The organism is Aquimonas sp. (assembly GCF_044377145.1).
Classification (GTDB): Bacteria; Pseudomonadota; Gammaproteobacteria; order Xanthomonadales; family Xanthomonadaceae; genus Aquimonas.
Genome location: NZ_JBILJQ010000001.1, coordinates 1 through 115,343 on the forward strand (window position 1 = coordinate 1; position 115,343 = coordinate 115,343).

At 66.5% G+C, this 115,343-nt stretch carries 94 protein-coding genes and 1 pseudogene (1 of these 95 running past the window's edge); 37 read left to right on the forward strand and 58 right to left on the reverse strand.

The features are described from left to right. Positions 1 to 39: 39 nt before the first annotated feature. From ACIQ7H_RS00005 to queA, 14 genes are all read right to left on the reverse strand, one after another. Positions 40 to 3,525 (reverse strand): RHS repeat-associated core domain-containing protein, encoded by a 3,486-nt coding sequence (locus tag ACIQ7H_RS00005; protein ID WP_395787057.1) that lies wholly within the window; start codon positions 3,523 to 3,525, stop codon positions 40 to 42. Next, on the reverse strand, positions 3,464 to 3,853 hold the full coding sequence (locus tag ACIQ7H_RS00010; protein ID WP_395787059.1) for a hypothetical protein: 390 nt from the start codon (positions 3,851 to 3,853) through the stop codon (positions 3,464 to 3,466). Before ACIQ7H_RS00010 ends, ACIQ7H_RS00005 begins: the two co-directional genes overlap by 62 nt. A gap of 99 nt (positions 3,854 to 3,952) precedes the next feature. Then, positions 3,953 to 9,466: an Ig-like domain-containing protein gene (locus ACIQ7H_RS00015; RefSeq protein ID WP_395787061.1), complete on the reverse strand. Its 5,514-nt coding sequence runs from the start codon at positions 9,464 to 9,466 to the stop codon at positions 3,953 to 3,955. 26 nt (positions 9,467 to 9,492) lie between these two features. Continuing rightward, positions 9,493 to 10,284: a hypothetical protein gene (locus tag ACIQ7H_RS00020; protein WP_395787063.1), complete on the reverse strand. Its 792-nt coding sequence runs from the start codon at positions 10,282 to 10,284 to the stop codon at positions 9,493 to 9,495. Between the two features lie 343 nt (positions 10,285 to 10,627). Further along, the gene (locus ACIQ7H_RS00025) at positions 10,628 to 10,954 is read right to left on the reverse strand and encodes a hypothetical protein (RefSeq protein WP_395787065.1); all 327 of its coding nucleotides are present in this window, start codon (positions 10,952 to 10,954) and stop codon (positions 10,628 to 10,630) included. Between the two features lie 213 nt (positions 10,955 to 11,167). Continuing rightward, the gene (locus tag ACIQ7H_RS00030) at positions 11,168 to 11,734 is read right to left on the reverse strand and encodes a hypothetical protein (protein WP_395787067.1); all 567 of its coding nucleotides are present in this window, start codon (positions 11,732 to 11,734) and stop codon (positions 11,168 to 11,170) included. Positions 11,735 to 12,075: 341 nt separating this feature from the next. Next, positions 12,076 to 15,399, reverse strand: coding sequence for an SdrD B-like domain-containing protein (locus ACIQ7H_RS00035; protein ID WP_395787069.1), 3,324 nt, complete (start codon positions 15,397 to 15,399; stop codon positions 12,076 to 12,078). 316 nt (positions 15,400 to 15,715) lie between these two features. Beyond that, positions 15,716 to 16,027 carry a hypothetical protein gene (locus ACIQ7H_RS00040; RefSeq protein ID WP_395787071.1) on the reverse strand — a complete coding sequence of 104 codons (312 nt, stop codon included), beginning with the start codon at positions 16,025 to 16,027 and terminating at the stop codon, positions 15,716 to 15,718. Next, positions 15,991 to 16,221 (reverse strand): hypothetical protein, encoded by a 231-nt coding sequence (locus ACIQ7H_RS00045; protein ID WP_395787073.1) that lies wholly within the window; start codon positions 16,219 to 16,221, stop codon positions 15,991 to 15,993. Before ACIQ7H_RS00045 ends, ACIQ7H_RS00040 begins: the two co-directional genes overlap by 37 nt. Positions 16,222 to 16,256: 35 nt before the next feature. Then, a complete protein-coding gene (gene secF, locus ACIQ7H_RS00050; protein WP_395787075.1) occupies positions 16,257 to 17,192 on the reverse strand; it encodes a protein translocase subunit SecF in 936 nt (311 codons plus the stop codon). A 12-nt stretch (positions 17,193 to 17,204) separates the two neighbouring features. Continuing rightward, positions 17,205 to 19,073: a protein translocase subunit SecD gene (gene secD / locus ACIQ7H_RS00055; protein WP_395787078.1), complete on the reverse strand. Its 1,869-nt coding sequence runs from the start codon at positions 19,071 to 19,073 to the stop codon at positions 17,205 to 17,207. A 78-nt stretch (positions 19,074 to 19,151) separates the two neighbouring features. Then, positions 19,152 to 19,475 carry a preprotein translocase subunit YajC gene (gene yajC, locus ACIQ7H_RS00060; RefSeq protein WP_395787081.1) on the reverse strand — a complete coding sequence of 108 codons (324 nt, stop codon included), beginning with the start codon at positions 19,473 to 19,475 and terminating at the stop codon, positions 19,152 to 19,154. 104 nt (positions 19,476 to 19,579) lie between these two features. Further along, on the reverse strand, positions 19,580 to 20,701 hold the full coding sequence (gene tgt, locus ACIQ7H_RS00065) for a tRNA guanosine(34) transglycosylase Tgt (protein WP_395787084.1): 1,122 nt from the start codon (positions 20,699 to 20,701) through the stop codon (positions 19,580 to 19,582). A gap of 106 nt (positions 20,702 to 20,807) precedes the next feature. Continuing rightward, positions 20,808 to 21,884: a tRNA preQ1(34) S-adenosylmethionine ribosyltransferase-isomerase QueA gene (gene queA, locus ACIQ7H_RS00070; protein WP_395787086.1), complete on the reverse strand. Its 1,077-nt coding sequence runs from the start codon at positions 21,882 to 21,884 to the stop codon at positions 20,808 to 20,810. A gap of 319 nt (positions 21,885 to 22,203) precedes the next feature. On the opposite strand from queA, the gene ACIQ7H_RS00075 reads away from it, so the two are divergent. From ACIQ7H_RS00075 to ACIQ7H_RS00085, 3 genes are all read left to right on the forward strand, one after another. Then, entirely contained in the window at positions 22,204 to 24,633 is a 2,430-nt protein-coding gene (locus ACIQ7H_RS00075; RefSeq protein ID WP_395787087.1) for an Ig-like domain repeat protein, read from the forward strand. A 375-nt stretch (positions 24,634 to 25,008) separates the two neighbouring features. Continuing rightward, positions 25,009 to 26,523 (forward strand): aminotransferase class III-fold pyridoxal phosphate-dependent enzyme, encoded by a 1,515-nt coding sequence (locus tag ACIQ7H_RS00080; protein ID WP_395787089.1) that lies wholly within the window; start codon positions 25,009 to 25,011, stop codon positions 26,521 to 26,523. A 78-nt stretch (positions 26,524 to 26,601) separates the two neighbouring features. After that, positions 26,602 to 27,441, forward strand: a complete 840-nt coding sequence (locus tag ACIQ7H_RS00085; protein WP_395787091.1) for a hypothetical protein — start codon at positions 26,602 to 26,604, stop codon at positions 27,439 to 27,441. A 160-nt stretch (positions 27,442 to 27,601) separates the two neighbouring features. Here the strand turns inward: ACIQ7H_RS00085 and ACIQ7H_RS00090 are convergent, their stop codons facing one another. From ACIQ7H_RS00090 to ACIQ7H_RS00105, 4 genes are read right to left on the reverse strand one after another with little or no spacing between them, the layout of a single operon-like run. Next, on the reverse strand, positions 27,602 to 28,069 hold the full coding sequence (locus tag ACIQ7H_RS00090) for an SET domain-containing protein (RefSeq protein WP_395787093.1): 468 nt from the start codon (positions 28,067 to 28,069) through the stop codon (positions 27,602 to 27,604). Beyond that, positions 28,066 to 28,608, reverse strand: coding sequence for an META domain-containing protein (locus ACIQ7H_RS00095; protein WP_395787095.1), 543 nt, complete (start codon positions 28,606 to 28,608; stop codon positions 28,066 to 28,068). The genes ACIQ7H_RS00090 and ACIQ7H_RS00095 overlap by 4 nt, the downstream gene beginning before the upstream one ends. A 10-nt stretch (positions 28,609 to 28,618) precedes the next feature. Next, positions 28,619 to 28,867 carry a GlsB/YeaQ/YmgE family stress response membrane protein gene (locus ACIQ7H_RS00100; protein ID WP_395787097.1) on the reverse strand — a complete coding sequence of 83 codons (249 nt, stop codon included), beginning with the start codon at positions 28,865 to 28,867 and terminating at the stop codon, positions 28,619 to 28,621. A 32-nt stretch (positions 28,868 to 28,899) separates the two neighbouring features. Continuing rightward, complete coding sequence (locus tag ACIQ7H_RS00105) at positions 28,900 to 30,387, reverse strand: M20 family metallopeptidase (RefSeq protein ID WP_395787099.1); 1,488 nt, start codon at positions 30,385 to 30,387, stop codon at positions 28,900 to 28,902. Between the two features lie 273 nt (positions 30,388 to 30,660). Here ACIQ7H_RS00105 and ACIQ7H_RS00110 point away from each other — a divergent pair, with 273 nt between their 5' ends. Beyond that, positions 30,661 to 30,966 (forward strand): ComEA family DNA-binding protein, encoded by a 306-nt coding sequence (locus ACIQ7H_RS00110; protein WP_395787101.1) that lies wholly within the window; start codon positions 30,661 to 30,663, stop codon positions 30,964 to 30,966. Between the two features lie 260 nt (positions 30,967 to 31,226). After that, positions 31,227 to 31,808: a HutD family protein gene (locus ACIQ7H_RS00115; RefSeq protein ID WP_395787103.1), complete on the forward strand. Its 582-nt coding sequence runs from the start codon at positions 31,227 to 31,229 to the stop codon at positions 31,806 to 31,808. Positions 31,809 to 31,901: 93 nt separating this feature from the next. Here ACIQ7H_RS00115 and ACIQ7H_RS00120 read toward each other — a convergent pair whose 3' ends face one another. Beyond that, positions 31,902 to 34,310 carry a M14 family zinc carboxypeptidase gene (locus ACIQ7H_RS00120; protein WP_395787105.1) on the reverse strand — a complete coding sequence of 803 codons (2,409 nt, stop codon included), beginning with the start codon at positions 34,308 to 34,310 and terminating at the stop codon, positions 31,902 to 31,904. 189 nt (positions 34,311 to 34,499) lie between these two features. On the opposite strand from ACIQ7H_RS00120, the gene ACIQ7H_RS00125 reads away from it, so the two are divergent. The 3 genes from ACIQ7H_RS00125 (at position 34,500) to ACIQ7H_RS00135 (ending at position 37,248) form a co-directional block, all read left to right on the forward strand. Continuing rightward, the gene (locus tag ACIQ7H_RS00125; RefSeq protein WP_395787107.1) at positions 34,500 to 35,351 is read left to right on the forward strand and encodes an HlyC/CorC family transporter; all 852 of its coding nucleotides are present in this window, start codon (positions 34,500 to 34,502) and stop codon (positions 35,349 to 35,351) included. Then, entirely contained in the window at positions 35,341 to 36,561 is a 1,221-nt protein-coding gene (locus tag ACIQ7H_RS00130) for a DUF4105 domain-containing protein (protein WP_395787109.1), read from the forward strand. Before ACIQ7H_RS00125 ends, ACIQ7H_RS00130 begins: the two co-directional genes overlap by 11 nt. 105 nt (positions 36,562 to 36,666) lie before the next feature. Beyond that, positions 36,667 to 37,248: an NnrU family protein gene (locus tag ACIQ7H_RS00135; protein ID WP_395787111.1), complete on the forward strand. Its 582-nt coding sequence runs from the start codon at positions 36,667 to 36,669 to the stop codon at positions 37,246 to 37,248. Between the two features lie 284 nt (positions 37,249 to 37,532). On the opposite strand, the gene ACIQ7H_RS00140 is transcribed toward ACIQ7H_RS00135, so the two are convergent. The 13 genes and pseudogenes from ACIQ7H_RS00140 to ACIQ7H_RS00200 form a co-directional block, all read right to left on the reverse strand. Continuing rightward, the gene (locus tag ACIQ7H_RS00140) at positions 37,533 to 37,889 is read right to left on the reverse strand and encodes a PilZ domain-containing protein (protein WP_395787113.1); all 357 of its coding nucleotides are present in this window, start codon (positions 37,887 to 37,889) and stop codon (positions 37,533 to 37,535) included. A gap of 89 nt (positions 37,890 to 37,978) precedes the next feature. Next, entirely contained in the window at positions 37,979 to 38,941 is a 963-nt protein-coding gene (locus ACIQ7H_RS00145) for a DNA polymerase III subunit delta' (protein ID WP_395787115.1), read from the reverse strand. Further along, a complete protein-coding gene (gene tmk / locus ACIQ7H_RS00150; RefSeq protein WP_395787117.1) occupies positions 38,938 to 39,579 on the reverse strand; it encodes a dTMP kinase in 642 nt (213 codons plus the stop codon). Before tmk ends, ACIQ7H_RS00145 begins: the two co-directional genes overlap by 4 nt. After that, positions 39,576 to 40,628, reverse strand: a complete 1,053-nt coding sequence (mltG, locus tag ACIQ7H_RS00155) for an endolytic transglycosylase MltG (RefSeq protein WP_395787119.1) — start codon at positions 40,626 to 40,628, stop codon at positions 39,576 to 39,578. The genes tmk and mltG overlap by 4 nt, the downstream gene beginning before the upstream one ends. A gap of 10 nt (positions 40,629 to 40,638) precedes the next feature. Further along, entirely contained in the window at positions 40,639 to 41,463 is an 825-nt protein-coding gene (gene pabC / locus ACIQ7H_RS00160; protein ID WP_395787123.1) for an aminodeoxychorismate lyase, read from the reverse strand. 71 nt (positions 41,464 to 41,534) lie between these two features. Continuing rightward, positions 41,535 to 42,914 (reverse strand): annotated as a pseudogene (locus ACIQ7H_RS00165) (aminodeoxychorismate synthase component I); the annotation flags it as partial. A gap of 35 nt (positions 42,915 to 42,949) precedes the next feature. Further along, positions 42,950 to 44,188 (reverse strand): beta-ketoacyl-ACP synthase II, encoded by a 1,239-nt coding sequence (gene fabF / locus ACIQ7H_RS00170; RefSeq protein ID WP_395787126.1) that lies wholly within the window; start codon positions 44,186 to 44,188, stop codon positions 42,950 to 42,952. Positions 44,189 to 44,360: 172 nt separating this feature from the next. Then, positions 44,361 to 44,600 carry an acyl carrier protein gene (acpP, locus tag ACIQ7H_RS00175; protein WP_395787129.1) on the reverse strand — a complete coding sequence of 80 codons (240 nt, stop codon included), beginning with the start codon at positions 44,598 to 44,600 and terminating at the stop codon, positions 44,361 to 44,363. 159 nt (positions 44,601 to 44,759) lie between these two features. Further along, positions 44,760 to 45,503 (reverse strand): 3-oxoacyl-ACP reductase FabG, encoded by a 744-nt coding sequence (gene fabG, locus ACIQ7H_RS00180; protein ID WP_395787510.1) that lies wholly within the window; start codon positions 45,501 to 45,503, stop codon positions 44,760 to 44,762. Between the two features lie 32 nt (positions 45,504 to 45,535). Further along, the gene (gene fabD, locus ACIQ7H_RS00185; RefSeq protein ID WP_395787133.1) at positions 45,536 to 46,480 is read right to left on the reverse strand and encodes an ACP S-malonyltransferase; all 945 of its coding nucleotides are present in this window, start codon (positions 46,478 to 46,480) and stop codon (positions 45,536 to 45,538) included. A 100-nt stretch (positions 46,481 to 46,580) separates the two neighbouring features. Then, positions 46,581 to 47,576 carry a beta-ketoacyl-ACP synthase III gene (locus tag ACIQ7H_RS00190; RefSeq protein WP_395787136.1) on the reverse strand — a complete coding sequence of 332 codons (996 nt, stop codon included), beginning with the start codon at positions 47,574 to 47,576 and terminating at the stop codon, positions 46,581 to 46,583. A gap of 225 nt (positions 47,577 to 47,801) precedes the next feature. Next, positions 47,802 to 47,993, reverse strand: a complete 192-nt coding sequence (gene rpmF / locus ACIQ7H_RS00195; RefSeq protein WP_395787138.1) for a 50S ribosomal protein L32 — start codon at positions 47,991 to 47,993, stop codon at positions 47,802 to 47,804. A gap of 134 nt (positions 47,994 to 48,127) precedes the next feature. Further along, entirely contained in the window at positions 48,128 to 48,646 is a 519-nt protein-coding gene (locus tag ACIQ7H_RS00200) for a YceD family protein (protein ID WP_395787140.1), read from the reverse strand. Positions 48,647 to 48,820: 174 nt separating this feature from the next. Between ACIQ7H_RS00200 and ACIQ7H_RS00205 the strand changes: the two genes are divergently transcribed. Continuing rightward, positions 48,821 to 49,297: a hypothetical protein gene (locus tag ACIQ7H_RS00205; RefSeq protein WP_395787142.1), complete on the forward strand. Its 477-nt coding sequence runs from the start codon at positions 48,821 to 48,823 to the stop codon at positions 49,295 to 49,297. 9 nt (positions 49,298 to 49,306) lie between these two features. Here ACIQ7H_RS00205 and ACIQ7H_RS00210 read toward each other — a convergent pair whose 3' ends face one another. Further along, a complete protein-coding gene (locus tag ACIQ7H_RS00210) occupies positions 49,307 to 51,154 on the reverse strand; it encodes a glycosyltransferase family 39 protein (protein ID WP_395787144.1) in 1,848 nt (615 codons plus the stop codon). Between the two features lie 128 nt (positions 51,155 to 51,282). On the opposite strand from ACIQ7H_RS00210, the gene ACIQ7H_RS00215 reads away from it, so the two are divergent. The 4 genes from ACIQ7H_RS00215 to ACIQ7H_RS00230 are packed head-to-tail and all read left to right on the forward strand — an operon-like array spanning position 51,283 to position 55,821. Beyond that, the gene (locus tag ACIQ7H_RS00215) at positions 51,283 to 52,239 is read left to right on the forward strand and encodes an AAA family ATPase (RefSeq protein ID WP_395787146.1); all 957 of its coding nucleotides are present in this window, start codon (positions 51,283 to 51,285) and stop codon (positions 52,237 to 52,239) included. A 13-nt stretch (positions 52,240 to 52,252) separates the two neighbouring features. Then, entirely contained in the window at positions 52,253 to 53,224 is a 972-nt protein-coding gene (locus ACIQ7H_RS00220; RefSeq protein WP_395787148.1) for a DUF58 domain-containing protein, read from the forward strand. Continuing rightward, positions 53,221 to 55,284, forward strand: a complete 2,064-nt coding sequence (locus ACIQ7H_RS00225; RefSeq protein ID WP_395787151.1) for a DUF3488 and DUF4129 domain-containing transglutaminase family protein — start codon at positions 53,221 to 53,223, stop codon at positions 55,282 to 55,284. The genes ACIQ7H_RS00220 and ACIQ7H_RS00225 overlap by 4 nt, the downstream gene beginning before the upstream one ends. Positions 55,285 to 55,308: 24 nt before the next feature. Then, positions 55,309 to 55,821 (forward strand): Slp family lipoprotein, encoded by a 513-nt coding sequence (locus ACIQ7H_RS00230; protein ID WP_395787153.1) that lies wholly within the window; start codon positions 55,309 to 55,311, stop codon positions 55,819 to 55,821. Between the two features lie 75 nt (positions 55,822 to 55,896). Here the strand turns inward: ACIQ7H_RS00230 and folE2 are convergent, their stop codons facing one another. The 6 genes from folE2 to efp all read right to left on the reverse strand — a co-directional run bounded on the left by folE2 (position 55,897) and on the right by efp (position 61,236). After that, complete coding sequence (gene folE2 / locus ACIQ7H_RS00235; protein ID WP_395787155.1) at positions 55,897 to 56,907, reverse strand: GTP cyclohydrolase FolE2; 1,011 nt, start codon at positions 56,905 to 56,907, stop codon at positions 55,897 to 55,899. Between the two features lie 140 nt (positions 56,908 to 57,047). Further along, positions 57,048 to 57,860 carry a hypothetical protein gene (locus ACIQ7H_RS00240; protein WP_395787157.1) on the reverse strand — a complete coding sequence of 271 codons (813 nt, stop codon included), beginning with the start codon at positions 57,858 to 57,860 and terminating at the stop codon, positions 57,048 to 57,050. Continuing rightward, positions 57,857 to 58,528 carry a phosphoglycolate phosphatase gene (gene gph / locus ACIQ7H_RS00245; RefSeq protein WP_395787159.1) on the reverse strand — a complete coding sequence of 224 codons (672 nt, stop codon included), beginning with the start codon at positions 58,526 to 58,528 and terminating at the stop codon, positions 57,857 to 57,859. Before gph ends, ACIQ7H_RS00240 begins: the two co-directional genes overlap by 4 nt. Next, entirely contained in the window at positions 58,521 to 59,267 is a 747-nt protein-coding gene (ubiG, locus tag ACIQ7H_RS00250) for a bifunctional 2-polyprenyl-6-hydroxyphenol methylase/3-demethylubiquinol 3-O-methyltransferase UbiG (protein WP_395787161.1), read from the reverse strand. The genes gph and ubiG overlap by 8 nt, the downstream gene beginning before the upstream one ends. A 13-nt stretch (positions 59,268 to 59,280) precedes the next feature. Further along, the gene (locus ACIQ7H_RS00255; protein WP_395787164.1) at positions 59,281 to 60,609 is read right to left on the reverse strand and encodes a TRZ/ATZ family hydrolase; all 1,329 of its coding nucleotides are present in this window, start codon (positions 60,607 to 60,609) and stop codon (positions 59,281 to 59,283) included. Positions 60,610 to 60,669: 60 nt separating this feature from the next. After that, on the reverse strand, positions 60,670 to 61,236 hold the full coding sequence (gene efp / locus ACIQ7H_RS00260) for an elongation factor P (RefSeq protein ID WP_395787167.1): 567 nt from the start codon (positions 61,234 to 61,236) through the stop codon (positions 60,670 to 60,672). Between the two features lie 89 nt (positions 61,237 to 61,325). Here efp and epmB point away from each other — a divergent pair, with 89 nt between their 5' ends. Then, positions 61,326 to 62,366, forward strand: coding sequence for an EF-P beta-lysylation protein EpmB (gene epmB / locus ACIQ7H_RS00265; protein ID WP_395787171.1), 1,041 nt, complete (start codon positions 61,326 to 61,328; stop codon positions 62,364 to 62,366). Positions 62,367 to 62,631: 265 nt separating this feature from the next. Beyond that, positions 62,632 to 64,698, forward strand: a complete 2,067-nt coding sequence (locus ACIQ7H_RS00270) for an EAL domain-containing protein (RefSeq protein WP_395787174.1) — start codon at positions 62,632 to 62,634, stop codon at positions 64,696 to 64,698. 105 nt (positions 64,699 to 64,803) lie between these two features. Here the strand turns inward: ACIQ7H_RS00270 and htpX are convergent, their stop codons facing one another. Further along, positions 64,804 to 65,682, reverse strand: a complete 879-nt coding sequence (gene htpX / locus ACIQ7H_RS00275) for a protease HtpX (RefSeq protein ID WP_395787178.1) — start codon at positions 65,680 to 65,682, stop codon at positions 64,804 to 64,806. A gap of 54 nt (positions 65,683 to 65,736) precedes the next feature. Here htpX and gluQRS point away from each other — a divergent pair, with 54 nt between their 5' ends. The 5 genes from gluQRS to ACIQ7H_RS00300 all read left to right on the forward strand — a co-directional run bounded on the left by gluQRS (position 65,737) and on the right by ACIQ7H_RS00300 (position 69,848). Continuing rightward, positions 65,737 to 66,678 carry a tRNA glutamyl-Q(34) synthetase GluQRS gene (gluQRS, locus tag ACIQ7H_RS00280; protein WP_395787180.1) on the forward strand — a complete coding sequence of 314 codons (942 nt, stop codon included), beginning with the start codon at positions 65,737 to 65,739 and terminating at the stop codon, positions 66,676 to 66,678. An 82-nt stretch (positions 66,679 to 66,760) separates the two neighbouring features. After that, positions 66,761 to 67,501, forward strand: coding sequence for an acetoacetyl-CoA reductase (gene phbB / locus ACIQ7H_RS00285; protein ID WP_395787182.1), 741 nt, complete (start codon positions 66,761 to 66,763; stop codon positions 67,499 to 67,501). A 236-nt stretch (positions 67,502 to 67,737) separates the two neighbouring features. Further along, positions 67,738 to 68,289, forward strand: coding sequence for a polyhydroxyalkanoate synthesis repressor PhaR (phaR, locus tag ACIQ7H_RS00290; RefSeq protein WP_395787184.1), 552 nt, complete (start codon positions 67,738 to 67,740; stop codon positions 68,287 to 68,289). A gap of 121 nt (positions 68,290 to 68,410) precedes the next feature. Next, a complete protein-coding gene (locus ACIQ7H_RS00295) occupies positions 68,411 to 69,151 on the forward strand; it encodes a beta-ketoacyl-ACP reductase (protein ID WP_395787186.1) in 741 nt (246 codons plus the stop codon). A gap of 43 nt (positions 69,152 to 69,194) precedes the next feature. Next, positions 69,195 to 69,848 carry an ACP phosphodiesterase gene (locus ACIQ7H_RS00300; RefSeq protein WP_395787188.1) on the forward strand — a complete coding sequence of 218 codons (654 nt, stop codon included), beginning with the start codon at positions 69,195 to 69,197 and terminating at the stop codon, positions 69,846 to 69,848. Positions 69,849 to 69,883: 35 nt separating this feature from the next. Here ACIQ7H_RS00300 and ACIQ7H_RS00305 read toward each other — a convergent pair whose 3' ends face one another. Next, positions 69,884 to 70,642, reverse strand: a complete 759-nt coding sequence (locus ACIQ7H_RS00305; RefSeq protein ID WP_395787190.1) for an SDR family NAD(P)-dependent oxidoreductase — start codon at positions 70,640 to 70,642, stop codon at positions 69,884 to 69,886. A 127-nt stretch (positions 70,643 to 70,769) separates the two neighbouring features. On the opposite strand from ACIQ7H_RS00305, the gene ACIQ7H_RS00310 reads away from it, so the two are divergent. Continuing rightward, a complete protein-coding gene (locus ACIQ7H_RS00310; RefSeq protein WP_395787192.1) occupies positions 70,770 to 71,684 on the forward strand; it encodes a LysR family transcriptional regulator in 915 nt (304 codons plus the stop codon). A 119-nt stretch (positions 71,685 to 71,803) separates the two neighbouring features. On the opposite strand, the gene ACIQ7H_RS00315 is transcribed toward ACIQ7H_RS00310, so the two are convergent. From ACIQ7H_RS00315 to ACIQ7H_RS00350, 8 genes are all read right to left on the reverse strand, one after another. Further along, on the reverse strand, positions 71,804 to 72,919 hold the full coding sequence (locus ACIQ7H_RS00315) for a DUF1615 domain-containing protein (RefSeq protein WP_395787194.1): 1,116 nt from the start codon (positions 72,917 to 72,919) through the stop codon (positions 71,804 to 71,806). A 308-nt stretch (positions 72,920 to 73,227) separates the two neighbouring features. Further along, positions 73,228 to 73,800, reverse strand: coding sequence for a hypothetical protein (locus tag ACIQ7H_RS00320; protein ID WP_395787196.1), 573 nt, complete (start codon positions 73,798 to 73,800; stop codon positions 73,228 to 73,230). Continuing rightward, entirely contained in the window at positions 73,794 to 74,339 is a 546-nt protein-coding gene (locus tag ACIQ7H_RS00325; RefSeq protein WP_395787198.1) for a hypothetical protein, read from the reverse strand. Before ACIQ7H_RS00325 ends, ACIQ7H_RS00320 begins: the two co-directional genes overlap by 7 nt. Positions 74,340 to 74,541: 202 nt before the next feature. Further along, positions 74,542 to 75,606 (reverse strand): class III poly(R)-hydroxyalkanoic acid synthase subunit PhaC, encoded by a 1,065-nt coding sequence (phaC, locus tag ACIQ7H_RS00330; RefSeq protein ID WP_395787512.1) that lies wholly within the window; start codon positions 75,604 to 75,606, stop codon positions 74,542 to 74,544. A gap of 42 nt (positions 75,607 to 75,648) precedes the next feature. After that, positions 75,649 to 76,938: a class III poly(R)-hydroxyalkanoic acid synthase subunit PhaE gene (gene phaE / locus ACIQ7H_RS00335; RefSeq protein WP_395787200.1), complete on the reverse strand. Its 1,290-nt coding sequence runs from the start codon at positions 76,936 to 76,938 to the stop codon at positions 75,649 to 75,651. A 326-nt stretch (positions 76,939 to 77,264) separates the two neighbouring features. Continuing rightward, entirely contained in the window at positions 77,265 to 79,106 is a 1,842-nt protein-coding gene (locus ACIQ7H_RS00340) for a 3-hydroxybutyrate oligomer hydrolase family protein (RefSeq protein WP_395787202.1), read from the reverse strand. Between the two features lie 345 nt (positions 79,107 to 79,451). Next, positions 79,452 to 80,942: an ammonium transporter gene (locus tag ACIQ7H_RS00345; protein WP_395787204.1), complete on the reverse strand. Its 1,491-nt coding sequence runs from the start codon at positions 80,940 to 80,942 to the stop codon at positions 79,452 to 79,454. A gap of 17 nt (positions 80,943 to 80,959) precedes the next feature. After that, the gene (locus tag ACIQ7H_RS00350; RefSeq protein WP_395787207.1) at positions 80,960 to 81,298 is read right to left on the reverse strand and encodes a P-II family nitrogen regulator; all 339 of its coding nucleotides are present in this window, start codon (positions 81,296 to 81,298) and stop codon (positions 80,960 to 80,962) included. Positions 81,299 to 81,567: 269 nt separating this feature from the next. On the opposite strand from ACIQ7H_RS00350, the gene ACIQ7H_RS00355 reads away from it, so the two are divergent. Continuing rightward, on the forward strand, positions 81,568 to 82,245 hold the full coding sequence (locus ACIQ7H_RS00355) for a response regulator (RefSeq protein WP_395787209.1): 678 nt from the start codon (positions 81,568 to 81,570) through the stop codon (positions 82,243 to 82,245). Positions 82,246 to 82,378: 133 nt separating this feature from the next. On the opposite strand, the gene ACIQ7H_RS00360 is transcribed toward ACIQ7H_RS00355, so the two are convergent. Then, positions 82,379 to 82,960: an NfuA family Fe-S biogenesis protein gene (locus ACIQ7H_RS00360; protein ID WP_395787212.1), complete on the reverse strand. Its 582-nt coding sequence runs from the start codon at positions 82,958 to 82,960 to the stop codon at positions 82,379 to 82,381. A gap of 179 nt (positions 82,961 to 83,139) precedes the next feature. Between ACIQ7H_RS00360 and ACIQ7H_RS00365 the strand changes: the two genes are divergently transcribed. From ACIQ7H_RS00365 to ACIQ7H_RS00405, 9 genes are all read left to right on the forward strand, one after another. Then, a complete protein-coding gene (locus ACIQ7H_RS00365; protein WP_395787215.1) occupies positions 83,140 to 83,493 on the forward strand; it encodes a 4a-hydroxytetrahydrobiopterin dehydratase in 354 nt (117 codons plus the stop codon). A gap of 16 nt (positions 83,494 to 83,509) precedes the next feature. After that, positions 83,510 to 84,913, forward strand: coding sequence for a CPBP family intramembrane glutamic endopeptidase (locus ACIQ7H_RS00370; RefSeq protein WP_395787219.1), 1,404 nt, complete (start codon positions 83,510 to 83,512; stop codon positions 84,911 to 84,913). A 192-nt stretch (positions 84,914 to 85,105) separates the two neighbouring features. After that, on the forward strand, positions 85,106 to 87,592 hold the full coding sequence (locus ACIQ7H_RS00375) for an N-6 DNA methylase (protein WP_395787222.1): 2,487 nt from the start codon (positions 85,106 to 85,108) through the stop codon (positions 87,590 to 87,592). Continuing rightward, positions 87,585 to 88,820, forward strand: a complete 1,236-nt coding sequence (locus tag ACIQ7H_RS00380) for a restriction endonuclease subunit S (protein WP_395787225.1) — start codon at positions 87,585 to 87,587, stop codon at positions 88,818 to 88,820. The genes ACIQ7H_RS00375 and ACIQ7H_RS00380 overlap by 8 nt, the downstream gene beginning before the upstream one ends. Next, entirely contained in the window at positions 88,817 to 89,365 is a 549-nt protein-coding gene (locus tag ACIQ7H_RS00385; RefSeq protein ID WP_395787227.1) for a DUF1016 N-terminal domain-containing protein, read from the forward strand. Before ACIQ7H_RS00380 ends, ACIQ7H_RS00385 begins: the two co-directional genes overlap by 4 nt. Beyond that, positions 89,366 to 92,707 (forward strand): type I restriction endonuclease subunit R, encoded by a 3,342-nt coding sequence (locus ACIQ7H_RS00390; RefSeq protein ID WP_395787229.1) that lies wholly within the window; start codon positions 89,366 to 89,368, stop codon positions 92,705 to 92,707. Beyond that, a complete protein-coding gene (locus ACIQ7H_RS00395) occupies positions 92,704 to 93,399 on the forward strand; it encodes a M48 family metallopeptidase (protein ID WP_395787231.1) in 696 nt (231 codons plus the stop codon). Before ACIQ7H_RS00390 ends, ACIQ7H_RS00395 begins: the two co-directional genes overlap by 4 nt. Before the next feature lie 4 nt (positions 93,400 to 93,403). Then, positions 93,404 to 95,398: an McrB family protein gene (locus tag ACIQ7H_RS00400; protein WP_395787233.1), complete on the forward strand. Its 1,995-nt coding sequence runs from the start codon at positions 93,404 to 93,406 to the stop codon at positions 95,396 to 95,398. Continuing rightward, the gene (locus ACIQ7H_RS00405; RefSeq protein ID WP_395787235.1) at positions 95,395 to 96,675 is read left to right on the forward strand and encodes an McrC family protein; all 1,281 of its coding nucleotides are present in this window, start codon (positions 95,395 to 95,397) and stop codon (positions 96,673 to 96,675) included. Before ACIQ7H_RS00400 ends, ACIQ7H_RS00405 begins: the two co-directional genes overlap by 4 nt. Here ACIQ7H_RS00405 and ACIQ7H_RS00410 read toward each other — a convergent pair. Next, positions 96,662 to 97,597 carry an RluA family pseudouridine synthase gene (locus tag ACIQ7H_RS00410; RefSeq protein WP_395787514.1) on the reverse strand — a complete coding sequence of 312 codons (936 nt, stop codon included), beginning with the start codon at positions 97,595 to 97,597 and terminating at the stop codon, positions 96,662 to 96,664. The genes ACIQ7H_RS00405 and ACIQ7H_RS00410 overlap by 14 nt on opposite strands. 736 nt (positions 97,598 to 98,333) lie before the next feature. Here ACIQ7H_RS00410 and rne point away from each other — a divergent pair. After that, entirely contained in the window at positions 98,334 to 102,113 is a 3,780-nt protein-coding gene (gene rne, locus ACIQ7H_RS00415; RefSeq protein WP_395787237.1) for a ribonuclease E, read from the forward strand. 496 nt (positions 102,114 to 102,609) lie between these two features. On the opposite strand, the gene ACIQ7H_RS00420 is transcribed toward rne, so the two are convergent. The 6 genes from ACIQ7H_RS00420 to ACIQ7H_RS00445 form a co-directional block, all read right to left on the reverse strand. Continuing rightward, positions 102,610 to 103,251 carry a response regulator gene (locus ACIQ7H_RS00420; protein WP_395787239.1) on the reverse strand — a complete coding sequence of 214 codons (642 nt, stop codon included), beginning with the start codon at positions 103,249 to 103,251 and terminating at the stop codon, positions 102,610 to 102,612. A 131-nt stretch (positions 103,252 to 103,382) separates the two neighbouring features. Then, positions 103,383 to 104,036 carry a DUF2058 family protein gene (locus ACIQ7H_RS00425; RefSeq protein ID WP_395787241.1) on the reverse strand — a complete coding sequence of 218 codons (654 nt, stop codon included), beginning with the start codon at positions 104,034 to 104,036 and terminating at the stop codon, positions 103,383 to 103,385. 51 nt (positions 104,037 to 104,087) lie between these two features. Continuing rightward, the gene (locus ACIQ7H_RS00430) at positions 104,088 to 104,315 is read right to left on the reverse strand and encodes a SlyX family protein (protein WP_395787243.1); all 228 of its coding nucleotides are present in this window, start codon (positions 104,313 to 104,315) and stop codon (positions 104,088 to 104,090) included. Then, a complete protein-coding gene (locus ACIQ7H_RS00435) occupies positions 104,308 to 105,654 on the reverse strand; it encodes a UDP-glucose dehydrogenase family protein (RefSeq protein WP_395787245.1) in 1,347 nt (448 codons plus the stop codon). Before ACIQ7H_RS00435 ends, ACIQ7H_RS00430 begins: the two co-directional genes overlap by 8 nt. 154 nt (positions 105,655 to 105,808) lie before the next feature. After that, positions 105,809 to 106,546, reverse strand: a complete 738-nt coding sequence (locus ACIQ7H_RS00440) for an FKBP-type peptidyl-prolyl cis-trans isomerase (RefSeq protein WP_395787247.1) — start codon at positions 106,544 to 106,546, stop codon at positions 105,809 to 105,811. 135 nt (positions 106,547 to 106,681) lie between these two features. Beyond that, positions 106,682 to 107,110, reverse strand: a complete 429-nt coding sequence (locus tag ACIQ7H_RS00445; protein WP_395787249.1) for a DUF3429 domain-containing protein — start codon at positions 107,108 to 107,110, stop codon at positions 106,682 to 106,684. Positions 107,111 to 107,166: 56 nt separating this feature from the next. Between ACIQ7H_RS00445 and ACIQ7H_RS00450 the strand changes: the two genes are divergently transcribed. Further along, positions 107,167 to 107,667, forward strand: coding sequence for a nuclear transport factor 2 family protein (locus ACIQ7H_RS00450; RefSeq protein WP_395787251.1), 501 nt, complete (start codon positions 107,167 to 107,169; stop codon positions 107,665 to 107,667). Positions 107,668 to 107,709: 42 nt separating this feature from the next. On the opposite strand, the gene ACIQ7H_RS00455 is transcribed toward ACIQ7H_RS00450, so the two are convergent. Then, positions 107,710 to 108,270: a glutathione peroxidase gene (locus ACIQ7H_RS00455; protein WP_395787253.1), complete on the reverse strand. Its 561-nt coding sequence runs from the start codon at positions 108,268 to 108,270 to the stop codon at positions 107,710 to 107,712. 145 nt (positions 108,271 to 108,415) lie between these two features. Here ACIQ7H_RS00455 and ACIQ7H_RS00460 point away from each other — a divergent pair, with 145 nt between their 5' ends. The 4 genes from ACIQ7H_RS00460 to ACIQ7H_RS00475 all read left to right on the forward strand — a co-directional run. Continuing rightward, complete coding sequence (locus ACIQ7H_RS00460; RefSeq protein ID WP_395787255.1) at positions 108,416 to 109,441, forward strand: hypothetical protein; 1,026 nt, start codon at positions 108,416 to 108,418, stop codon at positions 109,439 to 109,441. Between the two features lie 274 nt (positions 109,442 to 109,715). Further along, positions 109,716 to 112,373 carry a DUF349 domain-containing protein gene (locus tag ACIQ7H_RS00465; RefSeq protein ID WP_395787257.1) on the forward strand — a complete coding sequence of 886 codons (2,658 nt, stop codon included), beginning with the start codon at positions 109,716 to 109,718 and terminating at the stop codon, positions 112,371 to 112,373. Next, positions 112,370 to 113,659, forward strand: a complete 1,290-nt coding sequence (locus ACIQ7H_RS00470; RefSeq protein ID WP_395787259.1) for an amidohydrolase family protein — start codon at positions 112,370 to 112,372, stop codon at positions 113,657 to 113,659. Before ACIQ7H_RS00465 ends, ACIQ7H_RS00470 begins: the two co-directional genes overlap by 4 nt. 118 nt (positions 113,660 to 113,777) lie before the next feature. Beyond that, positions 113,778 to 115,343, forward strand: the 5' portion of a protein-coding gene (locus ACIQ7H_RS00475; RefSeq protein WP_395787261.1) for an amidohydrolase family protein. The gene runs 21 nt beyond the window's last position; only the first 1,566 of its 1,587 coding nucleotides appear in the window; it begins with the start codon at positions 113,778 to 113,780; the stop codon falls past the right edge of the window.

Consider the following 115,343-nt stretch of genomic DNA (forward strand, 5'->3'; position numbering starts at 1 on the left):
GCCAGAGAGTCGAAGGTGGTCTGCTTCATGGGGTGACTGTCATGTGGGTGATGCACAAATTCTACCAGCCGGGCTGGGATAAAACAGAGGTTCCCTAAGGCGAACTACCGTGGTGACAACCCTCGCGCAAATCGCCGCCACAACAACCACGACGGGCACCCATGCCCACTCTCCTGTTTCATCAATCATTCGAGTTGGTTGAGCGAAACCATATGCCATCATATTCTCTCCGCCGACCAGACCGACAGGATCCATCTGGGCATATCTGCCAGTTGCCGCAGAATAACTCCTCATCAGATTTTCACTCAATCCAGTCTCGCCGTCATGAAACTGCCCCGGAAACCGCATCGGATTGTCCACGCTGTCGACCACCGCCGTGGTCAGCCCAAACGCTTCGCTCCTGCCGCTCCATGTGACTTGCCCTGCCGAGTCCGTCAACCGCTGCGGGGTCCACAGATGGTCGTTGTGGTAGACGTGCGTGGTCCAGTCGCTTTGCCCTGCGCCGGTCTTGTCGGCTAACCACAGCGGATCGATACCGGAGGGAGCCTCTACGTTCCAGCCGTAGCCGCGCTTGACGCTACCATCGGCACGCAGTTCAGCTACCAGCCCTTCGTCGGCGTAGATAAACCACGTAGTCTCGGTCGCCGTCTCCTTGTACACCCGCCGCCCCATCGGGTCATAGCGGTAGCGGCCTAGCGCTTGGCCGTTCTCGTCAATCGCAGTCAAACGCTCGGCCGCGTTGTAGCGGTAGTCGCGCAGCTTGAGCGGCGCGACCGGGTCGCCAGTGGTTTCGCGTTCGGTGTGGCCGTTGGCGTTGTAGGCAAAGCTGACCTGCTCGCTGCCGAGGCCATAGCCGAGCAGCTGATTGTCTGCGTTGTAGCGCCATTCCCCAGGCTGGTGCTGGCTGCTCAGGCGATTGTGCACGGGGTCGTAGCTGTAGGCCTCGACCGGCAGCTTGTCGGCTTCCGGTGCAGCCGGGTCGACCTGCAGGGACGGTGGCGGGGTGGCGGCGGTCAGCCGGTTCAGCGGGTCATAGCCGTAGTTGAACGCACCGTCCTCAGTCTCGCGCTGGGTGATGTTGCCGGTGGCGTCAAAGCGGTAGCGGTAATCCATGATTACCGCGCCGGCCGGATTGGCCGCGCTGCCGCCGCCGATAGCCTGGCTGCGAATGCGGGTGGGGCGCTGGAAGCCGTCGAATTCCAGCGTGCGCACGGCGCCCGGCATCTGCACGCGGGTCGGCTGCTGCCACTGCCACTGGCTCCACTGGATCTGGCCGCCGCCCGGCAGACCGGCTGAGGTCAGGCGATTCTGCGGGTCATAGCCGTAGGCCACTTCGGTGCCGTCGGGATAGGTCATGGCCTCCAGTTGGCCATTGGCGCGGTAGCGACGCCCGAGGCTGTGGCTGAACTCGATCGCGGCCGCGCCGCTGCCGCGGCGGTAGGTGATCGTCTCGCCGGTCTTCTCGCCCTTGTCGCTGTAGGTGTAGGTGGCGGCGGTGCCGGCCTGCTGAGGGGTGCCGGGGTCGGTGACCTGGGTGTAGGCCTCGAGCAGACCGCGCGGGTCGTAGTCGTAGTCGATGGTTTCGCTGGGCTGGTCTTCGCCTGCGGCATAGTGGCGCTCGTCGGTCTTGCGGCCCGCGTCGTCGTACCCGAACACGCGGCGCTCGCCGCCGGGGCTGAGCCGCTGGGTCAGCTGACCGGCATCGTCGTAGCTGTAGGTGATGGTGGCACCGCTGGGCCGGGCTTCGGTGCGCACTTGGTTGTTGCGGTCGTAGGTGAAGGTGTGGGTATTGCGGTTGGCGTCGCTCAGGCTCAGCAGGTTGTCGCGGGGGTCGTAGGTGTAGGCGGTGGCGCCACCCGCCGGATCGGTGGTGCTGATGAGGCGGGCCAGCGCGTCGTAGGCGTAGAGCGTGCTGCGGCCGGCGGGGTCGGTTTCAGCGATGCGGTTGCCCGCCGCGTCGTAGCCGGTGGCCTGCACTTCGCGGCGCTCCGGCTGGCCGTTGGCCGCCGGCAGAATCCGGATGGTCTGGGTGCGGCGGCCGCGCGTGTCGTAGCGGTACTCCTCGCGGTAGGTCGGATACTCCATCGCCACCAGCAGGCCGGCCAGGCCGCTGGCGGCATCGCCGTAGACCATGCGGGTGACGTTGCCAGCCGGGTCGGTCGTGGTGTCGAGGCGGCCATCAGCGTCGTAAGCGTAGGTCGTGATCGCGCCGGTCTCGTCGCGCTGGGTTCTGACTTGGCCGTCATCGAAGTAGGTGGTGATCTGCTCGCCGCGCAGCGGGTCGATGGTCTTTTCCAGCCGATCCAGACCGTCGTACTCGAACTCGCTGCGCTTGCGCGCGGCATCGATCGTGGCCGTGCGGTTGCCGACGTCGTCGTACTCGTGATCCACGCGGTGCTCCATCGGATCGAGCTGGACGGTGACCCAGCCGGCGGCGTTCACTTCCTGCGTCCAGGTGCGGTTGAGCGGGTCGCGGCGGGTCAGCCAGATGCCGCTGACGTGGTGGGTGAATCGGGTGGTGTGGCGCTCGCCGTCGGTGACCGTTTCGACGTTGCCGTAGGCGTCATACGTCCAGTCGGTGACGACGTCCCCGGCCGGCGTGGCGCCCTTGACGGTGCGCTGGGTGCGCTCGCCGTGGGTGTTGTAGACGAACTCGGTGACGCGCTGTTCGGGCGTGTCGACCGCTTCGGTCTGGCGGATCAGGCGGCCGGAGGGGTCGTACTGGTAGGTGCTGCGCACGCCGCGCTCGTCGGTATGCTCCAGCAGGTTGCCGTAGGTGCCGTCATAGCGGCTCAGGGTCTGCGTACCGTCCGGGTAGACCACACGCACGGGGTTGCGGTTCGCATCCAGCTCGGTGCGGGTGCGCAGGCCGCGCTCGTCGACGCTGATCTCGACGAACTCGCCGTCTTTCAGCAGTTGGCTGCTCACCCGGCTGCCGATTTCTTCGCGCAGCAGGCGGCCATCGACATCGTAGCGGCGCTCGGTGCGGCGCTGCTCAGGCGTGCGCATCACCACCGTGTACTCGCGGCTGACGCGGTCGTAGTCGTAGCTGTAGGTGGTTTCCTGCAGCAGCGGGTCGATCACCCGCACCACGCGGTTGCCGCCGTAGTGCACGGTGGTGGTGCGGCCTTCGGGGTCTTCCAGCGTGCGCAACAGGCCGCCCTGGTAGGTGTAGTTCCAGGGTTTGCCGAGCACGTCCACCACTTGGCTCAGGCGCCCGGCGGTATAGCGGTACTGCACGCTGCGATTGGCGCGATCGGTAATGCCCCGCAGTTCGTCGCCGACCCAGGTGTAGCGCGCGATCAAGGCGTCGGCGCGGTCGCGCAGCTCGTCGATGCGGCCGTCGGCGTTGCGCGTGAAGCGCACCGTCAGGCCGTTGCGATTGCCGTAGCTGGCGATGCGGCCCTGGGCGTCGTAGGTGATCCATTCGCCGCTGCGGTCGTACCAGCGCCAGCCGGTGATCTCAGCGTCGGCATCGCGCTCGGCGCGGATGAAAAACTCGCGCTGGAAATACGTACACATCATTGCCGCTGCGCTCGAACCGCGAGCCCGAGCGCAGGATCGACTTCGGCACGCCGTCGATCACATCCAGCTCGAAACGCAGGTCGTCCCAGGCCGGGTTCGGGTGCCAGCGGAACTCACCCTTGTTGAGATCGTCCGCCCGCCAGCTGCGCAAAAACACCACGTAGCCGTTGCGCACCTTGATCCGCATGTCCTCCGCGTTCACGCGGTACTCGCCAGTCGGCAGAAACACCTCGCCGCGGGCGTGCACCTGTGCTGAAAGTGCAAGCAGGGCCAACAGCGCGAGGGCCGCGGCGCGGCGGGAAAGACTGAGGCAGAACGAAGACAGCATGATCAAGGGTTCCAACTAGGGGGCGCCAGCGGCGCTTGGGTGCTTCGGATCGGATGGGAGCGCGTTTTTGAAGGACGGTTTGCGGCGGCTTGGGTCTGGCTAGTCACCGGGGCCATCACCGCCTCCGCCTCCTCCGCCTCCGCCTCCTCCGCCTCCTCCGCCAGTACCACCTCCGCCGCAGCACTTCTTGCAGTTCGGGGTGCAGCCGGGGCCTGGGTCCATCGGAATGCCGCCGCCACCGCCGCCCCAGCCGCCGCCGTTCCCGCAGCTGGTGCCGTTGCAGACGGAAATCGTTGTCCCACCCGGACCGCCGCACTGCGCGCCCCAGGTGCGGCCCCAGGCGGTGCTGCAGGATCCGGCGCGCACTGCACCGTTCGCACACTGATAGTCGTACTGCAGTGCGGCGGCGCGGCGGTAGCTGCTGCAACTGGGCCCGGAGCGCTGCCCGGTGAACTGGAAGGGTTGGTCTTCCGGCTCAGTCATCCTCAGCGGGTCGCGGCCGAGCATATCCAGCGCCACTGCCGGCAACGCCTGCAGTGCGGTGATCTTGTAGGCGATGCGCACACGCTCGCGCGCCGCAAGTTCGGTAGGCACTTCGCCGAGGAACTCGAAGCGGAAATTGGCATCGCTGGCGGCCGGCGAGAACACCACGTTGTCGGCGCGCACAAGGCCGTAGTTGCTGATGGTCAGTTCGCCACTGAACTCTTCGCCCACCTGCATGGCGGGCAGGTTCACGAACACGGGTTCCATCAGCACCACGGGCGCCGGCACTTCGGTGCGGAAGGTGGCACCGATGACGATGTCGTACTCGTCCTCGATAACGGTTTCATTGACGTCCCAATCGATAGTGACCAGCTCGAAATCGAGGAAGACGTCCACCGGCACCTCCAGCCCCGGCTCCACCAGCACGCGGCCGCTGGCTTCGGCGTGGTCGGGCGCCGAGGCGCGCCAACGGTAGCGTCCAGCCGGCAGTGCCTGCAGTACGCCAATGCCGTTGGCATCGGTCGTTACCTCGCGCCGAAGATCAGGCAGGGTTTCGTGCTGAAGCCGGATGCGGGCACCGGAAACCCCGGGTATCGGCTGGCCGTTCACGCCCGGTGTCTCGGTGTAGATGTCGGCCACATGGAAGCGCAGGTCGCCCTCACCATCCTGGGTCACGCTGATGCTGATCGGCACATCGCCCGCATTGGCGTTCGCAGCAGTGACCCGCGCACGCACGACGTAGACCCCGTCGCTGATCGCGCTGCCCGGTGAGGCGGTGACCTGGACGGCGCGGCGTTCACCCACCCCGATGCTGCCGATCGCCGCCGGAGAGCTGAGCTGAACCCACGACGGCGGCGGGCCATTGCCCGCGGCATTCAGCAGCTCTACCCGCACCCCTTCGGCGGCCAGCAGGCCTTGATTGATGACCTCGGTCGACAAGGTGATCTGCCCGCCCTGCACGACTCCGCCCTGCAGCGCAGTGGGCCGTGGCGCCAGCGATGGCAAAGGCGCGCTGAGCCGATACGCGATGCTGACGCGAGCGCGCGGAGCGGCGCCGGATTCATCGGCCACCAGGCTCAGCACCACGGTGCCCGCCTCGGGCGTACTGCTTCCACCGGTGAAGCTGACCTGCACGGTGCGTGAGGCACCGGCCGCCAGGCTCACGGGATTCGGTAGCAACAACTGCAAACCGGGCGGCAATGCGCCGGAGGGCTGATCGGCCGGCAGAGCCAGCAGACGTAGATTGCTTGCGCCGGTTCCAGCACTCGCGGTCAGGGTCAATGGCACGTTCGCGGCGACTGTGCGCGCTGCATTCAAGTTGAAGACGCTTGGGTTCACGCGGACTCGATTCAGCAGGAACTGCCCTTGCCAGGCAGGATCGGCCTGATCGGGATGCCGCACGGATACCCGGTAGCTGCCCGCATCGGTGGCCGCTGGCTGGAAGTTGAAATCAAAGGCGCCGGCTGCGTCGGTAGCGAGGTTGATTCGACGCTCGAAGCCGCCAACCTCCAACAGCAGAACCAGCAGCGCGTTCGGTACCGGCGCTGAGCCCTGCCGCTCGATCGCCCGACCGCGAATCCGCACCGGCTGCTCGCCAAACGAAACTTCCGGACTCAAGCCAATCAGCTCGCCGACGTAGGGCGTGGGCACCGGGGGTGCAGGCGGCGGCAGCTTCTGCACCACCACATCCACTTCGGCATCAGCGCTGAGCCCGACCTGATTGGTAACGCGCGCAGACAACTTGCGCGAACCGTCGGCGAACGCTCCGATCGCCCAGCGCCAGGACCACGGCGCGGCCACAACCCGGGCCTGCTGCTGCCCGTCGACGAAATACTCGACGTGCTGGATCCCGCTGGGGTCCACCACCGCCACGGTCACGTCGACATCCTGCTCAATCAGGGCGCCGTCGCTTGGGCTGGTCAGGCTGATCTGCGGTGCCGCAGCGACGTAGGTGACCCAACGATCCGGGCTGCGCGGGCCCACACCGCGCGCGTTGCGCGCATCGGCGGAGATGCGGTGCGTGCCCTCGCCTGGGAGCACCACGCTTGCGGCAAAGCCGCCGCCTTGGCTGACACTCACCTGCGCGCCGACCGGTGTGTCATCCAAGTAGAGCTGAACGCGGCTGCCCGGCTGAGCCGAACCGCTGATCGCCAGCTGCGGCCGGTAGACGGTTGCGCCATCTGCCGGGGACGCCAACACCGGCGCAGGCGGCAGGTCCAGTTCGGACACAGTGATGGATACGCTGGCGGTGTCGGCGAGACCGCGCGGATCGCGCACTTCATACTCGAAACTGGTGACGCCGAAGAAACCAGTCGGCGCGGCGAAGCTGAAACCGCCGTTGGGCTGCAGGGTCAGAGCACCCACGCCAGGTGCGGTGCGCACCGCCGCCGTCAACGCATCGCCGTTGGGGTCACTGTCGTTCGCAAGCACGCCTTGCGCCGCAGCCACATCGAGCCGCGCGCCCTGGCGCAGGGTATAGGCATCGTTTGCGGCAACCGGTGCCTCGTTCACTGCTGAAACGACAATCCGCACTCGCGCAGGCAGACTCAGGCTCGTTGCGGTACGCAAGCGATAGCGGAACTCGATCGTTCCTGCCGTGCTGGCACTGAAGGTGAAACTGCCATCGGCCGCGAACTGCAGGCCGCTCACACTCGCCGGCGGGTCGAGCACGATCTCCGGCGCGGGACCAGCGCCGATGCGGTCATTTGCCAACAGACCTTCTGCAGCGGGGACCACCAGGGCACGATCGTCGCGGGCGACGTAGGCGTCATCCACGGCATCGTGCAGCTCATCGACGCGCAGGGTGACGCGTGCGGCATTGCCAAGCGATGTGCCATTGCTGGCCGAGTAGTCGAAGGCATCGGTGCCGGCGAAGTCAGCGTTCGGGGTGTACTGGAAACCGCCGTCGCTGCGCAGCTGCAGAACACCATTGGCCGGGGCCGCGCGCAGCACTGCGCTCAGGTTGCCGCCAAGGGGGTCGATGTCGTTCATCAGCACGCCTTGTTGGGCTGCAACGTCGAAGACTCGATTTGCCTGCAGGGTGTAGCTGTCCGCCAGCGCCAGCGGTGACGAAGCTGCATTGCTGAGAATCGTCAGCAGGGCGGCGTCGGCCGGCGTGAACTCGACCGCGGCACCAGCACGGGCCAGGCGCACGCGTCTTGGTCCGGGGCTGGCGTCAGCGGCCACCGTGACCTGCAGTCGCGCCGTGCTTCCGTCTTCGGCGATCGGCCCCAACGCGACCTCGACGCCAGCGGGGGGCTCAACCTGCACGCTGTCCGTTCCGACCAGACCTTGGCCGCGAACGATCACCTCGAAGCTGGCACCGCGCGGCAGGCGCGATGGATTGAGCGAGGATGCAAACGCGCCGCGCTGGACACCCAGCGTGGACGACCACAGCGCGCGCTCAAGCGGGGGCTGGGGCCCCAGTTCGCGCGTGACGCCGAGCACAGGCGCAACCAGCGGCGTGAGCAGTTCGCTGCGGTCGATGATGCGTAGGGTGTTGGTCGCGGCCACTTGATCAGTACTGTCGCCGCCTGCCGTGCGCAACTGGAGCACACGCGGGCCGCGGGGAGCGGCTGCGGATGCCCGCAAAACCAAGGTGGCGCGGGCTGGGCCGTGCACCTGCAGGGACTCGATGATGATGCCGGTGTCCGGCAACAGGCGCGCGGCATTGACCTGCCCAAGGTTGCGGCCCTGGATCTCGATGGTCTGGCTTTCGCCGTTTCGAATCAGTACGTTTGGACTGAGCGCCAGCAGTTCGGGCAGCGCTCCACGCAACTGCAGCAGAACAGGTGCATTCAGCAGCACGGACCCGATCTGCAGCTGCACCCGACGCGGCAGAAGGGCGGCAGCGGGATCAACCCGGAGTTCGAAACTGACTTCCTGGTCGCTGGCCTGCAGACTGCCGGCGCTTACCAGCATGCCGTCGGCCGGCACCAACTGGGCGAGCGAGGCCCCAGCCAATCCTTCGCCTAGCAGCCGCACCACCACGGTTTCTCCAGGATTCACCGCTGGGGGCTGAAGGCTGCGGATGGCCGGTCCCCGCACGACACCCAATGCGGCGCCCGTGAGCAAGCGCTCAACAGTCATGGGATCGCTGCGCTGGACGCCCAGCACCGGCGCCAGCACCGGCGCGTACTCACGGAGTACGGGGCTCGCGGCAATCTGCACGGTGTTGGCAGGCTCAGACGTAGCGGCCGAGAGTCCGCTGGCGGTTTCCACTTCAACGCGGCGTGGGCCGGGTGCAGCGGATGCACCCACCTGCACATGGATGCGCGCTTCATCGCCGGCGGCATTGACGCGCGCCGAGCTATCGAGCACTACATCGGCTGCGGGACTTAGGCGCACGAGGGTTTCAGTCAGCACGCCGCGGCCCTGTTCTGGCAATGCGCGAAGATCGCGCCCCCGAATCAGTAGCTCGGTGCGGCTACCAGGCAGTAACAGCTGTGGACTGACGCTGAGGATGTGAGGCGCCGCATCCGCGACCAACAGCGCGCGCGCTGCCAAATCGGCGCTTGGCAGCGGCTGCCCCTGCGAATCAACGAGCTGAAGCAGGCGCAGCCCGGCGGCCGCTTCGCCAGCGACCGACACTTCCAGATTGACGCGACTGCCGTCACCCGCGCGATCGACGACCGTGACTTGAATGCCATCCGCCGGCAGCACGCGCACGTTGACGCCAGCCGCAAGGCCAATGCCAAGCAGGGCGATCGGCTGTGCGTTCTGGCCGCGAGCGACGCGGCCCGGAACGATCGACTGCACCAGGCTGCCACGTACCACCCCGATGGCGGCCCCGGTATGCAGCCATTCGCGCGACTGCGTCGGGCCAGTGCGCTCGACGCCCAGGACCGGCGCAAGCAGCTGCAGGCTTCGCGTGCTGTTGCCCTGACGCTGCACGCCCAGGGGCGCACTCGTCAGAACATCGCCGGGACGCAAGGTCCACTTCGCGTTCTTGGCTTCCGACCGCGACGAGCATGTCGGCGTGTTGGTCTGGTCACACGCGGCAGACGGCACCGCCGCAGTTGCATTCGCAACCGCGAGCAAAGCCAACAGGCCGCCCAACAGAACGCCGAGGTGCAGGCCGCGCGCCGACGCGTTGCCGCGCGGCCGGAAGCCAAGAGATGCCAGAGCCATTGCGCCGTCCTTGCAATCCGTTCGGTTTAAAGCGCTGACGCGGCGACTTCGAAACGGCGGCCGGCTTCAGTGATCAGGGTCACCATCCCAGGGCCCGCGCCCAGCTGTGCGGCCAGCTCCACCTGCACCACCGGCTCACCGCCGGTATAGAGCGAGAGCTGCTGGGCCTGGGCTCCGCTGACCGAGTAGGTGAGCGTGGCCAGCAGAACACTCGGACCGATCGGGATATCGACATTGGCCACCGCGGTGCCGTTCTCCAGGCTGCCGGCGATCGCACCGGACACGACGGTCTGCGGAACGCCGCTCGGGGGCGTCACGATGATCGACAGCGTGTTGCCCAAGGGCACATTGCGGGTTGCCAATACCAGCTCGACCGGGTTCGGCGCATTGGTCGGCAGCACCACATCGGCATAGCCGGTGGGCGCGGCTGGCGCGTTGATGCCGCCCACTCGGGAGATGCGCAAGCTGGGCAGGCCGATCAGGAACAGCGGGCCGGGCAGGCCACTGGTGTAGTTCGGGGTGGATGGCGTGCCGCGTTGCATGAACTCGGCTTCCAGCCGAATCCGACCAGCACCTGCAAAGGCTGCCAGAGAGCTGCCCTCGTTGGAATAACCGCCGCGGGCTCCACCCATCGCACTGATGACACCGGCGCCGGTGATTGTCGTCGCCACAAGGCGAATGCCACCGCCACTGCCGCCACCGCCGACCGCGCCGAGGTTGTCGCTACTTATGGCGCCAATGCGGCCGCCGCGGCCGCCATTCGCAAGCACTTGTCCGCTGCCGCTCACATTTAGGGTGCCGCTGACCGCAATCAGCAAGGCTCCGCCTCCGCCACCACCACCAGCACCGCCCACGCCGGTGGATCCACTGCCGCCTGCGCCGCCGGACCCGCCGACAAGAGGCATCAAGTCCGCATTGCCATATGTCGGCGGGACTGGATTATTGCAGCCGCTGTTGCCTGCGGGCACTGCACCCAAGGTCGAAAAACTGGCGCCGCCGCCATGACAGCTTGAACTAAACACCGCGATGCTTGGACGCCCGCCGCCCGGTCCAATACCCGAAGCGCCGGTACGCCGACTGCCCACCGCTGTGGACGCATCCGGCTGCCCCCCGCGCCCACCTCCAAACCCTCCGGGACCACCACGCCCCGGCAGGCCATCGTCAGCCACATTGCCATCGCCGGCGCCATTGGTGTCCGGTCCGGCTTGACCGCTGACATCCAGGATGCCCGCGATCACTGCATTCCCGCTGACCAAAAAGCGTCACCGGGGTGTTGCTGGCATTCGGCCGAAACGTCACCCGCACGCCGTCGGGAATGTTGATCGACGTATAGTTCAGCGTGCCGCTTTCCGGCAGCGGCACCTCGGTGTTCACAGTGGGCGTCAACGCACCGTCCGCGCCCGTGCTTCCACTGTCGAAAGCCAGCGCGTTCAGCGCCAGCGTCAGCAGCCCCAACCCCGCCACACCTGCAATACCCGAACTGCGCATGAGACTTCCTCTGAAAAAACCACGTATCAATTCCGTCTGGCCCGATCGCTGCTGCGACCGCGCAGCCGGACGGACCGGCCCCCGCTGCGGGCGGGTCGCAGCGCATCTATGCGCAGGCGACCGACCCAATCCCAAATGCTGCAGTGACAGCACCATCTCCTTCACTCTCGGCCAGCCACGCGCATCTGCAGTCGATGCTTGTGATCGCCTGACTCAGTTCCAGCGGCAACCCTGACTCGATACGGCTGCACGCGTGGCCACCTGCGCCGACTGGTTCGCGCGCCAGCGCGCGTACTGGTCGTGACCGTCTTCAAAGATCCACAGCAGGGGCATCCCGGGCTGCGCGAGACGGGCCTGCCATGCGGGCTCAGGCTCAGTCGTCCACAGCACCAAGGCATCGCTGGCTTGGGCACGAAGGCGATCAACCAGGCGCGCATCGGGGCCGCCAGCGGGCAGCCTGACCACGCGGGCCAGATTGATGTCGATTTGCCCGGCGACCCCCGGCCCAACCAGCAGAACCACCGTGGAGTCCTGCAACAGGCTGAACAATTGTGGCGGTGAGAGCTTCTCGTTCACGGCAGGCTGGATCTCCGATGTGTCTCCGGCACGCCACGCGCGCGCGCCGCCGCGCACGACCTGCAGCGAAAACTGCGGGCTGGCCTCGGCGCGCAAGCGCAGACACAGCGCATCCAGCACCGAATCGTCCAAACCGCTGCCTATCAACAGCAGGGGCGCAGACAGCTCCCGCACACGGGCCGGCGACAGCTCGCTACGGCGCATCTGCAAAGCGCCCTCCAGCGGGTGAACATCGGAGTACTGAGGCCCGCGCATATCGACAAGAATGCTTCCCACCTGAGCGCGCGCGACCGTGGCATCGACCCGACAACTGTCGCCCTCCTCCGGGCGCGCGTCGACAACTTCGCCCGATTGCGCCCCTGCAGATCGCGGGCTGGCCGCAGGGGCCGCACGTACCGGCCGCAGAGCGCCGTCTGACTCACCGGCATCTTTCAAGGGACAGTCAACCGCATGGGCAGCAGCGGCCTGCAGCATTCCGCCAAGCAAGGCTACGGACACGTACTGAAGCAGCCGACCGGGCCTGCGATGTGCAGGCGAACGCCGCATCAGCGCACCGCCTCAAAACCGTTGGCAAAAATGTCAGTGCCCGGCTCGCCCGCCTCGCGGGCCATCGCCGCCAACAGCCAGGAAACACCCAACTCAGCGGACCGAGCCTCCGGCTGAGGGAGCACACGCAGTGCTTCGATGGCCGACAGCAGATGCGACAGCGCCGAACCACCATTGCCGGGCGAGAACTCCGCCAGAGCCTGTTGCACCAGAGATCGGCTGCGCGCCAGCGCCTCCGCCTGCGCGCCCGGCGCGGCGGTCAGACCTTCAAGTGCAGCGACAGCGGCTGTTGCTTGGACTGCACGGTCACGCAACGCGAGCGTCAACGAGCGCTCAGCGACTTCGTTCTCCAAGTCCGCAAGCGCTCGCAGGGCGACCTGCCCAGCCGCCGGCGGCGTGCGCAGTTGAAGTTGGACGACAAACGGCAGCTCGGTCGGAGGCACGCTACGCAGCCAGTCAAGGCGCAGCGGCAGGGCCGAATCAGGCGCTGGGTTCGCGGCAAGCAGTTCGAACCCAGGAGCAAGCTCTACGCCCAACTCCATCACTCCCGCAGCGGATCGGGCCTCGCGGCGAACTTCCGCAGCCAGCGCGATGGGACTTGCAGTGAGCAGCACAGCGGGCGGGTTCGCAGCTGCCCCTGCCAGGATCGAACCGGTCAAGGATGCCCCTGCTCCACCCTCCAGCAGCGCAAGCAGGTCGAAGCCGAAGGCCAGTACGCGAGCATCGACCGCCGCGGCAGGCGCCGCAGCGACCAGAATCTCGCCGCCTGTCGCAGCGCCAAGCGCGCGCCCATTCGTCGGGTTGAACGCGTTCAGAGGCCCAAGGACGGGGACGCTCCCCGCGGCAAAGAACTCGCTGTCAACCAGTTGCAGATCAGCACTTGTACCGGCTAGCGGCGTGCTGCCGCCCAAGCCCGCCAAGGTCTCGAAGCGCGCCCACGAGCTGTCGCGCGTTCCCGACAAGATCAACCCGCCACCGCGCCGCAGCAGCTCGCGCGACTCGTTGATGAGCCCCCCTGATTCGAGTGGCAGCAAGGATCCATCCACCAGCACCAGGTTCCAATCGCCGCTACGCAATGCGCGACGAAACTCGGCCGGCTCGCTGGTGAGCGTGGCCGGCACCCGCCCCTGAAGCAGCGCACGCCAGCGCTGCAAGCGGCCTTCAACGCAGGCCGGCCCGCTGCCAGATGCACATGTCGCCCAAACCAAAACACGCGTACTCCGGCTGAGCTGCAAACCCGCCGTCAGAATCGCATCGGGGCTGACTTCCACTTGAACACTGCTGAGGTTGTTCGATGGATCGGGGTCTTTGGAGCCGCCCGCAACTGCGCTGATCGCAGCGGCAAACGAGAAACTGCCGGCCGAGGTGAAGCGCCCCTGCAGCAGGATCGACTGCTCGGCACCTGCCGCAAGGCTGCCGTGAACCCAAAGCCCGGTGCTGGCATTGAAAGTGCCCTGAGACGCCGACGCACCGGTGATCTCGAACTCCTCGGGCAGAGTCAACTGGGTACTGCCGCTACCGCCTTGAGGGCCGAGGTTACGAGCGCGAAGCGAGTACGCCACCGCTTGCTGAGCGGTGGCCTGCTCGGGGCCTTCAATCGGGGCGAGCTGAAGATCCGCCTGTGCCGAGACGCCAGGCTCCAGTTTGGCGAAGCGGTAGCCATCAGCAGACTGAGCAACACCCAAGCCGATCTGGCGAATAGCTGCTGCGTCTGTCAGGCCGCCGGCGCTGCCGGCGACAGGCACACCGTCCACAAGGCCGGTGACAGCCCCAACCGCAATGCTAAATGTGCCCGCCGGCAAACCGGTGAAGCTGAATTCGCCCTGCGCGTTGCTCAAGGTAGAACGCTGTACGACCGCCCCCGCAGCGCTTCCGTCAAGCGTCAGACTCACGCCTTCAAGACCGGGCTCAGCCGGGTCCTCTGCGCCGTTGGCGTTCGCGTCCAAGAAAACCCGCCCGGACAGGCTGGCGGTTGCCGGAGGCAGATCGGTCCGCAGACTGAAGCTTCCGCCACCGCGGGCGTCAAACACATTGAGGTAGTAGACCCAGGCCAAGCTGGCGTTTCGGCGTTTAGTGAACCACACGTTCTCTGCCGGCAAGGCCGAGCCGTCTGCGCGGAATCCCTGTATTGCTGTTGCAGTCCCCGCGCTGGGATCAATCACGCGCGCGTAGGTCAAGCCGGGCTGGGACGGCAGGGTCAATCGGTACTGCCCTGGAACAGCCCCAGTCACAAGGCTGGCCACTGCCGACGCATCGGTCACCACGGTATCCACACCGCTGGATTCGTACACGCGCAGAGCATCGCCATCTCGCGCCAGGAAATCGCGCACACCGTCGCGCCCCGGCAGATCCACCAGCACATCTCGCACCAGCAAGTGACTGCGCGGCTCGCCCTCGATCAATGACGTCAAACTGCCGCCAAGCGAGTCTGCATGACTGTAGCGGGCTTCGATCTCGTCGAAGCGCCCGCTCAGTGTGGTTTCCATCAACCAGCGGGCCATCCGCGTGCTACCCGGCTGGAGGTTGCCCAAGGACAGCGCGAGTGAGGCCGATGACGGGGAGTCGTCAACAAAACCGCCGATGAGGTTGAAGCCGATCAGTAGCCCAAGCTTGTTTTCGACAATGCGCGGCTGGGAGGACTCGATCCGCACGTTGTTGCCAACACCGGCACCCACGTTGCGCACGCGCAGACCCAAGGTGAACGGCACCGCGGGCTCCAGCTCCGGCGTAAATGCGTCGTCCGAGTACACATCACCAGCGAGAAAGTAGTCCAACGCCAAGCGCGGCTGCGGCCGAACCGTAATTGTTTCAGGCACCACATCGACCGATCGCGCTTCACCGCCGAGTGTGTAGGTGATTCTCGCGCCGACACGGTAGCGACGCCCGCTCGGGAGATCACCGCCGGAGTTCGCGGCGGGGACAATCAACCATCGAGCTGTCCCGGTGCTGGCGGGCGCGACCACGCCGGAACCGTCGACCGCTCCGAGATCCTCAAGTCCGTCCAGTCGCACGAAAAATGCCGCACCCAACTGATTCGGATCGCCGCTCGCCAGCACGGGGTTGCCGAGCTCATCAGTGAACAGAATATTGACAGCGACCGACTCAACTGCAGCGCTGGTCAAACCGTTGCGGATGCGAAGGACAGCATCAAATCCTTGACGCTCAAGACTCAGCTTCTGGCGGATCTCGATTCGAACTTCCGCACAAACCGCATCAGTCTGCGCAAAGGCGCTCTGTGCGCACAGCACGACGCAGAAGAGCGCAAGCACGCTGAAAGTGCGGGCCGCGCAGGCCAAGGCCGAGCAAACTGAAATCAGGCTCATGAACGATCCAGGAAAAACGCCACCGATATCGCCGCCTGATCACCGCGGCTGTTGACAAATCTTGAACGCGAAGTGCATCCAAACCCATGAAAGCCAACAACGGTCGATTCTGATGCACTAGCAGCCCGCCCTTTGCGAGGTTTGCTCCGCCCGAAACCCCTAGGGGCAACCCAAAAGACGAGGGCTCCCTGATGTCGCCATCACGTGGATCCGGCGATCAGGGTGTCAACTCAAGAACGGCTACCGCCGATGATTCAGCACCTCGCAGTCCTTGGCGCGAGGCATCATGTTTTTGCTTGGACACGCCCAGGTTCAGTTACAGGGGGCTGCCGAAGAAGATGGTGGATCGGGTGCCAACCACGTTGCCGACGATCAGGGCGAAGGCGAAGCCCTGCAGGGCGGTGCCGCCCCAGAAGTACAGCGCGACGCACGTCCGCATCGTCGTCAGAGAAGTCATGATCGTAGGCGACAGAGTGCTGTTGATCGCGCGGTTGATGATGCCCTCGCGGTCGTCCTTGCGGCTGGCGCGGAACAGTTCGCGCACGCGGTCGAACACGACGTGCTTGTCGTTCGCCGAGTCGCCGTCGACCGTCAGAATCGCGGCCAGCACGGCCAGGTCAAACTCCATCCCAGCCGCGAAGACGCGCCGAGGATCACGATCGCGACTTGCATTTCTCCGGCGACGGTGGCAAATGCGAACTTCCACTCAAAGCGCAGCGGCTCGTAGATCGTGATTCCGGCCAGTACCACCAGCACCTCTGTTGGTGCCGTTGCAGGCCCCGACAGCTTGTCAATTCCCTGCAACGGAAAAGGCGCCTGCAAGGGCGCCTTTTCGTTGTCAAAAGTGGTGGGAACGGTCAGGGCCGGCGGGCTAGCTCGGCTTCATCCTGTGCCTTGGGCAAGAGATCCTCCTTGCTAGCGCCCAGCCAAAGCAGCAGCGGACACGCAATGAAAATCGATGACAGAGTACCGATCACGATACCGATGATCTGCGATTCCGCCATGCCCTTCAACGAAGGGCCGCCGTAGAAATACAAAGCCAGCACGGTCAGCAGAGCCACGAAGGAGGTAATGATCGTACGCGACATGGTCTGGTTGACCGCTCGGTTCATGACCTCTACGGGGCTGAGTCGAAGCGTACGGAAGTTCTCGCGCACGCGATCGAACACCACGATCGTATCGTTGATCGAGTACCCCATCACCGACAGAATGCCTGCAAGCACGTTCAGGTCGAACTCGTGGCCGCTGATTGCAAACCAAGCGATTGCCAGCATCACGTCATGCAACGTGGTGAGAGTCGCGGCCACCGCGAACTTCCATTCGAAACGCAATGAAATGTAGATCAGGAATCCGGCAACCACCAGCAACAAGGCATAGACGCCGTTGGTAGCAAGCTCTTTTCCGATCTGCGGACCGACGAAATCGCTGCGCACCAAGGTGCCCGGATTGTCGCTGCTGTTCAGCGCTTTCAGCAGGACATCGCCAGTACGCTGGGCGTTCGCATCACCCTCAGTCGGCTGCAGCTGGACCAGCACCTCGTTGGAAGCACCGAAGCTCTGCACCTGTGCTCCCTCGAAGCCCGCGGCCTCCAAGGTGGTACGGGCGGCATTCACATCTACCGACTTCTCGAAATGCAGTTCGGCCACGGTGCCGCCGGTGAAATCGAGGGCGAAGTTGAAACCACGCACCGGGATCGCTGCCAGCGAAACCAGCAGCAGAGCGAGGGCGATGATGAGAGATACGTTGCGAAGCCGCATGAAATCGAAGCGGCTGTCGTATGGAAACAGATTCATCGGTGCGGGGCCTCAGATCGAGAGGCCAGCCAGCTTGCGCCGACGGCCGTAGATGAGCGTGGCGATGCCGCGCGATGCAGACACCGCGCTGTACATCGAGGTAAGGATGCCGAGGATCAGGGTGATGGCGAAACCCTTGACCGGGCCAGTGCCGAACGCGAGAAGAGCGACACCGGCCAGCATGGCGGTGATATTGGCATCGGCGATCGTTCCGGCCGCCTTGTCGTAGCCATTGGCAATGCTGTTCAAGGGGGTGTTGCCGGCACGCAGCTCTTCTCGGATACGCTCATTGATCAGCACATTGGCGTCAACCGACATGCCTACGGTCAGCGCGATTCCGGCCAAACCGGGCAAAGTCAGCGTGGCGCCAATCAGCGACATTATCGCCACCATCATCAGAAGGTTGATGATCAGGGCGGCGTTGGTGATCATTCCGAAGGTCTTGTAATAGATCACGAAAAAGAACATCACCACCAGGAAAGAGAACGCAACCGCGGAAACACCGGCCCTGATGTTCTCCGCACCCACGCTCGGGCCGATGATGCGTTCCTCGATGATGTCCATCGGTGCCGCCAGCGAACCCGCGCGCAGCAGCAGAGCGAGCTGATTGGCTTCTTCCGGACTGTCCAGACCGGTCGTCTGGAAAGTACTGCCGAACACGCCCTGGACAGTTGCCACCGAAATCACTTCTTCCTTGATGGTCGGGACCAGCTCTTCCTTGCCGTTGACGACGCGGGTTTCCTGGGTGCGTTCAATGAACACCACCGCCATCGGCTTGCCGACGTTGTTGCGGGTGAACTCCAGCATGCGCTGACCACCGGCGGAATTCAGGGTGATGTCAACCTTGGGCGTACCGGACTGCGAGTCCAGGCCCGACATGGCACCCGTCAATTGGTCACCGGAAGCGATTACGGCCTTCGCCAGTAGTACAGGTACGGGCTTGCCGTCGGCACCCAGTTCACGACGGTTGAACAGTTTGGCCTCGGGTGGCACACGGCCGGTATCGCGCGCGGCGTACGGATCACCATCGACCACCGCGCGATACTCAAGCGTTGCAGTTGCGCCGATGACACGTTTGGCGCGCGCGGTGTCCTGAACACCCGGCAGCTGCACGACCAACCGGGTGCCACCCTGGCGCTGCACGATCGATTCGGACACGCCGAGCTCGTTGATGCGGTTACGCAGAGTGACGGTGTTCTGTTCCATGGTCTGCTCAAGCACCAGGCGCAACTCGTCCTCGTTCAGGCTGCCGACAAGGCGGTTGGGGTCTGTGCCGGCACTCAACTGCAGTGCGGGCAGCAGGTTGCGGATCAACGCCCGTGCGCCATCTCGGTCTTCCGGATCGCGCAGGACGACATCAAAGCCAGTCGCCGTGCGATTGACCGCGGTGTAGGGCACCGACTCCTTGCGCAGGAGCTCCCGGATCTGGGTCAGGATCGCCTCGAAGCGCTTGTCGGTCGCGGCTTTGACGTCAACCTCCATCAGGAAGTGCACGCCACCCTGCAGATCAAGACCGAGCACCATGGGCTCGACGTGCAGGGCATCCAGCCATGCGGGCACGGTCGAGGCCAGGTTGAGCGCGGCGAGATAGTCATCGCCCAGAATTTCGCGGAGGGCTTCTGCGGCTTTCTGCTGAACGCTGACATCGGTCAGGCGCACCATCAGCGCGGTTTCCTCGATCGCAACCGACTTGACTGCAATCCCGGCTGACTCCAGCGCCCCCGAAACCCTTTCCACAAGCGCTTGATCGATGCTTGCGCCGCGGCCTGCAGTGATCTGTACGGACGGATCCTTCGGGAACAGGTTGCCCGATGCATACAGCAACGAGAACGCAACGATGATCGCCAACAGGGCGAACTTCCAACGGGAATACTCAAGCATGGGCAACTACCCGGCAGGGTCGCGGACGACCGGTTTTGTGAGGGAATCAGCAGCGAGCGACAGGCAATACAGTGGCAATCAGGCCGACTTCAGCGTGCCCTTTGGAAGCACGACGGTCACCGCAGCGCGCTGCACCTTGACGCGAACGCCATCGGAGATCTCGACCGTGATGAAGGCATCGCTGACGTCATCGATGCGGCCGGCGATGCCGCCGGAGGTGATGACCTCATCGCCCTTGGACAGGGCCGAAACCATGTTGCGGTGTTCCTTGGCGCGCTTCATCTGCGGCCGGATAACCAGGAAAAAGAAAACGGCGAAGAAGATCGCCAGCATGATCAGCGGCGACCACGGTGAAGGCTGCTGGGCGGCCTGCGCGGCGGCGGGAGAAATCAGAAAATCCATGCGGTTGACCTCGGTGGATGGAGAACGCGTACGCCCGCCGCGAATGCCTGCGGTGGGCGCCAGCAAAGCGGCGGATTATGCCATGCGCCAGCACGTCGACCCGATCAGTCGGCAGCAGGCGCCGTGCGGCGGCGGTAGAACTCGGCCCGGAAGGCCTCAAAACGCCCGTTCTCTATGGCGACGCGAATTTCACGCATCAAGGCCTGGTAGTGAAAAAGGTTGTGCTGGGTGGCCAGCATCGCGCCGAGGATCTCGTTGCAGCGCTCAAGATGGCGCAGATAGGCGCGGCTGAAGCCACGCGAACAGGCATAGCAGCCGCAGCCCTTTTCGATCGGTCGGGTGTCCTTCTCGTAGCGGGCGTTGCGGATCCGCACCGCGCCGTCCCAGGTGAAGTAGTGGCCGTTGCGCGCGTTGCGGGTCGGCATCACGCAGTCGAACATGTCGATGCCGCGCGCCACCGCCTCAACGATGTCCTCGGGCCGGCCCACGCCCATCAGATAGCGCGGTCGCTCGGCAGGAAGCTGCGGGCAGGTGTGTTCGAGCATCGCGTTGCGCTCGGCCTCGGGCTCGCCCACGGCAAGGCCCCCGACCGCGTAGCCATCGAATCCGATGTTGATCAGCTCGCGCGCCGACTGCGTACGCAGCTCGTGATACACGCCTCCCTGGACGATGCCGAACAGAGCGGCATCGTTGCCCTCGTGCGCACGCTTGCTGCGCTCGGCCCAGCGCAGCGACAGCTGCATCGAATCGCGCGCCTGCTTTTCCGTCGCGGGGTACGGGGTGCACTCATCGAAGATCATCACCACGTCGGAATCCAGCACGCGCTGGATCTCCATCGACACCTCGGGGCTGAGGAACACCTTGCTGCCGTCGACCGGCGAAGCAAAGGTCACGCCCTCCTCGGTGATCTTGCGCCGATGCGCCAGAGAGAACACCTGGAAGCCGCCGGAGTCGGTGAGGATCGGCCCGTCCCAACGGGTGAATCCATGCAGGCCCTCGTGCGCGCGAATGACCTCCAGACCCGGCCGCAGATACAGGTGAAATGTGTTGCCGAGAATGATCTCGGCACCGAGCACGCGCAGGTCTTCGGGGAACATCGCCTTGACGGTGCCATAGGTGCCGACCGGCATGAAGGCAGGCGTTTCCACCGTGCCGCGTGGAAACGTGAGCCGACCGCGACGGGCGCCGCCATCGGTGCTGTGGAGCTGGAAATCTAGACGGGACATTTGGGGGCCGGGAATCGGGAGTCGGGAACGGGGAATCGGTGGGAGCAGCGCACCGAAGACTGCGGCCAGCGCGCAACGCGGGCGCGAATGATCTGCCGGGGATGGCTCAGGGGTCGGAGCTGCTGCTGACGATTCCCGATTCCCGACTCCCGATTCCCGGCCCTCCAGGCTCCAACAACATCGCATCGCCATACGAGAAGAACCGGTACTGTTGTTCAACCGCATAGCGATATGCGGCGAGAATGCGTTCGCGGCCGACGAAGGCGGCGACCAGCATCAGCAGGGTCGACTGCGGAAGGTGGAAGTTGGTGATCAGGGCGTCGACCGAGCGGATGCGATAGCCGGGAAAAATGAAGATGCGGGTTTCGCCGGCGAAGGGGTGGACCTCACCTTCGCGCATCGCCGACTCCAGCGCACGCACCACGGTGGTCCCGACCGCGATCACGCGATGGCCGGCAGCGCGGGTGCGGCGCATCTGTTCGACCAGCTCTGCGCCGACGTTCAGCCACTCGCTGTGCATGGTGTGCTCGTGCACGCTCTCGGCGCGCATGGGCTGGAAGGTGCCAGCACCCACGTGCAGGGTGATGTGGCCGAACTCGACGCCGCGCTGGCTCAGGGCATCCAGCAGGGCCTGATCGAAGTGCAGGCCAGCCGTGGGCGCGGCTACCGCACCAACCTCGCGCGCGAACACGGTCTGATAGCGCTCGGCGTCATCGCTGCCCGGCTCGCGCTGGATGTAGGGTGGCAACGGCAGTTTGCCGGCGCGCAGCAGCAACTTTTCCAACGTTTCGTCGCCGAGCAGGCGCAGCCGATAGAACTCACCTTCGCGCCCCAGCACTTCGAACGCACCGCCCGCATCCAGCTGGATGCGAACGCCTGCCCGCGGCGACTTGCTGACGCCCAACTGCGCGCGCGCCTCGTGGCTGGACAGCAGCCGCTCGATCAGAATCTCGACTCGCCCACCGCTGTCCTTGTGGCCGAACAGCCGCGCCGGAATCACCCGGGTGTCGTTGAACACCAGCAGATCACCCGGCTGCAGCAGTTGCGGCAGATCGCGCACCCTACGATCCAGGTGCTGCCCGTCGGCCGAGACACACAGCAGCCGACTGGCCGAGCGCTCGGCCAGCGGCGCCTGCGCGATGAGATCGGGCGGCAGATGGAAGTCGAAATCGGATTTTTTCACGTGATGCGCTCGCGCCAGCCGGCGCACAAGAGGGCGAGCATTATCGTGTCGCCATCCCCCGGCGACAAATTCATGGCGTTTGTCGGGATGTCGGCTGAACTGCGCGACCATGACTGGAGCCAGTGCAGGTTTCCAGAGAGATGGATGTCTCCATTCGCGCAGCGGCACATCTGTTGCACCGGTTTTCGCTTCTTCCCCGCTGGAGACCGTCGTCATGCGGAACAGATCGATAATCGACTTGTGGCTTCTCTGTGCGCTCCTTTGCTGGTTTCCGGTGCAGGCCGAGGCAGCACCCTCGCCGAAGGCCTACGAACCTGGTGTGCGCGTCGACGCCGCCGACACGGGTCGGGACGACTACTACGGTTGGAGCGTTGCAGCCTCTGCGGACACAATGCTGGTGGGCATGCCGTTCGAGTTCACCGGCACGACTTTGACCCCGGGCGCCGCCTACCTGCGGCGCAGGCAATCTGGCAGCTGGACGCAGGAGGCCAAGCTCGCGGCAGCGGACGGCGTCAGCTTCGACTATTTCGGCGAAGCGGTCGCCCTGGATGGGGATCTGGCCGCAGTCGCCGCTCCGTCTCATCAATCGGGTCGCGGTGCGGTCTACCTGTTCCAACGCCAGAACGGCAGCTGGAGTCAAGTCGCCAAGCTACTGGCCAGCGACCCCACCCCGAACGCATCGTTCGGGCAGGCGCTGGCACTGAATGCCGGCACGCTGGCAGTCGGTGCGCCCGGCTACAACGGGGGGCGTGGTGCCGTCTACGTTTTCGTGGGCGCGGGCGGAAGCTGGAGTCAGCAGCAGCGAATTCAGTCCAATGACATCTCGGCCAACGATCGCTTCGGCCAAGCGGTGGCGCTGTCCGGGCAAACCCTGCTGATTGGCGCTCCGAACAAGGCAGGCAGCGTCAGCGCGCAGGGAGTCGCCTATCTGTTCGGGCGCAGCGGGAGCACCTGGAGCCAGCAGGCGAGGCTGGCGCGCACTTCGCCTCAGGCTGGCGAAGGCTTTGGGGCCGCAGTCGCACTTGACCTGAATCTTGCGGCGGTGGGCGCGCCATACGCGCCCGCCGCCACCGGCACGGCAGGGGGCTTGGTGCAGAGCTATCTGCGCACGGGATCCACGTGGTCTCCGCTGGCTGAGCTTCGCAGCGCGCAGGGTTCGGCGTCGGCACAGTTCGGTTTTGCGCTGTCGTTGTCGGGGCAGAGACTGCTGGTGGGTTTGGCAGGCGATAGCTTCGGCGAGGGCATCCTGCAGGGCAGCCTTGAAGCCTATTTGTTCGAAAGCGGTGTGTGGGGCCTGAACCAGCGCATGGTGGCCGCCGATGCCGAGACCGAAGCCCAACTGGGCTACTCGGTCGCACAGGGTGCCGACTTCGCGGCAGCCGGGGCGCCAGGGGCCTCCCGCGCGGGCCAGGTTTACGTGGGCGCGGCGTACGCGTTCATCAACAGGGGGACGAGCACCGCCGTTCTGCCAATCTCCGGTCAACCCATCAGGATCGGCGAAAGCTATGTCGTCGGTGCCGCAGTCAGCTCTACAGAGGTCATCCCAACGGGTACCGTGAACATACGCGATGATGCAGGCGGCAACTGCACAGCCACGCTGTCCAATGGAGCCGGGACCTGCACACTCTTGGCGAACGCCGTCGGCTTGCGTGCGCTGTCTGCCCGCTACAACGGCGCCCCCGGAATCGCCGAGAGCTTCGCCACCGCCACCGTCCAGGTGAAGCCCGACCTGCGTATCAGCCCGGCCAGCCTGCCGGATGGCCAGATCGGGGCCGCATATGCGCAGTTTTTCAACAGCGTCGCCACCGGCGCGACCCTGCCCTTGAGCTACAGCCTCGCCTCCGGCAGCCTGCCGCCAGGGCTTTCACTTGGTAGCAATGGCAGCTTGAGCGGCACCGCCAGCAGCTTCGGGAGCTTCAGTTTCAGCGTGCGGCTGACAGACAGCAGCCCAGTGAACCTCGGCGGGCCCTTCGCCGAGACCCGCGCCTACGCGCTCACCATCCAGCCTCCGTTTCGCACTGGCCTGATCCTGGTGAATGACGCCACCAGCGCTGATCGTGGCCAGAGCGTCGCCTACGCATCGCTGCTGGATGTCGTCGAAGCGGGTGCGGCCGCACCGAGCGGCAGCTATGTCGTGACAGCCACCCGCGGAGCGCAGGTGCTGAGCTGCAGCGCAACGGTCTCAGCAGAAGGAACGCAGTCATGCAGCATCACCTTCCCGCTACTAGCATCGGTCGGCGACTACGTGATCGCAGCGCAATTCAACTCGACCAATGCCGACTATGGCAACAGCCGCGACAGCGGCACGCATCGCCTGCTCGCGCCAGCCGACCCCGCCGTACAGGTGCAGGCGCTCGATTCGACCTTCCTGCCCGGCCAGACGCTGCGCTTCCGCATCAACATCAGCAACGGCGGGCCGGACAGCGCGTTCGCGCTGCAACTGCAGAGCAGCCTCGATTCCGCTCTTTCCAGCCTGGTCTGGACCTGCAGCGGTAGTGCTTGCCCTGCGCCTGGTGGCAGTGGAACACCGAACCTGTTGATCAGCGAACTGGCCGCCGGCGGACAGCTGAGCTTGGAACTCAGCGGCGTGGTCGGTGCCAACGCGCCCGCCAGCATCACGCTAGCTGCCCAGCTCAACTTGCAGCCTGAAGGCTTCAGTCGCGAACTTGACTCGGGCAACAACAGCGCCTCCGCCGGCAGTTTGCCGCTACGCCTGTTTGCCGATGGCTTCGAGACTCCGGAGCCGTAGCGCAGGTCGCGCCGCCGTTCGTCGGCGCCGGGTCGACGAACGGCACCTGCGGCTGCTTTCGCCACGGTCGGACGCTTCCCGCGGCGCGAGACCATTGACCAAGTCAGCGATACGTTGCAGAGACCTCGCACCCGTTCGGTGGCGGCTTCAAACGGCCCGCGGCGCGCAGGGTTCTGCTCGTCGGGTCCATGTGATCTGAGCAGAGCGCGTCGCTGCGGCGGCGCCCGCCACGCTCGCTGACGACCGTAGGACTGCAGCTGCGGGGGTTACGCCGCCGTTGTGCCGGGTGATACTATTGCCCTAAGCACTTGTTTTTATTGGGCGTTGACTGCGCCAGTCGAGCGCATCCGCCGGCACCCGGGAGGAACCATCGACATGAATACCGCGACCCAGGCGCTTGATCGCCTCAAGACACTGCGCACCTACGGCGGAGCAGCCCGCAGCAGCGGACTCGACGACGCCACCGTGCTGCGATTCGCCACGCACGATACTGATCTGATCGAGGCCATCCACGCGGCCGCCGACGTCTTCGACACCCTGCGCGGCGGAGAGTTTGATGCGCTGCTGCGCGCCGATGAAGCCAGTCAACTGGCGGCGGTGCACGCCGACTACGTGAACTTCTACGCCGACGACGCGGTGAATCCGTATGTTGCCCTCAGCGGGCGCGGCCCCTGGGTGATTACCCTCAAGGGCGCGGTGATTCACGACTCCGGCGGCTACGGCATGCTGGGCTTCGGCCACACCCCGAAGACCGTACTGGAAGCGATGGCGCGGCCGCAGGTGATGGCCAACATCATGACCGCCAGCCTGTCGCAGCTGCGTCTGTCGAACGCGCTGAAACGCGAAATCGGGCATCGCCGCGGCGGCTGCCCGTTCGACAAGTTCCTGTGCCTGAACTCGGGCTCGGAATCGGTCTCGCTGGCCGGTCGAATTGCCGACGTCAACACCAAGCTGCACACCGATCCGGGCGGCCGCCACGCCGGCAAGCGAGTCAAGCGTATCGCGGTCAAGGGCGCATTTCATGGGCGCACCGAGCTGCCGATGCTGTATTCGGATTCAACTCGCCCGACCTATGCCAAGCACCTCGCCAGCTGGAAGCATCACGAACCCCAGCTGATCACCATCACGCCCTACTCGGTCGAAGAACTGCGCAACGCGTTCGCTGAGGCCGAGCAGCACGGTTGGTACATCGAAGCGATGTTCCTGGAGCCGGTCATGGGTGAAGGCGATCCGGGCCGTCAGGTGACGCCGGAGTTCTACGCTGCGGCCTGCGAGCTCACGTCAGCGCACGGCACCCTCCTGCTGGTCGACTCGATCCAAGCCGGGCTGCGCGCGCATGGCGTGCTGTCGATCGTCGACTACCCCGGCTTCGAGCAGCTGCCGGCGCCTGACATGGAAACCTACTCCAAGGCACTGAATGCGGGCCAGTACCCTTTGAGCGTGCTGGCGGTGAATGCGCGGGCCGCAGGTTTGTATCGCAAGGGCGTCTACGGCAACACCATGACGACCAATCCGCGTGGCATGGATGTGGCCTGCGCGGTGCTGGATCTGCTCACGAACGAAGTGCGCGCGAACATCGTTGCCAAGGGCCGCGAGTTCGTGGAGAAGCTGGAGAAGCTCAAGGCCGAGCTGCCGGGCCTGATCACCAAGGTGCAGGGCACGGGGCTGCTGTTCTCATGCGAGCTGTCTGACAATTTCAAGTGTTACGGCACCGGCAGCACCGAGGAATACATGCGCGAGCACGGCATCGGCGTGATCCACGGCGGCGTCAATTCGCTGCGCTTTACCCCGCACTTCAATGTCACCAGCGCCGAGATCGACCTGGTGGTAGGCGCCGTGCGTACCGCCCTGCTGGAAGGCCCGCGCAAGGCAGAAGCAGTCGCCGCCTGAGCGCACTACACTCCTGAGCTACAAAGCAAACGGCCGCCGCGTGCGGCCGTTTGCATGTCCGTCACCGGAGAAGCACCGATGTCACTGCGTCACGCGCTGGCTCACCATGGCTTCGAGAGCAATACCGACTACGGCTTCGCGCTGGACTGCCTGTTCGCCGCTGAGCTTGAACACGTGCGCTGCCTGCATGTCGACGGCAGCGCCGGGCGCCGCAAGACCGCGTTCGCCAACGCGCTTGGCCAGGCGCTGAACTATCCGCAGGTGCTGTATCACGACTTCAGCCAGCCCGAGCCGATCGCTGCTGCGCTGCCGGTGCAGTTGGACGACGGCAGCCTGGGCCCAGCGGAGGCCCCGCTCCCGGCCTTCGAGCGGGCCGTGACCGAAGCCTGTGCCTATTCCGAATCCGAACGCTGCCTGTTGATCTTCGACCAGCTGCAGGCGGCAGCCTTCGCCGACCAGCTGAAGCTGACCGACTTCCTGCGCACGGGTGAATGGACCAGCCCCGCTGGCAGCGTGCTGGCGCACCGCAAGCGTCTGCTGGTGGCCTTGATCAGCGACGGTGCCCTTTATCACTCGCTGACCCGGCTGTCGTACCGGATCTGGACCGATGCCGAACGCGCCTACCTGGACTATCGGCCGGAAGACCATGGGCTGGATGCGGCGGCCGCGCCGCTGTTCGCCGCGCTGTCGGCGCTGTTCACCGTGTTGGCGATCAGCCCCACACCGAGCGAGTTCCAGCGCCTGCTGGCCGACCTGCTGGAGCGCGCCTACACCCTGGACCAACTGCGCCAGGCCCTGTTCGCCCACACCGAGGGGCTGGAGCGCGATCGACTGCACGCCGATGCGGCGCTGTCGGGCCTGCAACAGGCGCTGGACGCGCTGAATGGCTATCGCGGGGTGGATCACATCGAGCTGTAGGCTGCGGGGAGTCGGGAGTCGGGACTCAGCGTCCGGCCGCCGATGCAAGATTCTCTCGCTGGCATTGAGGCGACAGACCGGGATGCTCAGGCCCGGATTCGCCCGGATCGTTCGACACGCGGACAATCCCGAATCCCCACCCCCACCCCCACCCACAACGCTAGCCCTTGGGCTGAAGCATCGTTCCACTGCACTCCCATGCGCCACAGCGGCAAGCCCACTGCTTCTTCAGCTTGGCGGTGTGCGGTATCGACAGGCGGATGCCGTAGTTGTAGGTCAGCTCTTCGCCCGGCGCGATCGCGCGCAGGGCTTCGATGAAGACGCGGTCGCGGCGCTTGTCACCCTTGGCATGCTCGACCAGCACCGCCTGGCAGTTCGGCGCGCAGCTGTGGTTGATCCAGCGCGCCACATTGCCGTCGACATTGGCATCCAGCAGGTATTCGTCGTTGAGCGTGAACAGAAAAGTGTGGCCGCTGCCCAGGCTGTCGCCGTAGAGATCATCGGCTTCCGCATGCGTGCGGTGCAGGCCTTTGTACTCGACCAGACGCTCGCCCTCGGCGAGCGCCACAGCCGCAAACACGCCATTGCCATGGATGCGCGAACGGCGCTGCTGGATGCGGCGGCTCATTCGGCAGCAGGCTCTATGCCGTCCGGACGGCCCTCGACGAATACCAGCACGGTGCCGTCGGGGTGGTTGAAACTCAGCTGGCCGTCGCTGAGCTTGAACGTATCGATCTTCTGCAGCGCCGCCAGAAACTGCTGCTCGGCAGCATTCAACGCGTCGTCGGCGCAGCCGCGTTTGCTCGCCATCACCGGCCCCAGACCGATCTCACCGGGTCCGCGAAGGACCATTGGCGCGCTGAAGCGATTGCAGCCCGCATAGCCGACCAGGCGGCCGTCCTGCACCTCCAGAAAGATGCCGGCCTTGACTGCGTTGTCGCGCAGCTCGGGGCTGCTTGCATCAATCAGGCGCCAGGACTGCCCCACCTCGAAGGTGGCGAGGTCCGGCGGCGCAGCGGGTTTGGACACTTCGGCCGTGGCCTCGGCGGCTGCAGCGGCGGGCGCAGGAGTCGATACGCCGGACGCAGGTTTGGAATCGATCGAGTCACCACCGCAGCCCGCCAAAGCGGCGGCGGCGATTGCAAAAAACACTATGGATCGGGTCATGAGACAGCCCTCAAGTGCGCTTGCTGATGGCCATCCAGGCCACCAGAACGATGATGGCGCCGAGCACGGAGACGACGAAACCGGCCGGCTCACCCGCCGCGTACCAGCCCAGCCGCTCACCGATGAAGCCGCCCAACAAGGAGCCAACAACGCCGAGCACGGTGGTCAGGATGAGCCCCAATTTCTGCTTGCCCGGCAAGACGAAACGCGCGACCAGGCCCACGATAAAGCCGATCAGAAGTGTCCACAGAATGCCCATGGCGATGTCCTTGAATGGGGGATCGGAAGCTGTCAGCAGCAGCCGTGGTCACCGAAACGACTCTCTCCCGCCGCCACGCCGACTTGAGTCGTTTCACCGCGCTGGCTGGCCTCGAAGTGCGCCGCCAGCACATGCGCCACCGCGGTAGTGACACGCTTGCCGGTCGGAATGTGCAGGAATTCGTTCGGGCCGTGTGCGTTCGAGTGCGGACCGAGCACGCCGGTGATCATGAACTGCGCACCTGGGAACTTCTCGCCCAGCATGCCCATGAACGGGATGGTCCCGCCCTCGCCCATGTACATCGCAGGCCTGCCGAACGCCGCCTGCGAGGCGTCGCCGATCGCGTGGGTCAACCAATGCGACTGGCTCGGTGCGTTCCAGCCGGTGCTGCTCTTCTCCAGCCCGAACTCGACGCGCGCGCCATAGGGGGGATTGTCCAGCAGCAGGCGGGTCAGGGCCTCGCCGGCACGCTCGCCATCCAGGGTCGGCGGCAGCCGCAGCGACAGCTTCACCGCGGTATGCGGGCGCAACACGTTGCCGGCATTTGAAAGCGGCGGCATGCCGTCAACCCCGGTCACCGACAGCGCGGGCCGCCAAGTGCGGTTGAGCACCAGCTCGTGCAGCTCGCTGTGCATCGGCGACATGCCCGGCAGGAACGGAAACTTCTGATAGATCTCGCGATCGAGCACGGCGCTGGCGCGCTTGGCCTGCTCGATGCGCTCTGCCGGAATCTCCACGTGCAGATCGCACGGCAGGATGCGCCCGCTGATCTCATCCTCAAGCCGCGACAGCAGCTGGCGCAGGATGCGGAAGCTCGACGGCACAACGCCGGAGGCATCGCCGGAGTGCACGCCTTCCTCCAGCACGGTGACGCTCAGATTGCCGCCGGCCAGGCCACGCAGCGAGGTGGTGCACCACAGCTGTTCGTAGTTGCCGCAGCCCGAGTCCAGGCACACCACCAGTGAGGGCTTGCCGATCCGCGCAGCCAGGTGGTCGACGTAGAAGGGCAGGTCGTAGCTGCCGGATTCTTCACAGGCCTCGATCAGGATCACGCAGCGGCTGTGCGGCCGGCCCTGCTGCTGCAGCGCCATGATCGCCGCCAGCGAGCCGAACAGTGCGTAGCCATCGTCGGCGCCACCCCGGCCGTAAAGCTTGTCGCCCTTGATCACCGGTTTCCAAGGGCCGAGATCATCGGCCCAGCCGGTCATTTCCGGCTGTTTGTCGAGGTGGCCATACAGCAGCACGGTGTCGGCATTGGCGGCATCGCTTCCGGCGATCTCGATGAAGATCAGCGGCGTGCGCCCGGCCAAGCGCACTACCTCGACCTGCATGCCGCGCACCGGCTGGGCGCGGGCCCAGCGCTCCATCAGTTTGACCGCGTCTTCCATATAGCCGTGCTGCTGCCAGTCGGCGTCGAACATCGGCGACTTGTTGGGGATGCGGATGTACTCGACCAGTTGGCCGACGATTTCGTCGTCCCAAAGCTCGGCCACAAAACGTTCGACCTGCTGCGGATCCATGTTCACTCCTTGGCGCATTCGACAGGCGCGGCCACACCGGCCGGCGGGTGCCCCAGTTTAGCCGCTGCGCCCGCCGCGAACGTCGACGCCTGCGGGTAGGAAATTTCCTAGCCGCAGGCGCAGCGAATTCCGACCTCTTTCCGGCCACTACGCCGATGCCCGCGAGCCCAGCACATCCGCAGACTTTCTCCACCGGCACACCTCGCCGGTCCCGGGCCGACGGACTTCCGCACCGGGCACTCGCAACCAACACTGACCATGAGGATGCACGCCATGAACCGTCTGACTTCCCTGTTTGCTTCGCTGATCCTGTCCCTGCTGCTGGCCGGCGCTGCCTTTGCCGCCGACAAGGTCAATATCAACACCGCTGACGCAGCCACCCTGGCCGCAGTGCTGAACGGCATTGGCCCGGCCAAGGCCGAAGCGATCGTCGCCTACCGCAGCGAGAACGGCCCGTTCCGCAGCGCCGACCAGCTCGCAGAAGTGCGCGGTATCGGCCTCGCCACCGTCGAAAAGAACCGTGACCTGATCGTGGTGACCGCCGCACCGGCGGCCGCTGCGCCCGCACCCGCGCGCTGACGGCGCTCCGACCCCGGCGCGAGGCCGTCGGCGCAGGTATCCGGGAGCGTGTCGGCCGATAGCTGACACCGCGCGGGCCACGGAGGGCCCGCCCCCGGGGGAAGTCGGCAGCGCAGGAAGCGCAGCCCCGCATGTTCAGGAAGGAACCCGCCCCGACGCCTGCGTCGGGGCTTTTGCATGCGAGCGCAGAGCGCGCTGACCACGCCGCCGCGATTCGCCGACGCCTACACTTGAGCGTGCTTTCTTTGCGCCCGCCGCCGATGACCCTGATCGCCCTGCCCGCCCATCTCTATCAACGCCAGCGCTGGCGCAATGGCCTCGGCTGGACGCGCGAAATCTGGCGCAGCGGCGAGGGCCCGGCCTGGCGGGTGTCGATTGCCGAGATCGACGCCGACTGCGAGTTCTCAAGCTTTCCCGACTGCAGGCGACAGCTGCGACTGCTGGCAGGTGCAGGCCTTTGCGTGCAGATCAATGCGCAGGATCCGACGATCCTTGCACTGCCGTTCGCCGCACTCGACTTCAACGGTGACGATGCGGTCGCGGCGCACCTGATCGATGGCCCCGTGCAAGTGCTGAATCTGATCCATCGCCCCGACGCCATTGATGCACGGCTGCTGCATCGCCCATTGCTGGGCAGCATGCTGTTCTTCCTGCGCCCGGGCCAGACTTGGCTGTTGCACCTCGCGGCAGGCCAGGCGCGCCTGCGCGAGGCGGATCATCAGTTGCAGCTTGGCGCCGGCGACAGCGCCCTGCTGTTTGGCGAGGCAGGGCGCGTGCAGCTCGAAGGTGGCGGCGATTTGCTGCTGGTGCAGACCGACCGTCGAGCTGACGCAGCGGTGTGAAGTCCTGATGTTCGTGCCGCTACCAGCACCCGACCGCGATGCTGCGAAATAGACTTGGCCACCCCCACGCAGAGCGCGAGGACGGCGGTTCGATCAGGGCGCTTCGAAGCCATTGGCGAAAATGTCACCAGGTGCCTGCAGCGCGCGGCAAGCCGCACCGCCGGCTTCCAGCACGACGTCATCGAGATACCAGCCATCGCGCACGTCCGAAGTATCGCTGGTCAGCCGGAAGCGGATCTGCGCCGCGGCAGAACCGGCCAACTGCGGCACCGGCACCACCAGATCACGCCAGCTCGTCGAACCGTCGCAGCTGAACACATTGGTCCAGGCCTGGGCGGGGCCGGTGCGCACGTCGATCAGGCCGAAGTCGTAGCCCGCCTCGGTATTGCAGTACGAGCGCAAACGCAGCACAGGACTCTCGAAGCCCTGCATGTCCACCGCCGGTGAAATCAGCTGCACGTTGATGTTGTTGGCGTAGTTGCCGGCAGGGCTGTCGTGCCAGGCGCGGCTGCTGGTCACTGCGTTCGGCTGCACGATGCTCCAGTTGCCGCTGGCGGGCGAGGTCGTCCAGCCCTGCGCGCCATTCTCGGCGTCCATCCGCAGGCGCGGGCAATAGGCATAGAGCTGCAGGTCGCGGGTGTTCTGCGCGCCCGCGGTCAGGTTCAGGCCGCTGACCTGCAGCGGCTCGAAGCCCGGCGCGGTCACCTGCAGGCTGGTCGAGGAGGCCGGCACACGCCGCCCGTACTGCCCGTTCGAATCGCTGCTGGCGATGTACTCGCCGATCCGCACCTGCGCGCCGACCACGCTGCTGTTGTCCGCCCGGCTGCTGATGCGCCCCGCCAGCTCGACGACCTGGTTCGGCTGCAGAACCGTCAGGAAGGCCGCGCTGACCGGCCCGGTGGCGCCGCTGCTGTCGGTGCCTTCGACATACACCAATTGACGACCGGCGGTCGGTGCCGGCAGTTGCGCATCGACCGCTTCGCTGCTGGTGTTGAAACTGCCGTCGCTGGCGGTCATTGCCAGCGGCATGGCCCCGGCCAGCCACGGCGGCGTGCCCAGATAGGCGCGCGCCGCAGTGATCGATTGCACCGGAACGCTTCCGTTGCGGGTGCTGCTGCGGCTGTCGTCGACGCGCGCACGGATGCGCACACTCTCGCCGACCACCGGCAGATCGGGCTCCAACGTGACCTCGAACGCCTCGGGCCCGAACGGCAGCACATAGGGCCGGCGCACGGTCTTGGCGGCATACAGCAGGGCCTGCAGATTGGCCGGATAGACCGTGCTTTCGAAGCTCGCACAGGCCTGGAAGAACGCCGTACCGAGTTCGAAGGTGTAGGCCGGAAGGCCCAGCTCGCCATAGGCGAAGTCGTCGGTGGTGCCGTCGGTCGGATACAGGCCCACGGACTGGCCTGGTTCATAGCCATTGAACCAGGCGAAGCGTCGACCCAGCTGCTCCAGCGCTTGCGAATTCGGGGCCAGCGTGTTGTTCATGCCCCAGGGCCAGAGCACCAGCTGCGAGAAGCTGTGAATGTCCAGAAAGATCCCGCGCAGCGTGTCCGGCGCGGGATCGTTCATGCCTGGCCCGCGCAGGTCCGGATATACGCTGCGGATATAGTTGACGACAGCCTGGGTTTCCGGCTCCGAAGCCGCCAGCGGGCCACGGTAGGTGTCCGCGCAAGGGTTACCGCTGGAGCCATTCGGCACCGTGCTCCACGCAAACGGAAAGTTGCGGTTGAGATCGGCGCCGCGGCTGGTGCTGGCAGCACCGCAATAGCCCTGATTGGTGTTCTTGCGCCAGGACAGACCGGTTTCGGCGCGCTTGCGACCGTCCGGGTTCGACTGCACCAGCAGATGCACTTCGTGGTGGTCGAGGATCCAGGTCGCGTCGGCATCGCGGCCATAGCCAGCCAGCAGGTACTCGGCGAAGCGCAGGTTGAGTTCGGCGGTGGTGTACTCGCGCGCATGGATGGCGGTCATTGCGAACAACACCGGCTTGTCGCCGGGCAGGCCGCGATTGGTCAGCCGCAGCACGCGCAGGCGCTCGCCACCGCCGCTGCCAGATTCCCAGCTGGCGCCAATGTCGAGGGTCTGGACCAGCTGCGGATACTCCAGCGCGAGCGAATCCAACCGCGCCTGCGTTTCAGCCACGGTGCGATAGCAGGCATAGCCGGGAATCGCCTTGGCGGTGCCGGTGCCTTGCCCGAGCTGCGCATTCAAGGCCTCGCTCAGAATCGGATCGACCGAGACATACAGACCTTTGGCGAGCAGATCGAGGCGTTCGCCGACCGGCGCGTCGAAGGTCACCACGCCCTTGGCGCGGTCGACGATCAGATGTCCGTTCTGCTGGGCCAGCGTGCGGATCACCTGCTGGTCGCGAGTGTGCACGCGCAGCACCTGCAGGGCGGCTTCAGCCTGCGGCACTTCGGCGGCCGTGCCAGGCGGCTTGTGTGCGCCAACGCTGCCAGCAGTCACCAGCAACGCGCTGGTCACCAGCAGGGCCATGCCCCGCCGCCGATGCCGAACCGATCCGCCCGCCCCGATACGCATGCCCCACCCCCCAATGAACAATCCGCCATTGTGCACAGCGGCTGCGGTTTGACCAGCCGGCGCTGGCGGGCCATTGAACCGAGCTGTCACCGGCTTCGGCTACACTCTTCGGCGTTGCCCCATCGGGGCGCCTGTCACGAAGCAATGTCCGAAGATCCCAGCAGTACCAGCGGCTCGCCGAGCCGGTCCTGGTTTGGTCGCCTGACCCAGGCCCTGTCCGGCGAGCCCAAAAGCCGCGAAGACCTGCTTGACGAGCTGCGCTCAGCGCAGTCCGCGGGTTTGCTCACCGCCGACACCTTGAGCATGATCGAAGGCGCGATTGCCGTGTCCGATCTGCAGGTCGGCGACGTGATGGTGCCGCGCGGCCAGATGGTCGCGATCGCGCTCGACTCCAGCCCAGCCGAAGCGCTGCAGGTGGTGGTCGACAGCGGCCATTCGCGTTTCCCGGTGCATGGCGATGACCGCGACGAGATCGTCGGCATCCTGCTGGCCAAAGACCTGCTGCGCGGCTATGCGCTGGGCGCGGCGCCCGAGCTGTCAAGCCTGCTGCGGCCGGCGGTGCTGATTCCCGAATCCAAGCGGCTGAACGTGCTGCTGAAGGAGTTCCGCCAGTCGCGCAATCACATGGCGATCGTGGTCGACGAGTTCGGCGGCGTGGCCGGCCTGGTCACGATCGAGGACCTGCTGGAGCAGATTGTCGGCGACATCGACGACGAGCACGACGACGCCCCGGCCGAGGACGAACACGTCGAGCAGACAGGACAGGGCTGCTATGAGGTCGAAGCGCTGATGCCGATCTCCGAATTCAACGAGCGCTTCGGCGCCGAACTGTCCGACGACGAGTACGACACCATCGGCGGCCTCTTCATCGCGGCACTCGGCCATGTCCCCGAGATCGGCGAGACGCTTGAGCTCGGCGGCTTCCAGCTCAGCGTGCTGGAGTCCGACGGACGTCGTCTGCACACGCTTGAGCTGCGGCTCGTAGATGCGGAGTGAGGGCGGCGGCGCAGGCACGGGATCTGCGGCCGTAGTCAGCCGACGGCTGCGCGCGGCCGTGCTGCTGGCCTGCCTGCTGCTCGCGGCGCAGGCGCTGGGCGCGCCGCGGATCGGCCTGGTGACCATGGAGCCGGGCGAGGCCTACTGGGCGCGGTTCGGCCACAACGCGCTGCTGGTGGATTCGGGCGATCCGCAGGAGCCGGTGTTCTACAACTTCGGCTACTTCGATTTCGATCAGCCCGGCTTTCTGCTGCGCTTCCTGCGCGGCGAGATGCGCTATCTGGCGGTCGCTCTGCCGATGTCGTCCGACCTCGGCAACTACGCGGCCGAAGGTCGCGGCGCACGCCTGCAGTGGCTGGCGCTGGAGCCGGAGCAGGCCCAGCGATTGGCGGATGCGCTGGCCGAGCAGGTGCGGCCCGAGAACGCCGAGTACCGCTACGACTACTTCGTTTCCAACTGTTCGACCAAGGTTCGCGATGCGCTCGATGCAGCCCTCGGCGGCGAGCTGCAGCGGCAGTTGGACGGCCGCTCTGAGGGCGCGACCTATCGTTTCGAGGCGCTGCGTCACGGTGCCGGCGTGCCCTGGCTGCTGGCTGGGATGCATTTCGGGCTCGGCCCCTACGCCGACCGACCGCTGTCGCTGTGGGAGCAGAGCTTCATCCCCGCACGACTGGCGCAGGCATTGCGCGACGTGCGCCGCGCCGACGGTGCGCCGCTGGTGATCGCCGAACGCGAGCTGCTGCCGCACCGCGGGCCCGACGCTGCCGACGCACCACCGCCAATGCTGCTCTGGGCGCTGGCCGCGGGCCTGTTGCTGGCCGGTCTGTTGACGGTCGCGCTGCGCAGCCGGCCCGCGGCCTGGTTCCTGCTGCTGTTCTGGAGCATCAGCGGCGCGGTCGGCCTTGGGATGCTTGCGCTGTGGTTCGGCACGACGCATGAGTCGGCCTGGGCCAATCGCAACCTGCTGCTGGCCAACCCCTTGAGCCTGCTGCTGCTGCCCGCCTGCATCGGCCTATTGCGGCAGGGCCGCCACCCGCGCGAGAGTTGGCTGCGCTTCGCCGCTGCGGCACTGGCGATCGTCGCGGTGGCTGGCCTCGTGCTGGCGCAGGTGCAGGTGTATCCGCAGCAGCAGCTCGATTGGATCGCCCTGCTGCTGCCGGCGCAGCTGGCGGCGGCGCTGAGCCTGCAGCGGCGACGCAGTGGCGCCTGATTTCGCAGCAGCTGTCCGCCGACCTACTGCAACGTCCGGCCCAGCGCCTGAATCCACCGACTCTGCGGGCCCGCGCTCGCGTCACCTGTCTTCGAGGAGCCTGCAATGCTGATCCTGCTGTGTGGTCTGCTGCTGTTCCTGGGAGTGCACTCGCTGCGCGCGCTTGCGCCACGACTGCGCGATGCGCGCATCGCCAGCTGGGGCATTGGCAGCTGGAAGGCGATCTACAGCCTGCTCTCCATCGCCGGCTTCGTGCTGATCGTGTACGGCTACGGCCTGGCGCGCAGCGAGCCGGTGCTGCTGTGGTCGCCGCCGCTGTGGCTGCGCCACTTCGCCGCCCTGTTCACCCTGCCCGCATTCGTTCTGCTGGCCGCGGCCTACCTGCCGAACAACCACTTCAAGACGCGCCTGCGCCATCCGATGCTGCTGGCCGTCAAGCTGTGGGCGCTCGGACATCTGTTGGCGGTGGGCTGGCTGCACGCAGTGCTGACGATGGCCGCTTTTCTGGCCTGGGCGGTGATCGCTTTTGCCGCTGCGCGGCGGCGTGATCGCGCTGCCGGCGCGCCGCCCGCCACTCGTTCAAACGTGGTCAGCAGCGCCGCTGCGGTGATCATCGGCGCGGTGGCGTGGGCCGTGTTCGTGTTTCATCTGCACCTGCCGCTGATCGGCATCGCGCCGTTCGGCTGAGGCCTACAGCGCCAGCCGCTCGCGGATGGCGCGCGCCTGGCGCCGCGACACTTCGAACACTGCGCAGGGGGGCCCACTCAGTGTTGTGCTTGGGGTGGCGTCAGTTTCGGCGCAGGCACGCTGCGGGTTGCGGGTTGCGGGTTGCGGGTTGCGGGTTGCGGGTTGCGGGTTAAGGGTTAAGGGTTAAGGGTTACGGGTTACGGGTTACGGGTTACGGGTTACGGAACATTACACGCCCGGCCGCTGGGCACCATGAGCGGCGCCAGCGTCGGTACCAACGGCAGCTACATGGTGTGGGTCGGCTTGTCGCTGGCGCCCAGGCCGGCCAGCAGAGTTTCGATCTTGCCGCGCACGGCTTCGCCCTCGGCCGAGTCGTTGAACTGCACGCCGATACCGGCCGCACGATTGCCCTGCGCGCCCGCAGGAGTCAGCCAGATCACCTTGCCAGCCACCGGCAGACGTTCTTTGTCGTCGAGCAGGCTGAGCAGCAGGAACACTTCGTCGCCGAGGCTGTAGCGCCGCGGCGTCGGCACGAAAATGCCACCACCTTTGATGAAGGGCATGTAGGCCTGATACAGCGCCTGCTGTTCCTTGATGGCCAGCGACAGGATGCCCTGTCGCATCATTCCGGCTGCCTGCATGGGAGCGGTATCCGTGGTGTCCGCGGCTGCGGCGATTGATGCGAAGGCTAGCAGCTTGCAGGGCCGGGCTGGAACCCGCGGCGATGCTGTCAGGCCGCGGCCACCTCGCGCCAGCGCAACAGCAGCTCGCCCAGCAGCAGATCAGAACGCAGCGGCGTGTCGAGTTGGGCGCGAACCCGATTGGCCTGGTCGTACCAGTCGGCCAGCTCGGCGAACGCCTCGCCGCTGCCCTGCGCCAGCAGCGCCAGCAGCGCCAGGCGTCCGCGGTCGCGCACACAAGCAGCGGCGTGCGCCAGGCGCTCGGCGGGGCGATCGTCCAGCCAGGCCTTGACCGTTTCGCTCAAGGCGATGCGGTTCTGCGCCAGCGCATCAAGGTCCTTCTCGACGGCGCGCCGCAGCTGCAGGCCTTGCGCTTCGATCAAGGCGAGTGCAGCGCCCGGATGTCCATCGGCCAGCGCCAACGCTTCGTCGATACGGCTGCCGTCTATACCCTGCCCGGCCAGCCAGGCGCGCGCCTCTTCAAGCGGCGGCGGGCGCAGCTCGATGCGCTGGCAGCGGCTGCGGATGGTCGCCGGCAGTCGGTACGGGGTGTCGCTGACCAGGATCAGGTAGCGGCCGTCCTGGGGTTCTTCCAGGGTTTTCAGCAGCGCGTTGGCGGCGTTGGCATTCAGCGCCTCGGCGGGATCGATCACGCTGACGATGGCGCCGCCGAGCTGGGCGGTCAGGCTGATCTTCTGGCCGAGATCGCGGATCTGTTCGACCACGATGACATTGCGCGGCTCGCCTTTGTCGTTCAGGGCGAAGCTGATCCGGTAGGCGTCGGCGTGGGTACCGGCCTGCTGCAGTTTGCAGGCCCGACAGTGCCCGCAGGCGGGCTGAGCGCCGCTCGCGTCCTGACACAGAAGCCGGGCGACGATGGCATCGACCAGGGCGCGCTTGCCCAGCTTGGCCGGGCCGCAGACCAACAGGCCGTGGCCAAGACGGCCGCTGTCCAGGCTGGCCAAGGCACGCTCGAAGGCGCGCTGCTGCCACGGCGAGAAGCCCATGCTCATCGCTGCGCCTCGACCTGCTGATTCAGCCGCAGAACAACCGCCGCCGCCACGTCCGCTGCTGGCTGACGCGCATCGACCACGCACCAGCGCGCGGGATCGGCGGCGGCGCGCGCGCGGTAGGTGGCGCGCACGCGCTCGAAAAAGGTGATCGACTCGGCCTCGATCCGATCCGGCGCGGCGCGACTGCCGGCGCGAGCCAGGCCGGTTTCGACCGGCAAATCGAGCAGGAATGACAGGCCCGGCCGAATGCCTGCAACCCAGCGCTCAAGCTCGGCAATCCGGCCGGCGTCGATGCCGCGGCCTCCACCCTGATAGGCGAAACTGGCATCGGTGAAGCGATCGCACAGCACCCAGTCGCCACGCTCCAGCGCCGGCAGGATGCACTCGCGCACCAGCTGCGCGCGCGAGGCCATCATCAGCAGCAGCTCGCTCTCGGCGCACAGGCCGCGCAGCTCCGGGTTCAGCAGCACCGCGCGCACGGCTTCGCCGACCGCGGTGCCACCGGGTTCGCGCAGCAGCAGCACCGTTTGGCCGAGCGCCCGCAAGGCGTCCGCCGCCGCGGTGATTACCGTGCTTTTGCCGGCACCCTCGCCGCCCTCGAAGCTGATGAAGCGGGCCGTGTTCAACGCGCGATTCATCGGCTGCGCTCCCGTGCCCGCCAGCGCGCCACCGCCCGATTGTGTTCCGCCAGAGTCCGCGAGAACACGTGTCCGCCATCACCGCTGGCAACGAAATAGAGCGCGTCGCCAGGCGCCGGATCGACTGCGGCTTCGATCGCGGCGCGGCCCGGCATGGCGATCGGCGTCGGCGGCAGGCCGTCGCGGGTGTAGGTGTTCCAGGGCGTGTCGGTGTCGAGGTGGCTGCGCAGGATCACGCCACGGTAGGCATCGCCGACGCCGTAGATCACGGTCGGATCGGTCTGCAGCCGCATGCCGATCCGCAGCCGCCGGTTGAACACGCCGGAGACCTGGCGGCGTTCGCCACCGATGCCGGTTTCCTTCTCGATGATCGAGGCCAGAATCAGGGCCTCATCGGGTGACTGCAGCGGCAGGTCCGGCTGGCGCTTGGCCCAGGCCTGCTCCAGCGCCCGGTCGAGCGCGCGCTTGGCCCGGCGCAGCACATCCAGATCGCTCATGCCGCGGGTGTAGTAATAGGTTTCGGGCAGGAAGCGGCCCTCCGCAGGCACGCCCTCGGCGTCCAGCCGGCGCATGATCTCGGCCTCGCCCAGGCCCGGCAGCGTTTGCTCCAGCACCTCGGCCTGCGACAGCGCGAGGCGCAGCTCGCGAAAGTTCATTCCCTCCACAATCGTCACTCGTCGCTGCAGCACCCGGCCATCGGCGAACTGCTGCAGCAGCGCGCGCGGGGTCGCGTTCGCGGGCAGCCGGTACTCGCCGGCCTGAATGCGCCCGCCGACCTCCATCTCACGCGCCAGCAGCCGCCAGAACTCCTCACGACCCGGCTCAAGGCCGGCCTGCTGCAGACGCTGCAGCACCCGGCGCAGGCCGTCGCCGCGCTGCAGGATCACATCGGTCTCGGCGTCCAGGCCGGCCACGGGCCTAAGGTTGAACAGCTGGTACTGCTGCCACAGCCAAGCCACGCCCGCGCCGGCCACGAGCACGCCGAGCAACAGCAGGAGCAGCAGCCGACGCAGCCAGCTGCGCCGGGGTTTGGGGGCGGACTTGCTCAAGACGACTCCTTCAGGCCTGCGGCGCCAGCGCCGGAACCTCGTTCCAGAGCTGGGCGATCAGGCCGGCGATCAGGGGCTGCGGCCGGTAGCGGCGCGTGCCCAGTCGGGCGACCGGCAGGATACCGCGCAGGCTGCTGCTCAAGAACAGCGCATCCGCGCGTTCGAGATCCTGCGGTAGCAGCTCGCCGATTTCGACATCGGTGCGGGTGAGGACCCAGTCGCGGCAGATGCCGGCGATGCCGCAGGCGCGCAGCGCGGGCGTGCGCAGACGTCCGTGCGCCAGCACGAACACATTGGCTGCGGTGGCGCAGACCGCGCGACCGGTGGTGTCGAGCATCAGGCCCTCGAACGCGCCGGTATTGGCAAGCTCATCGCGCGCCAGCACCTGCTCCAGCCGGTTGAGATGCTTGAACCCCGCCAGCCGCGGCTGCAGGGCCAGCCGGGTCTCGCACCAGCGCAGCGTTACGCCCTCGACGTAGTCACTGCCGAGCAGGGGCGGCGCCGCATGCAGGCTGAGCACGCGCTGGCTGCGCGCGCCCGGCTCGGGGGCATAGCCACGGCCATGGCCGGTTCGGGTCAGCACGATCTTCAGCACAGCGCGTGCCTGATCGGCACAAAGCTGCTCGGCCTCGTATTCGAGCAGGTCGGCGTCCGGCATGCGCAGCCCCAGCGCCTCGCAGCCGCGCCGCAGCCGCGCCAGATGCTCGCCCCACCAGACCGGGCGGCCGTCCTGCACCAGCACGGTTTCGAAGGCGCCATCGCCGTAGTTGAATCCACGGTTGCCGACTTCGATGCTGTCGCCTGCCTCGCCGTCGATGAGCACACCCAGGCGCATCAGTTCGAAGTCCTGTCATTGCCATCGGCGGCAGCATCGAGCACCGGTGCGCGTCGCGCAACAAGCTCAACGGACGGATCGAACGCTCGCAGCAGGCCTCGCGCCTTGACGCGGGTTTCGGCCAGTTCGGCGGCGGCGTCGGAATCGATCACGATGCCGGCACCGGCGCGGAAGCCCGCCTCGCGGCCGTACAGCCACAGGCTGCGGATCAGGATATTCAGGTCCATGTCGCCGCTGCGGTCCAGGTAGCCGAGGGCGCCAGTGTAGGGGCCGCGGCCCTCGCCTTCGAGCTCGCCGATGATCTGCATGCAGCGCACCTTCGGGCAGCCGGTAATCGTGCCGCCTGGAAACACCGCCGCAATCGCCTGCCCGGGGCTGACGCCCGTGCGCAGCTGCCCGCGCACGTTGCTGACGATGTGATGGACGTGGGCATAGCTCTCCAGCCCCATCAGCTCGTCGACTTCAACGCTGCCGGGGATGCAGACACGACCGAGGTCGTTGCGCTCCAGATCGATCAGCATCACGTGCTCGGCGCGTTCCTTCGGATGCCCAATCAACTCCGCACGGCGTGCGGCATCGTCCATCGGGTCGTCCACGCTGCGCGCGCGGGTGCCGGCGATCGGCCGGGTTTCCGCGAGTTTGCCGCGCACCGACAGCAATCGCTCTGGCGAGGAACTGAGCAGGGCCCAGTCGTCCCAGGCCAGCAGGCCGGCGAACGGCGCCGGATTGGCGGCGCGCAGGCGGGCGTAAAGGTCGGCCGGTGCCGGCGCCAACTCGAAACTGACTCGCCAACTGCGCGACAGGTTGACCTGGAACACGTCGCCAGCGCGCAGATACTCGTGAATGCGTCCGACGCCATCGATGAAGGCGGCGCCATCGGCTTCTTCGATCCGATGCGGCGGCAGCGTGGGCAAGGTGTCCCGCGCCAGCTGTGATTCGTGATGTGCCGAACACGCGGCGGACCAATCGTCGCCGAGCTGATCCAGCCAAGCCTGCGCCTGCGAATGCTCTTCGGCCACCGCCCAGACCGCGCCCGTTTCGCGGTCGCGCAGGATCGCCGCCGGGCAGCGCAGGGCGAGCGCAATCGGCAGGCCACCCGGTGCGGCCAAGCGCGCAACGCGCGGTTCGACTTCGCTGGCGAGCTCGTAGCCAAGCAGCAGTGCCCAGCCACCGCTGAAGGGCAGTTCAGTCACCGTGGCCGGCGTGCCGGCAGCGGCGAAATCGCGATCCAGATTGGCGAGGAACCCGCCATCGAGAAGACGGCCGTCCAGTCGCCGGCATCGACCGTCGGCATCAAGGCGGAAACCACCTTGCGGCAACGCCAGCAGCAGATCGAAGCGTGCGCGACCGCCTTCGGCCGCGCTCTCCAGCACACAGGGGTACCGCTGCGGGTGCGCCCGATGCAGGCTCAGCAGATCAACCGCAGCGGAAGTCAGCGCGCGCTGCGGCATCGGTATGCGGCGACTCTAGACCCGTGCACCGGCGCTCAGACGCGCCGGAACACCAGGGTGCCGTTGGTGCCGCCGAAGCCGAAGCCGTTCGACATCGCGACATCGATCGCTTTCTCGCGGGCGACGTTCGGCACATAGTCGAGATCGCAACCTTCGCCGGGCTCATCGAGGTTGATCGTCGGCGGCACCAGCCCGTTGTGCAGGGCGAGGATGCTGAAGATCGCCTCGATGCCGCCGGCCGCACCGAGCAGATGCCCGGTCATCGATTTGGTCGAGCTGACCAGGGTGCGGTAGGCGTGGTCGCCCAACGCGCGCTTCATCGCCATGGTCTCGGCGAGGTCACCCAGCGGCGTCGAAGTGCCATGCGCGTTGAGGTAGCCGACCTGATCCGCATTGATGCCGGCATCCTTGAGCGCAGCGATCATGCAGCGCGCTGCGCCTTCGCCGTCTTCGGCCGGTGCGGTCATATGGTAGGCATCCGAACTGGCGCCGAAACCGGCCAGTTCGCAGTAGATGCGCGCGCCGCGCGCCTTGGCGCGTTCGTACTCCTCCAGCACCAGCACGCCGGCGCCGTCGCCCATCACGAAGCCATCGCGATCCTTGTCCCACGGCCGTGAGGCGCGGGTCGGATCGTCGTTGCGGGTCGACATCGCCTTCATCGAACAGAAGCCGGCGACCGAAGTCGGGCTGGTGCCGCGCTCGGCGCCGCCAGCAACCATCACGTCAGCGTCGCCGTACTGGATCAGACGCATCGCCATGCCGACCGAGTGGTTGGCGGTGGCGCAGGCGGACACCGCGGAAAAATTCGGGCCCTTGATCCCGGTCAGGATCGACAGGTGGCCGCTGACCATGTTGATGATCGTGCTCGGCACATAGAACGGCGAGACCTTGCGCGGGCCGCCTTCAATCAGGCGCGCGGTGGTGTCTTCAATGCCGATGATGCCGCCGATGCCAGAACCGATAATCGTGCCGATGCGCTCGGCATTGGCCTCGGTGACTTCAAGACCGGAATCCTTCAGCGCCATCAGGCCGGCGGCGACGCCGTAGTGGATGAAAGGATCCATCCGCTTGGCTTCTTTGGCCGGGATATAGGCGGCAGGGTCGAAATCGCGAACTTCCCCGGCGATGCGGGTGGCGTACGCGGTGGGGTCGAACTGGGTGATCGGGCCGATGCCCGAGCGGCCGTGGGTGATGTTGTCCCAGGCGCTGGCGAGATCATTGCCCACCGGCGAGACGATGCCCATGCCGGTGATGACGACGCGACGCTTGCTCATGCGGGCTCCGTGCCGGCGAATGCTCCGGCGGGTGACGAACCGGGGCCGTGGGCCGCGTCGGTTCGGAACGCAAACTTTCGCTCAAAAACAAAACCGCCCCGCCGCGATGGCGGAGACGGTTTTCGATTCAGGAGCGGCGCCGCGCTGGGCGCCGTCCGATGCAGGCAGCCGCTTACGACTTGACGTGAGCCTTCACGTAGTCGATGGCCTGCTGCACGCTGGTGATCTTCTCAGCGTCTTCGTCCGGGATCTCGCACTCGAACTCTTCTTCCAGGGCCATCACCAGCTCGACGGTATCGAGCGAGTCCGCGCCCAGATCGTCCACAAAGGAGGCGTTCGCAGTGACTTCTTCTTCTTTGACGCCCAGCTGTTCCACGACGATCTTCTTGACGCGTTCTTCGATGCTGCTCATGGGGTTCAATTCCTCTGACGGAAAACTCGGCGCATTGTAGTGGGAACCGCCCGACCGCACTACACGGCCGGGGCGGGGACCCGTCTGCACCCGACGGGTTATTGTGCTTTTGGATCCAAACAGATGCGGCAGGCTTGATCGCAACACAAGTCGCACGCATCAGGGCATATACATACCACCGTTCACATGCAGGGTCTCGCCGGTGATGTAGGCGGCGGAAGGTCCGGCAAGAAATGCAACGGCGTTGGCGATATCGGCAGCTTCACCGAGACGTCCCAGCGCGATCTGGCCCAGCAGTGCGTTGCGCGAATCCTCAGGCAGCGAGCGGGTCATGTCGGTATCGATGAAGCCGGGCGCGACCACGTTGACCGTGATGCCACGGCTGCCGATTTCTTTCGCAAGCGATTTCGAGAATCCGATGATCCCCGCTTTGGCCGCGGCGTAGTTGGCCTGCCCGGCGTTGCCGGTGACACCGATCACCGAGGCGATGTTGATGATGCGGCCGCGGCGCGCCTTCATCATGCCGCGCAGCACCGCCTTGCTGGTGCGATAGACCGAGCTCAAATTGGTATCGAGAATCGCCTGCCAGTCGTCGTCCTTCATCCGCATCAGCAAACCATCGCGGGTGATGCCGGCATTGTTCACCAGAATGCTGATCGGACCGATCCCTTTGCCGATCGCTTCGATCAGGGCCTCCACAGCAGCGCCATCGGCCACGTCCAGCACACGTCCCGCGCCGCCCTGCGCGGCCAGACGCTCGCCAATGGCAGCGGCGCCGGCCTCACTGGTGGCGGTGCCGACAACGGTCGCACCCTGCGCAGCCAGCAGATCGGCGATGGCTGCGCCGATGCCACGGCTGGCGCCGGTGACGAGGACGACCTCGCCCTTCAATACTTGAGTCATGCGGTTCTCCTTGGCGAGTTCGGTCGGCGCGCTCACGCGCTGCCCCAGCCGGTCAAGCAGTCCTCGAACTCGGCGAGGCTACCCAGGCTCTTCGATTCGATGCTGCGATCGATGCGTTTGCTCAAGCCGCACAGCACCCTGCCGGGGCCGCATTCGACCAGGCGGCTCGCGCCGGCGGCGACCATCTGCTGCACGCAGTCGGTCCAGCGCACTGGCAGGTAGAGCTGGCGAACCAGGGCCGACTTCAGGGCGGCGATGTCGGCGGCGACGGCGGCGTCGACGTTGTGCACCAGCGGCAGGCTCGGCATGCGCCACTGCGCCCGCTCGATTGCTTCGGCGAGCTGATCGGCGGCGGCACGCATCAGCGGCGTATGCGAAGGGACGCTGACCGCCAGCTTGACCGCCTTGCGCACACCGCGTTCGGCCAGTGCGGCGATCGCGGCATCGACCGCAGCGGCATCGCCGCCGATCACGATCTGGCCGGGCGAGTTGTAATTGGCCGGAACAACCACGGCCGTGTTCGAGACTTCGGCGCAGACCGCTTCTACCACGGCATCGTCAGCACCCAGTACCGCGGCCATCGCGCCGCTGCCTGCAGGCACGGCGGCCTGCATCAGCCGTCCGCGTTCGCGCACCAGGCGCGCAGCGTCAACGAGTGAAACCGCGCCCGCAGCGACCAGCGCGCTGTATTCGCCCAAGCTGTGGCCGGCAACACGTGCCGGCATAAGGCCAGCCTGCGCAGACCACAATCGCCAGAGGGCGGCGCTGGCGGCGAGCAGCACTGGCTGGGTGAACTCGGTCTGGTTGAGACGCGCATCATCGGCCGCCGCAGCGATTGTCCACAGATCGACGCCAGCGCCTTCCGAGGCTTCGGCGAAGCTGTCGAGCACGGCCGGATGACACTCGGCAAGATCGGCCAGCATGGCGGGCGACTGCGAGCCCTGCCCGGGGAATACGAATGCGAGGCTGGATGACATCGTGCGCTGTGTTTCCGTGAGCCCGGACGACGGGGCCGCGCATGATACGTGAAGCCCCCGCCAAGGCGTCTGTACCGGGGCGTAGGGTCAGTGCTGCGGATCAGTAGCGGATCAGCGCCGAGCCCCAGGTAAAGCCACCGCCGAACGCCTCCAGCAGCAGCAGCTCGCCGCGCTGGACCTTGCCCGAGCGCACCGCTTCATCCAGCGCCAGCGGCACCGATGCCGCCGAGGTGTTGCCGTGCCGATCCACGGTGACGATGACTCGATCCATCGGCATTTCCAGCCGCTTGGCGGTGGCGGTGATGATGCGCAGATTGGCCTGGTGCGGAATCAACCAGTCGAGATCGGATTTCTGCAGACCGTTGGCGGACAGGGTTTCCTCGACCACCGCGTCCAGCGTTTTCACTGCGACCTTGAACACCTCATTGCCGGTCATGCTGATGCGCAGTCCGACGTTCGGCTCATCGGGCTTGAAGCCGCGCGACACGCCGACGGCGGTCTGCAGCAGGTGCCCGTAGCCGCCGTCCGCATGCAGATGGGTCGACAGAATGCCGGGCTCATCGCTTGCGCCCAGCACCACCGCGCCAGCGCCATCGCCAAACAGCACAGCGGTGGTGCGATCGTTCCAGTCGAGCATGCGGGTCAGGGTTTCGGCGCCGATCACCAGCGCCTTCTTCGCCATGCCGCTCTTGATCATCGCGTTGGCGGTGCCCAGCGCGTACATGAAGCCTGAGCACGCGGCATTGACGTCGAACGCGGCGCAGCCGTTCGCGCCGAGGCGGTGCTGCAGCAGGCAGGCCGAAGACGGAAACACGATGTCCGGGGTCGTGGTGCCGAGCACGATCAAATCGATCTCGGAGGCCGCCACACCGGCGGCTTCCAGCGCGCGCGTCGCGGCTTCAAACGCCAGGTCGACCGTGGTCTGGCCGTCGGCGGCGACGTGACGCTGGCGGATGCCGGTGCGCTCGCGGATCCATTCGTCCGAGGTCTCGATGCGCTCGGCCAGATCATCATTGGTCACCACGCGCTCGGGCAGGTAACTGCCCGTGCCGAGAATGCGTGCGAACGCCATCGAGTACTCCTCTGCCGGATTCATGTGGGCGCGCTGCGAGTCGCAAGCGATCGAGCGCGCGGTCGCGAATGATGACGCCTGTGTGTCAATGCAGCCAGCCCCGCGCGACGGGTCCTACCAAGCGACGCCAGTGGATGCGGCGGCCGCGGCAGAAAACACAGACACGACAAAGGCGGCGGCCCTTGCGGCCCACCGCCTTGCGTGTCGTATTCGCTCAAGCGCAGTGCCGGCGCAAAACCGGCCGCGGGCTTACTCGGCGTCGACAGCCGACTTGAGGCTGATCACCTTCTTGCCGCGGTAGAAACCGTCGGCGGTGATGTGGTGACGGATGTGGGTCTCGCCCGTGGTCGGGTCGGTCGCCAGCTGCTTCGCGGTCAGGGCGTCGTGCGAACGGCGCATGCCGCGCTTGGAAGGGGTGACGCGGCTCTTCTGCACTGCCATGGGGTTTCTCCGAATCGATGCTTGCGTGTTGCTGTATGACGAAAGCCGGCTTCACGCTGTGCCGGTTCCGCAGGGTGTGTGGGCGGTCAATCCGCCGCGTGCTGCAGGTTTTGCTTCACTGCGGCGCGCAGCCGCTAGCTTTTCTTCAGTGCGGCCAAGGCCGCAAACGGGTTCGGCTTTGCGTCGGCGGCAACTTCGATCGGCGCTTCGGTCGCCACATACTCGGCGGGAAGCTCCACATCCAATCGCGCAGGCACCAGCGGCAGCGCAAGAATCAGTTCGTCCTCGATCAACTCGCGCGGGTGCAGCTGTCGATCCTCCGGCAGCAGCAGCGCCTCGTAGCCTTCCGCCAGCCCCGCCTCATCGGCTTCGCGTCGGATCAGGCCCAGTCGCTGCAACGCCTCCAGCGGCTGCTGGTAGGGCTCCAGGGACCGCTGGCAGACCAGCCAGACGACGCACTGCACGCGAATATCAAGGAAGTCGATACCGAGGGCATCGCGACCGAATTCGAGCGCGTAGGTTACTGTGCCCTCGCGTCGCTCCAGCGCTTCAACAAAGCGCGGGAACGCTGTCACCGGCAGGCTGCCCTCGAAGCAGCGCCGGCCGGACAACATGCGCGTGGCATCGACCGTTTCGGGCAGGTTCGCGGACATAAGCGCGCCATGATAGGCGGCCTCTGTGCAAGCGTCAAACCCGACCGCTGGGGAAAGTGGGCGAGAGCCGATACATCGCCATGGCAGATGTGAAGCCTGCGACCGGCTTCATTGCCGCTCTCTCCCACCTGCGTCAGACTCGGGCGCTCGTCTTTGCTCAAGGATCCGCCGGGCGTGGAACTCATCCTGGCTGTCGTGCTCGCGTTCGCTCTGGTCGGTCTGGCCGCGTGGATTCCCTTCCATCGCAGCGCCAGCCGGCAACGCGCATTGATCCGTCTGCTGGAAGGCGCCGATGAACTCGAAGGCCTGCTGCACCGCACGCGCGAACGGATGACGGCGATGCAGAACGTGGTCGAGCGCGTGCCTGCGGACATCGGCGCGGTCGCCAAGGCTTCGCTGGACGCCGACCAGCGTGTGCAGCAGGCGCTGCGCGATCTGCTGGAGCATCGCCTGTGGATCTCCCGCCACGGCGCCACCGCCTCGCTGGCTGAGTTGAAGAATGCCGAGAGGGCGATGGGGCGTGCGCGCGACACCATCGCCTCGCAGCTGGCGCGGCTTGAGCATGCCGGCACCGAACTCGACCATGTCACCCAAGCCGTGATCGAGCAGGCAGCGCGCGAACCGGCCGCGCTGCGGCGCGGCACCGGCTGAGCCGGGCACTTACGGCGCAGGCGCGATCCAGATCCGCGCCATCGGCAGTTCACGTACCCGCCCATCGCGACCACTGAGGCGCAGACCGAGCGTGCGCTCACCATGCAGCGCCGGCGGCACCTGCACTCGTGCATGTAACCCCACCCGCGGGTGCCGCGGGTCGTCCGAACGCGGCCACTGCCAGAGCACGCCCGGGCTTTCGAGGTCGCTGGATGCTCTGGCGATCGCCTGTCCATCCAGCAGCACCTCGACCTTGGCCAGCCCGGCACCGTCCTGGATCGCCCAACCGGCAAGCTCGAACTGCGCACCCAGCCGCGCGCCGTCAACAGGCGCATCGAGATAGGCCAGCGCCGGGAACTCGCATTCGCCGTTGCGGCTGCCATCGATCAGGTACAGCAGATAGCGCTTGGCGCCGCCATTGATCTGCAGCTCCCGTCGCGCGCGCCAGCCCGGCAGCCGATCGCACAGCGCGTGCAGCCACGGCTGACGCTCGCGCAATCCCAGCGCGGTCTCTTCGATCACCAGTAGGCGCGCTGGATCGGTGGCGCCGATCCAAGTGTCTTCGTCCACGCCCCAGAGTTTCAGCTGCAGGGCGCGGCCGTGCTTGGAATTGAGCGGATGCGCCATCACACCGAGCGGCCAGCGCCCGCGCCCGGCCTGCACCAGCTGCCCCGCCAGCATGAAGTTGTCGGCCACTACCCGCGTGCCGACCGGCAAGGCGGCCAGCTCGGCCTCGACGGCAGCCGCCACTTCCGCCGCACCGGAGAAGTTGTCCGCGATCGACACCTGCGTCGCCAACACGTTGCGCCCTGAGGGCAAGGCCAGCGCGATGCACAGTGCCCAGGCGCCCACTGCACCGAGCGTCAGGCTGATCCAGGTCGCGCGCCTCAGCCACACCGCTCGGTCGCACAGCGTTGCCGCCAGCAGCGGCAGCAGGGCCAACTGGCCAACCAGCGGCCAATGAAAGGACACCCGCTCGCGGTCGGCGAACAGCCCCACCAGGTAGAGCTCGAGCAGCAGGGCCGCGCCGGCCCAGGCCAACAGGGCCGGGCCCGGCGCTGTCTGCCATGACTTCAGTCGGGCCGGCAGCAGCCACAGCATCAACGCCCACGCCAAAGGGGTGGCGACGATCGCCTGCTCCAGCGGCACCGTCAGCGCGCGCGGCTGGAACTGCCACGGATGACGCTCGACAAACTGGAAACGCCAGCCGGCCTGATCGCCTTCAAGGTTGAACCACACCAGTGGCAGCCAGGCCAGCAGGCCCAACGCCAGCGCCAGCCAGATCCGCGGATCACGCAGCAGCGCGCGCGCGACGGGCACAGCAAGGACGGCCACGCCGCCCGCCGCCAGCACCGCGATAAACCGGTAATGGCTGAATGCGCCCAAGGCGAGCCCGGCGCTGAGTTCCAACAGCGGCCATGCGACGACCGCTCCTGCTGCGCCCGACCCCAATGTCTGCAGTCGCAACAGCGCGTGCAGACACAGCGCGGCCGCAACCAGCAGGGCAGGTTCGGGCAAGGCCAGCAGGCCGTTCACGCTCAGCAGCGGCAGCAGCAGGCCGAGCAGACCGGTTTGCCAGCGGACATGTGCGAGGCCGGCCGCATCGGCGATGCGCAGCAGCTGCAGGGGCAATACCGCGCCCAGCAGCAGGGAGACCGCTCGCAGGCCAAATTCGACATCGCCTACCAGCCAGCGGCCCGCTGCGATGGTCCAGGCGGTGAAGCCGGGCAGATCGGAATAGGCCCAGGCCAGATGGCGCGCCTCCCAGGCATAGAAAGCCTCATCGCCAAACAACGGCAACTGCGAAGCCAGCGCGCAGCGCGCCAGCAGCAGCAGGCACCACAGCCCCCAGAACATTTGCCGCAACCGCTGGTCGCAGCCCGTCTGCGCGGGGCCGCCGCCGAGCGCTAGCCGCATGCGTTCCTCACCCGGGCGCGTCTACACTCACCCTGCCCTGTTGTTTCAGCATTCAAAGGAATCTGTCCATGCCCGCACCCGCCCGATCGGCCGCGATCCTACCCGAAGCCAGCCGCAGTGCTCTGGATGCCGCGCTGGCGCAGGTCAACGGCTTGGTGCTGGGCAAGCCGCGCGAGATCGAACTGGCCTTCGCCTGCGTACTGGCTGGCGGCCATCTGCTGGTGGAGGATTTGCCCGGCCTCGGCAAGACCACGCTGGCGCGGGCGCTGGCGGCCACCCTGGGCCTGGACTTCCAGCGCCTGCAGTTCACCGCCGATCTGCTGCCTTCGGACATTCTCGGAGTGTCGGTGTATGAAGCCGACCAGCGCGGTTTCCGCTTCCATCCCGGGCCGGTGTTCACCCAGCTGCTGCTGTCGGACGAAATCAACCGCGCGCCGCCGCGGACCCAGAGCGCCCTGCTTGAAGCCATGGCCGAGCAGCAGGTCACGATTGACGGCGTCTGCCACAGCCTGCCGCATCCGTTCTTCGTTATCGCCACCCAGAATCCAGTGGATCTCGCCGGCACCTTCCCCTTGCCTGATTCGCAGCTCGATCGCTTCCTGCTGCGACTGTCGATGGGCTATCCGCAAGCCGAGTTCGAGCGCGCGATGCTGGCCGGCGCAGACCGCCGCGAGCTGATCCAGCGCAGCATGCCGGTGCTGGGCGCGGCTGATGTGCTGGCATTACGCGAGGCGGTCTCGAACGTGAACGCCTCCGATGCACTGGTCGACTACGTGCAGCGTCTACTGGCCGCCAGCCGCAGCTTCGCCGGCATCCGGGTGGGGCTGTCGCCGCGCGCGGGTCTGGCCCTGCTACGGGTGGCGCGCGCGCAGGCGCTGCTGCGTGGGCGCGCCCATGTGCTGCCTGAGGACATCCAGGGCCTGTTCGTCGAGGTAACGGCACATCGGCTGGTGCCCGATTCCGAGCACGGCAGCCGCGATGAGCTCTCTCGCCGCCTGTTGGCCAGTGTCGCGGTCGAAGTCTGAGCCGGCGGCCATCGTGCGTCGCTGGCTGAACTCGATCGTGACATGGGCACAGGCGGTGGCCGAGCGCCGGTTGCCCGCGCTGACCCGCCTGCGCGTCGCCGAGCCACTGCCGATCGACATCCATCGGCGGCGCATCTATGTGTTGCCCAGCCGGTTCGGGCTGTTCTTCTGCGTGCTGGTGGCGGTGATGGGCATCGGCTCGCTCAACTACAACAACAACCCCGCCCTGATGCTGGTGTTCCTGCTCGCCTCCTGCATCCACACCGCACTGTTGCGGGGCTACTTCGGGCTGTCCGGGCTGCGTCTGGTCGAGGCAGTTGCCGCACCGGTCCACGCCGGAGAGGTCGCCGAGTTGCGTCTGCGCTTCGAGGCCGATGGCAGACGGGTTCGGCGCGGCCTGCGGATCGAGCGCGCCGGCAGCGCACGCGGCTTCGAGCTGCTGCCGGACCGCTTCGCCAGCCCTGCACTGCGTCTACCGACCGAGCGTCGCGGCCTGCATCGGGTCGGCCGGATCAAGCTGTCGACCCGCCACCCGCTCGGCCTGTTCGTGATCTGGAGCTGGCTGCATCCGCAGGCCCAGGTTCTGGTCTATCCGCGGCTGGAGGCACACGCACCGCCCCTGCCCGGCGACGGCAGCAGCAGCGGCCAGCGCCGCCAGCGCAGCCCGAGCGAAGAGGTGCACGGCCTGCGCGAGCATCGTCAGGGTGATCCCCTGCGGCTGATGGCGTGGAAGCGCAGCGCCCAGTTGGGGCGGCCGCTGGTGCGCGAGTTCGAAAGCCCGGCTGGGCTGGAAGTCCTGCTCGACTACGCCCACCTCAGCCATCTGCCGGCCGAGCTGCGGATCGAGCGACTGGCGCGCTGGCTGGTCGAGGCCGAGCGGCGCGGCCTGCGCTCGGAGCTGCGCCTGCCGGGGAATCAAGTCGGCCCGGGCCGCGGCGAAGCGCATCTGCACGCCGGCATGCGTGCACTGGCGCTGCTGCCATGAGCGCAGTCGCAGCACGCCTGCAGGCCTTGCTGGTGCCTCGGCCTGCAGCTCCCGCGCGACCGATGCTTGAGCGCAAATTGTTCGGCTGGTGCATGGCCGCCGCACTGGCTGCGCTGCTGCCGCTGGGCCTGCAGCTGGTCAGCTGGCTGGGCCCCTTGCTCGGCCTGCTCGCGGTGCTCGGCGGTATTGCGGGCCTGCGCGGGGTCACCGTGCCGCCGTGGCTGCGCCTGCTGCTGACTGTCGGCGTGGCCGGGCTGGTGATGTTCACCTACGAGTTCCGCTTCGGCCGTGATACCGGCGCCGGTCTGCTGGCGACCATGCTGGCGTTGAAGCTTCTGGAGACCCATCGCCTGCGCGATGCGCGCAGCCTGCTCAGCTTCAGCCTGTTCGCGATCATGGCCGCCTTTCTGCAGGATCAGGGGCCACTGACCCTGGGGCTGGCACTGATCGCGACCGTGCTCGCGCTGACGGCGCTGGCGCGTGTCTCTGAACTGGAATCCGGAGCACCCGCCGAGGCCCAGCGTGTGTCGGCACAGCTGGGCCTGAGCGCCAGCCTGATGCTGCTGTCGCTGCCGCTGGCAATCGCCGGCTTTCTGCTGTTTCCGCGCCTGCCGCAGCCGCTGTGGGGCCTGCCCAACAATGCCGCCGAGGCGCGCACGGGCTTGAGCGAAAGCATGTCGCCGGGCGATATCTCGGCGCTGTTCATCGACGACAGCCCGATCCTGCGTGTGCAGTTCAGCGGACCGCGACCGGACGACAGCGAGCTGTTCTGGCGCGGACCGGTGCTGAGCGAGTTCGACGGCCGCAGCTGGACCCTGGTGTCGTGGATCCGCCACCTCGAACCGGCAGCGCTGCAGCTGAGCGGCAGGACGCTGCAGTACGAGCTGATCCAGGAACCTACCGATCGGCGCTGGGTGCTTGCGCTCGATGTGCCAATGGCGCCCGCCAATGAGGCACCGGGCGTCCACGAACTGCGGCTGAGCCAGGACCGAAGTGTGCTGAGCGCCAAGCCCTTGGCCGAGGTCAGCCGACATCCGCTGGTATCGGCGCTCGGCGCGGTGTTCGAGGCCGACTTGCCGCTCAGTTTCCGCCAGCGTCTGCTGGCTCTGCCGCAGGGGTTCAACCCGCGCGCCCGCGCCCTGGTCGAAGGCTGGCGTCAGCAGGGCCTGGATGCAGACGGCCAGATCCGCGCTGCGCTGCAGCTGTTCAATCGCGAGTTCACCTATTCGCTGACGCCGCCGCCGCTGGGTCGCGACAGCATCGACGACTTCCTGTTCAACACCCGCGAGGGCTACTGCGAGCATTTCTCCTCGGCCTTCACTGTGATGATGCGGATGGCCGGGATTCCTGCACGTGTGGTCACCGGCTACCAGGGCGGTTTCTACAATCCGATCGGCGATTACGTGGTGGTTCGGCAGTCGGATGCCCACGCCTGGAGTGAGGTCTGGCTGGAGGACCGAGGCTGGGTACGGATCGATCCCACGGCCGCCGTGGCGCCTGAGCGCATCCGCAGCGGCGGTGACAGCGCGGAGTCGCGGCGCGGCGCGTTTTTCCAGGCCTTCGGCCCGCTGCTTGATGTCGCCGACTGGGTGCGGCATGGCTGGAACACGGTCGTGCTGGGCTTCAACTCCGCGCGCCAGCGCAGCCTGCTGCTGTCGTTCGGCATCGATGGCTCGGACTGGCGTGAAGTCGGGCTGGCCCTGATCGGCGGTTTCGGGCTGGCGCTCGGTCTGACCTTGTGGCTGGTGATGCGCGGCGGACGGACCCAGACAGATCCGCTGGTCGCCGCCTATCTGAAGCTCTGCGGGAGGCTGGCGCGTCGCGGCGTGCGGCGCGCTCTGCACGAGCCGGTGCTTGCGTTTGCCGAGCGCGCTGCGGCGCTGTTGCCCGACGACGCCGAGCGCTTGCGCGAACTCAGCAGCGATTACGCGCAGCAGCGCTACGCTGCCAACGCTGACACGAGCGCGCGGGCGACCTTGATTCTTCGCCTGCAGCGCTTCCGCCCGCGCAGTCGTCGTGTCCGCGAACACATCTCTCCGCGCCCGCAGGCGCACACTTGATTCCATCGTCGAACGGAGGTTCCCATGCGCATGCCACTGTTGTTCCCCACCCTGCTCGCGCTTGGCCTCGGTGCCTGCGCGACCGGCCCCGCACCGATCCGCGGTGAGTTTTCCGCGCAAAGCCCCGACCAGGCGCGCGAGCAAGGCTCTGCCAATGCCAGCGTGCGCTGGGGCGGCAGCTTGATTGCTGTCGAGCCGGATCCGACCCGCACCTGCTTCGTGGTGCTGTCGCGCCCGCTGTCCGCCGGCGGCAAACCGATCATCAAGCGCGAAACCACCGATGGCCGCTTCATCGCTTGCCGCGGCGGATTCTACGATCCAGCCCTGTTCGCAGAAGGCCGCGATGTCACCTTCACGGGTCGGGTCGAGGGGTTCGAGGAGCGCCAGATCGGTGCTTTCAGCTATCGCTACCCCAAGCTCGCAGCCGATGTCGTGTATCTGTGGCCCGAACCGGCCAACGTGCCTGACCCGCGCTACGCCTTCCCCTACCGCTCACCCGCCTTTGCCCCGTGGTGGGGCTATCGCCCGTTCTGGTAACCGAGCAGCTATCACCCACGAAAAACCCCGGCCTGAGCCGGGGTTTTTCATTGGTCGAAACCGTCGATGCCGTGCTCAGCGATGGTTGGAGAGCGGAGCGATCCAGTCGAGGCCATTGCTGTAGCCACCGGCCACGCCTTTCACCGCCACCGCTACCGCGTTGTGCGGGTGCAGGCTTTCGTAGTGCGAGGCGCGCAGCCAGAAGTCGGCAATGCGCTCGTCCTCATTCAGCGCCGACTGCATGCGCCGGGCGGCGTCTTCGCAGAACATCAGGTTCTCGCCGTTCAGCAGTGCAAAAGCCTGTTCGTCCTCTCGCTTCACCGCCGACTGCACTGGCGTTTTCAGCGCGTTCTCGATGCGGTCGATCACGTCGATGATCGGGAAGTTGGCGAACGAAGGCAGCAGGCGCACCCGCACCTCGGCGCTTGAGCGCTGGCTGTGCGGTGTGGCGCGGATTCCTTTTTCCGTACCGAGCCATGCGAGCACGGCGTCGCGATCAAATGAATCGCTGGCCGGGAAGTCGGTCTGGAACTGCTCCTGGATCAGCTGCCGCGCCAGCGCCGCCGAACACGGACAGGTGCTGGAGTACGGAATCTGCACCGACAGCTCGACCTGGAACTGGCCGTGCTCCATCAGCCCGGTGATGACGGTCGGGTAGCTCTTCCAGCCGCTGTTGTCACTCTTGAGCGCACGCCGCCGCACCAGGTGCTCGAACTCGACGCGCACCAGGGCGCGGTCGGACAGATCGGCGTGCGACTCCAGGAAGTCTTTCAGCAGACGCCGCAGCGTGGTCGGCGACAGCGTCTCGTTCGACAGCGATTTGTCGACATGCAGATACAGCCGCGACATGTGGATGCCGCGCACTTCGGGGCGTTTCAGGTTGACGTAGGCGGTGACGCGCGCGCCGCTGGTGACGGTGGCGCCGTCGGCACTGGCGATACTCACGGGCACTTCGATGTGGCCCATGCCCACCCAGTCCAGCACGCCGGCGACCGCGGGTTTGGCCTCGGAGGCGATGTCAGGCATCGCACGCACGACGTTTTCAGCAATCGGTGGGGACACGCCGGTCTCCTCGTAATGGGTCATCGGGATTTCCACGGCACCTTAGGTGGGGAGGTGTCGCCTTGATGTCAAGCCAGGCGGCGGCTGAGGTGGGCGACTATAGCCGAGCCGGGCTGAGCGGCCGATGCATGCACAAGGACACTCCGTTGCGCGCCCGGGCCGATTCAGTCGCGCGCAAACGTCGGCATCGCCGCGCTGCGCCGCGCCGCAGCCCACAGGCTCAGCAGCAGACGGACACCGCGCGGCTGCGGCTGTGCATCGCCGCCCTGCAGTCGATCCAGCCGCCAGCGCGCGACCGCCACCTGCAGCGCCCGCGGACGCGCCAGCCGGGCCGGCGCGGGCGGCAGCTGCTGCGTAAGCGCCAGCGCGAAATCGCGAACGAAGGCCGCGCGCGCAGCGGCGTGCTCGGGATGGGCAAGATGCGCAGGGGCCAAGCCGTGGCGGGCCAGCAGATTGCGCGGCAGCCGCGCCTGAGCATGAAACCCGGCCTGCGCGCGCAGCATCCGCCGCAGCAGCAGATCGCCAGCGATCTGCGCAGCAGCCGGTTCGCCGCCGAACATTCGGCGCTCCAGCGCATCGATGGCCGCGGCCATCGGCCGGAGCACAGCCAATCCGGCATCGATATCGGAAGGCGCCAGATCACGCTCGACCAGCTGCACGCCGGCCTCGGCCAGGCCGCGCCAAAGCGCGGCCTCGTCCATCTCAGCGGAAGGATGATCGAACAGCGCCTGTACCAGCGGATGGCGGCCCTGGCCGGCCACGCCGCGCGTCAGCTCGTCGGCCCACCAGGCCAGCTTGGTCTGGGCGATGAAGGGCTCGGACAGCTCGAAGCAGGCTTCCTCGATCTCGTCCTGCAGCGCATACCACAGCGCGATCCGACTGCGTTCGGCGGCCGGCAGAAAGATCGCCTGCAGGGCCAGTTCAGGCCGGCGCGCATGCAGCTTCTGCAGCTGCGCATCGACACTTTCCGCACTCACCCGTGGCGCTCCGCCCGCAGCAGGGCTTCGTCCAGCAGCTGCGCAGGCGCCGACAGCACGCGCTGGGCGCCCCATGCGCTGGGCGGGTGGGCTGGATCGAAGTAGCCCCAATCAACCGCGATGCCGCGCAGGCCGGCGGCGTGGGCGGATTCGATATCGCGCGGGTCGTCGCCCAGGTACAGGCTGAGCGCGGGGGTGGCGTCGATCCGGCGACAGGCCTCCAGCAGCGGCAGCGGATGCGGCTTGCGCTCAGCCAGGGTGTCGCCGCCGATCAGTACGCCGCTGCGCTCCAGCAATCCGAGCGCCGCGCACAGCGGCCGTGCCAGCCCTTCCGCCTTGTTGGTAACGATGCCCCAGCGCAGCCCACGCGCCTCGATCGCGTCCAGCATCTCGGCCACGCCGGGGAACAGGCGCGAATGCGCAGCCACCGCGCTGGCGTACAGCTGCAGGAACTCGCCGAGCGTGCCCTCGTCCTGCGCATCGAAGCCAGGAATCGCCGCGCCCAGCATGGCCCGCGCGCCTCGCGAGACGAAGGGCCGAAACGCTGGCATCGCAAAGTCATCCAGCCCGCGCCGCGCGCGCAGCGCGTTGGCGGCATGCAGCAGATCGGCCGCGCTGTCGACCAGGGTGCCGTCCAGATCGAACAGCACCGCCCCACGCTCAGCCACGGACGGCCTCCGGCTTGCGCGCGCAGGCGAGGTAGTTGACCTGGGTGTGCCCGCCGACGGTCGCCGAGCGGGTCAACGGGTTGTAGTGCAGGCCGCTGACATCTTCGAGTTCAAGCCCGGCGGCGCGGATCGCGCCGGCCAGCTCGGAGGGCCGGATGAACTGCGCATAGCGATGGGTGCCGCGCGGCAGCAGACGCATCACGTATTCAGCGCCTACGATGGCCAGACCGAATGCGGCAGGCGTGCGATTGAGTGTGGACAGGAACAGACGCCCGCCGGGTTTCAGCAGTCGCGCGCAGGCCTCGATCACCGATGCCGGATCCGGCACGTGCTCGAGCATTTCCATGCAGGTGATGACGTCGAAGCGCTCGGGCGCAGCCTCGGCCAGCGACTCGACCGACTGCTCCCGATAGTCGACCTTCAGCCCGGATTCGTACAGGTGCAGCCGTGCCGCCTCCAGCACTTCGGGCGACAGATCCAGCGCAGTGACCTCAGCGCCGGCAGCGGCCAGCGCCTCCGACAGCAGCCCGCCGCCGCAGCCGACATCGAGCGCGAGCGCGCCCCGCAGCGGCGCACGCTCGGCGACGTAGCGCAGCCGCGCCGGATTCAGGTCATGCAGCGGTCGCGCCTCGCCGTTCGGATCCCACCAGCGCGCGGCGAGCTGGCCGAAGCGCGCGAGCTCGGCGGGGTCGGCATTGACACGGGGTGCCACATTCGCGGCGGCGGTGGGGAAGTTCATGCGCCTGGGCCTGTCAGTGGGAACGCGGAATCGCCGCGATGCGCTGGCGCCATTCGTCGACCCGCGCCATCAAACCCACAAGGTCGACATCGACCAGCTGACGCTCGGCCAGGCGGCGACGGCCCTGGATCCACACGTCGCTGACCTGCTGGCGCGCACCGGCGTAGACCAGCTGCGAGATCAGGTTGTAGAACGGCTGCGACTCCGGCTGATCGAGATCGACCACGATCAGGTCGGCCGCCTTGCCCGGCTCGATCGAGCCGATCGTGTCTTCCAGACCCATCGCGCGGGCGCTGCCGAGCGTGGCCATGCGCAGCGCATTCGGCGCGTCCAGCGCGGCTGCGTCCATCGCCACGCCCTTGGCGAGCAGAGCGGCGGTGCGCATCTCGCCGAACATGTCGAGATCGTTGTTGGACGCGCAGCCGTCGGTGCCCAACGCGATGTTGGCGCCAGCACGACGCAGGGCCTCGATCGGACAGAAGCCCGAGGCCAGTTTGAGATTCGACTCCGGGCAGTGGCCGATCGACACCCCGTTGGCCGCACACAGCTCGATCTCGGCAGGCGTGAGCTGGGTCATGTGGATCGCCAGCAGCTGCGAGTTCACAAGGCCCAGGCGCTGCAGCCGCGCCAGCGGGCGCTGACCGTACTGCTTCAGCGAGTCTTCGATTTCCTGCGCGGTCTCGTGCACATGGCAGTGGACCACCAGGCCCATCTGGTCGGCCAGCAGGCGGATGCGCTCGAAGCTGGAATCCTTGACCGTATACGGCGCATGCGGCACGAAGGCCGTGCTGATCAACGCATCGCCGCGCAAGGCGTCATGCAGCTCCAGCGCGCGGTCGAAATACTCGTCGTCGTTCTTCGCCCAGGCCGTCGGAAAGTCGATCACCGGCAGGCCGACAGTGGCGCGGAAGCCCATGCGCCGATAGGTCGCAGCGGCTGCGTCGGGGAAGAAGTAGTTCTCGTTGCAGGTGGTGGTGCCGCCGCGCAGCATCTCGACCACGGCCAGCTCGACGCCACATCCGACGAACTCGCGCCCCATCACCGCGCCCTCGACCGGCCAGACGTGTTCATTCAGCCACGTCATCAAGGGCAGGTCGTCAGCCAAGCCGCGCATCAGGGTCATCGGGTTGTGCGTATGCACGTTGACCAGACCCGGCAGCAGCGCACCCTTTGGGCGACAGACGCGCTCACGCGGGGCGTAGCGCAGACGCGCCTCGGCGATCGGCAGCAGTTCCACGATGCGCCCGCCGTCGATCGCCACCGCATGGTCCAACAGCACCTGCGCATGCGGCTCCACCGGCACGACCCAGCCGGCTTCGATCAACAGGTCGATCTCACGCATCACAACTCCTTCGCGGCCATCCAATAGCAGCGACCCGGCGCTGGGCCGGGTCGCGAAGACTTACTTGACGCGGCTGACGTACTCGCCGCTTCGGGTATCGCAGCGAATCAGCTCACCGTTTTCGATGAACAGCGGCACCCGCACCACCGCGCCGGTTTCGAGCTTGGCCGGCTTGCCGCCGCCCGAGGCCGTATCGCCGCGCATGCCCGGGTCGGTTTCAACGATCTGCAGTTCGACGAAGTTCGGCGGCGCCACCGCCAGCGGCGCGCCGTTCCACAGCGTCACCACGCACATCTCCTCGCCCTTCAGCCACTTCGCAGCGTCGCCAACGATGGCCGCATCGGCGGTGAACTGCTCGAAGCTGTCGAGCTGCATGAAGTTCCAGAACTCGCCGTCGCTGTAGAGGTACTGCATGTCGGTATCGACCACGTCGGCGCCTTCAACGGTTTCGTTGGCCTTGATGGTCTTCTCGGTGGTGCGGCCGTTCTTCAGGTTGCGCACACGGATGCGGGTGAAGGCCTGGCCCTTGCCGGGCTTGATGAACTCGGCTTCGACGATGACATAGGGGTCGCCATCGAAGATGATCTTGAGTCCATTTTTGACGTCGTTCAGACCAAAGGTGGCCATGCGTGCTCCAGAGGTTCGAGCCGCAGGCTGCGGCTACACTGTTCGGTTGTTAGGTCATCGCCGGCAAACGGCCGGACAAAAGAGGCGAAATGATAAGCGCAAACCCGCGAATCGCGCAGCCCGCCGCCAGCGTGGACTCCCGTGGCGACTGGCGGACGCTGTGGCGCGGGGCCGTGACCGACCCGCACGAGCTGCTGCGTCTGCTCGGCCTTGAAGCCTTGAGCGCGCAGCTGCCGGCCGACGCCGCCGGCTTTCCGCTGCGCGTACCGCGCGGATTCATCGCCCGGATGCGTCCCGGCGATGCTGAAGATCCCCTGCTGCGGCAGGTGCTGCCGCTGCAGGCTGAAACCGCCGTGGTCGAGGGTTTCGGCGTCGATGCCGTCGGCGATGCCGCCGCCCGCAGCGGCCGCGGCGTGCTGCAGAAGTACCAGGGCCGCGCCTTGCTGGTGGCCACCGGCAGCTGTGCGGTGCACTGCCGCTACTGCTTCCGCCGTCATTACCCGTATGCCGAAGACAGCGCGGCAGCGAACGCATGGTCGGCCGCGCTTGAGGCCATCGACGCCGATGCGAGCGTCGACGAGGTGATCCTGAGCGGCGGCGATCCGCTGTCGCTGTCCACCGCGAAACTCGCCGAACTCGGCCAGCGGCTTCTGGCTCGCCCGCAAGTGCGTCGGCTGCGCATCCATACGCGATTGCCGGTGGTGCTGCCCGAACGCGTCGACGCCGAGTTTGTGCAGTGGTTGTCGAACCTGCCGCTGCAGAAGGTGGTGGTGATTCATGCCAACCATGCGCAGGAGTTCGATGCCAGCGTCACTGAGGCCCTGAGTGGCCTGCGCAGCGCCGGCGCCACTGTGCTGAACCAGGCGGTGCTGCTGCGCGGCATCAATGACAGCACCCAAGCCCAGGTCGATCTGGCCGAGGCCAGCTTCGCTGCCGGCGCCCTGCCCTACTACCTGCATCAGCTGGATCGGGTGCAGGGCGCGGCACATTTCGAGGTCGATCTGGCCCACGCCTTGCAGATCGAATCGGAACTGCGCGCGCGGCTGCCGGGTTACCTGGTGCCCAAGCTGGTTCGTGAAGCCGCGGGCGCCGCCAGCAAACTGCCGTTGGCGCTCACGCCGGAAACGTGACGCAGCTTGCAAGCTCAGGCGCTGCGGCGCGCAATGTTTGCCTGTTCACAGGCTTTCCGCGACACTCGCAAGCCGCGCGCCAGCTGCATCAGCGGCAGCAACGGGGCGACCTGCGGCAGTTTGCAGCAGGGCGTCGGTAGCAGGGAGCCGCACGCTCCCGCACCACGAAATTCAAGCACTCGGGAGTCCGTTGGGGGGCGGGTCCGGTGCTGGCGTACAGCACACGCTGCACGACAGTCCGCAATCGCAGTTTCAAGGGAGTTCGATGGCCAAGCAGGAAATCGTGATTCGGCTGCTGCAGATCGAGGACACCCTCGAAGACGCCGAAGCCATCATCAGCGCACTGCGCAATGGCGGCATCGCCGTCCGCACTGTGCGGCCGGCAACAGAACAGGAACTCAACGAACAGCTCGCCAAGCACCCGGTCGATCTGGTGATCGCCGCCTGGGGTGGCAAACAGATCGGTTTTGACAAGGTGGCGGAGGCCGTCAGGCGCAGCAACGAGCCGGTCGGGTTCATCGCCAGCTGCGGGCGCGTCGACGATGAAACCCTGGTCGGCGCCAATGCGCTGGGCGCCTTTCAGGTGGTGATGCGGCAGCGACCGGAACAGGTGCTGGCAACACTGCGCAACGCTTACCAGTCGACCGAAGCGCGGCGCAGCAAGCAGCGCCTCGAAGACGCGCTGCGCGAAACCGCGCGCCGCTGCGACGCCTTGATCGATTCCTCGCGTGATCCGATCGCCTATGCCCACGAGGGCATGCACATCCGCGCCAACCATGCCTACCTCGAGATGTTCGGCTACACCGAGTTCGAGGACGTGGAGGGCATGCCCCTGCTCGACCTGATCGCGCCCAGCCACGCCGCCGAGTTCAAGGGGCTGCTGAAGCGCCTGTCGAAAGGCGAGCCGCCGCCCGAGAAGCTGGAGCTGAAAGCCGTACGCGCCGACGGCATCGATTTCGATGCGGTGATGGAGTTCGCCCGCGCCAGCTATGAGGGCGAGCCCTGCCTGCAGATCGTGTTCCGCAAGCAGTTCGTCGACACTGAAGAGCTGCAGACCCTGCGCGAACGCGACCCGGTCACCGGCCTGCTCAACCGCCAGGTGTTTCTCGCGGAGCTTGAGAACGCTGCCGCGCGCGCCGAGAACGGGGTCAAGGATCAGGCCGTGCTGCTGGTCGAAGTCGACAACTTCAGCAACCTGCTGAACGATATCGGCCTGGGCCACGCCGACCACTTGCTGCAGGATGCCGGCAACCTGCTGCGTCATACCCTCGGTGAAGAGGTGCTGCTGGCGCGCTTTGCCGACCACACTTTTGGCCTGCTCTGCCGCAACAGCAGCCATGCCAGCACGCGCGACACTTCCGACCGTATCCGCATCGCGTTCGAAGGCCACATTCTCGAAATCGGCAGCCGCTCGGCTTCGCTGACGGTCAGCGTCGGCGGCGTGCAGATGAGCGAGAAATCCGGCCCCACGCAGCAGGTGCTGGGCAAGGCCGGGCAGTGCCTTCAGGCAGCGATCAGCGAAGGCGGCAACCGACTGTCGCTGTTCGACCCCGCCGCCCGCGACCGCGCCGAAGAAGAGCGCGTACGCAGTTGGGTGGCGCGCATCCAGCAGGCCTTGAAGTCCGGCGATTTCATCCTCTACTTCCAGCCGATCATCAGCCTGCAGGGCGACCCGACCGAGTTCTACGAAACCCTGCTGCGGATGAAGGTTGGCGACGGCGAGATCGCGCCGCCGCTGGCGTTTCTGCCGATCGCCGAAGAGCACGGCCTGATCGAGAAAGTCGATCGCTGGGTGCTCTCGCACGCGATCGCCGTGCTGTCGAAATCCAAGGGTGACAACGAGCGTCGCCTGCTGGTGAAACTGACCCCGCAAAGCATGCAGGACCCGAACCTGCCGGGTTGGATCGCCAACTTGCTGAAGCAGACCGGCGTGCGCGGCGAACAGCTGGTGTTCGGTGTGCCTGAAACCCGGGTCATGACCTATCTCAAAGGCGCCAAGGAGTTCCAGCGCGCGGTCGCCAAGATGGGCTGCGGCCTGTGTCTGGAGCAGTTCGGCGCCAGCACCCACTCGCTCGACGTGCTCAAGCACCTCGACCCCAGCATGCTCAAGCTCGACCGCAGCCTGACCGAAGACCTGGGCCGCAACAGCGAGCACCAGGCCAAGGTGCGTGAGCTGGCCAGTCGCGCGACCGATCTCGGCAAAACAGCCATTGCCGAGTTCGTGCAGGACGCCGCCACCATGACCGTGCTGTTCACCAGTTCGGTGCACTACGTGCAGGGCAATTTCCTCGCCCCGCCCAGCCCGGACATGAACTACGACTTCGGCGGCTGATTCGACCTCGACCGACAAACGCACAAGGCCCGGATCGCTCCGGGCCTTGTGCTTTTCAGGCAGCAGACCTCGCGCCCAGTTCAGGTCTGAATTCGCGCCGCTCGATCAGACTCCGCGACGCAGCGCCTCGATGCGCTCAGGCAGCGGCGGATGGCTCATGAACAGGCGCTGGAAACCCGCCGCCATGTGGCCGGAGATACCGAACGCGGCGACTTCCTTCGGCAGCGTGTTCTCACCGTGCTGCGACTGCAGACGCTCCAGCGCGGCGATCATCTTCTGCCGCCCGGCCAGCTTGGCGCCGCCCTCGTCGGCGCGGAACTCGCGGTGACGCGAGAACGCCATCGCGATCATCGAGGCCAGCACACCCAGTACCACCTGCGCGACCAGGCTGACCACGATGAAGCCGATCCCGCCCTCGCGCTCGTTGCGGAACACCACCTGGTCGACGAAGCGACCGATCAGCCGCGACAGCACGATCACGAAGGTGTTCAGCACGCCCTGCAGCAGGGCCATGGTGACCATATCGCCATTGGCCACGTGGGCGACCTCGTGCGCGAGCACAGCCTCGGCCTCATCGCGGCTCATCCCGCGCAGCAATCCGGTGGAAACCGCCACCAGCGAGTTGTTGCGGCTGGGGCCGGTGGCGAAGGCATTGATCTCCGGCGCCTCGTACACGGCCACCTCGGGCGTCTTGATCCCGGCCTGTTCGGCCTGACGCTTTACCGTCGCCAGCAGCCAAGCTTCCATTTCGTTGCGCGGCTGCTCGATCACCACCGCGCCGGTGCTGCGCTTGGCAACCCATTTCGACATCGCCAGGGAGATGAATGAACCGGCAAAACCGACCACGGCGGCGAACACGAGCAGACCCGGCAGGCTCTGGCCACGCGCCGCCATTTGAGCATCGATGCCGAGCAGATTGAGTACGATGCCAGCGACCAACAGCACCGCGATGTTGGTCGCCAGGAACAGGGCGATACGCTTCATGGATGACACCTCGGTTTGGAACGGGAGGCCCGCGCGCGCGGGTTGGTGCAAGTGATGGGGGAGGCGGCGACGATTTCAAGCTTCAGCCCGCGCGAAGATTCAACCTATATCGGCCGCTTCGCGCCGTCGCCAACCGGCCCGCTGCACCTCGGCTCGTTGCTGGCCGCCTTCGGCAGCTGGCTGATGGCGCGGGCCGAAAACGGCCGCTGGCTGCTGCGGATCGAGGACATCGACCCGCCACGCGAAGTGCCGGGTGCGGCCGCCGCGCAGATCGCCTGCCTGCGTGCACACGGCCTTCACCCTGACGCCGAAATCAGCTACCAGCACGCGCGCAGCGCGCACTATCAGGCCGCGGTCGATCAGCTGCTTGATCAGGGCCGCGCCTTCGAGTGCCGCTGCAGCCGCAGCGATCTCGCCGACAGCGGCGGGATCCATCGAGCCTGCGTAGCGCGGCCGTCTGGGCACGCGCCAGCGATCAGGCTGCGGGTAGCCGATGGCGCGTCCAGCCGGATCGCATTTGACGATGCCATCCAGGGGCGTTTCGAGCAGGCGGCCGCTGCGGTCTGCGGCGATTTCGTGCTCAAACGCGCCGACGGGCTGTGGGCCTATCAATTGGCGGTGGTGGTCGACGATGCAGCCCAAGGCGTGACCGAAGTGGTGCGCGGCGCCGATCTGCTCGACTCGACGCCGCGGCAAATCCTGCTGCAGCACGCGCTAGGCCTGCCCACGCCGCGCTATGCGCATCTGCCGCTGGTGGTCGGCAGCGATGGCGCCAAACTGTCGAAGTCACTGCAAGCGCTAGCGGTCGATGCCGCCGATCCCCTGCCTGCGCTGCGCTGGTGCTGGGCGACCTTGGGTCAGGATCCGACGGCGCTGGTCCACGCGCATGCGCCTGAACAACTGCTGCGCATCGCGACAGCACGCTTCGAGCGCCAGCTGATTCCGAGTTCGGCGCGAATTGCCGACGGTCAATCCACTGCAGTTTCGCGCATGTAAACTCGGGCGGCTGGCGCGGTATCGGCACGCGTGCGGCGCTGCACCCAAACCAAAAATCCGCCGGACACCACGGGAGAGGAAAATGACAGCACGCGTTGCGCTGGTAACGGGCGGTACGGGCGGAATCGGCACGGCGATCTGCAAGCGCCTGGCCCAGGCGGGCCACAAGGTCGCGACCAACTACCGCAACGAGGCCAAGGCCCGCGAGTGGCAGGCCGCGCTCAAGGCCGAGGGTTTCGACATCGCGATCGTGCCCGGTGACATCGGCAGCCCAGAGGGCGGCGCCGGCATCGCCCAGGCAGTGGCCGGCGCACTCGGGCCCATCGAGGTGCTGATCAACAACGCCGGTATCACCCGCGATGGCACCTTCCATCGGATGAGCGCCGAACAGTGGCATGACGTCATCAATACCAATCTGAACTCGTGCTTCAACATGACCCGGCCGGTGATCGACGGCATGCGCGACCGCAAGTGGGGCCGCATCGTCCAGATCAGCTCGATCAACGGTCTCAAAGGTCAGTACGGCCAGGCCAACTACGCCGCGGCCAAGGCCGGCATGCACGGCTTCACGATTTCGCTGGCGCGTGAAAACGCCAAGCTGGGGGTCACCGTCAACACCGTGTCGCCGGGCTATGTCGCCACCGACATGGTGATGGCCGTGCCGGAGGAGGTGCGCGCCAAGATCGTCGCCGACATCCCTACCGGCCGCCTCGGCAAGCCGGAAGAAATCGCCTACGCGGTGGCGTTTCTGGTGTCGGAGGAGGCCGCTTGGATCACCGGCTCCAATCTCGACATCAACGGCGGCCACCACATGGGCTGGTAACATGTGAAACTATCGACCGGCGGCGACCCTCACGGGTCGCACCGGTCGTAGCGCACGATGCATCCGGATCAGGTCAGCGCGGCTTGGGCGGCACTTTCGCCCATGCCGCATTCCGTGACCATCGCCCCGGATAGCCCAGGAAGGGCGCATGCCATCCTCCACCGTTCCGTGGCGGTGCAGCTCCTCGAACCGGAGCAGCCGCACGGCTGACGCACAACGACAGAGCATCGACGCCCATGCCCAAGCCCCGGGTCATCAAGAAGTATCCGAACCGTCGCCTCTACGACACCGAGATTTCGAGTTACATCACCCTGGAAGACGTGCGCCAGCTGATCGTGGACGGCGAAGAAGTCGAAGTGCGCGATGCCAAGACCGGCGATGACCTGTCGCGCTCGGTACTGCTGCAGATCATCTCCGAGCACGAGGAGAAGGGAAACCCGATGTTCAGCACCCAGCTGCTGAGCCAGGTGATCCGCTTCTACGGCGACAGCCTGCAGGGTTTCATGGGCAGCTATCTGGAGCGCAGCATGCAGCTGTTCCTGGACCAGCAGCACCAGTTCCGCAGCCAGCTCAACAACCTGCTTGGCAAAACGCCGTGGTCGATGCTGAACCAGCTGACCGAGCGCAATCTGGATATGTGGAAGAATTTCCAGGAAGGCATCATCAAGCCCGGCGGCCTGGGTGGCTTGGGCGGTCCCGGCGGCATCGATCCCACCGCCAAGCCGAAACCCGACGCACCCGCTGAGACACCGGCAGGCACCCCACCGAATCGCAACCGCACGCGCTGAGTTTCAGCCGGCACGCCTATCGTCACACACCCACGCGGGCGGCTTCGGCCGCCCGCCTGCGTTTCAACCCAACCACGGCGCCTGCGCCGCACCAGCACCGCGAACGCGGTGAGGACACTCAATGACCCAGCGCATCGCCCTCGTCAGCGGCGGCCTTGGCGGCATCGGCACCGCCATCTGCCAGTCACTCGCCGCCAGCGGACATCACGTGATCGCCGCCGATCTCAAACCGAGCGATGAACGCATCGCCGCACTGCGCGCCCTGCCCGGCCTCATCGAGGCCGAGGCGATCGACCTTGATGTCGGCGATGCCGACGCCTGCGCACAGGCAGTCGCCGACATCGTCAGCCGCCACGGCCGGCTTGATGTGCTGGTCAACAGCGCTGGCATCACCCGCGACAGCACCCTGCGCAAAATGGAGCGCGCGCACTGGGATGCCGTGCTGGATGTGAACCTCGGCGGCCTGTTCAACCTGTGCAAGCCGGCGATCGAACCGATGATTGCCCAGGGCTATGGGCGCATCGTCAACATCAGCTCGATCAACGGCCAGACCGGCCAGTTCGGCCAGACCAACTACGCCGCCGCCAAGGCCGGCGTGCACGGCTTCAGCATGGCGCTGGCGCGTGAAGTGGCGGCCAAGGGCATCACCGTCAACTCGGTGGCGCCAGGCTACTGCGATACGCCGATGGTGCAGACCATTCCCGCCGCGATGCGCGAGAAGATCCTCGAACAGATCCCGGTCGGGCGGATCGCCCAACCGATCGATATCGCCCGCGTGGTCGATTTTCTGGCGGCCGAGGGCTCGGGCTACATCACCGGCGCGATGCTGCCGGTCAACGGCGGCCTGTTCATCAGCTTTTGAGCCCCGCTGACCGGCCCAGCCGACCGCACCGCTACTTCGGCCCATGAACTACCTCGCCCATCTCTATCTTGCCCAGCACAGCGACGAAGCCATGCTCGGCGCGATGTTGGGCGACTTCGTCGGCGGCTCGAATCTGGGCGACTATCCGCCGGCGGTGCGTCGCGAGATCCAGGAGCACCGCCGCATCGACAGCTACACCGATGCGCACCCGGATGTGCTCGCCATCAGGGCGCTGTTTCCGCAGGGCCCACGTCGCTATGCCGGCATCCTGCTGGATGTCTACTTCGACCACCTGCTGGCGCGCGACTGGCCCGCGCATCACCCGCAGCCGCTGGATGAGTTCAGCCGCCGCGCCTATCGCGTACTGCTGCAACACGCCAGCCACTTGCCCGACCGCCTGCGAACGATCGCGCCACTGATGACGGCGGGCGACTGGCTGGGCAGCTACCGGGCGCGGGCAACGGTCGATCGTGCCGTCGAGCGCATCGCGCACCGGCTGTCGCGCCGCGGCGATCAACTGGTGCCTGTCTGCCGATCCTGCGCACGCATGAAGTGCAGGCCGAGGCGTGCTTCGCCCGCTTCTTTCCTGCGCTGGTGGGCTATACCGCGCAGGCCCGCGCTGAGCTCGGCTAGCGGGCAGTCAGGCGCGGCGGCGTGCGGCCGCGCGCGCTCCGGTGGTTCCTCAACTGCGCCGTAGTCAAGGCGCGCGACTCGGCGCTTGCGCTGCGTCGATCAAAGCTGCACACCGCCCGCCACTTCGACCCGCTGGCCGTTGATCCAGCCGGCATCCTCCGACAACAGCAGGGCCATGGCCTTGCCGATATCGTCCGGCTGGCCGACCCTGCCCAGCGCGGTCTGGCCGGCGATCATGGCGTTCAGCTGGGCGTTGTCGCGCACCGCACCGCCGCCGAAGTCGGTCTCGATCGCGCCCGGGGCAATCACGTTGACCGCGATCCGGCGTGGGCCGAGTTCAAGCGCCAGGTAGCGCGTCAGGACTTCAATCGCTCCTTTCATCGACGCGTAGGCGGCGTAGCCGGGCAGCGAGAACCGGGCCAGGCCCGACGAGACATTGAGAATGCGTCCGCCGTCGGCGATCAGGGGCAACAGCTGCTGGGTGAGAAAGAACACCCCCTTGAAGTGCACGTTCAGAAGCCTATCGAACTGCGCTTCGGTGGTGTCGGCAAAACTGGCGTGTTCGCCCATGCCGGCATTGTTCAACAGGTAGTTGAACTGCCCGCGCTGCCAGTGCGTGTGCAGCGTCTCGCCCACCCGCGCCACGAAGGCGGGAAAACTGCCGATGTCGCCTGCATCCAGCGCCAAGGCCTGGGCGCGGCCGCCCAGCGCCTGCACCTGCTCCACCACCGCCTGCGCCTCCGCGGCTTGGCTACGGTAGGTGAGGATCACATCCACTCCGCGCGCGGCAAGCTTCAGCGCGGCATCGCGGCCGAGGCCACGGCTGCCACCGGTAATCAGGGCGATCTTGCGGTTCATGGGTTTCTCCTTGGGGCAGCCGGGGGATGTGGCCGTTGACGCACTTTATTGGCGTCGGAAGCCGCGATAAACGAGCGATGCGCGGCCATACTGTTCGCGCCTAACAGACAATAGGAGCGCACGCCCCATGAATTCACTGGAAGCGATGCGCATCTTCGTGCGCGTGGCCGAGCTGTCCAGCTTCAGTGCTGCGGCCGAACAGCTCGGCCTGCCCAAGGCCAGCGTCTCGACCGCAGTGCAGCAGTGGGAAAGCCGGCTCGGCACCCGCCTGCTGCACCGGACCACCCGCCGCGTGCAGATCACCCAGGACGGCCAGATCTTCTACGAGCGCAGCCGCGACCTGCTGGCCGATATGGATGAACTGCAGAGCCTGTTCCAGGCCGACCCCACCGATCTGCGCGGCCGCCTGCGCGTCGACATGCCGCAGGCGGTGGCGCGCGATGTGGTGCTGCCGCGCTTGCCTGAATTTCTGCGGGCGCACCCGGCGCTGGAGATCGAGCTCTCTTCCAGCGACCGCCGCGTCGACCTGGTGCGCGAGGGTTTCGACTGCGTGCTGCGGGTCGGCGCCGTGGTCGAACCCAGCCTGATCGCGCGCGCGCTGGGGCAGTACCGCATGGTCAACTGCGCCAGCCCCGCCTACCTCGCCGTTCATGGCGTCCCGCAAACGCTGGAGGATCTGGCGACACACCGCCTGATCCACTATCAGCCCAGTCTGGGTGGACAGGTCGAGGGTTTCGAATACGTCGATGCAGACGGCAGCGTGCATGAGCGAATGATGTCCGCCGCACTGACCGTCAATGCCACCTTCGCGTACGAGTCCGCCTGTCTTGCCGGCCTCGGCATCATCCAGGTGCCATATGCAGGCGTGAGCGAGCATCTGGCGGCCGGGCGACTGATCGAGATCCTGCCGACCCATATCGCCGCGCCGATGCCGGTCTCGCTGGTCTATGCCAACCGCCGCCACCTGCCGCGGCGGGTGCAGGTGTTCATGCAGTGGCTGGCCGAACTGATGCTGCCGCGGCTGGAGCCGATAACGCGCTGATGACACGGACAGCGCCGGCCGTCTGCCGCCGTCATGGGCACGCGAGCGTCGATGGCAGCAGCGCATCTTGTACGGCTGCGGCTGCGAGCCATCACGATCCGACGCAGCTGCGAGCGCACTCAGCGATAGGCCCGATTGATGCACTGCTGATAGCGCGTCTGCACGCGATTGACGAACCACTCGGTGGTGAGGGTGCGGGTGATCTTCGGGCTCTGCAGGGTGATGCGCGGAATCACCGCACGCGGCAGCGCAGCGCCCGCCTCCGCATCGGCCTGCGCGAACACTGCGCGCCAGGTGTCGGTCTGTTCGAAGTCGAAACGATCCTCGCGCGCGAAATCGCGGCGGATGCGCGACTCGCTCAGGCCCAGCCGATCGGCAAGCGCGAAGGTCGCGGCCTGGGTCTGGCTCGGCCGACGATTGAGCAGGCCGGCATCCGGCAGACGCAGATCGCCATCCGGCACCAGATCCACCCCGCTCAAGCGCGCCACCGCGTTCTGGAAGGCCGCGTTGCGGCTGGCGTACCAGCCGGCATTGAAGTCGGCGTAGCGGTAGATATGGCGCGAATACGAGTTCGGATACTGCAGCAGATGGGCGATGCCGAAATACACACCGCCGCGGCGGCTGAACACCTCGTCGCGGATCGACAGCTCAACGCCGTACGGATAGGGCTGGCGGCGCGCATGCGCCTCGGCGAACGCGATCGCCACCTGCATCGATCCACCGGTACGCACCGGGTTGGCGGAGTCGAACAGGGTCTGCCCCAGCGGCACCCGCGCGATCAACTCCTCGAACAGGTCGCTCATGTCCTTCTCGGTGCGCAGCGCCTGCAGACGCTGATCGAAGTTGCGGCCATCGCCCGAAGGCAGGCGCAGCACCGCCGAGACCGCGAGCTTCGGAATCTTCAGCCGCGCCGCCCGGCGCTCGATCTCGCCACGCGCGATCCGCGGCAGATTGGGCACGGTCGGATTGGCGGAATACCCCGTCTCCTGCTCGATCATCGCCAGCGCCGCGCACAGGTTCTCGGTGCTGGGCAACAGCTGCAAATGCGTAAACGCCGCCTCGATATCCCGCGCCCAGCCCTCGCGCTGATCCAGCCGCGCCGGCAGCAAGTCGGTCAGCTGCACCCGCACTTCCTCCGCGCTGCGCTGTGGCTGCCGCGATGCGGGTGGGGTGGCACAAGCGGTGAGCAGGGCCAGGGGCAGCAGCAGGGCGAGGCGAAGGTTTCGGACATGCATGGCCGCGAGGGTACACGGTGCGGTTTTCGCGGCTCGATTGGCGATCTGCGACCGGCGCCAAAGACAGCTTCGGCTTGCCGGTTCATCAGTTGCCCAGAAGTCATCCGCGGAGCGCGGATTCGCGCTGGCGGAGGCCGCCCAGTACACGATGTCCACGAATACGGCCCTGTCCACGCGCCGTGGGCAGCGCCGATCCTGCGGACAAGGAGCTTTCGATTGTTCGCTTCAGTCCGCAGCCATGCATCGAAAGCCGCCGACATCCAACCGGTTCGAATCCAGCCACCGATCGGCACCGCCCCAAGACGCCATCAAGTGTCGTAACTGCCGTCCCATGGCGCCATGAATGCCATGTAGTTGCCCGGTAGCAGAGTGACGTAGACCGGATCGAAGGCTTCGTCCGCTTCGCAGTCTTCTTGCGAATCGGGAATCAGACCGAAATCCAGGCCGTGTTGATGCACGCGGAACGGCTTCGCCACGATGTCGCCCAGCACGAGCCCCGGCAGTTGTCGCAGCCAGACCTCGATACGCGACTGCACGGTGGGATTATCGGCGGCGACATTGCCAGGCAAGGCGGCAGCATTGCGGGCGCCGACCAGATCCGCGCGGCTACCCAGCGACTCGATGCGCGCCTCCAGCAGGTCACCGGCGGAGCTGAAGCGGTACAGGGCCAGGAACTCGCGCGAGTCCTGTGGCTTGGACCCGCAGGTAAACGGCGTGGTGATGAACACGCCCTCGCCGTTCGGCAGTTTCCCCACGAAACGACCGTGATGATCGTCATGCGGAATCACCAGCACTTCGGGCGGAAACGCAGCGTCGAGAGATTCTGCTCCGGACTGCTCCGAACGCGCGCCGAACAGTGCGCTCAACCAGTGCTTCAACATGCATCCAGCTCTGCTGGCACGGGCAAGGTCCCCGCGTCTCCCGATGTCGGCGGGGGTGGCGGAGGCGGGATGATGTCGATACGAGCCGACGGCCACTCTCCGAAGCACGCTTCCAAGGTGGCGTGGCCATCGATGACTCGGCGCAGGCGCTCGATCTTCTGGGGTTCAAAGAACTCTCCCAGCGGCAGCAGATTGCCGGCAGTTCCGAAGAAATCGTCAATGCCGGCGCTCGGCAGAATGGCGGCGTAGTAGTGCCCAAGATGCAGGCTCGATCCGCAGCACCAGAACGTCGAGTAACGCATTCTCGTGGGCGGCTTGGCGCCAAGCAGGACGTCCATCACTCGAATCGTCGCTGCAACCTCGCCAGGGGAACGCTCGCCTGAATCGATGTGCTCAGCGGCGACCAGCTGGAAAACAAATACCTGCTCTGCATGCTCCACGGTGTCCTGCGAAAGCGGCCCGAAAGCGCATTCGCAGGCTGGTGCGGGCATGCAGGCGGCGAGTCCAACAATCAAACCGAACAGGCGAATCCTGGACATCGGTCGAATCCTCGTGGTGAATCGGAGGGCGCAACTCGACGCCTGCTGCAAGAACCGATCGCTACCCGGCAACACGGTCGAGCGAACCCAGCGCGTCAAGGCCTATGCATTTTCAAGCGTCAGCAAGCGGCACGCACAAGGCATTCCAAGAGGAGCTCGGATCAGATCACCTCGTGCGCCCTAGCAAGTCGCTTCATTGCCATCACCGCTTCCTCAACCACTCCTCAATCGCCCCCGGCACCTCGCGCTGCGCCCGGCCGGAGACATAGATGCCGATGTGGCCGCCGCGGAAGCTGAGTTCGGTGTAGTCGGTGCTGCCAGCGACGGACTTCAGCGCCTTGGAGGCGCCAGGCGGCACCAGGTGGTCTTGCTCGGCGTAGATGTTGAGGATGGGGCAGCGCAGGTTGCGCAGATCGACGCGCTGTTCGCCGATGAACAGGTCGCCGCGCATCAGTTTGTTGCCCTGGTAGAAGTCCTTGATGAACTGGCGGAAGGCTTCGCCGACCTGATCGGGCGAATCGAAGATCCAGCGCTCCATGCGCATGAAGTTCTCGACTTCCACCGGGTCGTCCATCACGTCGACGAAGCTGACGTATTTCTGCAGGAACAGGCGGTAGGGCTTGAGCGTCAGGTAGCACAGGTTCATCAGGTCGGCCGGCACGTTGCCCAGGGTGTCGACGAACAGGTCGACATCCAGGTTGCGGGTCCAGCTGCTGAGCATGTTGTCCGGGGTGTGGAAATCCACCGGGGTGACCATGGTGATGAGGTTGCGCACGCGCTCGGGGTGCAGGGCGCTGTAGCACAGCGAGAACGCGCCGCCCTGGCAGACGCCGAGCAGGTTGATAGACTCCAGCGTGTGGCGCCTGCAGACCTCGGTGACACAGGCGTGCAGGTAGCCGTTGATGTAGTCGTCGAGGGTTTCGTAGCGGTGGCTGCGGTCCGGGTAGCCCCAGTCGATGATGTAGATGTCCTCACCACGCGCCAGCAGCTGGCGCACCAGCGAGCGATCGTGCTGCAGGTCGACCATGTACGGGCGGTTGACCAGGGCGTAGCAGATCAGGATCGGCACGCTGGCGGTGGGCGCACGCTCGCCACGGTAGCGGTACAGGCGCACGCGGCCGTCCTGCCAGACCAGCTCCTTCTGGGTGGCGCCGTAGTCGACATCGCCGACCTTCTGCAGGGCTTCCAGACCGGCCTGCAGCTTCTGCTGGGCGGTGTAGAAATCCTGCATGAGTTTGGCGGGGTTGAAGTCGAGCGGGCCGATCATCGTCGGCATCGGGAAGTTGGGCAATTTGTTATCGAACATGACTTAGCTTCCCTTGCGGCTGCGCGCGGGCGGCGCCTTGGGGGTGACGGCGGCCAGCGGCGGCAGCGATTTGCGGCGGGTGCTCGACTTCATGGTCGACTTGGCCGCACTCGTTGAGGAACGTGGCGATGACTTGGCGGGGCGCGGCTTGGCGGCATCGGCCTTGGTGACTTCAGCCTTGGTGAGTTCAGGCTTGATCGATTCGGGCGCGGGGGCCTCGGGCCTGACCGGCGCAGCCTTGGTCACAGCCGCGGCCTTGGCCTTGGCGAGCGGCTTCGCTGGAGCGACCGGTTGGGCGCGCGCGGAGGTGACGCGTACGGGTTTGATCTTCGCTACCGGCTTGGCGGCCAACTCAGCGCCAGCGGGCGCTGATGCGGATGCCGGGGCAGCTTCCGGGCGCTGAGCCGCAACGGCGGCAGTCGATGCGCCAGATGCCTGTGCCTGTGCCAGCTCAAGCTCGGCCAGCCGGCTCTTCAGCGCGCGCAGCTCGCGCTGCATTTCGTAGGCACGCTTGTGGCTGGAATCGAGCTCGCCGCGCGAGGGCAGGCCCAGCGATTTCAGCTGCTCTTCAACGATCGCCTGACCGCACTGGCGCTGGCGCATCTGCGCGTTCACCAGCTCACCGTAGATGTGCCGGTACTCGGCGCTGAGCGCGGCTTCGGCGAAGGCCTCCTCGGCCGCATCGACCCACAGATCGAACAGGGCGCGCGCGGAACCGAGCTGCTTGCCGGGCTCGCTGTGCGCGCGCAGCTTGGCCTCGAAACGGCCCATGCCCTCGCGCTGCACTTTCTGCATCAGGGTTGTGTAGCGCTCCATCGCGCTGTGCAGGTCGATCTGGCTTTGCGCGTAGGCCTGCAGACGCTCCTGGTGTTCGCGCATCAGGCCCAGCGGAGCCGAACCCAGCGCGCCGCGCAGCTCAGCCGCGAAGGCCGGCGAGCCGCCGCCGGAAAGCGGCGCCATGAACGAAGGCAACATCAGTGCGGGCGGCAGCATTGGCGCATCGCCGAAGGTCTTCTGCCACATCTGCAGGATGCCGTCAGCGTCGAGCTTCTGCCCTTCGAGCATCGGCATCAGCGCCGCCTGCAGCTGGCCAAAAGCCTTCTGCGCCTGAGCGAACAGATCCATGCCCGGCATCTGCGGTGCCGGCGGCTGTCCGAACATCTGCTGAAATGCTGCGAATGGCGACGGCGGCGGCGGCGGTGCCGGGCGCATCAGGCCACCCCAGAAGCCCATGACCTGCTCGGCGATGCGGGCAGGGTCGAATGACGCGAAATCCGGCGTTGCGGCGCTCATGAGCCCCTCACTGGTTCTGTAGGCGAACAGGTGGCCGAGGCCCTGCGCAGGCAGCGCGGACGGGCTTTGGCGAGTGCGCGGGATGCTAGCACAGGGGTGTGCAGCGACTTGGCGCGATGGGGAGAGAGAATGCGGACAGCGGGCGTGCAGCGGGATCGGCGGTCGCGGCGGGCACACAAGCGCTGCGCCTGCAGCGCAGCGGCGCCACACAGGTGAAGGTCTTCCATGCCGCGCCGTTCGGCGCTGTCATGCAAGCGCGGCGATGTCGGATGGGTTGGCGCTTTCGGGTTGTATTGACGTGCCTGCGGCCGCCGAAGCGAGCGGCATCAACCGCCCGGCAGACCCAGGTGTTCTGCACTCAGCGGTGCGACGCCCGCGGCATCACCGCCGCGGGCGCGAGATTGAATGCGCTTGCGCTCATTGATCGGCGTTCGGCCGGCCTCAAGATCCGCCCACAGCAGGTCCAGCGCGCGGTAGCCATAGGGCAGCAGCGGCAGGTAGCGGGCGGCCAGCGGCGGCAGGCCGAGGAAGCCGTCGAAGTGCTGCACGTGCGGCAGCTGCCAGTAGCGCAGTGGCCGACCCGCAGCCTCGGCCTGGGCGACGTAGGCCGCGCTGCTGAAGGCTTCCGGGATCAGGCCGTCGTCGAGGCCGTGGGCGACGATCAGCGGCAGGCCAGCGCGCGGTGGGCCGGCGTGGGTTTCGGCGATCGCGGATTTGAGCGTTCGCGCATCGGTGTCATCACCCGACCACAGCGCACGCAGGCAAGGCAGTCCGGCCAGACCAGGCACAGCATCGGCTTCCGGCGGTGAGATCAATTGCACGCCGGCCGAGGGCGGAATGCCCGAGCCATCGCTCCACCACAGGCCGCGCTCCACGCGGCTGGCAGCGCGCGGCTGGCCAGCGCTGTCGACCAGGGCCGTGCTGAACCCGCAGGGCATGTTCAGCGGGCCGCGACGCAGATAGGCGGAGGCGTAGATCGCACCGACCGAGCGCCACATTTCGAAGCTGACGCTGAGTGCACCGGCCTGCAGCGCATCCAGCGTCCAGCCGCCGCCCTGCAGCCGCTGCAGGGCCTCGGCGATCTGGCCTTGCCGGGTCGGCGCTGCCAGCAGTCCGCGCGCATGAGCCAGGTCGCAGGCCTGCTCCCACAGCGGGGCGGGCTGCCCGTCGCTGCGCGCAAACGGTGTCGCATCGAAGCGCGCATCGAGCAGCGCGCAAGGCATCAACAGACCCGCCTCGCTGCCGTAGTCGAAGGCCGGCCTGCCGGCATCGGCCACGTGCACGTTCGGCGCCAATGCCATTGCCGCATCCAGCCAGGGCTCTTCATCGGCAGCCGCACGCAGCACCGCCGCGCCGCCGTTGGAAACACCGACCGCGATCACGCGGGTGTTGTCGAAGGTGAACGGCGCCTGCGCCGGCAAAGCCGCCGACAGCTGCTGCAGGCCGAACTCGGCGGCCTGGCGCAGATGTCGGCCCCAGTCGGCTTCGGCGTGGTCGCCTGAATGCGCGTGCTTGATCGCCACCAGTGGCAGATCCGCGGCGACTCGCTCTACGCTGAACTCGGCGGGCGCGCTGCTGAGGCTGCCATCAAGCGCCACGCCGTCGCCGCTGGCGAGGTCGAACCAGCCGGTGCCGGCTGCCTTGTCGGTGTAGGCCACCGCACAGCCGCGCGGCAGGCCCCAGCCACCGGCCAAGGCGATCGCGCCGTAGATGCCGCGCGAGCCCGACGAGGCCGTAACGATGAGGCAGCGCGCACGCGCATCAAAGCTGTCGGGCAGCTGCAGCAGCACGCGGTGCGGATGGCGTGCGCCCGGCAACGTCATCAACGCCTGGAACTCGCGCCCGGGCACGCTCGGCATGCGGCCGTAGACCTCGCCGAATCCGCCGCCCGGGGCGAGATCAGCGATACCGCGCCAGTTGGCCCAGATCGCACGTCGGCGCAGTTCGACTGTCGTTGCCGCCTGCGGGTCCGCCAGCACCGGCGGCTGTGGGCTGCGCAGGCCCTCAAGGCCCAGCCCCGCGCTGAGCAGGTCATCAGCGTGCCGGTGCACGCTGACGCGAATGTCGGAACGCAGCATCGGGCTCTCTCCGGTGGTCGCGGGTGGACGCGCGGCGCAGGCGGCGAGCAGGCAGGCCAGCGCGAGGCTGGCGATTCGGAAAATGGGCATGCCGGGATGCTGTTCGCTGCGACCGATGCCGACCATCGTACTTTGGTCCAGCGCCGGGCACGCACACCGCAGGGCAGATGGGGCCGTTTGCATCAACGGGCGCAGCGCCACCCGCAGACAACGCACGTATTGGCCAACCCCATATCGAAAAAAGGAAGCGAAACCGGCTTGCACCGGCTTCGCTTCCCGACCCGACTGCCGCAGCCCCCGCGAACGACAGTCGTGCACCTGGCAACGAGCGCCCAGTGAGCTCATTGCCCTTGTTGCGTCGGCCCTCCGTGGCCGTTCACTTCCACCCCCAGAATTCCGCCGTCCGCATCCCCCGACGCGAGCGGCGGCGATGCTTCAGTTGTAGGCCGACTCGCCGTGCGAGCTGAGGTCCAGACCTTCGCGCTGCTCGTCATCGCTGGCGCGCAGACCGATCACCAACCGGATCAGGAACAGCGCCACAAAGGCCACCACGCCCGACCACACGATGGTGATCACCACCGCTTCGGCCTGGATCGCGACCTGGCTTGCGATCGAGAAGTCCTCAGCGCCGCCGCCGCCCAGGCTGGGTGCCGCGAACACGCCGGTCAGCAGCGCGCCAACGATGCCGCCGACGCCATGCACACCGAACACATCGGCGGTGTCATCGACCTTCAGCAGGCGCTTCAACCCAGTGACACCCCAGAAACACACGATGCCGGAGATCGCGCCGATCGCGATAGCGCCCATCGGGCCGACCATTCCGCAGGCCGGGGTGATGGCCACCAGGCCGGCGACCGCGCCAGATGCACCGCCCAACACCGAGGCCTTGCCGCGCAGCACGCCTTCAGCAGCCGACCAGGCCACCACCGCCGCCGCCGTGGCAAACAAAGTGTTGATGAAGGCCAGCGTAGTGCCACCGTTGGCTTCGAGGTTGGAGCCGGCATTGAAGCCGAACCAGCCAACCCACAGCAGGGAGGCGCCGACCATGGTCAGCACCAGATTGTGCGGCGCCAGCTGTTCACGCCCATAACCGAGGCGCTTGCCGACCATGTACGCCGCGACCAGGCCCGCCACACCGGCATTGATGTGCACCACCGTGCCGCCAGCGAAGTCCAGCGCGCCTTTCTCGAACAGGTAGCCGCCAGCGGCCCAGACCATGTGCGCGATCGGGAGGTAGCAGAGGCTGAACCAGATCACGGAGAAGATCAGCACCGCTGAGAACTTCATGCGCTCGGCAAATGCACCAACGATCAGCGCGCAGGTGAGGCCCGCGAAGGTCGACTGGAAGGCGACGAAGATCAGCTCGGGGATCATCACCCCGTCGGTGAAGGTCGCAGCGAGCGACTCGGTGGTGATGCCCTTCAGGAACAGCGCGTCGGTCGAACCGATCCAGGCATTGCCGCCGACAAAGGCCAAGCTGTAGCCGTACACCGCCCACAGCACGATGATCAGCGAGAACACCGTCAGCACCTGCATCAGCACGGACAGCATGTTCTTGGAGCGCACCAGGCCGCCGTAGAACAGGGCGAGGCCTGGCACCGCCATCATCACCACCAGCAGGGTCGATACCATCATCCAGGTGACATCGCCCTTGTCGACGGTGGGTGCAGGTGCTTCCTCGGCCGGCGGCTCGGCTACAGCAGGCGCGGCTTCGGCAGGTGCGGCCACCGCTTCGGCGACTGCAGGCGCAGGTTCGGCACCGGGTTCGGCAGCCGTTTCAGCGACTGGCTCAGCCGCGGGTGGCGCCTCGACCGGCGGCGCGGTGTCCTGCGCCAGCGCCAGCCCGGTGGAACTGGCCAGCAGCAGAACCAAGCAGATCTGCAGCGAGCGTTCGCGCAGTCGATCCAGCAATTTGAGCGTGGTCATCAGTGTGCTCCCTGCGCTCAAACCGCGTCCGCGCCGGACTCGCCGGTGCGGATGCGGATGACCTGGTCAATGGGGGTGACAAAAATCTTGCCGTCACCGGTCTTGCCGGTACGGGCCACTTGGCTGATCGCCTCGATCACGACGTCCACGCGGTCGTCAGCAACGGCGGTTTCGATCTTCACCTTGGGTAGGAAGTCGACGACGTATTCAGCGCCGCGATACAGCTCGGTGTGGCCCTTCTGGCGCCCGAAGCCTTTGACTTCAGTAATGGTGATACCCGACACGCCCGCCTGCGACAGCGCCTCGCGGACCTCGTCGAGCTTGAACGGTCGGATGATCGCGGTGATCAGCTTCATGTGTGTTCCCCTGCTTGCAGCTGGCGCATGTGGTGCTCCCCTTGATGAATCCCCGGGGAAGCCTGAGCACAGCCCGTGCCAACATGTCGCCTTGCAGCACTGATCAGGCTAAACAACTGATCTAAAAACTTATTACCTAAAACGCATAGCAGCAATTCGCCCCCGTTTGGTGCAGGCATCCGCCGCGTTCCCCGGTTTGGGGCAGCATCCAGCCGGGGCTGGACCTTTGCCCTACCGACGCCGACGAACCCAGCCGCTACCATCGGCGCATGAGTACCCTGCTGATCGCCGACGACCACCCGCTGTTCCGCGCAGCACTTGCCCAGGCGGTGCGCGGGCTGGATGCCTCGATGCTGCTGCTGGAGGCCGACAGCCTCGACACCGCCCGCGCCCAACTGGCCGCGCATCCGGAAATCGATCTGCTGCTGCTCGACCTGCACATGCCCGGCAGCCAGGGATTGATGGGGCTGGCCGCGCTGCGCGGCGAGTTTCCGGGCGTGCCGGTGCTGATGGTTTCGGCGCAGGACGACGCCGAGGTGATCCGCCGCGCGCTCGCCTACGGCGCGGCGGGCTACGTGCCCAAGAGCCTCGATCTGGCCGGCATCCGGCTGGCGCTGGATGCAGTACTGGCCGGCGAAACCTACCTGCCGCCCGCGCTCAAAGCCCGTGTCGACGCCCACCCCGCCCGCCAGGAAGACCGCGAGATCGCCGGCCGGCTCGCCCGGCTGACCCCACAGCAGATCCGCGTGCTGCAACTGCTGGCGCTAGGCCGCCTGAACAAGCAGATCGCCGACAGCCTCGGCATCCAGGAACGCACGGTGAAAGCCCACGTCAGCGCGATCTTCGAACGCTTGGGCGTACGCAATCGCACCCAGGCGGGGGTCTTGTTGCGCTCACTTGAGTTGAGCGACCCGGTGAAGCTGGCGGCGGCGGAGGATCGGGGTTAGCGTGGCGGAGATTCGGGATCACGGGCATGCGAGCTCGCGAGAAGTCCGCTCTGACCAACTACGCCACCGCCAGCCGGCAACCTCACACGCCACCCGCTTCGAATCCCGAATCCCGAGTCCCGCCCCGCCACCCTCAGGCGAAATACGGCATCTCACCCTTCGCATGATCCGTAGCATCCCGCACCGCACGAATCTCCGGCACGCGCTGCATCAGGGTTTTTTCGACGCCGTTCTTCAGCGTGTAGTCGACCTGCTTGCAGCCCTGGCAGCCGCCGCCGAAGCGCAGCACCACGATGCCGTCGGCGGTGATCTCCTCCAGCGACACTTTGCCGCCGTGGCTGGCCACGCCCGGGTTGATCTCGGTCTCCAGCACATGCTTCACGCGCTCGACCAGGCTGGCCTCAGCACCCGGCGGCACACCCTTGATGCGCGGCGCGCGGATCGTCAGTTGGCCGCCGGTGGCGCTGCTGACGAACTCGACCTCGGCATCGGTGAAGTACTCGGCACCGGCGGCATCCAGATACAGCATGAAACCCTGGCACTGGATCTCCCACTCGTCGCCCTGCAGATCCACGGCCTCGACGAACTCGAGCTTGGCGTCTGCGCTGGGCGTGCCGGCGCGTACCGCCGACAGGCGGATACCGGCGATATCGCCGCCCTGCTGTTCGATCAGGCGGGCGAAGTACTGCTGGGCGGAGTCGGTGATCTGGATCATTGCGAAGGCCGGCGTTTGAAATCGGACCAAAATGGTACCGCATCACACCGCGCCTGCCTTCACGGCCGGGCACGCGGCCGGTGCTCGCTATACTTCGCGCCCGCCCAGCGCCGCCTTCGACCGAGCGCGAGTTCAATCAGCACGGTCGCTTGACGCGCAGGCTCCATGAGTACGCCCCCATGAGCACGATCCAGCTGTCCGACCTCGCCAGCCAGCGCTGCCAGCCGCGCCGCGGCGCCGAACACCTGCTGCTGCCCTCACGCAGCGAAGCCGCGCTGACCGCCCTGCCCGGCTGGGCCGTGGTCGAGAACGGCGAGGCGCTGAGCAAGACCTACAATTTCGCCGACTATTACCGCACCTTGGCCTTCGTCAACGCGCTGGCCTTTGTCGCCCATGCCGAAGACCACCATCCTGATCTGTCGGTGCACTACAACCGCTGCGTGGTGCGCTTCTCGACCCACGATGTGGGCGGCCTGTCCGAGAACGACCTGATCTGCGCCGCCAAGGTCGAAACCCTGATCGCCGCCGGCTGAGCCGGTGCGGCGCGCCTTGGCACCCGCGCTGCTGCTGGCCTTGGCCGCAGCACTCTGGTGGCTGGCCCTGGCCAGTGCGTCGGCACAACTCGAAGCCCGCGCACACGCCGAGGCCGCTCTGTACGCAGCTGGAGGCAGCCCCTTCGACTGGCAGTTCAGCGACACGGATGCCGTGGTCGGCCCGCCGCTGGGTCTGATCGATGTGCGCGTAGATGCCGATGGCCTGAGCGCACAGTTGCCGGACGGTGGCGCCAATATCGGCCTGCGTCTGTCCGGGCGACAGATTGATCCCGAGGTATTGGGCCGCCTGCGCCTGCAGTTCATCGCTGCTGAACCGTTGCAGTGGCGTCTGCTGCACGCGCAGGATCTGCGTCCCGATCTGGACTTTGGTCCAATTCAGAACGGCGACGCGGGACAGCTGAAAATCCAGCGCCCGCTGGCCGAACTGATCGGCGATGCCAGGGCCCCTCTGCAGCAGCTGCGCCTGCAGTTGATGAGCGACACCCCTCAGCGAATCCAACTGCAGCGGCTCACCCTGCTCCCCGCCCAGTGCGGCGATCGGCCCTGTCTGCCAGCTCGTTTCGTGCTGCCCGCCCGCAGCTCCACCAGCCATCTGCTGGCAAATCGCGACGCACGCCTGCAAGCTCAGCCGCAGCTGCTGATCGGCGCCAATGCGCCGAGCTGGTTGATCGAAGCCCAGTGGCTGCGCCAGCGTGTGCCGACCCTCGCCTGGCTGGTGATCGGGCTCACTATCGCGGGTGCAGCGGCGCTGGCATCACGCCGACCCGCCTCTGCCCGACAGTCAGGCATCGCCCTGGCCTTCGGCGCCGCCTTGCCGATCGTCCTGCTCGCACTCGGCCTGCCGGATTTCCCCGCCCAAGCAGGCGAGGCGTACCTCCTCGCGGGCTGGCTGGTCGCCCTTTGGCTGCTGCGGCCGTGCGCAGCGACCAGCACCGCCGGTAAGGCAAGCAGTGCATGGCTCGCCGCCATCGGCGTGGTCGGGCTCGGCCTGGTCCTGCTGTTGGCACTGCGCCTCAGTGCTGAAGTCGACCTGCTGGCGCCCACTCACACCCGCGCCTTCGCCGCCGACCGCCTGCTGCGCTACGCCGCCTGGGCCGGCCTGCAGCAGCTGTGGCTGGCGCGCTTCGTGTTGCCCCACCTCAACACACTGGGCCTCGGCCGCTGGGCCCTCCCCAGTGCCGCCCTGCTGTTCGCCGGCCTGCACCTGCCCAACACCGAACTGATGGCCCTCACCGCCCTCGGCGGCCTCGGCTGGGCCTGGCTCGCGCAACGTTATGGCCGCCTGCTGCCGCAAACAGCTGCGCACGCGGCGCTGGGCATTGCCTCGATTGCGCTGTTGCCGGAAGCGGTACTGCGATCAGCTGAAATTGGTGGGCGGTTTGTGTTTGCGCCGCTGTGAGGCGCGCAGGTTAAGCGGTCGGGCAATCCGATCAAACTTCCGCTCGCCCAGACCCTATGATCGATCCCGCGACAGATCTGTCCCGCACCACCGAAAGCCACACATCAGGGCCGGCAATGCAGACACGCACCCGCTGCACAGGCGGAATGCGGCCGGCATGAACAGCGACACCACAAACCGAAGGACCCCCGAGTGCCCTTAACCCTGCCACAGCTTGAACGCCACCTCTTCAAAGCCGCCGACATCCTGCGCGGCAAGATGGACGCCTCCGAGTTCAAGGAATACATCTTCGGGATGCTGTTCCTCAAGCGCTGTTCCGACGTGTTCGAGCAGCACCGCGAGAAGATCATCGCGGAGCAAGAGGCGCTAGGCTGCAGCAAGGCGGTGGCCACCCAGATCGCCAACCAGAAAGACTGGTACATGGAGGAAGGCGCGTTCTGGGTGCCCGAGCACTCGCGCTACGACTACCTGCTCAATGAGGCCCACCAGAACATTGGTGATGCTCTGAACAAAGCGCTGGCCGGGTTGGAAACCGGCAATACGAGCCTTTACGACGTGCTGGAGCACATCAACTTCACCAAGAAGGTCGGCCAGAGCAAGATCCCCGACATCAAGCTGCGCGCGCTGATCAACCACTTCAACCTGCACCGCCTGCGCAATGAGGACTTCGAGTTCCCCGACCTGCTCGGCGCGGCCTACGAGTACCTGATTGGCGACTTCGCCGACTCCGCCGGCAAGAAAGGCGGCGAGTTCTACACCCCGCGCTCGGTGGTGCGGATGATGGTGCGCCTGATCAAGCCGGAGCTGCAGCACCACATCTACGACCCCTGCTGCGGCTCGGGCGGCATGCTGATCGCCGCCAAGGAATACATCGACGAACAGGGCCAGGAAGGCCGCAAGGCCAACCTCTACGGGCAAGAGGCCAATGGCACGGTGTGGTCCATCGCCAAGATGAACATGCTGCTGCACGGCATCAGCACCGCCGACCTGCACAACGAGGACACCCTGGCAAAGCCGCAGCATGTCAAGGGCGGCGAGCTGAAGCGGTTCGACCGCATCCTCACCAATCCTCCTTTCTCGCTGCCCTGGGGCACCACCGACAAAGACCAGAACGGCCAGTCCGTGTGGGCGCCCGAAAAGCGCACCGACCGCTTCACCTACGGAGAGGTGCCGCTGGGGGCCAAGAAGGCCGATCTGATGTTTCTGCAGCACATGGTCGCGGTGCTCGCCGCAGGCGGGCAGACCGCCACCGTCATGCCGCACGGCGTGCTGTTCCGCGGCGGCGAGGAGCGCAGCATCCGCGCCGGCATGATCGAACACGACCTGCTGGAGGCCGTCATCGGCCTGGCCCCCAACCTGTTCTATGGCACCGGCATCCCGGCCTGCATCCTGGTGCTGCGCCAGCGCGTGCAGCACGGCGCCGCACAGGTCAGCGGCAAGCCCAAGGAGCGCCAGGGCAAAGTCCTGTTCATCAACGCCGACCGCGAATACTTCGAGGGCCGGGCGCAGAACTTTCTGATGCCCGAGCACATCGAGAAGATCGTCACCACCTTCGAGGCCTTCAAGAAAGAGCCCGGCTTCTCGGCCATCGTCGACACCACCACGCTCAAGGCCAACGGCTACAACCTCAACATCCGCCGCTACGCCGACAACGCGCCACCGCCCGAGCCGCACGACGTGCGCGCCCATCTGCTGGGCGGCGTGCCCAAGGCCGAAGTGGCGCAGCCGGCGAAGAACGCCCTGTTCGCGGCCCACGGCCTGAACCCGCTGGACCTCTTCGTCCAGCGCGACAGCGACTACTATGACTTCAGGCCCGAGTTCACGGCCAAGGCCCAGCTCAAGCCCGCCATCGAAACCAATGCCGGCCTGCAGGCCAAGGAAGCCGCCATTCGCGAGGCGTTCGAGGCCTGGTGGGCGGCCCACAGCCAGCGCATTACCGACCTGGCCGGGGCGCAGAGTTTTGTCGCCCTGCGCAACGAACTGCTGCAGAGCTTCAGCAGCGCGCTGGAGCAGATCGGCCTGCTCGACCCCTTCCAGGTGCGCGGCATCGTGGCGGGCTTCTGGAACCAGACCAAGTACGACTTCCTCACCCTGATGGCGCGCGGCGCGCACGGCGTGGTCGATGCCTGGCGCACCAGCATCGTCACCGCGCTGGAAGACAAAACCAGCAAGGACAGCCCGCTGGAGCACAAGCTGGTCAAGTTTCTGATGGGCAGCTTCGTGGCCGAACTCGAAGAGCTGGAGGGCCAGAAGCTGGAGCTGGAGGCCCGCATCAAGTCCGCCACGCCGGAGCCCAGCGAAGACGGCGAAGACGCCAGCGACGCCGACGAGACGGACGAAGACAACGCGGTCGACGAGCAGCAGCTCAAGGCCTGGAAGAAAGAGCTGACCGCGCTGAAGAAGCGCATCAAGGCCCGCAACGACAGCCTGAGCCTGGAGCTCGGCAGGTCAGTGAGCAGCCTGGACGCGGACGCCGCCGGCAAGCTGCTGCTGACCATCCTGCACGCCGACATGCAGCGCATCGTGGAGCGCTACGTCAGCGGCCAGCGCCAGCAGATCGTGGCCGCGTTCGAGAACTGGTGGGACAAGTACCGGGTGACCTTGACCGAGATCGAGCGGGAGCGGGATGCGGCGGCCCAGCAGCTGCAGCAGTTCTTGAAGGGGTTGGGGTATGTCTGAGGCTCAAGCAGCAGGTGAATACAAGCTCTTGAGCGAGGTAGTCACTCCAGTCAATGAGAAAGTGACTGCGGCGAAAGACCCAGGGAAGCCCTATGTCGGGCTTGAGAACATTCCTTCTCGCGGCTCTCACCTGCTCAGTTGGGAAATGGCTGAGTCGTCGATCAGCACGAACTCCGTCTTTGCGGCTGGAGACGTGCTCTTCGGGAAGCTCCGCCCGAATCTCAGAAAGTGTGTTGCTGCCCCGTTCGACGGATACTGCTCCACAGATGTTCTCGTTCTCCGGGCAAAGGAGAGCATCGCCCCGGAGTTCGCTGTCCGTGCACTGCAGTCTGAGGAAGTAGGAGCCGCCGCCGAACGCTCAGCAATTGGAACGAAGATGCCCCGCACGGCTTGGGAGCATCTCAGCAAGTTCGCAGTGTTCTGTCCCGAGATCACCGAACAAAGGAAGGTGGCGGCTATTCTCGATTCACTGGACCGAGCAATCCTGAAGACCGAGGCCATCGCCGAGAAGCTGAAGCAGCTCAAACAGGGCTTGCTGCATGACCTGCTGACGCGGGGTGTGGATGCCAATGGCGAGCTGCGCCCCGGCCGTGAGGAAGCGCCAGGGCTTTACGAAAGATCGACACTGGGATGGATCCCGAAGGTATGGACCGCCAAGCCCTTAGGCGATTCAATTCATCTCGTGTCCGGCCAACACATCGCAACAGAGCTATGCAACTCAGCAGGGAAAGGTGTGCCGTACTTTACGGGACCTTCGGATTTTTCCGGTGCGACGACCGTTGTGACCGCTTACACCACGCATCCCCAAGTGATGTGTGAGAAAGGCGACCTGCTAATCACAGTCAAAGGCTCGGGCTGCGGAAAAGTAGCATTGGCAGGGGCGAGGGCGTGCATCAGCCGTCAGCTAATGGCAATTCGCGTGAGCGAAAAGACGCGACCCTATTGGCTTGCGGTCTTACAGAGCTTGCAGGAGCAATTCAACCGCATGGCAACCGGCGGAAACATTCCCGGCATCGGGCGCGACCAGATTCTTGGGCTCGTTTGTTTGACGCCGAATAATGCGGAGGAAATGGAAGCCATTGGCGACCAGATCCAAGCAATGGACACTCGTCTCCGCATTGAAACAACGCAACTCGGAAAGCTACGAGTCCAAAAGAACGGCCTAATGGACGATCTCCTCACCGGCCGCAGGCGCGTAGCCCCGCTGCTGGAAGCCAGCACCCCATGACCGTGCAACCCGTTGCGCTGACCCCGCCACCCAGCGGCTACGCCGACTGGCTGGTCGAGCTGAAAACCCGCATCCACAGCGCCCAGCAGCGCGCGGCGTTGGCGCTCGATCGTGAGCGGGTGCTGCTGTATTGGCAGATCGGCCGCGACATTCTTAAGCGGCAGGGGCGCGAGGGCTGGGGTGCCAAGGGAGTCGACCGGCTGGCCGACGTTCTGCGCGCGGCCTTCCCCGACATGAAGGGCTTTGCGCCGCGCAATCTGAAGCACCTGCGCAGCTTTGCGCAGGCCGGGCCGCAGGCTGAGTTTGTGCAGGAGGTGCTTGCACAATTGCCCTCGCAGCAGCCGCTCGCCCTGCTCAACGCGCTGGAAACCGACATGGCAGCCGAGTACGCGCTGGGCGACAGCACGCAGCCGATGGGCATTGCCGAGTACCGGCTGCTGGAATCGCTGCCCGAACATCTGCAGACCAGCCTGCCCAGCATCGAACAGATCGAGCAGGAGCTGGCCGGGCCGCACGCAGCCACAGACTACGAGGAGCAGGCCTAGATGGGCTGGGAACTGGACGATGTCGAAGGGCCGTTCATCGCCCAGCTGCAGGGCCTGGGTTGGACGCATCTGGCCGGTTGCCTCGATGAGCCGGCGCGCAGCGGGCGCAGCCGCTTCAGCGAAGTGATTCAGGAGGGCGTGCTGCGCGAGCGCCTGCGCGCGATCAACCCCGGCCCCGACGGTGCGCCCTGGCTGGATGAGGAGCGCCTGTCCGAGGCAGTGGCCGCGCTCACCCGCATTGCGCGGCCCAAGCTGATCGAGGCCAACCAGGACGCGACCGAGCTGCTGCTGCTCGGCATCACGGTCGACGGCCTGCCCGGCTGGGATGGCGGGCGCGGCCAGACTCTGCGCTATATCGACTGGGAGACCCCCGCCAACAACCAGTTCACGGTGGTCAGCCAGTACCGCGTGGATTGCCCGCCGGGCTACAGCCGCGGCAAGGCCTTCATCGTGCCCGACCTGGTGCTGCTGGTGAACGGTATTCCGCTGGTGGTGGTGGAGTGCAAGAGCCCGTCGACCCCTGAGCCGCTGAGTGAGGCCATCGACCAGCTGCGCCGCTACAGCAACCAGCGCCACGCCCAGCATGAGGTGGAAGAAAACGAGGGCAATGAGCCGCTGTTCTTCACCAACCAGCTGCTGATCGCCACCAGTTTCGACGAAGCGCGGGTTGGCACCATCGGCGGTGGCTTCGAGCACTTCGCGAGTTGGAAGACGGTGAGCCCGGCCCGCGAAGAGGACATCGCCGCAGGCCTCGGGGTGGCCGCGCTGTCCGAGCAGCAGCGGCTGGTGGCGGGCATGCTCAGCAAGCCAAACCTGCTGGACATCGTTCGCCACTTCATTCTGTTCATGCAGGTCGGCGGGCAGACCATCAAGGCCGCGTGTCGTTACCAGCAGTTCCGCGCGGTGAATGCGGCCATCGCGCGCCTGCAGACCGGCAAGACCCGTCTGCAGGATGGCGAGCACGACCGCCGCGGCGGGGTGATCTGGCACACCCAGGGCTCGGGCAAATCACTGACGATGGTGTTTCTGGTGCGCAAGCTGCGCACGCATCCGCTGCTCCGCCGCTTCAAGGTGGTGGTGGTGACCGACCGCAAGGACCTGCAGAACCAGCTGAGCGCCACCGCCACGTTGACCGGCGAATCGGTGGAAGTGGCCACCTCCACCGCGGCGGTGCAGAAGCTCGTACGACGCAAGGGCCCCGGCCTGCTGTTCGCCACGATCCAGAAGTACCGCGACCCCGATGCCGCCGGCGAGCCGGGCCTGACCGAGGACGACATCCCGGACAGCTGGCAGGAGGCGCAGAAGCGCGTGAACGAGCCCGCGGTCGCGGGCTACGCCACAAAGCCAGCCGGCCGAAGCTTCGAGGTGCTGAATGACGATGAGACCATTCTCGTGCTGGTTGACGAGGCACACCGCACGCAGGCGGGCGACCTGCACGCCCGGCTGCTGGCCGGGCTGCCCAACTGCGCGCGGATAGGCTTTACCGGTACGCCGATCCTGATGGGTGACAAGAAGCGCACCCACGAGATCTTCGGCGAGTTCATCGACCGCTACACGATCAAACAGGCCGAGCAGGACGGCGCCACCGTGCCGGTGCTGTACGAGGGCCGCACCGCGCAAGGGGCAGTCAAGGACGGCGCCAGCCTCGACGAGCTGTTTGAGGACCTGTTTCGAGATCGAAGCGCCGAGGAACTGGAGGCGATCAAGCAGAAGTACGCCACCAAGGGCCCGATCTTCGATGCCCCGCTGCTGATCGCGGACAAAGCGCGCGACATGCTGCGCCACTACGTGACCTACATCCTGCCCAATGGCTACAAAGCGCAGGTGGTGGCCTACAGCCGTTTGGCGGCGGTGCGTTATGTGGCTGCGTTTGAAGCCGCACGCGCTGAACTGTTGGCCGAGGCCGAAGCCCTGCCCCCCGAAGACCGGGCGCTGGACGATGAAGCCCTGTGCCAGCGGCCGCCCAGGCTGCAGGCCAGCGTGCAGGCCTGGCGCTACCGCGATCTGCTGAAGCAGATCGAGTTCGCGGCGGTGATCTCGGGGAGCAACAACGACGATCCCGCCTGGAAGCAGTGGACGGACGCGGCCGCCAACGAGACGCGGATCAAGCGCTTCAAGAAGCCGCTGCGCTTGCCCACGGCCACACCCCAGCCGGAGAAGACCGATCCGCTGGCCTTTCTGGTGGTGAAGTCGATGCTGTTGACCGGCTTCGATGCGCCGATCGAAGGGGTGATGTACCTCGACCGCCCGATCCGCGAGGCCGAGTTGCTGCAGGCCATTGCCCGCGTGAACCGCACGGGCTTCGGCAAGCGCTGCGGCATCGTGGTGGACTACTACGGCGTCGCCCAGCATCTGCAGGAAGCCCTGGCCGCCTACGCCGATGAAGACGTTCAAGGCGCTCTGCAAAGCCTGAAGGACGAAGTGCCGGCGCTGCGCGATCGCCACCTGCGCGTGGTGGACCTGTTCCGCAGCCGCGGTATCGAGTCACTGGAGAACACCGAAACCTGCGTTGAGGTGCTGGCCGACGAGCGCCTGCGCGCCGAGTTCACCGTCAAGCTCAAGCAGTTTGTGGGCTCGCTGGACACGGTGCTGCCGCGCCCGGAAGGCCTGCCCTTCTCCAAAGACGCCAAGACCCTCGCCTACATCTATGCGCGAGCGCGCAACCGCTACAAGGACACGCCGGTTCTGGGCAAGGACGTCGGCGCCAAGGTCCGCAGGCTGATCGACGAGCATGTGATTTCGCTGGGTGTCGACCCCAAGGTCGCGCCGATGGCGCTGACCGATACGGAGTTCAATCACCATCTCTCGCGCCTGGCCAACAACCGCGCCAAGGCCTCCGAGATGGAACACGCCATCCGCTCGCACATCCGCAAGCATCTCGATGAAGACCCGGTGCTGTTCCGCAAGCTCAGCGAGCGACTGAACGAGATCCTGCAGACGCTGGCGGAACAGTGGGAGGCGGTGATCGCGGCCCTGCAGAAAATCATCGACGACATGCGCGCGGGCGCAAGCGGCGATGACACCGACCTGCCCGATCTGCCGGATCACTACCTGCCTTTCCTGCGCATGCTGCTGGAGGCCGTAGCGGGCAGCGAGCGCCCCACGGACGCGCAGCTGCTGAAACTCCGCGACCTGAGCGTCGACCTGGTCGACATGATCGTCGGCGAACTGACCGACACCTTCTGGGAGCCGCACAAGCGGCCCGCGCAGGATGCCCTCGGCGCCCGCATCTTCAGGGCGCTGCACGGCTCCCGCCTGCTTGCGCCGGGCGCGGTGTCGGCGCTGAAGGATCGCCTGCTCGAACTCGCCCGCGCCAACCATGACAGGTTGACGCGGGCATGAGCGTGCTGACCGTAGATGACCTCTGCTTCGCTCTGAAGCCGAGCAGCCGGCGGCGAACGCTGCAGATCACCGTGGACCGCGGCGGCGAGCTGGTGCTGTCGGCCCCGCCGGGCGTGGAAGAAGAGCGTCTGCGCAGCTTCGTGCGGGAGAAGCGCTTCTGGATATATACCAAGCTGGCCGAGAAGGATCGCCTGCAGAAGGCCATACCGAGCAAGCGCTATGTCGATGGCGAGGGGTTTCTGTACTTGGGCCGGAGCTATAGGCTGCGCCTGGTGGACGAACAGGACGCGGCCGTGAAACTGCTCAACGGCCGCTTGCTGCTGCGCCGCGATGCTGTCGCGACCGCGCGAAGCCGTTTGATCCAGTGGTACAGCGCCCGCGCCAAGCCCTGGCTGTGGGAGAGAGTGCAGGACTACGCGGCGCGCATGGAGGTCCAGCCTGTGGGCCTGAAAGTGCAGGACCTGGGCTACCGCTGGGGCTCATGCGGCAAGGGCGGCTGGCTGTACTTCCACTGGAAAGCCATCCTGCTGCCGCCGCGCATCGCCGAGTACGTGGTGGTGCATGAACTGGCCCACCTGCATCAACGGCATCACGCGCCCGAGTTCTGGCAGAGGGTCGAGCGGGCACTGCCCGATTTCGAACGACGGAAGATCTGGTTGGCCGAGCACGGCATCGATGTTGAGGGGATTTGAGGCGATGGCACACTTCAAGAACGAGCACTTCAAGCTGCTCAACAAATGGAAGGGGACGGTCTACGACAAGACCAACCCGGAGCAGCAGCGTGTCTATGAAGAGCTGGTGCACGCTTTCGAGGCGACCAAGCAGTGGGCCGAGGCGCTGCAAAAGCAGCTGTTCAACGTCGGAAGGACCAAGACCGTCCGCAAGCCCACTGACCAGTGGCAAAAGAAATTCACGCACTACAACTGGGCGCGGATCTACCCGACCCAGAACGCGCCCGAGGGCCTGGCCTACACCGTCGGCATCGACGCCGAGCTTGGGTTTGTCGTCAAGATCGACCTCGTGGACATCAAGATCGACGGCCCGAATCTGCGCAAGAAGTACGAGCAGATCCGGGGGCCACTCACGTCCTCGCCGATCGTCGCGATCCAATCGCCCGCCGAGGGGCTCGCCCTCGATTTCACCGCGCTGGTCGACTGGAGCGTCGATGCGATCCGGAAGTTCAGGCTGAGCTACGACGAGGTCGCCGCTCAACTGGGCCTGTCGGCGGGGCCGGACCAAGCGAGCTTGCTGCGCCACTTCCGTGGACATGAGGATTTCGCGCAGCGTCAGCCGGGGTGGCCGCACAGCATGACCGAGCTGTTCAGCCGACTTGCGCGGTCGGTGAACAGCATGGGACTGGACTGGTGGTTCACCCGCGCCACCAACAGCCAGCTCCGCTTCGGCCGGAGGGAGAAGGGAGCGGTCAGAGGTGGTCCGGTCGGCTGGCTGCACCTGCGCATGGACGGCGTTCGGGTCAGTTGGGCGGGCTTTGCGGGCCTGGAGCCGCTTGATGAGTGGGCCGACCTCACCAGCGAGCTCGTCGAGACCTTCGAAGCTGCCGACAAGCACGAGGGCGTTTGGCCGGCGAAACTCGGCCCACGCACCGGGCGCAAGGGCTACTGGCCCGACGACTACGAGGCCATCGAAGAAGACGAACCCAAGAGCGACACGCCGCCGCAAAACATCATCTACTTCGGCCCACCCGGCACAGGCAAGACTTTCGCGCTGCAGGCGCTGCTCGCGTCCAAATACACCGATGCCGAGCACGGCGAGCGCTACGAGCTCGTCACCTTCCACCAGTCCTACGGGTACGAGGAGTTCGTGGAGGGCCTGCGCCCCGTCATGTCCGATTCGGGCGAGCAGCGGGACGCAGATAACGCACCCGTCTCAGCGGGTGGCCAGGTGCGCTACGAGATCAAACGCGGCGCCTTCCTGAGGCTGTGTGATCGGGCGCGCGAGAACCCGTCGCAGAAGTACGCGATGGTGATCGACGAGATCAATCGCGGAAACATCAGCAAGATCTTCGGCGAGCTGATCAGCCTGGTGGAAGTCGACAAGCGTGAGGGCGCGAAGAATCCGCTTGCTGTGACCCTGCCCTACTCCGCCAAGAGCTTCAGCGTGCCATCGAACGTCGATGTGATCGGGACGATGAACACGGCGGACCGCTCGCTGGCGCTGATGGATACCGCGCTGCGTCGCCGCTTCGAGTTCGTCGAGTCGATGCCAGACCCTTCCAAAGTTGAGGTTGTCGTCTCGCACAAGGGTGTGGACATCGACATCAAACGACTGCTGACAATGTTGAACAAGCGCATCGAGGCCCTGTACGACCGCGACCACACGCTCGGGCATGCCTACTTTATGCGGATCGAGGGCCTGGAAATTGCCAACCGCTTTGAGGAGCTGAAGCAGGTGTTCCGTAACAGGATCCTCCCGCTGCTGCAGGAGTACTTCTTCGAGGACTGGCAGAAGATTCGACTGGTGCTCGGCGACAACCAGAAGGCCGGGCGCGAACAACTTCAGTTCGTGCAGGAGATCGGCCAAGAAGAGGACCTGCTGGCGCTGTTCGGCCGCGAGCACGAGCTCGATCAGTACGCGGTTCGTCCCCGCTATCAGTTGAACGCTGAAGCGTTTGATCAGCCTGAGGCCTACGTCGGCATCTATTCGGTCAAAGCTGCCGGGCCCGCCGGATGAAGCCGCTGACGATCTTTGAGTTCGACACGCTCGTCGAAGCAAAGGCCGGAGTGGTGGGACCTGCAGTGCCGCAGCGTGTCTTTGCCTGGCTGGACATGCAGGCACTCAGGAACGATTCGTCCGGCTGGCTCAAGCCGACCCAGCGGAATGGCGCGAGGGCCGTGCAGGTCACCCGCTATGTCGGCGTCATTCGTGCGCCTTGCGGCTTCCATATCGAGGTGCTGCCCAAAACGGGAAGGAACACCTCTCGTGACGAAGCCCGTGCGCTGCTCCTCCGGATGCTGAAGTGCCTGGCCGGCTTTCGACACATCAAAACTGCCGACGCGGACCTGGCTTCCGAGCGCATGCCTCTGCTGGAGGTATTCATCCAGCAGTTCCTGCTGGCCGTGGGTGCGCTGGTCAAGCGGGGCCTGCGCAGTGACTATGTGGCGCGGCAGGACAACCTCTTCGCGCTGCGTGGTCGGCTGGTGATAGCCAAGCAGGTTTCCCAAAACCTGACCCGGCGCGATCGGTTCTTCACCGAGCACGACGAGTTCTCGCAGAACCGCGCAGAGAACCGTCTGATTCATACGGCGCTCCGTCAGGTGCTCAGCCTGTGCCGATCTCAGGAGAACCAGCGTGCGGCACGCGAACTTGGCTTCGTCTTCGCGGATGTTCCGCTCTCAATCGATGTGGGCCTGGACATCCAGCGGATCCGGCTGGATCGCGGCATGCGCTACTACTCGCCAGCCTTGGACTGGGCGAAGCTAATCCTGAAGGGGCTCAGCCCGATCTCAGGGGTGGGAAAGCAGGATGCTCCGTCGCTGCTGTTCCCGATGAATGAGGTGTTCGAGGCCTATGTCGAGAAACACCTGCCGAGGCAGCTGCGCGCTGACTTCGTGCTGAAAGGGCAGGCGAGCAGCCAGCACCTCGTTGCACACGACGCGCAGCGCTGGTTCCGCATGAAGCCCGATCTGCTGGTCAAGCAGAAGCACACCACCCGCTTGATTCTGGACGCGAAGTGGAAACTGCTGGATGCGGCGAAGAAAAACGGGCGCGAGAAGTACCAGCTCAGTCAGGCCGACTTCTACCAGCTGTACGCGTACGGCCACCACTATCTGGATGGTGCCGGGGACATCGTCTTGATCTACCCGAAGACGGACGCCTTTACCGCGCCATTGCCTGTGTTCGAGTTTCCGAAATCCAGCGGGATGCGGCTTTGGGTGCTGCCGTTCTGCCTCGATCGCCAAAGGCTGGAGATACCCCCTTGCCTGGAGGCGGAAGCTATCTTCGCCTGAGGAGGCTACCCCCCAACCCATCCAACCCTGCCTGCAAATCCTCCGGCAGCTCCGCGGTCAGGTGGTAGGGCTCAGTTCCGTCCTTCAGCGCGAAGCGCAAGCTCGCAGCATGCAGGAAAAGGCGTTTGACGCCGGCGACTTTCAGTTCGCGGTTGGCTTCGCGTTCGCCGTATTTTTCGTCCATCGCCACCGGGTGGCCGACGTGCTGGGCGTGCACGCGGATCTGGTGGGTGCGGCCGGTGTCGATGCGCACTTCAGTGTAACTGTGGCCACCGTGCAGGCTTAAGCGCCGGAAGTGGCTGCGTGAGGCCTTTCCCTCGACCGGGTCGACCTTGACCATGCGCTCGCCGCCCTGCAGTTCGAACTTGCGCAGCGGGGCGTCGACGCTGAAGGGTTTGGTGCCGATGTCGCCGACCAGCAGGGCGAGATAGCGCTTCTCCAGCTTGCCCTCGCGGATCAGCCGCTGCAGCTCGGTCAGGGCGGAGCGCTTCTTCGCCACCACCAGCAGGCCAGAGGTGTCGCGATCGAGCCGATGCACCAGCTCAAGGGGCTCGCCAGGGCGCAGCTGGCGCAACAGTTCGATGGCGCCAAAGCTGATGCCGCTGCCGCCGTGGGTGGCGATGCCACTGGGCTTGTTCAGCGCCAGCAGGGCGCGGTCTTCGAACACGATGCTGTCGGCGATGCGCTGGATCTGTCCGCGCGGGGCGTCCTGCGGGGCCTCGGCTTCGGCCAGGCGCACTGGGGGTATCCGGATGGTTTCGCCGCCCTGCAGACGGGTGTCAGGCTTGGCGCGGCCGCCGTTCACGCGCACCTCGCCGGTGCGCAGAATTCGATAGATCAAGGAGCGCGGCGCGCCTTTCAGCTGGCCCAGCAGAAAGTTGTCGAGCCGCTGGCCGACGCGGTCGGCGGGCACTTCAACCATGCGTACACCGACGTGCTTGGCGTCCTTCACACCCTCGTTTGCTGCGGCCGTACCCGGCTTGCTAGACTTCACGCGCGATAAGGTCCTGATTTTCCAGCACCCCTTGTCGTTTCCGGGGCTGTTTCCCTAGATTTCTGAATCGGCGCGGCCAGCCTTGGGCGGCCTGCGCGGTTTCAGGTACGAGCCCGCTTACGCGGGCCGGTCATGGTAGCGGCAAGCGGAAGCAATGCGGAGCGCAGGCTCCACGAAGCAAGGGCTCCGGGTTCATGGGAACTCGCAGCCGGATAGGAAAGATGCAGATAGTCGCGGCGATTGAAGCGGGGGCACGGCCCTCGCGCAGATGCGCCGCGCGGGGCCAGGGAGGCTCCGGTGTCGGAATCGGCGGCTGCCGCTGCGCCTTGGCGCGCGTCGGCGATGCCCGTTTCGCAAACAGCTTCCGCGGCGCTTGCGCCTGCGAGGCTGCCGTTGGCGGGAAGGATCCCGCTGCGGCTGTGGCAATGAAAACCCGTCGCGCCTTTCAAGGCAGCGCACGGGAGGGTCGCCGGGCGGCGACTGCGGGGCTCCCGCAGCGCTGGCCGGCGGAAAGTTAACTGTTTGGCGCTCCCGCGGGCCATTGATAGGCCTGGTGACACGGTCGCAGCGCTGGTGACTCCGCTTTGGGCGCGCGCATTTCGCCCGCCCCGTCCGGGATTTCCGGCGTTCCCCGCGGTTAGAGCGTGCGAGGAATGACAAGACAATGAAGAGAATGCTGATCAACGCAACTCAGCAGGAAGAGTTGCGCGTGGCCATCGTTGACGGCCAGAGCCTGTACGACATCGACATCGAACAGCCCGCCAAGGAACAGAAAAAATCCAACATCTACAAAGGCCGCATCACCCGTCTTGAGCCTTCGCTTGAGGCTGCTTTCGTCGAGTACGGCGGCGACCGCCACGGTTTTCTGCCGCTGAAGGAGATTTCCCGCGACTACTTCCTGCCCGGCACCGACCCGAACAAGCACGGGATCAAGGAGCTGCTGAAGGAAGGCCAGGAGATCGTCGTCCAGGTCGACAAGGAAGAGCGCGGCAACAAGGGCGCCGCCCTGACCACGTTCATCTCGCTGGCCGGCCGCTACATGGTGCTGATGCCGAACAGCCCGCGCGCCGGTGGCGTGTCGCGCCGCATCGAGGGCGAAGACCGCCAGGCCCTGAAAGAGGCCATGGACAAGCTCAACATCCCCGACGACATGGGGATCATCATCCGCACCGCCGGCGTCGGCCGCGATGCCGAAGAGCTGCAGTGGGACCTCGACTATCTGCTGCAGGTGTGGCGCTCGATCACCGATGCCGCCCTGGCCAAGCCGGCGGCGTTCCTGATCTATCAGGAGTCGCGGCTGATCGTGCGTGCCCTGCGCGACTACCTGCGCGCTGACATCGGCGAGATCCTGATCGACTCCGAGCCGGTGTTCCAGGAAGCCAAGGATTTCGTCGAGCAGGTGATGCCGCACAACGTGCGCAAGCTGAAGCTCTACAAAGACAGCATCCCGCTGTTCAACCGCTACCAGATCGAATCGCAGATTGAGAACGCCTACGAGCGCCAGGTCCGTCTGCCCTCGGGCGGCTCGATCGTGATCGACCAGACCGAGGCGCTGACCGCGGTCGACGTCAACTCTGCGCGCGCCACCAAGGGCGGCGACATCGAGGAAACCGCGTTCAACACCAACCTGGAAGCCGCCGATGAAGTGGCCCGCCAGCTGCGGCTGCGCGACCTGGGCGGCCTGGTGGTGGTCGACTTCATCGACATGGAATCCAGCCGTCATCAGCGCGAAGTCGAAGAGCGCCTGAAGAACGCGCTGAAGGCTGATCGCGCCCGCGTGCAGATCGGTCGCATTTCGCGTTTCGGCTTGCTGGAAATGTCGCGCCAGCGCCTGCGCCCCAGCCTGGGCGAATCCAGCCAGCTGGTCTGCCCGCGCTGCGCCGGCCACGGCCGCATGCGCAGCGTCGAGTCGCTGAGCCTGTCGATCCTGCGCCTGATCGAAGAACAGGCAATGAAGGACAGCACCGGCCAGGTGCTGGTGCAGGCTCCGCACGAGATCGCAAACTTCCTGTTGAACGAGAAGCGCCGCGGCCTGATGGAAATCGAACAGCGCCACGACGTGCCGATCGTGATCGTTGCCGACGACCAGCTGGAAACGCCGCACTTCAACGTGCAGCGCATCCGCGAAGGCGAGCTCGGCGAGGAAACCACCAAGCCCAGCTACTACCGCACCTCGCCGCGCAAGCAGGAAGTGCATGCACTGACCCGCGCCAACCTCAATATTCCGCCGGCTCCGGCGGTGCGTGCGGTCAAGCCGACCAGCCCGGCCCCGATCCGAGAAGAGCGCAGCGAGGACGAGGAGCGTCCGAAGCCTGTCGCCGCAGCGGCCACGCCGCGTCCGGTCGCAGCACAGCCACAGGCGCAGCGCCCGGCCGCAGTGGCTGCGGTTGCGGCCAAGCCCAAACCGGGCCTGTGGTCGCGGATCATGGGCGCACTGGGCCTGGCGACGACGCCCAAACCCGAACCCAGCGAAGCACAGCAGCGTACGCAGCGTGAGGGCCGCGATGGCCGCCCGGCCCGCGAAGAACGCGGCAACCGTGGCGAGAACCGTCGCAATGAGGGCCGTAGCGAGGGCCGCAATGACGGTCGCAACGAGGGTCGCAGCGACGGCCGCAGCGACAAGCCGGCCGAGACCCGCGGTGAAGCGCGCGGCGAGCAGCAACGCGAGCGCGGAAATCGTCCACAGAAGGGCGGCGGCGGACAGCAGCAACAGCCCAAGCAGCCGCAGGAAGAACGCGCCGACAAGGACAACGGCCGCAACAACCGCCAGAACCCGCGTCAGGACGGCCGTGGCGACAAGCTTGAGGGCAAGCCTGAGCGCCCCGATCGTGGCGAAGTTGGGCGTCGTGAGCGCAGCGCTGAACCCGTCGCAGCCGCGCCGGATCGGCCCAGCCGCGCCGAGGCTCAGGCCGAGCGTCGCGAGCGCGCCGCCGAAGCGCAGGCAGCCCGACCCTCGCCCGAGCTGATGGATGCCGCCGCGCTGGCCGCTGCAGCCGCCGTGGCGGCCGAAGCCTCTGCGACCGGCGCTGAAGTGCTCAACCCGGAAGCCGCCGCTGAGAACGGCGCCGATACCGGCACTGCAGGGCGTCGCCGCCGCGGACGTCGCGGTGGTCGCCGCAGGCGTCGTGAGGGCGGGGCTGCCGGTGAAGGCAGCGATCAGGCACTCGGTCTGGACGACGAAGCCGAGGGCGAAGACGAGGCTGAGGAAAAGGTTGCAGCAGCAGTCGCGCCGACCCGTGCAGCGCGCCCGGCCGTGGCCGTTGAAGCAGTCGCTGTGACCGCGAACGACGATGCTGCTGAGCTCGTGCCCGCTGCAGCCGAAACCGACGACGACAGCGAAATTGTTGCCCGCGCTCCCGAAGCCCCCGCCCGCGGCGAAGCACCGATCTTCGTGCCGGTGCCGATGCCGCGTGCGGCCACGGCGGCTGCAGAGTCCGCCCAAGCGGCACGCGCTGAGGCTGCCGAAGCCGACCCAGCTCCCACGCCCCGTCCGCCGCGCCCGCCACGCGTGCGTGCACCGGCCGAAGCTGCAGCCGCAGCAACGGTCGCCGCGGTGACCAGCCCGGTTGCAGTAGAGGCCTTGGAGGCACCTGCTGCGCCTGCTCAGGTCGCTGTCGAGGTCGCGACTGCGGCCGCTGAGGTGAGGATTGAGGCGCCGGCTGAGGCGGCGGTCGTGACGACCATCGCGGCCGAAACGCCTGCTGTCGCCACTGACAAAGCTGCCGCAACGGCTGAAGCACCTGCGGTCGTGACTGAGGTGGCTTCGTCAGTTGTCGAGACAGCGCCACCCGCCCCCGTAGCTTCTCTCATCGAGCCAGTTGCGGCAGCGCAGGCAGTCGAACCCGTGCAGGCGCCGCCCGCAGCCACTCTCGAGGCGGAAGCCGCGACGGTCGCAACGCCGCGGTCCCCGGCTGTGGTTGAGCCTGCTCCCGCTGAAGCGGTTGAGGTCGTTATCGCGGCCGCACCTGCAGCGGCGGCGGTCGCGGTCGTCGAGGCCGCACCGGTTGTCGTCGCAGAAGCGACGCATGCAGTACCGGTAGTGGCGGCGGTGATCGAGGTGCCAGCTCCGGCGCAGATGCCCGCGACTGAAACCGCAACGACGGGGCCCACAGCGGCCGAGGCCGAAGCGAAAGTCGAGGTCGTCATCGAACGCGTCGCCGAGGTCAAGCCCGTATCCGAAGTCGTGATCGCGCCGCCCGCGCCGGTGGTGGTTGCGAGCCCGCCCGCAGCTTTCGTCCCGGTCGAGACGGCAATCGAGGTCGCCACACCGGCAGTTGTCGAAGCCGGGGCAACGCCGGCGGTCGAGGTTTCGATCGAGCCGACGCTTGCGAAGCCAGCCGCTGTGGTCGCGGAAGCGACCGATGCGAATGCGGTGGAGTCCAGCCCGATTGACGATGCTGCTGCGCAGCCTGCAGCTGAGCCACGCCAGGAGCGGCTGATCTAGTCGGCCGATCTACGCAGCAACTCGCCTGAAACGTGCGGCGGCCCGGGAAATCCGGGCCGCCGTTTTCAGTTGTGGACGGGCGCCACGACGACTCAGCTACGCGCGTTTTCTCCCCTCTCCCAGTGGGAGAGGGTCTGGGGAGAGGGTTCGTCAGCCCTCGAACTCCATACCCGCGCCAACACGTCGCGCGATCATCCAGGCGCGATCAAGCACAAGACGGGGCAAAGTCGGGCAACAACGAACTGCGCGCGGTCCGCGCGCAGACCCCAAGCCGCTAGCCACTTCAGCGCCACGCCAGAATTGCGCCGCTAGCAGCCTGTCGGGCTTTGGGGGTCGAGGCGAAAATCCGACTGCGCGAGGACAGTTTTTCGACGATTCGCAGGCCGAGTGGGCTCTCTTGGTCAAGAATCGGCGGAAAAGTGGACCGCGCAGGCGGATTTGCAGCCCGGCCAACCACAGTCCGACAGGCTGCTAGGCTGGGCCTTGCACCGCCCGCCTACTCGCTGCCCGGATCAAGCAGCCCATGCTGGCGCGCGAAGCGGGCCAGCGACACCACATCACGCACGCCAAGCTTGTCGTAGACCCGATATTTATGCGTGGCAACAGTCTTGGCGCTCAAGCTCAGGCGCTCGCCGATCTCGGTCATCTTGCGGCCCTGGGCCAGTAGCAGGGCGACTTCGAGCTCGCGCGGGGTCAGGCTTTCCACCACCGATGCGTGACCATTCAGGCCGTCGAGCGCGATCTGCCGCGCGATGTCAGCGCCGATATAGCGGCGCCCGCGCGCGACCTCGCGGATCGCCTGCATCAGCTCCTGACCCGGACAGCCCTTGCTGAGATAGCCGGAAGCGCCCGCTTCGAGCACGCGCTTCGGCATCGGGCCATCGCTCAACACCGACACCATGATCAGTCGACTCGACGGCAGGCTGCGCGACAGCCGCTCGGTGACCTCCAGCCCGGACAGCCCCGGCATATGGAAGTCGCACAGCACCACATCGGGCTTGAGCTTGCGCAGCAAGGGCAGCGCCAATTCACCCGAAGCCGCTTCGCCGACCACCTCGAAATCTGCTTCACCAGCCAGGATCGCCTTGATACCGCTGCGAACCAGTTCATGGTCGTCAACCAGGAAAATCCGAATCATCGTGTGCCCCCGCACGGTGCCGCCCCAGCCCCCCACGCCCAGCAATCCCCTGGCTGGACAATCATGCTGCATGTCTACCCGCATTCACCGCCGTGATGCAACCGTGAGCGCACCTGCGCCCGCGTTCGCACTTACCAGACCAGATCGTCCGGCACCTGGAAACGCGGATCGACGTAGTCCTCGCCGCCCTCCTGGGCGTTGGGGTCGACCTTCAGCGCCAGGCATTCGGGCATGAAGCCCCGCGCGACCTGCGCATGCTCCAGGCTGACCAGGTGATAGCGCCCGCCGGCGGCAACCACGGCCAGCTCGCCACCGTTCAGGAGTTTGAGCTGCTCGGCGGTGACGTAAATGCGGCGGATCTTGCCGGCGTGTTCGAAGTGTCGCGGCAGGTCAGCTTGTGGATTGTTCAGCGACGCACTCTGCATCAGGGTGTGCAGGCCGAGCCGAGCCTCGCGACGACGCGCGGCTTCGGCCTGTCGCTCGCGCTCAAGACGTTGCTGCTCTTCGCGCTCGGTGCGCGTGCGCAGGGCATAGGCACGGGCCAGATCGATCTCTTCAGCACTGCCTGTGCTCGGCGCGGAAGATGCAGGCTTGCCGCGACCGCGATCGTTGCGCGGCGGCCGGGAACGCTCCTGATCGCCGCCGGAACGCTTGCCCTGCGATGGCCGCGACGCGCCGGCATCGGCATTCGTTGTGCCTTGCGGCGGACGACGCTCGGGCCGCGGCGGCGGCTCAGGGGCCTTGAAGCCAAGCTTGGTCAGCTGATCGCGTAGTGATGTTGTCATGGGCTTGAACGGTATTCTTAGAGGAGTCAGGGTAACGCGCTGCGCCGCAGTCTAGTAGTGCGGCGGCGGCGGTTCCTGTGACGGGTCGGCGTACAGCAGACCGCGCAGCGCCTTGAGATCGGTCAATGACAGCTCGAAACGGCGCTCGAGCTGCTCGATGCGCAGGGCCTGGTCGGTCACCACGGCATTCAGGCGCTGCAGGGTGTCGTCCTGGAACGCGAGCCGCATTTCCAGTTCGACCACGCGCTCGACCAGCTGTGCCACATGCTGCTCATCCACGAGCAGTCACCTGCAGCGAGCGGCCGCGGCCGATGCCGTAGTAGGCGAGGCCGGCGGATTCGACCAGTTCGGGGTCGTAGATGTTGCGGCCATCGATCACCACCGGCGCACTCAGCATCGACTTGATACGGCGGAAGTTCGGGCTCCAGAAGGCCTTCCATTCAGTCACCACCACCAGTGCATCGGCACCCTCCAGTGCCGCATAGGGTTCGTCGACCAGCACCAGGTCGGCGCGCTCGCCGTAGATGCGGCGGGCCTCCTCGCGGGCCTCGGGATCAAACGCCGCCACGCTGGCGCCATCGGCCCACAGCTGCTCGATCAGGCGCCGCGCCGGCGCCTCGCGCATGTCATCGGTATTGGGCTTGAAAGCCAGGCCCCACAGCGCGATGCGGCGGCCTTTCAGAGTGCCGAAGTGGCGGCGCAGCAGGTCGTGCAGCTTGTCCTTCTGGCGATGGTTGACGGCCTCTACGGCCTCGAGGATGCGGGCGTCAAAGCCATGCGCGCCAGCGGTTCGATGCAGCGCCTGGACATCCTTGGGAAAGCAGCTGCCGCCATAGCCAGCGCCCGGGTAGATGAAGGAGAAGCCGATCCGCGGGTCCGAGCCGATGCCGATGCGCACCTTCTCGATATCGGCGCCAAGGTGTTCGGCGAGGTTGGCCATCTCGTTCATGAAGCTGATCTTGGTCGCCAGCATCGCGTTGGCGGCGTACTTGGTCAGCTCGGCCGAGCGCAGATCCATCGCGACGATGCGCTCGTGATTGCGGTTGAACGGCGCATACAGGGCGCGCAGCAGGCTGAGCGCGCGGGCGCTGTCGCAGCCGATGATGATGCGGTCGGGGCGCATGCAGTCCTTGACCGCATCGCCTTCCTTGAGGAATTCGGGGTTGGAGGCGACATCGAAAGCGATGTCGGAACCACGGACCTTGAGGGCTTCGGCAACGGCCGCCTGCACGCGGTCCGCGGTGCCCACCGGCACCGTCGATTTGGTCACCACCAGCGCCTCACGCTGCAGGTGCTCACCGATCGTGCGCGCCACCGTGAGCACGTGGCGCAGGTCGGCGCTACCGTCCTCATCCGGCGGCGTGCCGACGGCGATGAAGATGATGTCGGCATCGGCCAGCGCGGCCGCGGCGTCGGTGGTGAACAGCAGGCGCCCGGCGCGGCTGTTCTCCAGCACCATGGGCTCAAGCCCGGGCTCGAAAATCGGCACCTTGCCGGCGCGCAGACCCTCGACCTTGGCGGCGTCGATATCAACGCAGGTGACGGTATTGCCCACTTCCGCAAGGCAGGTGCCGGTCACCAGGCCGACATAGCCGGTGCCGAAAACAGTGATGTTCATGCGCAGACTCCAAACGGGGGCGCGAGGATAGCAGACTGTGATGGATATCCCATTTCAAGCGCAATCGGCGCATCGAACTCGATGGCGCCCGCTCAAAACGCGAGCGGCCGGCGGATCAGATCCGCCGGCCGCAGGGTGCTGCATGTCGCGAAACTTACTCGGCTGCCGGCTGCGCGGATGCGGCCTGCGGCGCAACGATCTCAATCAGCTCGACCTCGAACACCAGGGTCGAGTTCGGGCCGATCGGACCCGGCGTGCCGCGGTCGCCATAAGCCAGTTCCGACGGCAGCCACAGGGTGTACTTGCTGCCGACCGTCATCAGCTGCAGGGCTTCAGTCCAGCCGGGGATGACCGCGTTCAGCGCGAACTGCGCCGGCTCACCGCGATCGACCGAGCTGTCGAACTTGGTACCGTCGAGCAGGGTGCCGGTGTAGTGCACCTTGACCGTGTCGGTCGCGGCCGGGCGCGGGCCGGTGCCTTCGGTGACGACCTGGTACTGCAGGCCGGACTCGGTGGTCTTCACGCCCGCCTTGCTCTTGTTGGCGGCGAGGAAGGCTTCACCCTCGCTGCGGTTCTTGGTGGCGGCTTCCTGCTGCGCTGCAGCCTGCTTGGCCTGCAGACGCTCGGAGAACGCCTGCTGCACGGCCATCGCTTCTTCCTGGCTGATCGCGGGCTCGGTGCCGGCCAGGCCGGTCTCGATGCCGCGCACCAGGACCTTCAGGTCGACCTCGTCCTTGATCTGAACCAGCGAGCCGGCGATCTGCAGGCCGATGACGTAGCTGATCTTGTCTTTATCGGTTTCCAGCGTGTCCTCGGCAACAACGAAGGACGAAAACCCGATCGCAGCGACAGTGGCCGCAGCGAGCAGGGTGGTGCGCAGGGAGTGCTTCATGGGTTCTCCAACAGTGGGAGCCGTAAATCCGACGGCTTCGGGGCTCGATATTGTGGGGTGCACCCCGCAGGGGTGCAACGCCGCGGGCCAAGACTGCGCTTGGCGCGAAAGGTTCAACGGCATTTGCAATCGAACTCAGACCGGCAAAAGCGGACCCAAGGCGAGCAGATGACAGGCCAGCACGCCCGCGGTCAACCAGCCGCGCAGGCGACGGAACCAGGCCGGCGCGCGCATTCGATCGGCCGGCACATCCAGCCACCACTGGCCGACAAAGCCGGCTGCGAGCAGGATCAAGCCCGCCACCGGCGGCGCCTGCAGGACGCCAAGCGCATACAGGCTCGGCAACACCGCCAGCACGAACTGCGCGGGCGAGCCGGCTTCAAGCGCGCGGCCCCAGCGCACCCCGCCGAGGAAGGAGAGAATCAAGGCCGAGTAGGCCAACAGGGCCGGCAACGCGAGCGAGCGCCACGGCGGCGACCACACCGACAGTGCCAGCAACGCGAACGGGGCGAGGCCGAGCAGGCCCAGCCAGATCGCCATCGATTCCGCTTTGCCTGCTTTCACGTGTGTTCCCTCCGTCCGCGTTCATGCTGCGCGCATTCGACCCGATGGAGCCCGATTTGGAAACCTTGACCGAACTCGACGCACTGCGCAGCCGTCATCCACATCCGCCCACCGCGGGCAGCCCGGCCGAGGCCGAGGCGCTGGCGCGTTTCGGCGCCTTCTTCGAAAGTTTCAGCCCGGACCGGGTTGGTGGCCTGCTGGCGGCGACCTATGCCGAAGACATCTACTTCAATGACACGCTGAAGGCAGTGCGCGGGCGCCACACCCTGGCGCACTACCTCGCCGAAAGCGCTGCCGCCGTCGAAGACTGCCGGGTGCGGGTACTGTCCACCACGCGTACGGCCGAAGGCGAATACCTGCTGCGCTGGCGCATGAGCATCCGCTTCAAGCGCTTCCGCCGCGGCGTCGATACCGAAACTGTCGGCCTGTCGCACCTGCGCTTCGACGCCGATGGCCGCGTGGTCTACCACCAGGACTACTGGAACGCCGCCGATGGACTGTATGAGCACATCCCCGTGCTCGGCAGCCTGATCCGCCTGATCAAGCGTCGCCTCTAGCGCGCAGTCGAGCCCGCCTGCGAAAAGGCGGGCTCGCGGTGATCAGCCGCCGGCGTCTTCGGCCAACAGCTTCTCGATCTCGGCGAGCATTGCCGCATCGTCAGGTTTGGTGCGGCTGCCGAAGCTGCCCACGATCTCGCCCTGGCGATTGATCAGATACTTGTGGAAGTTCCAGCCGGGCTCCTGGCCGGTGGCAGCGGCCAGCGCGCGATAGAACGGCACCGCCTCCTCGCCCTTCACCGACACCCGCTCGAACATCGGGAACTTCACCCCGTAGGTCAGAGTGCAGAACTCCTCGATCTGGGCCTCGTCCTCGAACTCCTGGCCCATGAAATCACCGGACGGAAAACCGACCACCGCGAAACCACGCTCGGCCAAGCGCTGATGCAGCGCCTCAAGCCCTTCGTATTGCGGGGTGAAGCCGCATTTGCTGGCGGTGTTGACCACCAGCAGCACCTGGCCCTCGTAGCGCTCGCAAAGGTTCACCGGCTCCTTGCCGGCGAGCGGGCGGAAGCTTACGTCCTGAAGGGCGCCGCAAGTGGCGGCGGAAGGGCCGGAGGAGATCAGGCCAAGAGCGAGGGCGGCCAAGGGGAACAAGCGCATCGGAAACTCCTGAAGGTGGGCACGGTTGAAGACGCGCAGAGGCTACTCCCGGAACGTCGCCGTGCGGTGAAATCGATGCCACCGACATGTCGCAGCTGCGCAGCGTTCTGCGTATATGTTGCAGACCCGGCGCCAAGGAGCGGTTGTGCCGGCCAACGATGGGAGAGTCTCGATCATGATGGATTTCAGCCTTGGCCAGATCATCGGCCTGTTGCTTCGCACCCTGCCCTTTCTGCTGTTGAGACTGGCGGTGTATCTCGGCATCACGCTCGCCTATGTGGTCGCCACTGCAGGCGGCGCCGGGCTCGGCTGGATGTTCGGCAAAGTCGCCAGCGACGGCGCGGCCGGAGCCACCTGGGGCGCCTTCATCGGCTTCGGCGTGATCAGCGGCGTTCTGTACTGGGCGCGCGAATACTTGCTGTATCTGGTCAAGGCCGGCCACATCGCGGTGCTGGCCGAGCTGCTGCAGGGCAAGCAGATTCCGGGCGGTCGCGGCCAGCTGGAGCATGCCAGCGCCGTGGTGAAGGAGCGCTTTGTCGAAAGCTCGGTGCTGTTCGGCGTCGATCAACTCATCAAGGGCATCCTGCGGGTGTTCAACCGCACCATGCTGATGATCGCCAATTTCCTGCCAATTCCCGGCCTGGACGGTCTGATGAAGTTCGCCAACACCGTCATCAACACCTCGCTGACCTATGTCGACGAAGTGATTCTGGCGCATGCCATCCGCACCGGCAGCACGAATGCCTGGGCCTCGGCGCGCGATGCGGTGGTGCTGTACGCGCAGAACTACAAAGTGATGCTGAAGAACGCGGTGTGGCTGACCGTCATCATCTGGGGGCTGAGCCTGGTCATCTTCATCGTGGTGCTGGGCCCGATCGCCGCCTTGGCCAGCTTCTTCCCCGGCATCGCCGGCTTCTGGACCTTCGCACTGGCGATCGTGGCTGCAGTCAGCATCAAGGCGGCGATCGTTGATCCGCTGGCGATGGCGGCGTTGATGCAGGTGTTTTTCAAGGTCACCGAAGGCCAGGTTCCCGACCCGACCTGGTCGAACAAGCTGGAAAGCATGTCCGACAAGTTCAAGGAGCTGAAGGACAAAGCGGGCGGTATACCGCCGCAGGCGGTGCCCGGGCTGCCGGTCGCACCACCGCCGCCTCCGCCTGCCGGGGTTTGATGCTGCGGGGTTCGAGGTTCGAGGTTCGAGGTTCGGGATCGGGAAGCCGGCGCACCTGCCGGCTTCTGCACCCAAGGCCAGGCGCCGTGCAGCCCGACAGCACCGGCCGGCTTCGGCGCGAACCTCCTTCGCTGCGCCGCAGGCCCCACCTGCGGCGCGGGCCGGGGCCTGCGGTTTCAGTGACATTGCGATGACAGCGGCCACAGCGCCCACACAGACGCCATAATCGCGGGCTTCGCGGCAGCCGCCGCAGTCGTTGCCGAGATCGCCCCGCATGAAGCTGTTCAGCCGCTTTCGCCGTCCGCTGTGGGAACACCCCGAAGCCAACCACCGCATCGAAGCCGTGCGCAGCGAAACCGCGCCCGAACTGATCGCAGCCCTGCCGCAGATCGCCGCCAGCGACAGCGCCGCCGAGGTCCGGCGCGCCGCGATTGCACGCATCGACAGCGCCGATGTCCTGCTGGGCCTGCTCGCCAGCGAAAAGGACAGCAGCTGCATCGAGTCGATCATCAGCCGCGTGCGCACGCGCCTGCTCGACCCGAAATCGCCGGTGGAAGAACGCCAGCGCTTGGCCGCGCACCCGAAGCTGCCGGCCGACCTGCAGGAAACGCTGGCCGAGTCCGCCCCCGAAGTGGCCCTGCGTGAAGCCGCGCTGGCGCGGATCAACAAGCCCGGCCTGCTGCAGCGGCGCTGCCTGAAAGACCCCGATGCCGGCCTGCGCTTACGCCTGCTGGAGCGCATCGAAGACGAAGCCACGCTGGAGCGCATCGCTGAAGCCGCTCGCGGCCAGGACAAGACCCTCTCGCGTCGCGCGCGCGACAAGCTTGACGCACTGAAGCTCGCGCGCGGAGATGCCGGCGCGATCAACCAGCGCGCTTTGACCCTGGGCGGCAGCTTCGATGTTCTGGCGCGTGCGCTGCCCGCCGACGCCCAGGTCCAGCTCGATGCGCTGCTGGCCGAAGTCGAGCAGCTCGCACCCAAACTCGACGCCGCCCTGTTGCGGCGCCTCCAAGGCCATGCTGATACCGCGCGCGCTGCGGTCAGCGCCCTGCTGGGTGCGCATCTGCCCAAGCCGGTCGTGCAGCCGGTGGCTGCCGAACCTGCTGCTGATATCGCCACCGCCGAGTCCGCAACGACCGATGCGTCGATCACCGGCAACATCGACACCACGGCCGACGCACAGGTCGGCGACGACGCGACTTCAGTCGACCTCAGCGCCATTGAACCCACCGGCGCCGAGATCAGCGCCACCGACGCAGCATCGACCGACGCGCCAATGGCTATGCCTGTAGCGGGTGCGGGTGCAGATGCCGCCGCCGTCGCCACCGAGCCCACCGCCAAGCGCGAGCCCGCCGCACCGGACGAAGCCCTGCGTGAAGCGCTTAAGCGCGGCCTGGCCGGCGTCGAAGATCAACGCCTCGGTGTCGCCCGCCCCGCGCTGGACGCCGTGCGTGCGCGCTTGGCCGCGGGCATTCGTGCCACCCCGGCGCAGCGCGAACAGCAGCGCGCGCTGGAAGCCGGCGTCGCCGAGATGGAGCGCTGGCAGCGCTGGGCCGGCAACAAGGTCCGCGCGCGTCTGTGCGACGAGGTCGAAGCCCTGCTCGGTGCGGGCATGCACCCGGATGCGCTGGCCAACCGGCTCAAGGAGCTGCAGGACGAGTGGGCCAAGGTCGAAGCCGCCGAACCCGACCACGGCGAGCACGCCACCGGCATCGCCAAACGCTTCCGTGCGCTGTGCAATCGCGCGATCGCACCGGCGCGGCCGTACTTCGAACAGCGCCGCACCCTGCGCAGCCAGAAGGCCACCGAGCTCGAAGCCGTAGTCACCGCGCTGGACGCCGAGTTCGAGCAGGCGCCGGACGATCTGAAGCCGCTGCGCGAGCGCGTGGTCGAAGCCCTGCGCGCGCTCGATGAGGTCGATCCGCGCTCGCGCTCCACCTTGGACAAGCGCCTGCGCGCGCAGCTGGCCAAGGTCGACGAGATCCGCGATGCACGGCGCGCCGAGGCCGTCGCCGCCAAGCAGGAGCTGCTGGAGCGGCTGCGCTTCGCCGCCCGCGGCGACAGCGCGCGCGCGATCGAGACCGCCAAGGCGATCCAGAACGAGTGGAAATCCGCACCGCGCGCCGACCGCAAAACCGAAGACAAACTCTGGGCCGAACTGCGCGGCCTGGTCGATCCGCTGTTCGAAGCCGTACGTGCCGATGCCCAGGCCCGCAGCGCCGGCTTCGCCGCTGCCGAAGCCGAACGTCGCGCCCTGCTGGAAGCGGTGCAGGCGCTCGGTGTCGAGGGCGACCTGGCCCAGGCCGACGCCCAACTGGCTGAGCTTGAGGCCCGCTGGCAGGCGCAGCAGCCGGCCCGCGAAGAGGCCGCTGAGGATCCGCGCCGTGGCGCGCGTGATGCGCGCAGCCCGCGTGGTCGCGAGGATTCACGCAGCAGCGGCGGTCGCGATGATCGCGGCGAACGCCGCCCGCCGCGCCCAGCGCGCGCCGCCGAAGGCAGCATCGAACGCGAGTTCGAGAAAGCGATCGAACGCGTGCGCGCCGCGCAGAAAGCGCAGCGCGACCAGCGCAGCCGCAACGCGCTGGCCAACCTCGCCGCTGCCGTGCTGGATGCGTCCAAGGATGAACAGTTGAGCGAGTCCGAGCGCCGCGAACTCGGTAACGCCCGTGCCCGCAGCGTGGATTCGGATGCACGCGAGGACGCGCTGATCCGGCTCGAACTCGAAGCCGGCATCGAGGGCCCCAGCGAGGCCGCCGCGCGGCGACGCGAACTGCAGATGCAGCGCCTGGCCGAACGCATGGGCGGTGCCGCCAGTGCCGCCGAAGCCACGCCGCGTGCGCAGTTGCTGGCCTGGGCGCCGTTCACCGTCGATGCCAGCGCCGCACAGAACGCCCGCGCCGGCCGCGCCTTCGAGGCCCTGCTGAAATCATGAGCTTCGACCTGCTGCTGCGCGGCGTGAATCTGGTCGACGGCCGCCACGGCGTCGACGTCGGCGTACGCGGCGGCCGCATCGCCGCGGTTGAGCGCGATCTCCCGATGGAAGCCGGCGAAGTCATCGAAGCCGCAGGCCAGCTGCTCAGCGCACCGTTTGTCGATGCGCACTTCCACATGGACAGCACGCTCAGTCTCGGCCGGCCACGCCTGAACCAGAGCGGCACCCTGCTCGAGGGCATCGCCCTGTGGGGCGAGCTCAAGCCTGATCTGACGGTCGATGCCGTGGTGCAGCGCGCACTGGCCTACTGCGACATGGCGGCGGCCCAGGGCCTGCTGCACATCCGCAGCCACGTCGATATCTGCGACCCGCGCCTGCTGGCCGTCGATGCGCTGCTGGAAGTACGCCGCCAGGTCGCCCACTACATCGATCTGCAGCTGGTCGCATTTCCGCAGGACGGCTACCTGCGCGCACCCGGCGCGATCGACAATCTCAAGCGCGCGCTCGACAAGGGCGTCGATGTGATCGGCGGCATTCCGCACTTCGAGCGGACCATGGACGACGGCAGCGAGAGCATCGCCCGGCTCTGCCATCTGGCCGCAGAGCGCGGCCTGCCGGTCGACATGCACTGCGATGAAACCGATGACCCGCTGTCGCGCCACATCGAAATGCTCAGCGCCGAAACCATCCGCCACGGCCTGCAGGGCCGGGTCACCGGTTCGCACCTGACCTCGATGCACAGCATGGACAACTACTACGTGTCCAAGCTGCTGCCGCTGATGGCCGAGGCCGGCATCCACGCAATCGCCAACCCGCTGATCAACATCACCCTGCAGGGCCGCCACGACAGCTACCCGAAGCGGCGCGGCATGACCCGTGTGCCCGAGCTGCTGGCGGCCGGCATTCCGGTCGCGCTGGGCCAGGACTGCTGCATGGACCCGTGGTACAGCTTCGGCTGCGCCGACATGCTGGAGGTCGCGAGCATGGGCGCGCATGTGGCGCAGATGACCTCGCTGGCCGGCATCAGCGCCTGCTATGCCGGCGTCACCGACACCGCAGCCCGCGTGCTCGGCCTCGAAGACTATGGCCTGCGCGAAGGCGGCCCCGCCGACATGGTGCTGCTGCAGGCGGCCGACCCGTTCGAGGCGATCCGCCTGAAAGCCACTCGCCTCGCAGTCATCCGCCGCGGCCGCGTGATCGCCCGCAGCCCCGCGCGGACCAGCACACTCAACTTGCCGGGCAGACCGCCAGAGATCTCGCTGCAGTTCCGGCCGGGCAGCCTGTAGCAAACGCCGGACGCGGTGCAGTCAACGCGACGGCGCAGCGATGCCCCCAACCTTCGACCATCGCCGCCGCCCTTGAGCACGTGCACACTGCCGCGCACGTACTCATCGGACCCGCCTTATGCGCCCTGCCCTGCTCCGTTGCGCCCTTGCCCTGCTGCTGGGCATGACCGCCGCCGAGGCGGCGATTCCACCGGCGCCGGAACGCGACGAGGGTGAGGGCCCGTACACGCAGCTGATCCTGCGCGGCGTCACGGTCATCAATGGCACCGGCAGCCCGGCCTTCGGCCCGGCGGATGTGGTGATCGAGAACAATCGCATCGCCGAGGTGCGCATTGTCGGCAGCGCCGATGCGCCGATCGATGCGGAGCGCCGCCCGGCGCTCAAGCCCGGCGGCCGCGAGCTGGATCTGAGCGGCCACTACGTGATGCCCGGCATCGTCGATATGCACGGCCACATCGGCGGCGACGAGCAGGGCGTGACCGCCGAGTACGTCTACAAACTGTGGCTGGCGCATGGCATCACCAGCGTGCGCGACCCCGGCTGCGGCAACGGCATCGACTGGTGCGTGTCGGAACAGAAGCGCTCGGAGTCGAATGCGATCACCGCGCCGCGCATCTTCCCCTACGCCTTCTTCGGCCAGGGCCGGGTCGGGCCGATGCTGACGCCCGAGCACGCCCGCGAATGGGTGCGCGATATGAAGAAGCGCGGCGCGCTGGGCATGAAGTGCTTCGGCTACCGCCCGGAAATTCTTGAAGCCGCGTTCGATGAGCTGAGCAAGCAGGGCATGGGTTCGGCTTGCCACCATGCCCAGCTCGACGTAAAGCGGGTCAACGTGCTCACAACCGCGCGCTGGGGCCTGACCACGATGGAGCACTGGTACGGTCTGCCTGAAGCCCTGTTCGACGGCCAGACCGTGCAGGACTACCCGCCCGGCTACAACTACATGAACGAGCAGCACCGGTTCGAGCAGGCCGGCCGGCTGTGGGCGCAGGCGGCGGAAAAGGGCAGCGAGAAGTACGAAGCGGTGATGACGGAGCTGCTCGAACTCGACTTCACCATCGACCCGACCTTCACCATCTACCAGGCCACCCGCGACCTGATGCGCGCGCGCACCGCCGAATGGCATCAGGACTACACCCTGCCCGCGCTGTGGGAGTTCTTCCGCCCCAGCCGCACCAGCCACGGCAGCTTTTTCTTCGACTGGGGCAGCGAGCAGGAAACCGCCTGGCGCGACAACTACGTGCGCTGGATGGCCTTCATCAACGACTTCAAGAACCGCGGCGGCCGCGTCACCGTCGGCAGCGACTCCGGCTACATCTACAAGCTGTACGGCTTCGGCACGATCGAAGAACTGGAGCTGCTGCGCGAGGCCGGCTTCCACCCGCTGGAAGTGCTGACCTCGGCCACGCTCAATGGTGCCGAAGCGCTCAAGGCCGGTGAGCGCATCGGCAGCATCGAGCCCGGCAAGCTGGCCGACATCGTGGTGCTGAGCGAGAACCCGCTGGCCAATCTGAAATTGCTCTACGGCACCGGCCACATCCGCATCGATGCCGCCGGCGAACCCGAGCGCGTCGGCGGTGTGCGCTACACGATCAAGGACGGCATCGTGTTCGATGCCGCCGAACTGCTCGCCGAAGTCCGCGCGATGGTGGCCGCGGACAAGCAGGCCAAGGGGATCGAGCGC

Bases quoted from the DNA above. Each gene is read 5' to 3' on its own strand.
- ACIQ7H_RS00005 (WP_395787057.1), bottom strand. From the start codon at position 3,525: ATGATGTGTACGTATTTCCAGCGCGAGTTTTTCATCCGCGCCGAGCGC.
- ACIQ7H_RS00010 (WP_395787059.1), bottom strand. From the start codon at position 3,853: ATGCTGTCTTCGTTCTGCCTCAGTCTTTCCCGCCGCGCCGCGGCCCTC.
- ACIQ7H_RS00015 (WP_395787061.1), bottom strand. From the start codon at position 9,466: ATGGCTCTGGCATCTCTTGGCTTCCGGCCGCGCGGCAACGCGTCGGCG.
- ACIQ7H_RS00025 (WP_395787065.1), bottom strand. From the start codon at position 10,954: ATGCGCAGTTCGGGTATTGCAGGTGTGGCGGGGTTGGGGCTGCTGACG.
- ACIQ7H_RS00030 (WP_395787067.1), bottom strand. From the start codon at position 11,734: ATGCGCCGTAGCGAGCTGTCGCCGGCCCGTGTGCGGGAGCTGTCTGCG.
- ACIQ7H_RS00035 (WP_395787069.1), bottom strand. From the start codon at position 15,399: ATGAGCCTGATTTCAGTTTGCTCGGCCTTGGCCTGCGCGGCCCGCACT.
- ACIQ7H_RS00040 (WP_395787071.1), bottom strand. From the start codon at position 16,027: ATGGAGTTTGACCTGGCCGTGCTGGCCGCGATTCTGACGGTCGACGGC.
- secF (WP_395787075.1), bottom strand. From the start codon at position 17,192: ATGAATCTGTTTCCATACGACAGCCGCTTCGATTTCATGCGGCTTCGC.
- secD (WP_395787078.1), bottom strand. From the start codon at position 19,073: ATGCTTGAGTATTCCCGTTGGAAGTTCGCCCTGTTGGCGATCATCGTT.
- yajC (WP_395787081.1), bottom strand. From the start codon at position 19,475: ATGGATTTTCTGATTTCTCCCGCCGCCGCGCAGGCCGCCCAGCAGCCT.
- tgt (WP_395787084.1), bottom strand. From the start codon at position 20,701: ATGTCCCGTCTAGATTTCCAGCTCCACAGCACCGATGGCGGCGCCCGT.
- ACIQ7H_RS00080 (WP_395787089.1), top strand. From the start codon at position 25,009: ATGAATACCGCGACCCAGGCGCTTGATCGCCTCAAGACACTGCGCACC.
- ACIQ7H_RS00085 (WP_395787091.1), top strand. From the start codon at position 26,602: ATGTCACTGCGTCACGCGCTGGCTCACCATGGCTTCGAGAGCAATACC.
- ACIQ7H_RS00090 (WP_395787093.1), bottom strand. From the start codon at position 28,069: ATGAGCCGCCGCATCCAGCAGCGCCGTTCGCGCATCCATGGCAATGGC.
- ACIQ7H_RS00095 (WP_395787095.1), bottom strand. From the start codon at position 28,608: ATGACCCGATCCATAGTGTTTTTTGCAATCGCCGCCGCCGCTTTGGCG.
- ACIQ7H_RS00100 (WP_395787097.1), bottom strand. From the start codon at position 28,867: ATGGGCATTCTGTGGACACTTCTGATCGGCTTTATCGTGGGCCTGGTC.
- ACIQ7H_RS00105 (WP_395787099.1), bottom strand. From the start codon at position 30,387: ATGGATCCGCAGCAGGTCGAACGTTTTGTGGCCGAGCTTTGGGACGAC.
- ACIQ7H_RS00110 (WP_395787101.1), top strand. From the start codon at position 30,661: ATGAACCGTCTGACTTCCCTGTTTGCTTCGCTGATCCTGTCCCTGCTG.
- ACIQ7H_RS00115 (WP_395787103.1), top strand. From the start codon at position 31,227: ATGACCCTGATCGCCCTGCCCGCCCATCTCTATCAACGCCAGCGCTGG.
- ACIQ7H_RS00120 (WP_395787105.1), bottom strand. From the start codon at position 34,310: ATGGCCCTGCTGGTGACCAGCGCGTTGCTGGTGACTGCTGGCAGCGTT.
- ACIQ7H_RS00125 (WP_395787107.1), top strand. From the start codon at position 34,500: ATGTCCGAAGATCCCAGCAGTACCAGCGGCTCGCCGAGCCGGTCCTGG.
- ACIQ7H_RS00130 (WP_395787109.1), top strand. From the start codon at position 35,341: ATGCGGAGTGAGGGCGGCGGCGCAGGCACGGGATCTGCGGCCGTAGTC.
- ACIQ7H_RS00135 (WP_395787111.1), top strand. From the start codon at position 36,667: ATGCTGATCCTGCTGTGTGGTCTGCTGCTGTTCCTGGGAGTGCACTCG.
- ACIQ7H_RS00140 (WP_395787113.1), bottom strand. From the start codon at position 37,889: ATGCAGGCAGCCGGAATGATGCGACAGGGCATCCTGTCGCTGGCCATC.
- ACIQ7H_RS00145 (WP_395787115.1), bottom strand. From the start codon at position 38,941: ATGAGCATGGGCTTCTCGCCGTGGCAGCAGCGCGCCTTCGAGCGTGCC.
- tmk (WP_395787117.1), bottom strand. From the start codon at position 39,579: ATGAATCGCGCGTTGAACACGGCCCGCTTCATCAGCTTCGAGGGCGGC.
- pabC (WP_395787123.1), bottom strand. From the start codon at position 41,463: ATGCGCCTGGGTGTGCTCATCGACGGCGAGGCAGGCGACAGCATCGAA.
- fabF (WP_395787126.1), bottom strand. From the start codon at position 44,188: ATGAGCAAGCGTCGCGTCGTCATCACCGGCATGGGCATCGTCTCGCCG.
- acpP (WP_395787129.1), bottom strand. From the start codon at position 44,600: ATGAGCAGCATCGAAGAACGCGTCAAGAAGATCGTCGTGGAACAGCTG.
- fabG (WP_395787510.1), bottom strand. From the start codon at position 45,503: ATGACTCAAGTATTGAAGGGCGAGGTCGTCCTCGTCACCGGCGCCAGC.
- fabD (WP_395787133.1), bottom strand. From the start codon at position 46,480: ATGTCATCCAGCCTCGCATTCGTATTCCCCGGGCAGGGCTCGCAGTCG.
- ACIQ7H_RS00190 (WP_395787136.1), bottom strand. From the start codon at position 47,576: ATGAATCCGGCAGAGGAGTACTCGATGGCGTTCGCACGCATTCTCGGC.
- rpmF (WP_395787138.1), bottom strand. From the start codon at position 47,993: ATGGCAGTGCAGAAGAGCCGCGTCACCCCTTCCAAGCGCGGCATGCGC.
- ACIQ7H_RS00200 (WP_395787140.1), bottom strand. From the start codon at position 48,646: ATGTCCGCGAACCTGCCCGAAACGGTCGATGCCACGCGCATGTTGTCC.
- ACIQ7H_RS00210 (WP_395787144.1), bottom strand. From the start codon at position 51,154: ATGTTCTGGGGGCTGTGGTGCCTGCTGCTGCTGGCGCGCTGCGCGCTG.
- ACIQ7H_RS00215 (WP_395787146.1), top strand. From the start codon at position 51,283: ATGCCCGCACCCGCCCGATCGGCCGCGATCCTACCCGAAGCCAGCCGC.
- ACIQ7H_RS00225 (WP_395787151.1), top strand. From the start codon at position 53,221: ATGAGCGCAGTCGCAGCACGCCTGCAGGCCTTGCTGGTGCCTCGGCCT.
- ACIQ7H_RS00230 (WP_395787153.1), top strand. From the start codon at position 55,309: ATGCGCATGCCACTGTTGTTCCCCACCCTGCTCGCGCTTGGCCTCGGT.
- folE2 (WP_395787155.1), bottom strand. From the start codon at position 56,907: ATGACCCATTACGAGGAGACCGGCGTGTCCCCACCGATTGCTGAAAAC.
- ubiG (WP_395787161.1), bottom strand. From the start codon at position 59,267: ATGAACTTCCCCACCGCCGCCGCGAATGTGGCACCCCGTGTCAATGCC.
- ACIQ7H_RS00255 (WP_395787164.1), bottom strand. From the start codon at position 60,609: ATGCGTGAGATCGACCTGTTGATCGAAGCCGGCTGGGTCGTGCCGGTG.
- efp (WP_395787167.1), bottom strand. From the start codon at position 61,236: ATGGCCACCTTTGGTCTGAACGACGTCAAAAATGGACTCAAGATCATC.
- epmB (WP_395787171.1), top strand. From the start codon at position 61,326: ATGATAAGCGCAAACCCGCGAATCGCGCAGCCCGCCGCCAGCGTGGAC.
- ACIQ7H_RS00270 (WP_395787174.1), top strand. From the start codon at position 62,632: ATGGCCAAGCAGGAAATCGTGATTCGGCTGCTGCAGATCGAGGACACC.
- htpX (WP_395787178.1), bottom strand. From the start codon at position 65,682: ATGAAGCGTATCGCCCTGTTCCTGGCGACCAACATCGCGGTGCTGTTG.
- gluQRS (WP_395787180.1), top strand. From the start codon at position 65,737: ATGGGGGAGGCGGCGACGATTTCAAGCTTCAGCCCGCGCGAAGATTCA.
- phbB (WP_395787182.1), top strand. From the start codon at position 66,761: ATGACAGCACGCGTTGCGCTGGTAACGGGCGGTACGGGCGGAATCGGC.
- phaR (WP_395787184.1), top strand. From the start codon at position 67,738: ATGCCCAAGCCCCGGGTCATCAAGAAGTATCCGAACCGTCGCCTCTAC.
- ACIQ7H_RS00295 (WP_395787186.1), top strand. From the start codon at position 68,411: ATGACCCAGCGCATCGCCCTCGTCAGCGGCGGCCTTGGCGGCATCGGC.
- ACIQ7H_RS00300 (WP_395787188.1), top strand. From the start codon at position 69,195: ATGAACTACCTCGCCCATCTCTATCTTGCCCAGCACAGCGACGAAGCC.
- ACIQ7H_RS00305 (WP_395787190.1), bottom strand. From the start codon at position 70,642: ATGAACCGCAAGATCGCCCTGATTACCGGTGGCAGCCGTGGCCTCGGC.
- ACIQ7H_RS00310 (WP_395787192.1), top strand. From the start codon at position 70,770: ATGAATTCACTGGAAGCGATGCGCATCTTCGTGCGCGTGGCCGAGCTG.
- ACIQ7H_RS00315 (WP_395787194.1), bottom strand. From the start codon at position 72,919: ATGCATGTCCGAAACCTTCGCCTCGCCCTGCTGCTGCCCCTGGCCCTG.
- ACIQ7H_RS00320 (WP_395787196.1), bottom strand. From the start codon at position 73,800: ATGTTGAAGCACTGGTTGAGCGCACTGTTCGGCGCGCGTTCGGAGCAG.
- ACIQ7H_RS00325 (WP_395787198.1), bottom strand. From the start codon at position 74,339: ATGTCCAGGATTCGCCTGTTCGGTTTGATTGTTGGACTCGCCGCCTGC.
- phaC (WP_395787512.1), bottom strand. From the start codon at position 75,606: ATGATCGGCCCGCTCGACTTCAACCCCGCCAAACTCATGCAGGATTTC.
- phaE (WP_395787200.1), bottom strand. From the start codon at position 76,938: ATGAGCGCCGCAACGCCGGATTTCGCGTCATTCGACCCTGCCCGCATC.
- ACIQ7H_RS00340 (WP_395787202.1), bottom strand. From the start codon at position 79,106: ATGCCCATTTTCCGAATCGCCAGCCTCGCGCTGGCCTGCCTGCTCGCC.
- ACIQ7H_RS00345 (WP_395787204.1), bottom strand. From the start codon at position 80,942: ATGACCACGCTCAAATTGCTGGATCGACTGCGCGAACGCTCGCTGCAG.
- ACIQ7H_RS00350 (WP_395787207.1), bottom strand. From the start codon at position 81,298: ATGAAGCTGATCACCGCGATCATCCGACCGTTCAAGCTCGACGAGGTC.
- ACIQ7H_RS00355 (WP_395787209.1), top strand. From the start codon at position 81,568: ATGAGTACCCTGCTGATCGCCGACGACCACCCGCTGTTCCGCGCAGCA.
- ACIQ7H_RS00360 (WP_395787212.1), bottom strand. From the start codon at position 82,960: ATGATCCAGATCACCGACTCCGCCCAGCAGTACTTCGCCCGCCTGATC.
- ACIQ7H_RS00365 (WP_395787215.1), top strand. From the start codon at position 83,140: ATGAGCACGATCCAGCTGTCCGACCTCGCCAGCCAGCGCTGCCAGCCG.
- ACIQ7H_RS00380 (WP_395787225.1), top strand. From the start codon at position 87,585: ATGTCTGAGGCTCAAGCAGCAGGTGAATACAAGCTCTTGAGCGAGGTA.
- ACIQ7H_RS00385 (WP_395787227.1), top strand. From the start codon at position 88,817: ATGACCGTGCAACCCGTTGCGCTGACCCCGCCACCCAGCGGCTACGCC.
- ACIQ7H_RS00390 (WP_395787229.1), top strand. From the start codon at position 89,366: ATGGGCTGGGAACTGGACGATGTCGAAGGGCCGTTCATCGCCCAGCTG.
- ACIQ7H_RS00395 (WP_395787231.1), top strand. From the start codon at position 92,704: ATGAGCGTGCTGACCGTAGATGACCTCTGCTTCGCTCTGAAGCCGAGC.
- ACIQ7H_RS00400 (WP_395787233.1), top strand. From the start codon at position 93,404: ATGGCACACTTCAAGAACGAGCACTTCAAGCTGCTCAACAAATGGAAG.
- ACIQ7H_RS00405 (WP_395787235.1), top strand. From the start codon at position 95,395: ATGAAGCCGCTGACGATCTTTGAGTTCGACACGCTCGTCGAAGCAAAG.
- ACIQ7H_RS00410 (WP_395787514.1), bottom strand. From the start codon at position 97,597: ATGGTTGAAGTGCCCGCCGACCGCGTCGGCCAGCGGCTCGACAACTTT.
- rne (WP_395787237.1), top strand. From the start codon at position 98,334: ATGAAGAGAATGCTGATCAACGCAACTCAGCAGGAAGAGTTGCGCGTG.
- ACIQ7H_RS00420 (WP_395787239.1), bottom strand. From the start codon at position 103,251: ATGATTCGGATTTTCCTGGTTGACGACCATGAACTGGTTCGCAGCGGT.
- ACIQ7H_RS00425 (WP_395787241.1), bottom strand. From the start codon at position 104,036: ATGACAACATCACTACGCGATCAGCTGACCAAGCTTGGCTTCAAGGCC.
- ACIQ7H_RS00435 (WP_395787245.1), bottom strand. From the start codon at position 105,654: ATGAACATCACTGTTTTCGGCACCGGCTATGTCGGCCTGGTGACCGGC.
- ACIQ7H_RS00440 (WP_395787247.1), bottom strand. From the start codon at position 106,546: ATGAAGCACTCCCTGCGCACCACCCTGCTCGCTGCGGCCACTGTCGCT.
- ACIQ7H_RS00455 (WP_395787253.1), bottom strand. From the start codon at position 108,270: ATGCGCTTGTTCCCCTTGGCCGCCCTCGCTCTTGGCCTGATCTCCTCC.
- ACIQ7H_RS00465 (WP_395787257.1), top strand. From the start codon at position 109,716: ATGAAGCTGTTCAGCCGCTTTCGCCGTCCGCTGTGGGAACACCCCGAA.
- ACIQ7H_RS00470 (WP_395787259.1), top strand. From the start codon at position 112,370: ATGAGCTTCGACCTGCTGCTGCGCGGCGTGAATCTGGTCGACGGCCGC.